We start from the raw sequence: 115343 nt of genomic DNA on the forward strand, positions 1-115343 counted from the left end.
TACTTGGGCTGGAAATGGATGTCGGCGATCACCGGGATCTGCGACTTGCGCGCGATCGCCGGCAGCGCCTCGGCGTCGTCCTGCGACGGGCAGGCAACCCGCACGATGTCACACCCGGCCGCGGTCAGCTCCGCGATCTGCTGCAGCGTCGCGTTCACGTCCGCGGTCACCGTGGTGGTCATCGACTGCACCGAGACCGGGAACTCACTGCCCACACCAACCGAGCCCACCATGAGCTGACGGGTCTTTCGCCGCTCGGACAGGACGGGCGGCGGAAGCGACAGCATCCCCAAATCTACCCGGCTCATCGCGATCTCCCTTCCGAGACAGCACTTCTGGTAGTGGTGAGCGCTGTCAGGGCGAATCGTGCGATCGACTCCCCGTCGAGGCCGCAGCGCGCAAGGACGTCCGCGCGACTGCCGTGATGCACAAACGACCTGGGAATCCCCATGTTGAGAACCGGGGTGCGGCCCCTTGCGTCAACGCACGCCTGTGCCAGCGCTATACCCATGCCTCCGGTCCGCACGCCGTCCTCTACGGTGACCACGAGATGGTGCCGATCGCTGAGGTGGACCAGGGTAGGGTTCACTGGCAGCAACCAACGTGGGTCTACCACGGTCACGCCATAACCGTGCCTTTCTACAATGGACGCGGCTCGCAGTGCCGGGATTGCGGTGGTTCCCGCTGCCACGATGAGCAGATCGAGGGGACGACGTTCGCTGCGGTGGAGGATGTCGATGCCATCCATACGGTTGCGAGCCGGGATGTCTGGTCCTGCTGAGGCTTTGGGGAACCGCAGCGCTGTGGGGCCATCGTCGGTAGTGAGTGCCTCGCGTAGTTGCGCGGCGAGTTCGGCGGTGTCACGAGGTGACGCGATGCGCATGCCCGGAATCTGGCTGAGCAGTGCGATGTCCCACATGCCGTGATGACTTGGGCCATCAGGCCCGGTGATTCCAGCGCGGTCGAGGACGAACGTCACCGGCAGCCGGTGCAGCGCGACGTCCATGAGGACCTGGTCGATCGCGCGGTTGATGAAGGTGGCGTAGACGCAGACGACCGGATGCAGCCCGCCCATGGCAAGGCCGGCGGCCGAAGTGACGGCGTGTTGCTCGGCGATACCGACATCGAAGACGCGGTTGGGAAACCGTTGTGCGAACGCATGCAAGCCGACCGGACGGAGCATGGCGGCAGTGATACAAACGATTTCCGGGTGTTCGGCGCCCAGTCGCGCGATCTCCTTGCCGAACAGGCCTGTCCAGCTAGCGGCTGAGGGGGTTGGGGCACTGCCGGTCGTCGGGTCGATCACGCCGATGCCGTGCATCCGGTCGTTCTCGTCGGCCTCTGCGGGTGCATAACCGCGGCCTTTCTCTGTGACGCAGTGCACGACCACCGGGCGACGCAGGTTCCGCGCTTGACGTAACGTTTTCTCCAGCGCAGGCAGGTTGTGCCCGTCGACCGGGCCGAGATAGTGAAGTCCAAAAGCGCGGAACAGGTTCTTCGACGCGATTTCGTCGCGGAGAGCCGTCAGGTGGTCGGCGAGGCCACCGACCGTGGGGGCATAAGAGCGGCCGTTGTCATTGAGTACGACGATGGCGGGGCGAGCAGCGGCTCCGAGGTTGTTCAACGCCTCCCACGCCATGCCCCCGGTGAGGGCACCATCACCAACAACCGCGACCACAGCCCGATCCGTCTCCCCCAACAGTTGCCTGGCCTTCACCAGACCGTCCAGATAGGACAGTGCCGTCGACGCGTGTGAGTTCTCGACGTGGTCATGCCGGGACTCCGACCTTTGTGGGTACCCGGCGAGCCCGCCGGTGCCGCGGAGGGTCCGGAAAAGATCCCGGCGCCCGGTGAGGATCTTGTGGACATAGCACTGGTGGCCAGTGTCGAAGATGATGCTGTCCGTCGGCGAGTCGAAGACTCGGTGCAAGGCCAGGGTGAGTTCGACCACGCCGAGGTTCGGGCCGAGGTGACCGCCGGTCCGGGTGACGTTCTCGATCAGGAACGCGCGAATCTCCTGAGCCACCATGGCCAGTTGTCCGTGCGACAACGCCTTGAGGTGCCGCGGATCGCTGATCCGCCGCAGAAGTGGATAGGTCATAACGGTGCTCCGGCTCCGACATACTTCGCGGTCGCACTCTCCATCGCTGGCGAAAGCACGCAGCAAGAGATCGCGTAAGTGGTTTCCGGGACTGTCTTCGGGTCTTGGTCGTCATGGCCTACGGCCTGCGCACGGGACCTCATCGGCACGTCCGTGGCATGCGCAGTCGCACCGACGATCGGCCAAGCGGTGTGACGGGTCTGTGCCAGCGCAGTGGTGCGGTCCATTCGTCCGTCATCTCCAGCAAACGGTCCTGTCCCAGGCTCGACTGCCTTCCATGCAGGGCACGAGTGTTCAGGCGTCCGGATCAAGTACACCGGTACCGACTGACACACGGAACACGCATGGCTTCCGCGGATGTACAACGTCTGGTGGTGTTCAACTCCGCCCGGCCCTCGTTGTACAGCACCGCGATGCAACACAGCTGAAGGTGCAACACCTTCGTCAGTGCGGACGGGTTTCGCCTACGGCTCAGGAAGGACCAGTGGTTGTGATGACGAGCGTGATGGTCGGATTCGGCCTGCTCAGGATCGTCGGGTCCAGTAGAGCTACCGCTTTCTTCTGTCAGGTTCGTGAGGCGTAGGAATGAGCGAGGCGGTCTTGCAGTTTCGCGTGACGGAATTGATAAACCGGACCCGCCTGGCGGTGCCGCACACGCTTGTCTTCGATCGTCGACGCACCCGAATCCACCAGGGACAACGTGGTCGATCGAGTCGGCCGCGCCTCGATACCCGCGTCCAGCACCCATTGATGACCCGCGGGAGCCGAACACATGGATCTCCGCTCGCTCTTCCACCTCCACTCAAATCACAGCGCCTCACGTCCCGCGAAACCCGAATTGGACATGTTCTTCACCACCTTCAGCGACCGCTGGCCGACGCTGAAACCTACTGACAACAAGAGCTGAAACGCCATTCGCGTTACAGTTCTCGCTCTTTGGGGACAAGCCGCGATCTACGTTCTGCGTCGCCGCGGATCGCGAGCATGAAGACGGATGCGAAAGTGTTGCGGGTAGGGCGAAACATTGAATCCAGGCCGGACACACTTCGTGGAGCTGTCCTCGAATTCCCAGTGGGTGGCGATTGTGGCGAGGAAAAGAACAGCATTGTTCATAGCGAAGCTGTCGCCTATGCACTTCCGCGGTCCTGCGCCGAATGGGATGAGCGCTCCTTTGGGGAGCGGGGCAGGGCTGACCCAACGGTAGGGGTCGAACTTCTCGGGTTCGGGGAAGAATGCGGCGCGGTGTTGAACGATACATGGACTGAAGATGACAGTCGCGCCGGCAGGGATATTGTGTTTGCCCAGGGAAACCGGTTTTCTTGCGACGCGCGTGAGAAAGGCAGTGACCGGATAGAGTCGGAGGGTTTCGGTGATCACAGCGGTAGTGACAGGCAGCTGGGCAAGATCGTCATAGGCAGGCCTTCGCCCTGCCAGACGGTCGTCAACCTCTGCGTAGAGGGCTTCTTTGTATTGCGGGTTCTGGCTGAGCAGGTGAAGGGTCCAGGAGAGAGTGGTGGCTGTGGTCTCTGTTCCGGCGAGAAAGAACGTTCCGAGTTGGTCGACGAGTTCCTCTTTGGTGAGTTTCTCACCGGTAGTGAGCGGCTGCGTGAGGTGATACAGCAGGCTGGTGGTTTCGCTTGAGGGCTCGGCCAGGTAGGCGTCCACGGCTTCATCGAGGATCGTCTTGAAGTTCTTTCTGGCCTGCTGGAACCTCCTGTTTCCAGGTAGCGGGAGCCGACCGAAGGGCCGAGGTAGGAGCATCTGCCACAGGATTTGGTCGAGGATGTCGGCTAGCTGCTTGTTGAAGGCGTGCAGAGCCTGGCGTGCGACTGTCGTGCCGACGAAGATCGTCGCGGCGAGAACCTCCGCCGCGAGTGCGCGGGTTTCTGCGAATACGTTGAGGACACCGTTGTCCCGCCAGGACGCGATCACCTCGGTTGTCGCCTCCACAGCACTACTGAAGTATGCGGGCAGATTGTGTTTGTGGAAAGCAGGCTGGATCAGCCGCCGCTGGCGCCGGTGGTCATCGTTAGGACACAACGCCAGCCCATGCCCGAACAGTCGGCTGAGTTGTTCGAACAGCGGGCCCGTCTTCTCAAAAGTGTCGAGGTCGAACAGCATATCTCTGATCAGCTCAGGGGTGCACGGCACGTACGCGGTTTTCAAGCCAAACTTGATAGTCACCAGGTCGCCGTGTTGAGCTAGTCCGCTCATGAACGCCACAGGGTTGCGCATGAGGGGAACGAGGTGGCCAATGACAGGACTGGCACCTGGAACGGCAGATATGGCCATAGCGAAGACTCCTCGGTCAGCATGCAGTGGTCCGGGCGCAGTCCTCTCAGTGTGTCCGGTCGGCGAACAGGTCCTCGGTGTAGAGCGCGACGCCGTCACGGATTGCTTCCGGAGCGGTGTAACGGCCGACTTCGAAATGCCAATCGTGATTTCCCCGGACCACCGACTTGTAGGCTTTGAGACAGGTTGCCAGCTGCGACGTGGTCTCTTCCTCGGTGCCCGCAGCGGCGAGTTGAACGGCCAGAGCCGCTTCTTCGTCGACGATGGCGTTGATCTTGTCCGTCAGAAGCGCGTTGACGTGGCGAATCGCTGTGGCCAGGTCACAGCTCTGCTCAGCCATGACGATGTGCACGGCATTGCTGTTGCCGAGGACACGGTCCTTGGTAATGGAGAAGATGTCGTTCAGCAGGCCGATGTGCTCGGAGGCGAGATGCCGGATGTTGTCAAGCGCGGGCAGACGGCGTATATAGGGGGGCAGTTCTATTCCCAAGGCGGCCTCGGCGTGGTCGGCACCGTAGAACAGCATGGCGATCGACTTGCACCGAAACGGGATGTAGTCCACCAGGCCGATCCGTTCACCGGAAGCTCGCCGAACGGCTTCGGTGTGGTAAGTCCACAGCCAATCACAGAAGTCTGCGAAATGGATTTGCCGCCACTCCCGTGAACGGTCCTGTGTTGTGGCCTTCCACAGCTCGTCCAACGCGACGGAATAGGGCCCTCTGGGCTTCTCCCCGTTGGCGGTGTCGATGAGCTCATTGATGGCATCGCGGCAACGTTGCGGATCCCGGCCTGCCGGGCCGTCGTCGAGTTCGTCGTCGACGATGAACGCCCACGCGATCCAGCACGTGTGACGGATCAAGGAAGCGGTGTCGACGTTTGGGTAGTACCGCGCCGCCATGAGGTCCGGACGCGTACGGCGCACTTGCGCCCATGCCTCCGGCGAGGTGGCGATCTGGTGGCCCCGTAACCATTCTCGCAAGTTGTTTGCAGCCTCGGGAAGGGACTTGTTCGGTGACTCGGGTGGGTAAGGCATGTCAAACACGGGGATGTGCCGGAACGGTCCCGTGCTGGATCGATCATAAGCATGGGCGGAAGTCGACAGAGGCACGGCATTTCCTTGTTGTCATCAGCGGTGGTCGCGGCTGCTCGACGAGAACCAGTTGTGCGGACATGGGCAAGAGCTGCGGCGCAGAGGAACGGTCGATGTTGTGAGGTCCTCGCCTGTCACCCAGGAGATCCCAGCACAGCCAAATAGTGGCGTGGTAGACCTGCGAAAGATCACACAGTTTAACTTTATGGCAGGTTGCACGAGCGCGAGCTGGCCACGACAGGATGGGCACCACGGTGATGGTGGAGGCCGCGTACTGGGTGCCGCCGGCAGGGTCCCTGCCGGCAGGCTCGCAACCCACCAGCGCCCGGCAGCTCACCACCACACCGGCACGGCTTTGGAGATCGCCCGGAGAAGAACTGGGCTGTAATCAACAGAACGAACACGCTCAGGATGCCCTCCTCGTCTTAGGAGGTCGACAAAAGCCACCAAGCGACACCAGCCAAGCCACCAGAAGTGGCTTCCGCCAACAGTTCCACCGAACGATGATGCCCAAGGTTCCAGCTGGCCACCGCACAGATCACATCGTGTCCACGACACGGCGACGACACCCTTGTCGTCGGCCTCCTCGACGCAGCCTCGTTGCGGTGCCCTACCAGGCGTCGCCCCTTGTCCTACCCCGAGGATCCCCATCGCGATGACGGCCGAGAGGTCCGCAAAGCCTCAAGCGCTCTCGCCACCGGATCGACAATTCCGCCCTCGGCCGCCAGCGCGATGGGCTCGATCATGCAGCGGATAACGGGCATGACCACTCCGTCACCGAAATCCACCCACACCTCCGATGCCCTTGATTCGTCGTCATCGGTGAAGAATGCGATGGTGCCGCACCGGCTGAGATGTCCTCTGCCGGTCACCCGCACTGGCTGTCCGGGGTACAAGTCGACGGGAGGTGTGGCGTCCATGAGGGCAGAGGCTACCAGCGTCCACAATGTACGCACGCCGCCGTTGCCGTCGTTTCCGCTCGCGCAAAACCCCGCCGTCACACAATCGGTTGACTGAATGTCGCGCCGCCAGCCCAACGCGGCAGTGCCGCTCTCGGAGAATAAATACCCAGCGTGTTGACCCCCATCAAATCCTGGCCGGCGTCCTACAAACCGGTGAATCCGCTCCGAGTTCCCGGCGCCGCCCCGGAACCACCCACCGCCGTTCTGCGCCGGCTGGGCGCTATCGTGAACATCGCCGGACGCCGTCGCCGCTGATGCCGGTTTGCGCGCGATGAGCGCATCCGATTCCACGCCATCAGCACGAACGTGAGATCGGCCCACCGAATTGGACTTGCCACATACCAGCGACGAGCATTGGCAGAAGCGCGTCCAGATCGTCGGTGTCCACCCGTTGCGTGGTGCGTGCCTGTTCGGCTTCCCGGATCAGGACCTCATCAGGGATGACACCCGTTTCCGAGTTGAACACGCCGTTACGTTGTACATCGCCGTCCCGGCAACGGGCTGAAGTCCGGCTTCGTGGATGGTACGCAGGTGAGAGGGCTGTCCGGTCGTCGTGCTAGGAGCAGGTGCCATGACGAGCACTTCTGTTGCCGCCACAGGCAGTTCCGTCCTTGACCTGCTGGCATGGAGCCGGTCGCTGACCGACCCGGGATTGCGGGCCGCGGTGGAGACCATGCCGTCCGAGTTGCGTCTGGGCGTCGGATATCACCTGGGCTGGTGGGACAAGGACGGTGTTCCCGCCCATGGCGACGGCGGCAAGGCTATCCGCCCGGCCCTGGTGCTGCTCGCGGCCCGCGCGGTGGGCGGTACGGCTGAGCATGCGGTACCCGCCGCGGTGGCCGTCGAGTTGGTGCACAACTTCTCCCTGGTGCACGACGACATCATGGACGGCGACACCGTGCGCAGGCACCGCCCGACCACGTGGGCGGCTTTCGGCGTGCCGCAGGCCATCCTGGTGGGCGACGCGATGCTCGCGCTGGCCTGCCAGGTTCTCGCCAAGGACGGCGGCGTCCATGCGGCGGAGGCGGTGCGTTGGTTGAGTGGCTATGTGCTGGCGCTGTGCCGAGGGCAGAGCGCCGACATCGCCTTCGAAAACCGCGCCGCGGTCGATCTGGCGGACTGCGTCGCGATGGCCGCGGACAAGACCGGTGCCCTGCTGAGCGGCGCATGTGCGTTGGGCGCGCTCATGGGCGGCGCGACAGCCGGTCAGGTCACGAGACTGTCCCAGTTCGGTCGGCACCTCGGCATGGTCTTCCAGCTGATCGACGACCTGCTCGGGATCTGGGGCTCTCCGCAGGCCACCGGCAAGCCCGCGGGCAACGACCTGCTGGTCGGGAAGAAGTCACTGCCGGTCGCCGCGGCCGTTGCGTCCGGCACCCAGGCCGGGGACGAGCTCGCCGGGTACTACGCCCGGGCAGAGCGACCTCGCCCGGACGAAATCGGGCACCTGGCGATGCTCGTCGAGACGGCGGGCGGCCGGGACTGGGCACGGCGAACCGCCGACAGCGAACTGATCGCCGCCGAGCAGCAGCTCACGGCGGCACGCTGCAAACCCGATGCGGCCGGCGAACTGCTGATGCTGGCTCATCTGATCGGTCACCGGGACCGCTGACCACGTCTGAGGAGGCCACAATGGACAGCAGTGCCGGCCTTCTGCCCGCTGGCGGCGTCCTTGTCGCCGATACTCTGCGCACAGCGGGCGGCGACCAAGTGGCGTGCCCTGCCGCACCCCTACTCACCGGCGAGCTGCGCCGCCGTGGCGTTACGGCGGTCACCGGGCCGCTTTTCCTTGGTACAAAAGGCCTTGTCGCCCATCACAAGCTGATCGACCGCGACGGACGTACCGAGGCCGGCCTCGGCGTCGCCACGTTGTCGTCGGACCTGGCGGCAAGGGAGTCGGCTCAGGCGGCTCTGGCGGCGTGGACGGCGGTAGCGACCGCACGCACGATCCTGCTGGCAAGTCCTCGCTCCTTCTGCGCGGGCGTCGACCGGGCCATCGCGATCGTCGAGCAGGCGCTGCTCACCCACACCCCACCGGTCTACGTCCGCAAACAGATCGTCCACAACAGACACGTCGTCGAAGACCTCACCCACCGTGGCGCCATTTTCGTCGAAGAGCTCGACGAAGTGCCCGACGGGTCCGTCGTGGTCTTCTCCGCCCACGGCGTGTCCCCTGCCGTACGCGCGCAAGCCGCCGAACGGAACCTGGACGTCCTCGATGGCACCTGCCCACTGGTCACCAAGGTCCATTCGGAAGCCCGCCGGTTCGCCGCCCGCGGCGACACCGTGGTAGTCATCGGCCACGCCGGCCACGAGGAAGTGGAAGGCACCCTGGGCGAGGCCCCGGACGCCACTGTCCTGGTCGAGTCCGCGGCCGATGTCCGGCAGTTGAGGGTGGCCGACCCACAGCGGGTGTCCTACCTCACCCAGACCACCCTCGCCGTGGACGAGACCGCGGACGTTGTCGACGCGCTCCGGCAGCGGTTCCCCGCCCTGCGCGAACCACCGACCGGCGACATCTGCTACGCCACCACCAACCGCCAGAACTCCCTCAAGGCGATCGTCTCCCTTGCGGACCTGGTCCTGGTCGTCGGATCCGCGAACTCGTCCAACTCCGTCCGCCTGGTCGAGCTGTCCCGCCGGCAGGGCACCCCCGCTCACTTGATCGACCGCGCCGGCGACATCCAGCCCGGTTGGCTGCATGGGGTGACCACCCTCGGTCTTACCGCCGGAGCCTCCGCTCCGCCAGGTCTGGTCGACGATGTGGTGGCGGCACTGAGCGGTCTGGGCACCGTGACCGTGCACGAACGCGAGGTCACCCGCGAAACCATCCACTTCGGGCTGCCCTGGGGCGTGCGCCACGCCGCGGACGGTTCGTGAACCGAACCGCCGCGGATGTCTTCCGGGTCAGGTCGTTGCCCGTTCACCTCGCCATCGCGTCCAGGTTGATCCCCGAGGCGGCTTGATCGCGCCGGTGTGACAGGGTGGCTGCGATCTCGTGGAGCCTGCGCACCGATGCGTTCCGCTGGTGCGGACGGGTCAGAGCGCGCAGGTTGGCCAGTGCCGAGTCGATCCGGGCCGAGTACAGCTGGGGGCAGTCCGCGAGGAACTGCGTCCACGTACGGCAGGCGAGTTCCAGCTGACCGCTCGCGGCCTGCAGTTCGGCCAACCGAGCGAGAACGATCGCCCTGGACCGCCGCTCGGTCGCCGGCCGTTGGCGCGACGCCGCTTCCAGCGCCGTGATCGCCCCCCGGCGGTCGCCCGCGCAGGCAGCCACCACGGCGCGTTGATGCGCCAGGGAACCACCGTGGAACGCACCCACCAATCGCGGGAGCACGTCCGCCTGCTCGAGTTCGCTTTCGGCGAGACCGAGGTTGATCACGGCGTCGTACCGGTCGCCCGCGGCGGCATGAGCGACAGCGAGCTGCCCGAGCAGAAAGGCGCGAGTCTGCGGGTTCACTCGCCGCGCCGCGCTCCGCACGGCTGCCTCAGCGAGATGAACGGCCTGCCGGTAGTGCCCCAGTGTGCGGGCTTGCACGCTCAGCGCTCGCAACGCGAGCGCGTGACCGGCCACATCCCCGCCCTCCGCGGCGAGCATCAGGCTGGTCGAGTAATACCGCTGGGCGATGCCGTGCAGCTGTTCGTCGAAGTTCATGAAGCCGCAGAGGTAGGTCAGCCGGGCGACAGCGACGAGCAGATGCCGCCGCACCGCCGGGCGTGCGTCGGCCCGAAGCCAGCTCGCCACCGGCAGACCGAGATACCGCATCAACGCGTCCCGTCCCCTGCGCCCGCCGAACATCGAATCCGAGGACGAGAAGACCGCGAGCATGGTTGTCACCGCGTCCACCTCACCGCGCCCCACCCGCCCACCATCCCGGGATGCCGACCGCTGGCGTGGCAGCTCAGCGGTCAACCGGACCCAGTCAGGTACCTCCAACGCCGCGAGGCTGTAGGCGCATTCCGCCAGCACCTCCCGGCCCTGCTGGGCACGTTCTGACAGGTCGAGCAGCCGACCGACGGGATCACCGTCCCACCAGTCCGTCGCGTGCCACGCGGCCCGCACCGGCGGAGACGTCTTCACCAAGCCGGTTTCCGGCACCGTCACGGTACGGCCAAGACGACGACTGAGCGCTTCGGCGACGAAGGCGGGCACCGGCGGCCGCGGGCGTATGCCCGAAAGCCAATGCGAGACCGACGACCGCCGATACCTCAGTGTCACACCCGCCTCGGCAGCCACCGTGTTGACCGCACGTGCGAGCGCCTCCCCCGTCCACCGCGCTTCCGACAACAGCTCACGCAAACTCTCGTTGGGAACTCGTCGAACGCCCACAACACGCCCCACCTGTGGCTCGCAACCTAGTGAAACGCTCTCCGCAAGTTTAACAATCAATTCGAGGACGAGCCCAACGCATTTGCGTGAATCTCAACCGGCACAAGCACCACAACTGACCCTGCCGACACCCATTCAGACTACACAATTGTACGGTCCGTAATCGCACGGTGTGCGCATTGCCGCAGTTCGGCACGTCTGACCAGTTTCGACCGTCAATTGATCAGCGCGATGAGTCGCACACCGACAGGCCGGCTTCCAACGCAACGAACGGATCCACACGTGCGCCACCTCGCTGTGCAAAGTCAACACCCCGGACACCCGTTCACATCGCCGCACCGGCGCCGAATCGAACACCGAACTCAGCAGGCACCGGCCCAGTTCCTGATCAGGGAGTAGTGTCGCCAGGTTGGTCCTGGACCACATGAGCCCCCACCGGAGGGGTGCATATCGCGCGACAGACCGTGATATTGCCCCAGAGTCACTACCCGATGATACCAATCGTTTCGTACGTTTGGTCGGCACCGGACGCCGCTGTCGACAAAGCGAATCATGTGGGCGACGATGAAATAACGGTGCGTAGTTCGGCGGCGAGGTTTTCTTCGGGAGTGACGGGAAACGTCACCCGTAAGAAGGTTCGGCTGGGTGACATCGCCGGCAATCCCTTGTCAGCGCGGTTTGTCTCGACGCACGATCGCTGTTCGCGATGTGTTCTTCCCGTCGAACCGAAGGATCCCAGCGATGCGGGTTGACGTGTCGACCCTGCTCACCAGTTTGTGTACCGGACGGTTGGATGTGAACCTGCTCAATGGATTCCCAGAGCAGGACGCCCCGGATCGTGTGGCCGGCGACGAGTGGGTCGCCAAGGCAGAGACGGTTGTGCGCGAGCACATCGATCCCGAGAACACCGACGACACCGGCGAACTGCCTGCGGGGTTGATCGACGCGTTGCGTGGCGCGGGTTTCCTCACCTTCGCGTTCGACGCGGACCTGGGTGGTGCCGGCTTGTCAGCGAAGTCATGTCCGTCGACCGGACCGAGGTAGGCCAGGCCGAGATCGGTGAACAGGTTCCGTCCGGAGTCGCAACTGGTGCCTCGCACGGAGCAGCAGCTTGTCGGCCTGGGCCTGCCTCCGGGCACGACCACCCGCGACATCAACCAGATCCGCCGCCTGCAGCAACGCCAAAGGCGGCTGGAAGCTTTGCCACCGCAATCATTCAACGGACTGCCTTGTTCGTCCCACCAACCGAAGTGGTCACCAGCACTGCGCCGCATCGACTCCGCAAACGGTCCACCGCCGAGTGCGGAACCTGATCCACCACAGCACGGGCCCACGTCAACACTTCGTCGTCGGTTCGGGCGACGACGGTTCGTTCCATGCTTGCCACGGCCTCCACCCCGTCAGCCCCCGGCACGTCAGGTCACCAGAGACGAGGTAGCTCCAGTAAGCCCGTTCTCGGTGAGATGGAGCGGGTCCGCGACCGACGAACTGTAGAGGCTCAGGACATCCTTGACTGATCGTTGTCGGGAGACGTTTGACGATCTTGCTTCGCTGGTGACCTCCTTCCTGAGTCCGTGACCATCGGTGAGGCGAGGAACTGGGTGGAGCCCGAGGCGTTGGTGCTCACCGGTATCGGCGGTGTGCGAGGTGCTGGGCGCTTACCGATCCGGGAGGTCGCTGCGCACGTGGCGACGGCGTTTCCAGCAGGACCGGACGAAAGGCCTGGTCGCGTCGACCGCGTGCCAGTCCGGAAAATACGCACTGTTCCAGGAGCCCGACATCACAGCGAGCCGATGGCGCGATGACGGTACCGCGCGGTCTCCAGGGACCAGTCGATGTTGCCGCGCATCCATGCTTTCAGGCCTTTGACGTAGCCGCCGAGCGCTCGCGTGGTGGACGGTCCCCAGGTGTTCCGGGACTTCGTCCGCGCCAGCAGAGCCTCGGTGTCCTCGAACAGCCGCACCTGATCCAGGATTCGTTCGCAGACCATGTTCGCGCATTGCTGAAACGGCAGTTGGGTCTGCTGCTGCAGGACGGCGACGTAGTTGCACAGGTCCCCACGAGTGATCTCCTTTGGGGCGGAGAAGACGTCGTTGCTCCAGCACACGACGTTCGAAGTGGTTTCCTTCAGAGTCTGCAGTTCCGGTCGCTGATGCAGGTCGTCCGGCAGGCTGGCGTTCTGGGCGAACTCGATCAGGTCGATCGAGGCGAACCCGGCTCCGGAGCGCAGCCGATGGAGGACATACGACTCTTCGGTCAAGGCTCTCCGGGAGGTGTTGACTTCCGCCTGGGTGACGTAGGCATACAGATAAGCGGACATGTTCCGCACGAACCGCTTTCGCCATGATGCTGGCATGCTGCGCGCGGTCCGGCGCCACAGATCGGCCAGAGCAAGCGAGACCGGGCTGTCCCCTTCGAATTCCAGCCGAATCGGATCCTGGTGGAGGATTCGGTCAAGTGCTCGCACTATCGGACGGACGTACCGTATGTCGCGACCCTCGCTGGTGTCGTCGAGGGTGTCATCGAACAGGAAGAACCAGCCCATCCAGTCGGCCAAGGTGAACAGGCTGCGCTGATCGGCCATCGGGTAGGTTCGGGCAGCCAGCCGCCCCAGCAGCATCGAGTCGAACCGCACACCGTTCTGCTCATCGGCGATCATGCCCGAACCCCGCGCCCAGGAACTGAGATGACCTTCGGTCTCATCGACGAACGCGCTGATCTGCTCCTCGAACGGAACGTTCAGACCAGGATAGGCGATGTGGTCCACAGGGGCCTCCCGCGCGGGACGATCGCCGGTATCGTCGGCTTTCTCTTCTGCTTCTTCAGCGCCGGGTGGTCGTAGTCTTCATAGCTGCCCCAGGCTGGCCGGTGTCCTGAGTGCGTTGACCTCGTTGGTGGATGTGGTACGCGCCAGCGCACCGACGACCGGGTATCTGGATCAAGTACACCCGGACGGACTTGTCACACGGAATACGCATCGCTGCCGCGGATGTACAACATCCGGTCCTGTTCAACTTCCGCCGTCCCCTTGTTGAACAGCGCCGAATATGCAACATCTTCGTCATGGACCGGGGGATGCCGGGTACGGCACTGGACCCGTAGTTGTCGAACGTCAGTAGTCCGGACAAGCACTTCATCGCTGTGGGTGAAAGGACGGGTCATGGAGACTGCGACCTTCGCATCCGCGGAGGCGGCCGGGCAGGGCGATCTGGTGCAGTTCCGGGTGGGCCGGGCCAAGGCGTATGTGGTGAGCCATCCCGAACTGGCCCACCAGGTACTGGTCAACGACCGGGTTTTCGAGAAGGGTGGACTGTTCGTCGACAGGCTGCGGGAGTTCATCGGTGACAGCGTGACGACCTGCCCACGGCCCGAGCACCGACGGCTGCGCCGGCTCATGCAGCCCGCGTTCCATCCCGGGAGATTCCCCGGCTACGCGAGAACGATCACGACCGAGACCGAGGCGGTGATCAGCCTCTGGCAGGACGGCCAGGTGCTTGACGCGTACACGGCGATGTACCCGATCACCGCCAGGATCGCCGCACGGACGATGTTCGCCGCACCCGCGTCCCGTGCGTTGGTCGAGGACGCGCAGATGGTGCTGACCGAGATCATCTCCAGTGCCGGCAGGCGCATGTTCATGCCGCCGGCGGACAGGATCCCCACTCCCGGCAAGGTCCGCTACGACCGGGCGCGCCGGCGAATTCGCGAGATCACCGATCAGCTGACCGCGGACTACCGGACCGCCGGGGTTGATCACGGGGATCTGATGTCCATGCTGCTGGCCGCGCGTGACGAGAACGCGGAGCCCTTGTCGGAACAGGAGATCTCCGATCAGGTGGTCACCTTGTTCCTGGGCGGCATCGAGACCGTCGCGTCAACTCTGGGCTGGGCCCTGTCGGCACTCGCTCGCAAGTGCATTGCCGACGCCTTCAGCATGATCGAGGCTCCGTTGATCCTGGCCGCGATCGCATCGCGGTGGCGGATCGAGGCGGTGGGCACACCGATTCGCCCGCTCACACGGATATCACTGATCCTGAACCCGCGCGGGCAGCGAATCCGGATCATCCGCAGAGACCGGCCGGGCTGATGGTGGTCCGCGGCGGGCTCCGCCGCACAACTCCCGGTCCCTGCCGCCGTGAACCGAGGATCCATGGACACAACAGATCACGACATGCCCGCACTGTGGTGCCCCATCGCTCCTGCGCTCCACCCGGACTGGAAGCTGTGGGACAGCAACGCGATTCACTGGATCAGTCGCTTCGGAATCGACGGGCGGAAGTCCGGCACGGTTCGCCTGCGTGGCTTGCGAGCAGGCGAGCTGGCGGGCCGTACGGCTACCACCGCCGAAGACCAGTGCCGCGCGCAGTTCTCTGCGGACAGTCTCATGTGGCTGTTCGCGTTCGACGACGCCTGTTGCGACGAGGGCCGCCACAGCCACGACCCCGTCACCATGGCGATCCTCATCGCCGACATGACCCGGATCGCCGAAACGGGCCGGGCGGGACCAGCCGGCCCACTCGGATACGCGTTGGCCGACCTGCGGCAGCGGCTGGACGGTATGGCCAGCTTCGCCCAGACCGCCCGGTGGGTCCGGGCGATGAAGGCCTACTTGGCCTACCAGGTCTGGGAAGCCGCATACCGGAACATCGACGCGGTGCCGACGGTCGACCAGTACGCCGTGGCCCGGATCCGCAACGGCAGCATGGAAGTCTGCGTCATGACGCTCGACATCGCCGAAGGATACGAGGTGCCGGCCGATGAGATCGACCGGCCGGATGTCCGTGCGCTGACCGAGATGGCCTGCGACGTGGTCGGCTGGGACAACGACATCGCCTCGTACTACAAGGAGCACAAACGTACGGGGGACAAACTCAACATGATCGACGTGATGGCGCACGAACGGCAAGAAACGTCCCAGGCCGCGCTGTCCGACGCGGTCGGACTCCGTAACCGTGTCCTGGCGTTGTACCTCCAACTCCATGACGAGACCAAACCGCGCGTCAGCCGGGCAACAGTGCGTTACCTGCATGGGCTGTCCGCCTGGATCCGCGGAAACCTCGACTGGAGCATCGGCACGGCTCGCTACCGCAAGCATGATCGGCCGACAATCCAGGTCACCGCGGTCCCGCCGGTGATTCCGTCATTGCCGCCACCGCCGGGCATCGCCTGGTGGTGGGATCAGGTCCAGCACTGATCGCAGGACACGTGTGCTCGGCGGCCGCTCCCCAGGTTTTGATGAGCCGTCGGCCATTCCGGCCGACTCAGAGGTGGTTTTACTGGCCGTACCTGGACGCGATGACCCAGCACTACCGAGGGCGTAAGGCCTACCCGCAGTATCTGCCGGGAGAACCTGCCGGCAGGGGCACGACCGCAGGATCGCGATCGCCTTTGTTCGTTGCGGAACGGGTGTCGAGGCCGACAGTCTCACTGCAGACCGTCCGCGACACGACCGACAGGGGACCCAGCCCCGACAGTATCTCGACAACGTCCTGACAGAGCCACGGCGGCGACGAACGAGCCACCGCGATGCCGATGCACTCCACCCCGCGGAGCGAGGCTCGACTGATACGAGCCGGATGGTCGATGACTTGGACCGGTGTGCCACCCGACGCGGCCAGTCCCGTGACTTCCGTCGTGTCGGCCGATCCCGCGGTGCCGAGCACGAGCATCGAACCGGCCGCGGCAGCCACTGCGCGGACGGACGCCGCTCGGTCGGACGGCCCGTAACAGAACCCCGCCGGGTGCTGGCCCCGGATTCGGGGGAACCGGGCCCGGAGGGCGGCGATGATCAGCGCGGCGTCCTCGACGACCACGTTGGGGCTCACCACGTAGCCGATTCGTTCGGGATCCGCCTCGATTCCAGCCACCTCGTCGGCGGACTCGACGACGGTGGTCTCGCTGGTGTTCGCCGGCTGAGCGACGTCCTCGCGTTTGCCGATGACGACAACATGATCGCCGTCACAGCGGAATCGGTCGATCTCCGCGGACATGATCTCGGCGTGGGCGCACGAGACCTCGTCTTCCTGCGTGCGGTAGCCGCCGAGGGGCCCGGGACATGTGCACGAGTCGCTGGTGAAGCCGGTGCCGGCGACCATGACCCGACGCGTTCGCCACATGTCGGACCAGCCATGGACGACCTCGTTGGCGATGGCGATCGCCATTTCGTCGGCGAGGTGCACAGCGACAGCGAATCCGACTGCCTGTCCGCCGCGGTCCAGGTACGACGCGTTGACCAGCACGCCGTCCGCGGGACCTGGACCGACGGTCAGCGAGCGGGTACTCCTGCGTACGTCGAGACCGTGATCACGCAAACTGGCCGCTATCAGTGCAGCCGCTGGGCAGTGGACCGGCCCGCGCACGGGGTGGACGAATGGCGCGACGATGACCTGGCCGGAAGTCGTGCCACGGATGGGAAAGCTCGTTCGTTCGACGGAACGGTTCATTTCACCTCTCATTTCTCACCGTAACCCTCCCACCACTGACAGTAGTTTCCCCGCTTATGGTTGGAAGCCTTCGGCAGCGCCATCACGCGAACCAGTGACCTGAACAACCCGAGCGGATGAACCGGTTCATCGTCGCGTTAAAGGACTTTCCCTCTCCTGCGCAAGTCATGGTGATGGGCGCCCGGCGATTTCGACACCCGCGACGGAGCCGTCCCGAAACCGCGCTTCGGCCGTTTCCCGGGCTGGCTCCCGGCGGAACGAGAAACGCAGGACAACGGCCCCGTGGCGGTGCGCTGCCTGATCGCGGCTGGCGTCACCAGCGAGGGACGACCGCGCATCGATTCCGTTGCGCGCGGTACACCACATGCCGGTAATCAGGCTGTTCAGAACCGGCCGAACAGCCAGTATCCGGGCTCACCCTGGTCCGGGTTCACACAGAACCTCCGGACGGCTTCGATGATCTCGTCTGGCGACACATGTCCATCGCCGTCGAGATCGAGCCGGTCGAAGATCTGTTGCGCCTCGTCGGCGGGCACCTGGGCATCGATGAGCAGCCGGGTGAGCTCGTCCCGGTCCACCAGCCCGTCGCCGTCGACGTCCACCAGATCGATGACCGCGTTGGCCAGTGGAATGATCTCCTGGTCGATGCGGTCTTCGGCCGTGCACGTCTCGATCCACCGCAGGAACTCGGCCTCGCTCACGCGTCCGTCGCCGTCGGTGTCCGAGCGCTCGGCCAGGGCCTGCCACAGGATCCGGTAACCCTCGCGGACCGCGACCGCCCGGGGAGACCCCGGAGGTTCGCCGAATGCCTGCACCAGGCGCAGGGCGAATGCCTCGTAGTCGTCTCTCGTGAGGTAGCCGTCGCCGGTGGCGTCCAGCACGTTGAACCTGGTTCTCGCACGGTCGTCGACCGGAGCTCTCGCACCCGGGATGGGTGTGGCCAGCGCCTGGTCGGCCCAGGCCAGGATGTCGGCGGTACCAGCGGCCAGCATGTCGACATGGGTCGCGCCCGGAAAGGTGAGCAGCCGGACATCGCTGCCGGTCTGCTGGATGTCGGTCACGAACCGCACGATGACATCGGCTGGGAAGACCTCATCGGACTGGCCTGCCGCGATGAGCACCGGCCGGTCCCACCGGACGGCCGGGACTCGACAGGTATCGAGGACCTCGCCGACCCCAGGACGGTTGGCCAGGCGGGTTGTGCCGATATCCCGGTTGGTCACGTGTGCCGTTGCTTTGAGGACGTCGAGCAGGGTGCCCTGCTCGGCGAGCGAAACGAGCCTGCCGCCTTGTTCGGTCAGGCAACGGCGGGCGTCGAAACTGGGATGGGACACACGCAGACCGGCGAGGAGGAACGGCAGGAAAACCGTGACCGGGCCCTCGGCGTCCGCGGTCTGCTGTTCGATCATCGCCGGAAGGTGCACCGGCGGGGCCAGCGCGACGGTGCCCCGGAAGTCCAGTTCCGGAGCGTACCTCGTGGCGATCAGACCGGTGAACAGGGCGGCGTGGCCGCCTTGGGAGAACCCCGCTACCAGCCAACGCGGACTCAACGGGTGGTCCAGGCCGTGGGCGGCGCGGACAATGTCGATCACGTCGTCGGCGACCGCTTCCCCGTTGAGGTAAGGATGTGGCCCTGGCGCGCCCAGCCCTTCGTAGTCGGTGGCCGTGATGACCTTGCCGGCTGCCAGCCAGCTCGCCACGTGGGCACGTTCGAGGCGGGGCAGTCCTACCTGGGAGGGGGCGGTGCTGCTCGACAGCCCGGTGGTGCCGTGGGCGTAACTCAGCACAGGCCAGCCGCCGGGTGGCGGGTCGCCTTCCGGTAGGAACACCAGGCCGGAGATCGTGCGCCCGGTGCCGTCGTAGCCCACACCCTGGTACCGGATCCGGTATCCGGCCGAGGCGTGCTCCGGCCAAAGCGCCATCTCCAGCGGCTCCGCGTCGATCAGGGTGCCCACCGGGCGGTCGTTCGTCCCGGTCCCGGGATTCGCTGATGTCGTCATCGCTGTTTCCGCCCCTCTCAGACTGGAGCCGGCTACCGGCCGGCACAGTCGACATCGAAGATATTCCGGGCCTCCTGGAATGTGCGACCATCCGCACGTTCCGAAGCATTCAGCGGCTCACACAATGTGTGCGCCGGGCGCACATCATCTCTTGTGAGTGAAGCCTGAACAGGCACTTCCGTTACCAGCCTGATGGGCCACCGAAGCATGAGCCGGGCGACCGACACCCAGGCGGGGAGAAACGGAGCACGATCGGATGACTCGACCCCGGCCGTCTTCGGTTCCCAGATACCTCCCGCTCCTTGTCCGCGAATACCAGCCTCGTCGCCCGGAGTTTCCGACCGACAAAGAATTGTGCCGTACAGTGCGTTCGGCCGGTTTCGGGAGCCGCACTCCACGGCCGGAATGTTCGTGAACGTGTTCACCCCGGACCCGCGTCCACTATCCCTTCCAGCATCACGAAGACAAAGAGCCTGGCTCCGGCGCCGAACGATGCGGCCAGTGCGTAGCCGATCGCGGCGTCCGTGGGACCGACCGCATTGATGTCGGTCCACTCGGCGGAGATTTGGCCGCTTTCGGGTGTGGACAGGTCACCCAGTGGCTGACCGTCGCGAAGTAGCCTGCTGGTCGTGGCGCTGGCCGGGGTGAGCAGGTAGCGGGCACCGCCGAATTCGGCGGTCACCCGGTAAGACCGCCGGCTGTATTTTCCCGGGCGGGGACTGATCAGCGCGTCCGAGCCGTCGACGGACAGGCTGAGGCCGGCGGGGTCCCTGGTGCCGATCGGCACGTAGGTGTTGATCGTTGCGCCCTCCTTGCGGCGCAGCACCACCTCCGGCAGCCGGTCGCCGCAGACGGTGACGCAGCTGTCGTTTATCACGACGGACAGCTTCCCGAAGAGGTCGTCCTCGATCGTGGCACTGCTCATGACGCCTCCCGGTATCCGGATCCGGCGGCGGACCCGAACCGCGTGCCGGCCGACCTGAGGTGAACCGACCCTCCCACGCTCGCCACCGTGTCCAGCCGCCACCGCCGCGACAACCCGAAATACCCGACTAGACCGCATTGGGTGACACAAGCCAGGCACAGCACACGGCCGGCGACCGCCGCCGTGTCACCCGATCGCGTGCTGGGACTGCGAGCCAGTCCACCCGGCAGCACAGTCGTGGATGGTCGTCATTTCCCAACTGAAGGAGTCATACCGTGAGACGCCCCGTGTCGTGTGCTCTGGTAGCCACCGCGCTGACCCTGCCGCTGCTCGCGTTCCCGGCCGCCGCCACGTCCCATCCCGGCAGCTACATCGTGGTGCTCAGACAACAGCCCGGGTCCAGAGCGGTGACAGTGAGCGACGAGCTTGCGCGACAGTACGGCGGGATGGTCACGCACCGCTTCCACCGTGCCCTGTCCGGCTACGCCGTCACGATGACCGCCGACCAGGCCCGCCGAGTGGCCGCGGACCCCCGTGTCGCCTCGGTGGAACTCGATCGGATCATCCGCGTGCCCCGGCCCCCCGTCTCGCGGTCCCGGCCTCGCCAGGACGTGTCGTGGGGACTGGACCGGATCGACCAGCGCGGACTGCCCCTCGACGGAAGCTACACCCCTCACGGGGATGGCAAAGGGGTCACCGCCTACGTCATGGACAGCGGCACCCAGGCGAGCACCAAGGAGTTCGGTGAGCGCCTCAAACCTGGCTATGACGCGACGGGCGACGGCCAAGGCACCGAAGGCTGCCTCGGAGAGGACCATGGCACCGGCGTGGCCGGGGTGATCGCCGGGACGACCTACGGAGTCGCCAAGGCGGTCGACGTGGTCGCGGTGCGGGTGGGCGGCTGCGGGAGCTACCCGTCGGACGGCACCATGGTCGCCGGGATCGACTGGATCACCACGCATGCCAGCCGGCCCGCCGTGGTCAACCTCAGCATCGGATCCCTCGGCGGTAGCAACACCGTGGAGACAGCGATCAAGAACTCGATCGCCAACGGGATCACCTGGATCGTCGCCGCCAGCAACGACAACACCGACGCCTGCAAGGCATCACCAGGGCGCATCGCGGAGGCCATCACCGTGGCCGCCTCCGACGACACCGACGCCAGGTGGGTCAAGCAGGATGAGTCCGAACCCGGGGAACCCGGCTCGAACTACGGCAAGTGCGTGGACATCTTCGCGCCAGGAAAGGACATCCCGAGCCTGCCCGAGACCGAGGACACCATCTCGAACTGGACCGGGACGTCCTTCGCCGCGCCGCACGTGACCGGTGCGGCCGCGATGTACCTGTCCGACCACCAGGACGCCACACCGGCGCAGGTCGCCAACGCGCTGATCCGTGCCTCCACCAAGGCCACCGTCACCAGCCTCAGCGACTCACCAGACCGACTGCTCTACGTCGGCAGCGAAAGCTGAAAAACGCCAACGGTCCCGCACGCCGTGCCCGCAAGGTGCCACGGCGTGCGGGGACCGACGGCGGCAATGCCGAGGTCGTCGGTCACGTCAGGCGACCCAACGCGACAGCGAAACCGGCCAGGTACTTCCAGGATGTTCTCCACGAGCCGCCGGGTCCATCGTTCTCCTCGCCAATCAGCCCAGTTCTATCCACAGTGGATCAACCGACCAGCTCTCACAGCCGCTGGACCACCAAACGGCGCCAGTCAGGGACGACCGACAAACGACCCGCCGAGGACGGCCAAGCGACGACTGTTGTCCCGCCGGGCACCTCCATCATGTTCACCGAACACGACCCCGGCCCAGCGGTCGGACTGACCCTGCCTCAACGACCGTGTGCACACGGTCGATCGCGGCTAGCATGACTGCACCACGTTTGGTGGACCGCTCCAGACCCTGGCGGCACGTCAGCCAGGCAGAGAGAGGTACCACTGTGGATACTCCGGAAACCGCCGCACGGCGTGACCTTCCCGGCGCTTCGCCGGTTGTGCCGAGATCCTTGCAGGTGAGCGCGGCCCTGGGCTGGCGGCTGCTGGTGGTCGCCGCCGCGCTGTATGTGATCGGCTTCGTCGTCGGCCACCTGGCCGCCGTGGTCATCCCGGTCGCGATCGCCCTGCTGCTGGCCGCCTTGCTGGCGCCGGCCGTCGGATACCTGGTCAGACGCAAGGTACCCCGCTGGCTGGCCACCGTTCTGGTTCTCATCGGCGGACTGGCGGTGCTCGGCGGACTGCTCACCTTCGTCATCATCACCTTCATCAACGGCCTGCCGGCTCTGCAAATCCAGCTCTCGCACAGCATCGACGCCATCGCGAACTGGCTCACCACCGGTCCGCTGCACATGAGTGACGAGCAGGTCCGGACCTTCTTCGACAACCTCGTCCGGACCGTGACCAACACCCAGACCGGCATCACGTCCGGAGCCCTCACCACAGCCGCGACCGTCGGCGAGGTCCTCGCCCAGATGCTCCTGATCCTGTTCGTGTTGATCTTCCTGATCTACGACGGACGCGGTATCTGGGCCTTCCTGCTGCGCGGCGCCCCTCATCGGATACGCACCCGGGTGGATGTCGCGGGCCGCCGCAGCCTGGCCGCTCTGGTCAGCTACGTGCGTGCGACGATCGCAGTGGCCACAGTGGACGCGGTTGGCGCCGGGATCGGCCTGGTCATCCTCGGTGTCCCGCTGGCGATTCCCTTGGCCACCTTGGTCTTCCTCGGCGCGTTCATCCCGATCATCGGCGGGATCCTGGCCGGTGGGATCGCCGTGCTGATCGCCCTGGTGGCCAACGGGCCGATACCGGCGCTCGTGCTGCTGGGCATCGTCGTCGGCGTCCAGCAACTGGAAGCCCATGTACTGCAACCCTTGCTGCTGGGCAGGGCCGTCAACCTCCACCCGCTCGCGGTGGTGCTGGCCATCGCGGTCGGCCTGGTGACGGCCGGCATTCCCGGGGCCCTGCTCGCCGTTCCACTGCTGGCCGTGCTCAACTCGGGCATCCGCTCCCTGCGGGGCGACGAGGACAAACCCGCCGAGGTCGAAGTCACCGAGCCGCAGGGCTGACGAACCCGGCCGGACCGGAGTCCGTGACTCACTCCAACGGTCTTGCCCGCTGTAGACGTCATGCGGCTTCGCGCCGGTGAGCGCGGCACTTCGCTGCCGTCCCTTACCGCTCCGCCAGGCCCGGGTTCGTCCCCGGCGACGGACTGCCGGGGCAGTCGAGCGGCCCTCCGGCTTCCGGCGTACTGTGTGGGCATGAGCCCCTCATTGAAGAGAGGGGGCGCACCAATGACCGATACGTCAGCCACCAGGCACGTACCTTCACAGACTTCGCCCGCGGACTCCGCTCCGCCGGCCGACGGACCCGTCACCGGCGCCGTCCGGCCCGAACCGGCGCCCGACACCAACCCGCTACGACGCACCCGCACCGGCAGCACCTGGGTCGGCATCATCCTCTTCGCCGTCCTGCTGGTGCTGCTGCTGGTCTTCATTCTGCAGAACACCCAATCGGTGGAGGTCTCCTACTTCGGCGTGACCGGCGTCGTCTCGCTCGCGGTCGCCATGCTGCTGGCCGCTGTCGCCGGAGTGCTGCTGACCGCGATCGCGGGGTCACTGCGGATCTGGCAGCTCCGCCGGCATCTGCGTCGCTCCCGTCGCCGGTGAGACCAGGCGGTCAACCGTCCTGTCAGGACTCACCCATCGCTGTCGTGACGCCTCCTCGGCGTGCGGCGGCCCACGACCGTGCGCTCCACGAACGGAGAGCACGCGCAACCGGTGCTCCCGACCTCACCCCCGAACTCCGCCGGGGGCACCGGCCGGCGAAGGACAGTGCGGGCACCTCGACGAGGGATTCCCCAACAGCTTGGAAAGGCACAACAGATGACCGAAGTTCCGCGAGAGCCGGACATGATCGGCGAGCGGCTGCACGTGACCTCCGGATTTCTCGAGTCCGAACGCGACTGGATCGTCCGGCGCATGGCCGCGCTCGGTCCGCGACTGCGGTCCTTCCACCAGGGACAGATCGATCTGGAGATCAGCCTCAAGGACCGCGACCGCGCCGGCCAGCTGGTGACACTGGAATGCCGGATCCACCGCACTCCCGGTCTGCACCTGGTTTCCACGTCCTCCGCACGAGAACTGGCGGTGGCACTCAACGAAGTCCGCAACGGCCTGATCCGTCAGATCAACGACGCCAAGACCCGGACCGAACCACACAGCAACCGCGCGCTTCGGCACCCGCTGGCGGCTGAAGGGACCAAGCCATGACCGTGCTCTGGGTCGTCATCGGGGGTCTGGTCCTGGTGGGACTCGCGCTCTCGGTGCGAATCGTCACCCAGTACGAGAAGGGTGTGCTGTTCCGGTTGGGCCGGGTGAGAAGCGTGCGGGAGCCCGGCCTCGCGATGATCATTCCGGTGATCGACATCCTGCGGAAGGTGTCGCTGCGGATCATCACCATGCCCATCCAGTCTCAGGGCATCATCACCCGGGACAACGTCAGCATCGACGTCTCGGCCGTCGCCTACTACCGCGTCGTCGACGCCGTGAAGTCGGTGGTGGCCATCGAGAACGTCGCCGCCGCCATCAACCAGATCGCCCAGACCACCCTGCGCAAAGTCGTCGGCCAGCACACGCTGGACGAGACCCTGTCCGAGACCGACGCCATCAACATCAGCATCCGCGAGATCCTCGACGTGGCAACGGTGGAATGGGGCGTGGAGGTCACACTGGTCGAACTCAAGGACATCCAGCTGCCCGACAGCATGAAACGGGCGATGGCACGGCAAGCCGAAGCGGAACGGGAGAAGCGCGCCAAGATCATCGCGGCCGAGGGCGAGTCGCTGGCCGCCGCCGCGCTGGGCGAGGCCTCGGACACCATGATGGCCCACCCACTGGCCCTGCAACTGCGAAACCTGCAAAGCCTTGTGGAGATCGGCGTCGACAAGAACACCACAGTCGTGTTCCCGGCGCCCCTCATGAGCACCATCGGAGAGCTGGGCTCCTTCCTGAGCAGAGAAGCAGCGGCAGCGGCACCTTCGAGCCCGCCCGCCCAGGATGTGGCATCCAACGGAGCCCCTGTCACCGTCACCAAGTAGACCCCGGGCCGCGACAGCCCTCGTGTCCACTGAGGACGCGTTGCGTCGCGAGCGACGTTCGGTGTTCTTTCGTTCATCGCTGGGTGGGAGTCGTCCCGTCACGGCGTCGCATGCGGCATGGGCAGCGGGTCCTCGGTCACCGGACCGCCGGGCTCACCGCCGCCGGGGTCGAACCGGAAGGGAGGGTATCGGTCGGTCATCAGCGCGGACCGGCCGCGGGTACCGGCCGGTGAACAGGATCGCGAACATCGCGACGACGCCCAGCACCAGGAACACCAGCCAAAGCACGACGAGTATCAGCACGTGCGGCACGACCAGCAGCCATTTCACCAGCCACAGCCAGCGCGACACCGGTGCGTCCAGCGCCGCCCGCACACGCACCGGCTAGGACAGGTCCGAAGGCTTGGGATCGCGTGGCGGGCTCGTTTCGGTCATGGCATCGCCTCAAAGTGGTCCATGCACGGCGAGGCCGCCCAGGTCCCGGCGCTACCGTGGCGCGATCGCGTTCAGGTCCTCGCATCCGAGCTGAGAGCGGAGTTGCTCGCCCATCCCGGGGCGGTGCACCTGGTGCTCGGCGACTCCCTCAACGGCCCCATCGCACAGGCTGTCGGCCTGACCCTGCTGGCCATCCTGGCCGACGCCGGACTGGCACCCGCGGACGTCGCTCACCTGCTCAACGTGCACATCCTCGGATCCGTCGCGGTCCAGCTCGCCGAACCGACCGACAATGACACCACCCGATTCCACTGGGGCCTCGACCGGCTGCTCGACGGCCTCGCCGCGCACGCGACCCGTTTCGCCCACACTGAACAGTGACGCGACAGCCGCACGCCGGGCGATCTCGCGACCACCGCCCGGCCGCCACGACCGGTCAGTCAGGGCAATGCTCAGCGCTCGGACCCGGTCGATCAGCACATCGGCTTCGGCTTGGGTGAACAGGCCCCGCTTGGTGGCTCGCAGGATGTCGGCCACACAGCTCCGGTGGGCTTCGGCGATTCCTTCGAACGGCCCGGCGGAGATCGATCTGAGATATGCCATCGGGTTCCCTTGGTCGGCTGAAGATCGCGCCGAGGTCCAGGGCACCGCGTCGACGGTACGCCACCGGCGGCCCCAGCGGTACGCCATGGAGGTGCTGCCACGACAAACCCGCACCCAATGGCGTAGCCTGGGCCAATACCGGGAGCATTTCGCACGCGGGCAGTCAAGCCGGCGTCGTCCCCGGTGTATCCCACACCGGCCGCCTGTCGGCCGGGGACGGAGCACTGACGTCATGTCGGTCTCACCCACTCAGATCATGCCTGTGCCGCAGGCTCGGCAACCTCTCCGGTTGCGTCTCAAGCCCGGCGGATCGACCGGTGGCCATGTCGACGGCGGCTGGTGGCCACGGTCCCGGGATCTGACCGCGGAACTGCCGGCGCTGGCCAAGGTGCTCGCCGTCCGGCTCGGCTCGGTGTGGCGCGTGGTGTACGCCCTCAGCTCATGGGAGACCGCGCCGCGCCGGATCCGGTTCGACGGTCACCCCGTCCGGCTGGAGGGATTCCGATCCCAGGACAAGGACATCGTCAGTGTCGTCTCGCTGGACCGGCGGCGCATCCGGCTGCTGGTCATCCCGACCGACGCGGCCAAGACAGCCGCCCATGACGCGATGATGACGGCCGCCGGACGAGACAACGCCGACAGCCCGACGACGATCCTGGTCGCGGCCGGCATCCGGCCCAGCACACTGCTACCCACGCCCCGTGAAGCAACCGACGACGCCCGGGATCGCTGGGAGGCCGACGGCGGGCACGTCGACACCCGCCACGACGTGTCGAAGTAAGCGCAGACCTCGCATCGTTCACCAGATGCGATCCCCAACCCGCTCCAGTCCCTGGCGGGCCACCTCTCCTGTCCGGCTACTGCCGAGGAGGTCGGCCATGGACACCTGCGAGCCGTCCTACAGCGCGACGTCCTCGCTGCCGCATGCCCCGGCATCCGTTCCGGGACACGTGGGGGTCACCGATGTGATCCGGATCGAGGCAGCGGCGCAAGCGTTCCGGGACTGGGATCACCAGCACGGCGGAGGCGCCTGCCACGACGCCATCGCCGGGTATCTGGCCTGGGCTCAGCGGCTCCTCGACGCCCGCACAACAGATCCGGTGGCCGACAGGCACCGCACCGCTGTCGCCGATCTGCACATTCTGGCCGGCTGGACCGCCTTCGACATCGGCCGGGTCGACCGTGCCCACCAGCATCTCGGTGACGCCCTCAGGCTGGCCCGGCTGGCCCGCGACGATGTCCTGGTGGCCGCCATCGGGTATCGCAGCGGCCGAATCCACCTGCACCACAACGGTCTCGACATGGCGCTGGCGGACTTTCAATCCGGTCAGCACGCGGCTCAGGCCGGTGCGTCAACACTGGCGGCCGCGGTCCTGCACGCCAACGAGGCCTGGGTGACCGCGAGGATGGGGCTGACCAGCGACACACTCACAGCTCTCGGCAAGAGTATGGACGACTTCGGCCGATCAGATCCGGATGACGCCCCGGGATGGGCGGTATTCTTCGACACCAACGATCTCCTGGCGATGTCCGGCGTCATCCACACCGAGCTCGCTCAGTCAGTGGACCCGTCCTTCGCACGCTCGGCGATCCCCGCGCTGACCGCCGCGGCCAACGGCTACGGCCCGAAAATGGCCCGCAGCAAGACGTTCAGCCTGATCGCGCTGGCCACCAGTCATCTCATCGAAAACGACACAGACCACGCCGCCGTGGTTGGCGCCCAGGCCATTGACATGGCGATGACCGTGCGCTCGTCACGAACCCGGGACCGGTTGCTACCGTTGAGAAGCACGGCAGATCATCGCCGCGGCAGCGCCGGCGCCCGGGAACTGTCCGAACGAATCGCCGGGTTCGCCGCCATGTCACCGGGCTGCGGCTGGGCCGCCACACCTTCCGAACGAACGTGCTTGTCCGGCAACGATTCACTCTGCGGCACGGTATGGCGGCCACCGGCCACAGTGGACTGAACAGCTGAGGGTGTAGGCTGTGGATCACCGAGGATATGTCGTGCGCCAGCAGTCAAACCCGCGCCGCCTCACTGGGCCGGACCTGAAGCAGGTCCGGCTGCTGGTCGTACCGCCCACCACCCCGGGTGGTGCCGCCCGCGCGGTACTCAGGTCCGCCTCCCGTTCGGACACAGTCGCAACAGGTGAAGATATCCTTACCAGCAATGGCATCTCGCGCGACGAGCAGCCAAAAACAGGACACCGCTCATGACAACACAGTCCGGCCCGGCAAACGGCGTGCTCCTCCAGCGGCTGCCTTCCGAACGAAACCGGTTGCCGAGGACCGGATCCACACGACTTGCGCCAACTGCCCGCACCCCTGGCCCAGCCACGACCAGATCGCAGTCCGCTATCGCACCGCGACAGCCACTGTGACTGACAGACGCGGTCGAAGTTGTGTCCGCACCATGAAGGAGATCTGATGACCACAACTGCCAAATATGTGTCCGCGTACGACCGAAAAGTCGCGCTCATCAAGGACACCCTGAAAGCCCACTCGAAGCTCAGCGACAGGGCCTCGTTCGAACTCGCGGAGCTCGTACTGGATGCCCTCAACCACATACCTGAGAAAGTGCGCTGACCGCGTACACCGGTCGCGGTTGCGGAAATGGACCCGCGGGCCGCACTGGTGGCGCAGGGCGAAAAGCGGTTCAGGCCGCGGCACGGGCTGTGCGAGATCGATCCGGGAGTCGAACGATCATCGCGAACCCCAGGCCGCACGAGTACTTGCCACCACACGAAATCCGACCCCGGCCGTCATGGCCGCCGACCTGGCGTCCAGCAGGACGGCGAGCCCGGCCGCGCCGAGCAGGGGTATGAAGAAGATCAGACACGGACCCGAGCTGTGGATCAACCTGTGGAGCCGGTCACTCAACAGCGGGCCGGTGTTCAGGTCCTCGTCCACATCGGACCAGAAGTGCTCGGGCCGGCGCGACGACAGAAGGTTGACGCGCAGGTTAACCTTGACGGGACTCCGATGCCTCCACGCGACGGCATCGTTCTTCGCAAGAATTTCAACGCTTTCCCGCCCCGGTCCCTGGCGGCACTCAGACTCGTGGCCAGTGCGTGTTAAGGGGCTGTGATGACAGCGACGCAACCGGATCGAACCCGTTCAGTGCAGCAGTGCCCGGGACTCGCATCGCCGACCTGCTCACCGCTGTGCCCACTCGGCGCCCGCGATGTCGACGCACTCACGACGACTCCTCACGCTGGACCGACAGCAGCATTGGAGTCCCTGTCGTGATCCACGGTGACAATCTGCGCACAGCGTCGCAGGAAAGCTTCAGTTTGAGCCCTGAACAAAGGTATTGCGCAGTTCGCCTGGTGGCCTCAGTGGCCGACGACGCCGCCGACTGCCTGCTGCTGCTCGAGGCTCTCGGTCTCGACCCGGTCGACGGCCGATCGCGCGAAGATGAGACAGATATCAGCATCCATGACGGCGGCACGGCGGCGCGGACCGCCCGCTGGGCCCGACCGCGTCAAACCCGGCCGGGTGACTCGGACGGATCGTTCATCTGGTAGTCGAGCCGGTTGCGTACCTCGGCCGCACCCGGAACTCCCGGCCGGCCGGCGGCTCGGCTTCGCTTGCGCGCTCCAGCGGCCGGCCATGCTTACTGTCATCGTCATGCTCAGTACCTGGACTCCGGCCGCACGACCGCCACAGGGCAGCTCGAATGGTGCAACAGTGCCTGGCTGGTCGATCCGAGCATCATGCCTTTCACACCACCGCGGCCACGTGCACCGACCACGACAAGCTGGGCCTCTCGCGTCTGAACGAGGAGACTGTGCGCGGGCCGGCCAGGAGTGAACACGCGCTGCACCGACACCTCGGGGTACTTCTTCTGCCACCCGGCGAGCCGCTCAGCGAGGACGCGCTGCTCCTCTTCCGCAACGGCTTCAGGCACAGTCGACGCCGGTATGGTGTCGCTCCACGTGTGCAAGGCGACAAGGAGAACACCCAGCCAGGACGCTTGGTCGAAGGCGAACCCGATCGCCGCCTCGCTCGCCGGCGAACCATCGATCCCCACGACCACCGGCCGGCCACCCGTCTCGGTCGTGTGCTCACCGCGGACCACCAGGACCGGGCAATGACCATGCGCGGCCAGCGCGACCGCCACAGACCCGACAAGCATCCCCGTGAAGCCACCAAGTCCGCGAGAACCCAGTACCACCAGGCGCGCCGCCTGGGACTCGGCAACCAGTACCTGCGCCGGTGAACCAGTGCGGAGATCAGTCGACACGTCGACCCCGGGAGCCAGATCCCGCGCCGACTCCGTGGCCTGCCGCAGCGACTCACGACCCTCACCGGCCAGGGCGTCATACATCGACCGCTGCAACGCCACCGGCGAGTGTCCCCCGATCGCCACAGTGGCATGTACCAACCGGAGGGGTGCCTTGCGGCGCGCGGCCTCCCTTGCGCCCCAGAGAACTGCCTGCTGGCCGGACGCGGATCCGTCCACGCCGGCAACGATCGGCGGATGGGTGGTGGTCATCGGAAACCCTCCATGGATATGCCGGGACGAACCCGATCGGATGGACGGCGGACGGATCGGTATCCGTTGCCAGGTCTGGCGAACCGCGGACAACGCGCCCGGCTCCTCGCATTCCAGGCCCGTCACCTGCAGCAGCCGGATGTCACGTGTCCCGCCTTGATGAGAGCAGGCGTAGGTCCTGCCTGGCGGTGATCACAACGGTTCGCGGCCCGTCAAGCCGGTACGTGGCGGGGGCCAACCCGATGCTCCGCCCAGGTTCGGCATCTTCGAACGGTCCGGCGGACACTGATGTGCGCGGGTGCCACGGGTAGTCCCTTGGGTCGGCTCAGAAGCGCGCCGGGGTCCGGGGCAGATATGTTGACAGTACGCCTTCAGGGACGGTGTGGGCGTTGGCGCAGCTGGTCATCGTCGATCGAGCGGCTGATGATCTGTGCGGCGACGTCGCTCAGCCGATGATTGCGGCTGCGGGCAAAAGCGCGCATCAGCTGGAAAGCCTGGTCCATCGGCAGGCCGGTGCGCTGGGCGAGCATGCCCTTCGCCTGTTCCAACTGCACACGACTGGTGAGAGCGGTCTGCAACTGCGTGGCCAGCAGCTCACGTGAGGCGATCGCACGTTCCTGGATCAGGCCGACCGTGGCGACATCCGCCATCGCCTGGCCGATTCCCAGATCCGCCTCGCTCAACCGGCCCGGCCGGACCCGGAACAGGTTCAGCGCGCCAATGGTCTCGTTGCGCAGCCGCATCGGGAGCGCCTCCGCGGAGTGATACCCCAGTTGCCGCAACCGCAGGGTGAACACCGGCCATGCGGTGCGCATCGCGGACAGGTCCTCCTCGGCCACCGGGTGCCCGGACCGGAAACAGTCCAAGCAGGGACCCTCGTTGTTCTGCAGTTCGTAGAGCTCCAGCAGCCGGGCCTCCTCCGCGGAGGAGGCCATCACGTGCAGGTCACCATGTGCGTCGGCCAACATGATCCCTGCGGCATCCGCATCGAGCAGCTGCACGCTGCGGGCGGCCAGCGTGTGCAGGAAGTCGATGACGTCGAAATCGGCCACCAGGGTGTCGGCCAGATCCACGAACGTGCTGGCCAGGAGTTGTTCCCTGCTCATCATGGCCGTTCCTGCCGCGTCGTACCGCCGGACCCGCTGTCACCGAAGCTCAGGCGGCGATTGACCACGTCCGCCGCGACCGCGGACACCGTCCGTTCGGTAGCGTACGCGTAAGCCCGCAACCGCAGCAGCGCCTCGGCCAGGCTGATACCCAACTGGATCGTGATCATCCCCGTCGCTTGGTGGACCTCCGCGCGGTTGTCGATCGGCTCGGCGAGCGGGGCGTGCGTGCCGTCATGCTCGTCATAGTCCTGCAGGTGCAGAACCACCACCGTCGCCGCTTCGGCGAAGGCCAGCGCCTCGTCGAATTGAAGGGCCGTCAGCTGTCCAGGGGTGTCCCGATAGAGATCCAGCACACCGACGTGGATGGCACCGACCCTCAGTGGGAACGCGAAAATCGCGCGGACACCCGCGTCCAGCACGGCCGCGCCGAACCGCGGCCAGCGAGCCGTCCCAGCCGCCACAAGATCCGACGCGAGGATCGGACGACCGCTGCCGGACGCTTCGACGCAAGGCCCCTCACCGAGCGCGAACTGCAGTTCCTCCAACTGCCTGGCCCGCTCGTCGGTGGCCGCGAGCACCACCCCGCTGGGCCCGTCAACAGTCATCAGCGCGATTCCGACACCGCTGACCGGCAACGCCGACAGACCCTCGTCGCACAACCTGGCAGGCAGCGTTACCTGTTCCCCGCCACGGCGCTCGATCGCCGACAGGATTTCGACGACCCTGACACCACGCACGGTGCTACCCACCCAGACGGCACAAGGCGTGAGCAAGGCAAGCGCGCCGCAAAGGTGCCAGGAGCGCGGCCGTCAGCAGCGGACTGGCGCACAAATCCACCTCGCCACGCACAGCGACCACGGCCACACCGGACGACTCCACATGTGCCATGACAACCAGCGCCACGGCCTGCGGACTGCTTGGCAGGATCGCAGGAGCCCGTGGGCGACAGACAGAATGTACATCCGACAGGACAGCGGTCATGAAGTCTTCTCCCTGCTCAGTGCATGGTTCTCGGGAAGGGTGATCCGGGCCAGCCGTGCGGGGTTGGTCCACCGGACGTCCGAGACCCACCCGAACCGCTCGAAGATCCAGATCACCCTGGCGGAGATGTCGATCTGGCCGCGCAGCACACCGTGCCGTGCGCAGGTCGGGTCGGCGTGATGCGAGTTGTGCCAGGACTCCCCCATCGACAGGATCGCCAGCGGCCAGAAGTTCGCGGCCTTGTCCCTCGACGCGAACGGCCGGTCACCGATCATGTGACAGATCGAGTTGATCGACCACGTCACGTGGTGCAGGAACGACACCCGCACCAGCCCGGCCCAGAAGAACGCGGTCAACGCACCCCACCAGGACCAGGCGATCAACCCGCCCAGCGCGGTGGGCACCCCGACGCTCACCGCCACCCACAACGGGAACAACCGGTCGACGGCCCGCAAGTCCCGGTCAGCCAACAGATCCGGAGCGAACCGTTCGACGTTGGTACTGACCCGCTCGAACAACCAGCCCATGTGGGCGTGCCAGAACCCCCTGGCCAACGCCACCGGGCCGGTGCCGAACAGCCATGGCGAGTGCGGGTCGCCCTCGCGATCGGAAAACGCGTGGTGCCGTCGGTGATCGGCGACCCACCCGATCACCGGACCCTGCGCGGCCAGACCACCAGCCACCGCCAGGGCGACGCGCAGAGCACGCTTGGCCTTGAACGCACGATGCGTGAAGTACCGGTGATAGCCCACCGTGATCCCGAGACAGGCCACCACGTAGAAGCCGGCGGCCAGGGCAAGGTCCGTCCAGCCCAACCCCCAGCCCCAGGCGATCGGTACCGCTGCGATCAGCGCCGCGAACGGAAGCAGAACGAAGATCTTCACCAGGATCTGCTCGCCCACCGACCGGCCGGGAACGGTCATCGGCTTCGGATCGCGATCAAGTCGTGGTGACGGGCGAACAGCGGTGGACGTGCTCATGAGACTGTCCTATCGGGACTGATGAGGGCTCCCGATGTGCCATCTGGGCGGCCCTCGGTCGGTCAACGTCACGCCGAGGTCCAGGGCACTTGACTAACACACTACGCGTACAACCGGATCATGTCGCGTCCTCGCGGTGTACTTGTGGAGCGGATCCTGTGAAAGGCGCCAACACACCGGCGCCAGCCGCCGGAACATCGCGAGACAGTCCATTCTGGGCGGTCGCTGCGGCAGGGCGGCGCCTCCGGCGAGCTCGTCCGCGTCCGGCGGAACGACCAGCAGGCAGAACACACCTGGATACCCGCTTGTGATCCGAAGGGAGTCCCCACGTGCCGGGGTTGCGCCCGGCTCTCGTGAATGATTTCCAGCCGCACGGCGAGCAGGAGCACGGGAAGCCGGCTGCGGGCATGCGGGATATCGTCGGTGACCCCACCCTACGCCTCCGTCGGGTGGGGTCAGCGGGTTTCGCCCAAAGCGGTCCTCACCCCGACGTCAGAACGTGGGTCGCGGGTCGCGGACATGGGGTGGACGGCTGGTCATGCCGACCGCGACCTGAAGTTTCCCGGCCACATGCCGGAGGTCCCAGGACATGATCTGGCGGGTGGTCTGTGCTGCGACGCGGGGGGGTTGACGGCCGCGTAGGGCATGTAGGCGTTCAAACCGGTGGCCAAGGCCCAGCCACGGCCACGAGTCCAGGTGGCATCGTCCACATCGAGCGCGGCGCGGAAAGTGGGTCTCGACCGACATGAGGGTGAAGGCAATGACAGGTCGCACGCCGGGCCGCCCGCACCGAGCCCACCGAAGTCGATCACGGCACTGAGGCGGCCGCGGGTCGTCAGCAGATTGCCAGTGTGGAATTCCTCCACACCCATCCCGACATCCACGACGTCCACGTCATCGGTGTCCCCGACGAACGCTACGGAGAGGAGATCATGGCCCGGATCAAACCGCGTCCCGGCGCAGCCGAACTCAGCACCGAGACCATCCGGTCGTTCGCCAGCGGGAAGCTCGCGCACTACAAGATCCCCCGCTACGTCCACCTCGTGGAGACCTTCCCCATGACCGTCAGTGGCAAGGTGCGCAAGGTTGAGATGCGCGCCGCGGCGATCGAACTCCTCGGCCTCCACGCGGCGGCCGCGACCGAACACGCATGAAGATCGTCACGCCACCGTGAAGTACGACTCGCACGGGACATCGCCGACCTGGATTCGTGTTGATTCGAGGAACTCTGCGACGTCGACCTCGGACTGCTGCACACCCTGCAGATCGACGGCCGCGCTCCCGTGCGCGCCATCGCGACCGTCATCGGCGTCTCGGAGAACCCGGTCCCTCGGCGGTACCAGCGGCTGCACTCGATGGGTGTACTGCGGGTAGCGGGCGTGCTCAACGGTGCCCGGCTCGGCTGCACGTCGTGGACGATCCGGCCGCAATGCACGCCGGACGCGGCCGGGGCGGCGGTGAAGGCGCTGGCCGGCCGACCGGACACATCCTGGATGTACCTGTTGTCGGGCGGCACCAAGATCGCGTGCAGCACCCAAGCCCTCGGCACCAGCGACCGGGACGTCCTGCTGAGCACCGCTACCTGTCCGACATGAGCTGCTATCGGCGGTGATCGCGGTCATTCTCCTGGCGTGCCTGACATTGCCGCCGTGTGCTCAAACCGGGGCCCCGGGCGCTACGTGTTCGGTTACCTGCCGACCTGAACGTCGAACCCGTCCGGCGCCAATGGACTTCGCGGCCTGAATGGTTCGGCGGTCCCAGCTGGAGAGGATGCCGGTCACCGCGGAGGAATGCGACCGGCCGTCGGAGGGACCGGTGAGTCCGTTGTGGATGGTCTCGGCGATGTGGCAGTGTGGTGTTTGACAGGGCGGGCGATCCGCGGATGTCCCCGGTGACCGCGACAGCGGACTGCTGGCAGCGTAGTGTGGGCGGCATCGGGAGTTTCTCGCGCGTCGGCACTCGCGCCGGCGTCGTTCCCGGCGAGGTGGTGTACCGGCCGGTGATATGGCCGGACGGGAGTTCGGCATGGATCCTCTTGGGGAGTGGCGCTTTTTCGCGCCTTCGTCCGTCAGACGGGTGCCGTTGCGGCTGACATTGAAGCCGCCGTCGTCTCCCGAGGGGGCGATCGACGGTGGCTGGTGGCCGCGGTCGATGGATCCGATGGCGGAGTTCCCCGCCATGATCGCCGGTGTGACCAAGCAGGTGGGCCCGGTCAGCAGGGTGGCCTACAACATGGATGCCTGGGGTGACGCGCCCAGGCGGATGGTCATCGACGGCGAGGTGGTTCATCTCGACGGCGTCAGCTCGGTCGATCCCCGCACGGTGTTCGTGTCGGGATTCGGCTGGCAGTGCATGACCCTGCTGGTCGTTCCCCCCGACGCGAGCGACAACACCGCGCAGGCCGCTTTGGTGAGCGCCGCGAGTCCGGGTGTCCGCGGTGGCGCGGAAGGAATCCTGTTCGCCGATGGCTTCGGCCGCGCCGCCCCGGAGGGCACTGTTCCCGCGCCCCGCGAGAAGTCCCGCGAGGCCGGAATCTGATCCGCGGTACGGCAATGGCGATCGGTCAGGTGTGATCGTCCGATTCGACTGGACACAATGGACTGACTCGGCCGCTGGGATGTCGTGGGGCTCCGCAGGCATCACCCGGCACTTCTCAATCCGCAGGCGACGACACCGGCGATCGGCGTGGATGGGGAGTACTGTTGTCCCAGTCGAGACGTTTCGGCGCCGGTGCCGGATCCGGCGGCCTCGACATCGAAGTGGCCGGATCCCCGGCCCTGACAGGAGCCGCCGCCCGTTGTCGGCTCGAAGCGAGTCACATGCCCACCGGCTGCCATGGCCATTGAGCATCGTCGGTTGTCGCACAACCGATGGCGCTCATGTGGCGTGTGTCGGGCGCTTCCGCGTGGCCGCGCCTCCTGTCTGTCGGTTGAGCCTGTGTGTGACCGGCGATCCCGGGACGCGCGGGCTCAACCAGGGCGGTACCAGGACTAGGAAGCAGAGGTCATTGTGCGACACAAAAGCGAATCCGTGCCGGGAGAGCTGCGGTACCCACAACGGCGGCAGTGGCCGGCCGGCATCGGCATGCTGGTCTTCGGCGTCGCCGTTGGTGCGCTGATCGCGGTCGGTGTGCGGAGCCGTCCACCCCATGGTCCCGACGCACGACCAATGGTCTGACCCAACAGCGCGCGACCGATCAGCGGATCCCCTGCGGAGGCGTAGGGTGGAAGCCACCGACGGTATTCCGCATGCCCGCAGCCAAGCCGGCATCGCCTCGGACGATTTTCCGAACAGCGGTCCTGGGATACAGGTCCGAGGGCGGAGCCGGACATGCCCAGCCAGCCGAAATCCTTACGGCTCAACATCAAACCCTTGGGGGCGTCGTACAGTCGTTACAACGGTGGCTGGTGGCCTCGTTCGCGAAACCTGGCGGTCGAGCTGCCCGTTGTCCTGCACGTGCTCGCCGCGCGGCTGGGCGTCATCAGAAGAGTCGGGTACAACCCTGGTACGTGGGGGTGGATGAGCAGGCTGATGACGGTCGACGGATACGTCGTGCAGCTTGCGGGATTCCCCTCCCTGGACGCCTACTCCCTACGGATCACCAGCACGTCGCCCGATGTGTTCTGCCTGCTGGTCGTGCCACCGGACGCGGACGAGTTCGCCGGTGACGCCGCGCTGACCGCGGCGACCGTCCAGAACGGACATTCCCGCGACGTCCTGGCGGCCTGTGGTGCTTTGCCTGGAGCGGCCGCGGCCTGGCGTCCCTGACCCGCCGGCCGCCGTCACCGGCAGAGTTCGGCTTCCGGGCCCGCATCACGTGAGATGCGGCTGTCGGCAAGGAGTTGCTCGATCGCGGCGCTGGTTCTGGAGGACGAGACCGTCTGCAGCGCCACCCGGGCGGCCGCGGCCGGCGTACCCGCCGGGACCACCAGCAGGTGGATGGGCCTCGAGGTCGAGCCGACGAACGTGACCGTGCTGGGCGGCGTGGTGTGTGTGCCCGCCAAGCGCAGTGTCCACCCCTCGGTGGTCAGCGTCGGCCCGGCCGGTTGCCAGTCGTCCAGGTTGTAGGCCATGGTGAGGCCAGGGCCGCCCCACGAGCTCAATGCCACGACCAGCATGGGGAATTCCGCCGCCGGGTCGCTCGACCATGGCCACCAGGCCCCGTCGAGACCCACGCGTGCCGCCGTGCCCGGTCTCATTGTCAGCCGTAGTTCGCGCCGTGCGGGCCGCGGGCGCGCTAGGGCGCTGGGTTCTGGGTTCATCTCGGCGCTTCCGCCTCCGACCGGGTTCACCGGCCTGTTCGTGTGCGCCCAAGGCGGCGCCGACTCCGTGCTGACGCGCGACATGCCCTCGGTGAACTGACTATACGCCTCGCCCGGCCAACCCGATCACGGACGACGAGGCGTACCGTCGAAGACGTCGGAGACATTCCGCGTGTGAGCGTTCAGGTTCACATCGTTTTCGGTCCTACCCACACGGCCGGGTTGGATGGCCGTGGACAGGAGTTCGGCATGGTGCCACGACCACACGCGCGCATCGCCGCCGCTTTGGCCATTGTGGTCGTTGGTGCGGGGTCCCGTTCGCAGCTCGTTTGGTGTTGCCGCCCATGATGGTGCTGGCGATCGGCGCGGCGCTGGCGGGTGCCGTGTGCTGCGCTGTAGCGGCTGCGCTGCAGCACCGTGAGGCTGTGTCGATCAGAGCGGCCGAAGCTGTCGGCTGGCGCCTGTTGTCGGCTCTGTCCCGGCGTCCGTACTGGCTGGCGGGTGTGGCCACGCTGCTGGTCGCAACCGGCCTGCACTCGCTCGCGTTGTTGAACGGCCCGCTCTCGCTAGTGCAGCCGCTAGGTGTGACCACCGTCGTGTTCGCGGTGCCCGTGGCGGCAATGGTTCGTCGATACCGGGTCCGCGTCTGGGAACTGCTGGCAGCGGCCACCGTGGTGACTGGTCTGTGCGGTCTGCTGGCGATCGTCCCGAGCCAGCCCGCGTCGGCCGGCGGCGCCGGATCGCCGCCCACCGCATGGATGCTGGCAACGGCGACCGTACTCGTGGTCGGTGTCCTCACGGCTTTGGCCTCGCGGCGTCGAGTCCTCCTGCAGGGACTGTTGCTGGCCACGGGTGCGGGAATCGCCATGGGGGTTGCCGCGGTCCTGCTGCAGATGGTTCTCCTCAACGCGCAGCGCGGCGGACTGTTGGAGGTGCTGAGCATCGCGAGTGGCGCGGTGGTCCTGCTTGCCGTGGCAGGTGTCTGGCTCAACCAGCGGGCCTACCGGGCCGGGAACGTCGCTGTAGTGCTAGCCGTGGTGACGGTGTCGGATCCCGCTGCCAGCACGATCACCGCCATCGTGCTCGGGGAGCGGCTGCCCACCGGTGTTCTCAGCTGGCTGTTGCTGGCGATCTCCGCGGCCACCATCGTGGGCGGGATCACCTGGCTGGCGCGCTCCCCGGCGCATGCAGCGGGGGTCCCGGTGTGAGCCTGCGCCCGCGCTGCCTTGCCATCGCGCCTATTTCTGCTGTGTACGAACAGAATGGACATGAGCGTCAGTGCCAGCGATCCCACGGCGGATGCGCTAGGCTGTTTCCGGTACAGGTCGGTCGTTCCTTTTTGTGTTCGTGACACCACGTTCGCGGAATCGATGTTGCGGTTTTCCTGCTCTTCCCGGTCAAGCCGGTGGAGTCGCCGTTTCACCCCACGGCCAGGTGGTCGTATCGCGCGACGCCTATCGGAGCCTGTCGGAGGAGCGAACATGGCGCAGGGAACCGTGAAGTGGTTCAACTCGGACAAGGGTTTCGGGTTCATCTCGAACGGTGACGGCCCGGACGTCTTCGTGCACCACTCCGAGATCGACGGCGGCGGCCACCGCGGCCTGGAGGAGAACCAGCAGGTGGAGTTCGAGATCAGCCAGGGCCCCAAGGGCCCGCAGGCCACCCGCGTGCGAGTGATCTGACCGCACGCGCCCGGCCGGGAACCGGTCCATTGTGGATCCGCCAAGCCGGTTCCCCAGGCGGGCGCCCGATGGCGGCGAGTGGCGATCGCCGGACCGGCCGGATCGCCGATAACGTCCACAAAGGACATTCACGGAGCCGGCCGCGGTCACCGGTGCGGCGACGAGCGCGGGGACAGGACAGACCCTGAGCCGCCTCGGAGTGTCCGATTCGGACCGGGACGCCGGGTGCGGGAGCCCATGTGTCACCACTGGCGGCCGCCACGCCCTGGTTCACCGTCTCATAGGCGCCAGCTGCCCCAGACCGATTGTCTCCAGCGGGCCTCCGGTGGACGGTGGGGTGATCAGCAACAGGGTGGTCCCGGCCAGGCCGGTTCGCCGGTGCGGGCCGAGTGGCAGGGTCAAGTCCGGCCGCACCGCGGAATGTGGCGCCGGAGAGGTCGATCACCAGCGCCGCCGGGGCGGTCTGGCAGGCGCGGCGGATGTCGCGGTCGATGACGGGTGCGCGGTCATGCCGGCCCACCGGTGGCGACGATGTCCGCCGGGGTGAGTGTTCCGGTGACGAGCCGGTGGGCGATCTCGGTGAGGCGGATGTTGTGGTTGCGGCTGTAGGAGCGCAGGGCCTGGAAGGCGCGGTCCATGTCCAGGTTGGCGGCGTAGGCGAGGACGCCCTTGGCCTGTTCGATCGCGATGCGGTTGTTCAGGGCGGTCTGGAGTTGCTCGGTGAGGACCTCACCGCGACGGATGGCGCGTTCCTGCAGGATGCCGATGGTGGCGGTGTCGGCGAGCGCGCGGGCGACTTCCACATCGGCTGCGGGCAGCGGACCGGGGCCGGTGTTGAACAGGTTCAACGCGCCGATCGTGTCCTGGCGCAGACGCAACGGGATGGCGTACACGGCGGCGAATCCTTCGTGCAGTGCTTCGGGGGCGAAGCTGGGCCACCGGCCGGTCATCTCGGTCAGGTCGGGGACGTGCACGGGTTCACCGGTGCGGACACAGTCCAGGCACGGGCCTTCGTTGGCCTGGATCTGGAACAGTTCGAGCAATCGGGTCTGCTCAGAGGAGGAGGCCATGACCTGCAGGCCGCCGCGTTGGTCGGACAACAGCAGCCCGGCGGCCGCGGCGTTGAGCAGTCGTACGCAGTACTGCGCGAGCTGGTGCAGCATCTCAGCGATGTCGTAGTCGTCGACCAGGGTGTCGGCCATCTGGACAAAGGCCTCGAGCAACCGGGATTCCCGTTGTGTGCTTGAGGGTGGCGTGCTCATGCGGCTGCTCCGCTCCTGTCTTTGCCGTCGAGGGTAGTCATCCACTGGTAGGTCATTGGTCGAGGTCCCGGGGGTGCAGGTGGCGGTTGACGATGTCGTGGGCCACCTCGTCGATGAGCCGCCCGGTGGCGAACGCGTGTCCGCGCAGCCGGGCCAGCGCCTGGTCGGCGGGGATGCCCAGGGCGGCGATGAGCATGCCGGTGGCCTGGTGGATCTGTTCGCGGCCGCGGGGCAGAAAGGCCAGCTGCTCGCCGTTGAGAACGCCGGTCCGGTGGTTGAGCAGCGCCAGGGCGGCCACGTCCACGATCTCCAGCGCGATGGCCAGGTCACCGCCCGACAGCCAGCCGGGCCGCTCGCGGTAGAGGCTCAGCATTCCGATCGAGATCGCGCCGTACTGCAGCGGGAACGCGAAGATCGCCCCCACCGCCTGGCCGGTCATCGCCTGGGCGAACATCGGCCAGGCCTGCGCCGGGGCGCCCGGCACGTCGGGCACCAGCACTGGCCGGCCGGCGGTGAACGCGTCGACGGTAGGCCCCTCGCCGAGGGTGAACTGCAGTGCCTCGATGCGCGCACTGAGGTCATCGGTGGAACAGAGCATCTCAGCCTGCGCCCGCCCGCCGGTCATCGAGACCGATGCGCCCGCCACCGGCACCAGCCGCACACAGGACCGGCACACGGCGCCCAGCGGATCCGTCCCGTGCAGGGCGTGGAGCAGGGCGGCACGTGCCTTGGCCAGTCGCTCGTCCCACGGGTCAGCCATCGGCTGACGCGCCATCGTGCATGGCCGGACCGGCCTGCATGGCGTGCCTCCGTGTGCTCGACGACAGGGCCGTGGCACATGGCGGGTCGCAGGCCGCACCGAGGCCATCTACCAACAGTACGGGGTGGGGGAAGGGGATGCCCAGCCGGGCGAGAGGCCGCGTCAGCGGGATTCCGCGGGGGCCGGCCCGAACCTTGCCCGGACGGCCGTGCCGCGCCCGCCGCTGACAGTCTGTTCACGAAGCCGGCTCACCGGCACCTGCGCCGGTCCGCCGCGATCAGTTCCCCGCACAACACCGGCAAAGCCCGTTCCCGCGCGGTGGAAACGGCTTCGGGCGTTGAGCCGAGTACGGCGGCGGTCTCCGCCACCGTCAGCTGCACGACCAGCCGTAGCCGCAGGACCTCCCGCGGTGACACCGAAAGCAGCGCCAGCAACCGTCCCGCCTGGTCGTTCACGGCCTGCCTCCCGGCATGCCGGCGAAAGCCGAGATCCGGGTGGCGAGCTCACCGGCGCCGGAATGGGTGCCGAGGCGTGCGGCGTCCGCCCCGAGCGGGCGAAAGCAGTCGCGGATCCGCATCGAGGCGAGGTTCTCCGCCGAGGCCAGGGCGCGTAACCCGATGTCCACCCCACGGTCGACATCGTCGTCGACAAGATGGCACATCGCCAGCGTGATCTGGCTGAACGTCCGGCTGCGGGCTCGGTCGTCGCCGTAGCCGCCGGTGGCCTCGGTCAGCGCGGCGATCGCGATCCGGGCGTGCTCAGGGTCCACCCGATGGGCGAGTTCGCTGTGGACAGTCCCGGTCGCGGCGAGCATGTCGTTCTGGGTGAAGGAACCCCGTTCACCGGCCGATGCGAACCGCTCGCGGCCATCGGCCATCATCTCGCAGGCCTCGTCCGCGGCGCCCATCGCGGCGTGCGCCCACGCCTGGTGCATCAACACCGCGCCCGGCCAGCGCCAGCGCACGGGTGAAATACCCCTCCGCCTGGGGCGCCAGCCCGATATCGAAGGACGCCCAGGCGGCGAGCCGGATCCTGTTCCCCGGGCAGGGCACTGGGAGCTGCCATCGCGATGCTCCTGAGATCGCCGTGGACAGAGCCGAACTCGCCGCCGGGGTCAGGAGCGGTCACCGGGTTTTCCCCGGTTAGTGACGCTACACCCGTGCGGCCGTCGGTGCCTTCACCCGATCGGGCCCTCAGGCGGTCCGGCCGACGAGCACCCCCAAGGGAGGCGGCGGCCGGTAGTGACCCTGGCCGATGGCCGGTGTCGGCGTACACTGACCCTACCGAGGGCATGTCGAGCGCAGCCAGTCAAGGCCTGCGCCGCCTTGGGCACACATCAGAGCCTTGGATCACGCTCTTTCGTGTCAGCGCATTCCCGCACTACCAAGGAGACCTGATGACCGCTGCCATCAAGTACGTGTCCCCATACCAGCACCGCGTCAACCTCGTCGCGGACACACTGCGCAACCACTCGAAGCTCGACGAGAAGGCGGCTCTGGACCTCGCCGAGCGGGTGGTGGACGCGCTCAACCACATCCCGGAGAAAGTGCGCTGAGCACACCGGGCGCGCCGTTATCGTCCACAGTGGACGATAACGGCGCCGCCAGTCGTCCGCAGCCGCGAACCTACCCCGGGAGATCCTCCATCAGCGTCTCACTCCTTGTCCCGCCCGCTGTCAGCGCTCCTCGTTGTCTCACCGATGTGTACGGTCCGGGCGTCGCCGTGTGCGCGCGACCGGAGCTGGAAGCGGGTGCGCCGGCCGGCAGGCACCGCCAGAACCGCGACATGGTCTCCGCCAGGCCGATCGCGGTCGCCGCCACTACCCCCGTGGTCTGCAGCGCGGGCGGCACGGACCCGGAGCTGCTCGCGCACATGCGCGACGGTGGCCTGCCGGTCGGCACCGACCTGCGTGAGTTCCGGACCGAAACCGAGTTCGCCGCGCGTGTGGCGGAGGCGATGGCCGATGGTCTGCTGATGTCGATGGAGTACCCGCAGCCGACCACGTTGTGCCCGGACGAGCAGGCGCTCAAGACCGGCCGGCTGGTCGGATACCTCAACAACAAAGCCACCATCGACACGTTGGTAGCCCCGGACTTCCAGGCCCGCCGGCACGTCGTGACCCGGGGGCAGCTCGACTGGGCGGCGCCGCACAGCAGGTCCTGGGTGCTCAAGGCGGCGACCGACGACGCGCACGGCGGAAGCCTCGACGTCTACCTGCACAAGGCGGGTGGGCCGATCACGCTGCCGCCCTTCGTGGACGTCCTGGCCGAGTTCGTCGTCGAGGAGTACCTGGAGATCGACCGCAACTGGGGACTGCAGCTCTACACCGGCGCGAACGGCACAGCGCACCTGCTCGCCGTCACCGAGCAACGCGTCGACGCGGCCGGGATCTACAACGGCGGCCGGTTCGGCGTGGTCGCCGCGCCACCGCCGGAGCTGCTCGCCGAATGCCTGGCGATCACCCGGCGCGCCGCCGACCGCGGCTATCGCGGCCTGTGCAGCCTGGACTGCGCGCAGACCCGGGACGGCAGGCTTGTCGTGCTGGATCTGAACTTCCGGATCACCGGCGGGTCGATCCCCTTGCTGGCGCTGCAATCGGTCCGTCCCGACGCGCTGGACCGGCCCGCCGAGTCGGTGAAACTGACCGTGGCCGCTTCCGTCGCCGAGCTGCTGGCCGACCTGCGCCCCGAACTGGCCGGCGACGGACTGATCGTCACCGGCGGCCACGACTCCACCCGCACCGACCACCCCGTCAAGCAGAGCACCCTCCACCTGCTTGTGGTGGGCGACGATCCCGGCGACGTGGCCGCGCGCCGGACGGCGCTGGAAGCGATCACCGGCTGGTGACCGCTCACCCCTCGCTCGTCGCGGCACTTCCTTCCACGGCAACGGGATGCGGCCGGCGGGGGGCCGGTGACAGGTCCGGTGTGCGATCGGCGGGCGAGAGCAGCTCGGCGTAGCGGCCGAGCATTCGCTCACCGATGTTGTGGTAGAACGCGGGCAAGCTGCCCGTCCGTCCTTCGTGGAACGCGAGGAAGCCCGGGTCGGACCGCAGCATGCCCAGGATGTGCTCAAAACTCCTGACGTCGGAGCGGAAACTCGCGGTCCGGGCCCGGTGGACGTACCCGACGGTCCGGTTGGCGGTGGTGCCCAGCCGCCGGCGCAGCATCGCGGGCGAGGAGGCGTGGCGGTAGAGCTCCACCAGCTTCTCGTAGTACGAGATCGGGTCGTAGTGCTTGATCGTGGTCACCAGGTAGGGCGCGTAGTAGAAGCTGAACGGCATGGCCGCGAGGATCCGCCCGCCGGCGGCGAGCTCGTCGTGCAGCGGGGTGCCGCCGAACGGCACCGGGATGTTGATCGTCGGGTAGGCGAACGGGGCGAGGTCCATGAACCGCTTGGTCAGCTCGACCGGCTCGTCGCCCTGGTCGGTGTCCAAGCCGAACATGAAGTTCGCCTGCAGGTACGGCACGTTCTCGGCCAGTTGGGCGAAGTGCGCGGCGACGCGCTCGACCTTGGCCACCCCGGCGGCCCGGCCGACACCGGCCTTGTTGGAGTAGTCGGTCCACGACTCGACACCCGGCGCGACCATTGCGCAGTTGGTGTCCCGCAGCCGCCGCGGCCGGTCCCCGCGCAGAACGGTGAGCGAGCTCTCGATGATGTACGGCGGCCGTTCGCCCGGCGGCTGGGCCTCCAGCGCCTCGAAGACCTGGTCGAACTTCACCGCGAAGTTGGGGTCGTGGAACACGATCAGCCGCCCCGGCAGGTTCCTGGCGAGGTAGCGCAGATCGGCCTTGAGCCGGTCGGCGGGCAGCTGCCGGTACGTGCTGTTCCAGTCGATGCAGAAGTCGCACCGGTACGGGCAGCCCATGCTGGCGAGCATCGGCACCGCGGAGAGCATCAGCGGCTTGCGTCCCAGGAAGAAGGCCGACGCGCGGATCTCGGGCATCCGCTCCTCGACGGTGGGAACGTCGTCGAACGGCCGGGCGGCCGAGATCATGCTGCCCGGGTCGAACTGCCCGGCCAGGATGTCGGTGATCAGCTCGGGGTCGGATTCCCCGACCACGAGGTCGAAGAAGCGCAGGCAGTCCACCGGGAACGCCTTGGCGTGCGGGCCGCCGATCACCGTGCGGATCCCGGCCCGGCGGTACAGCTTCGCCAGCGCGTAGGCGAGATGGCTGACCTGCGTGTAGCAAGAGATGAACACCACGTCCAGGTCGAGCGGCAGCAGCCGGTGCGGCCGGCCGAGGCCGTAGTAGGTGGCATAAAAGGTCTCGTGCCCCATTCGCCGGCACCACACCGAGATGGCCTGGGGAGTGATGCTGGCGTACTGCTTGGTGATCAGCAGCTGGTAAGCGAGGTCCACCGGGCGCCGCGCGGGCGGACCCAGAAGATCGAGGATTCCGACTCTCATCCCGCGGCCCCCTTGACTGGGTGGATCGTGCCTGTGCACTGAAAGCGACGTCAACCAGGGTCAGGAGCGAACGCGACGATCAACCGCCAGCCTACTCCGCCAAGCCCCGCGCCGTGGACTTTGTCCGCGGTGGCGGGTCGTCCCGGACCGATCCACGGCACCTGTTGGTCCTGATGCGATGGACCGGCGATGGGCCCGGCCAGCGTGACCAGCACGGTGCACCTCGCCGGGCGCGGCCTGACCCTCGTGCCATCCTGTTTCTGTTGGGGAACCCATCACCTGGATTGATCCTGAACTCCCGCCCGTGCTGGTCTACCGGGCACACGGGCACAAAAACCCGTCTCCCGCCGACCTCGAAACCACACAAAGCCTGATCTCACGCCCTTGGTCGATCTACTCGATGTGATCACGCCCGGCCGGCTGCCCGGACTCATACGTCCGACACAGCGCCAGCTCGACAGCGGGTCAACGCCACCGCGCTTCGCAGCAGCAGACCCACATCCTCAAGGAAGTCCCGCCCTGCTAAGGCATTGTGGCGGTGACCAGGATGGTCCACCTCGGCCACCACTCAGTGTCCACATGCAACAGAGAAGACACTCCCCCGCCACCTGAGCCAGGCACAGGCCCGTGACGACACCGGTCGACACTGACGGTCGGAGTCATCGGCGATGAGACTTCATGCCCTGACATCTGCGGCCGCCCTGCACTCACGTCCTGGCGATTTTTACATTTCATCACACACGCAATTAATTGCGGTTGTAGTCATGAAAACATCTTCAATAGGTCAGCTCGCGCACACCGAGACCGGCACGAAGGTCTACCTCGGAGCGATGCGCGCCAAGGGCGTTGCCCGATACCGGGAGATGTGGGCGCGGCTCTCCGGACGCCCGAGCTGCGTGTCCTGCGCTTGGCCATGACAACCGTCGGGACTCGACCGCAAAGGACACCTATTGGCTACCCATCCCCCACGCCATGGGCACCAAGGGTGGTCACCACCCGATTCATCGGCCACGAACAGTTCGCCTCAGTGTCGGTTCCGCGCAGGCATCGTGTCCGATGGGTGCCGTGACGCGGTGTTCACCGGCCGCGACGGATGCTGACGTCCCGTTATCATGGGGTGGCCGGATGTCGGATCGGGCGGGGAGGTGGGGGCTGCGTGTCCGATGACATCGTCGTTGGTATCGCGCCGCCGAGCCTGGTCGAGACCGTGACCGGTCGGCTGCGTGAGGACATCCTCAGTGGCGAGCTCGCGCCCGGCGACCGCATTGTGGAGGAACAGCTGACCCGGCGGTTCGGCATCAGCCGGGCGCCGTTGCGTGAGGCGTTGCGGCTGCTGGGCCAGCAGGGCCTGGTCGAGCACCTGCCGCGCCGGGGTGTGCGCGTGGCCACGGTGTCCGAGGCCGAGGTCGACGAGTTGTTCGAACTGCGTGACGTCCTGGAACGGCACGCGATCACGGTCGCGTTGCGACGGGTGGACCTGGATCTCGCCGAACTGAACGCCGCGCTGGAGATGCTCGCGGGGGCTGTGGATGCCGGTGACAGCCTTGTCGCCGCGGCCGCGCATCGCCGGTTTCATCTCGCGCTGGTCGGACTGGCCGGGCGCTGGCACCTGCGGTCGGCCTACGAGCCGGTGGTGGCCAAACTCCAGCTGTACATGGCGACCAACCTGCAACGTGAAGCCACCGTGCGTAGTCCGGTCGAAGGCCTGCGCCGGCATCGGCGGTTGCGAGACGCGCTGGCCACCCACGATCTGGATGTCGCGCTGCGCGAGTTGAGCGACCACGGCGCCCGCCAGTTCCTCGGGTAAGAGGTCGCGCAGATGGAGCTGGTAGGTGAGGACCCTGACGCTGGCATGTCGAACGCCCTGAAGATCACCAAATTGCGCGACCTCCAAGTCGACAACACCGGTAACTGAGACGTAACTCGCTACGGTCCTCCCGGAAATCAAACGGTCGACAATCGACAACCATGACCGCGCGGATAGGACCGGTTCCGGCAGACCCCTACCCCTGGCCCTACGACACGGTGGTGCCGATCGACAGGGTCGCCCTGCTGTGCATCGACTGGCAGACCGACTTCTGCGGACCCGGCGGCTACGTCGAGCGGATGGGCTACGACCTCGAACTCACCAGAGCGGGCCTGCCCGGCACACAGAAGCTCCTTGCCCACGCCCGCGACGTGGGCATGCTGGTGATTCACACCCGGGAAGGTCACCTGCCGGACCTGACCGACCTGCCGCCCAACAAGCGTTGGCGTTCGGCCCGGATCGGCGCGGAGATCGGCAGTGCGGGGCCGGCCGGGCGCATCCTGGTACGCGGCGAACCGGGCTGGGAGATCGTCGATGAGGTCTCGCCGGTGCCCGGTGAGGTCGTGATCGACAAGCCGGGCAAGGGCGCGTTCTACGCCACCAATCTGGATTTGGTGTTGCGCGCCAATGCGATCAGCCACCTGATCCTCACCGGCATCACCACCGACGTGTGTGTGCACACCACGATGCGGGAGGCCAACGACCGTGGCCTGGAATGCCTGATCCTGTCCGACTGCACCGGGGCGACCGATCCAGGCAACCACGCGGCCGCGCTGAAGATGGTGACCATGCAGGGTGGCGTGTTCGGGGCCGTTGCCACTTCCGATGCCGTGATCGGGGCGACAACCGACTGAGCCAGACGAAAGGGCGCGATAGCCGATGACCACTCCCCTCACGGTCGACGCCGACCCCACACCGTTTCTGTTCGAGCCAACCACGACCGCGCTCCTGGTGATCGACATGCAGCGGGATTTCGTCGAACCGGGCGGGTTCGGCGAAACGCTCGGCAACGACGTGAGCCGGCTGCGCGGGGTCGTCGCTCCGCTCCAGCGAACCCTGGCCGCCACGCGTGCCGCCGGCGTGACGGTGATCCACACCCGCGAGGGCCATCTGCCGGACCTGTCCGACTGCCCGCCTGCCAAACTCGAGCGCGGTCGCCCGTCGATGCGCATCGGCGATCTCGGCCCCAACGGCCGCATCCTCATCCGCGGTGAACACGGCCACGGCATCATCGACGAACTGGCGCCCGCCGAAGGCGAACCGGTGATCGACAAGCCGGGCAAGGGCGCGTTCTACCGCACCGAACTCGGCACGGTGCTGTCCGCGGCGGGCATCACCTCTCTGGTGGTGACCGGCGTGACGACCGAGGTCTGCGTGCACACCACCGTCCGTGAGGCCAACGACCGCGGCTACGAATGCCTGGTGCTGTCGGACTGCGTCGGTTCGTACTTCCCCGAGTTCCAGGACGCCGGTCTGGCCATGATCTCCGCGCAGGGCGGCATCTTCGGCTGGGTCGCTGCGTCGTCCGCCTACATCGCCGCGATTTCCGTTCTCACCGCCCCGGCCCGTTGAGACCCGTGGAAGGAACCGGTCATGTCCATCCTCGCGCGTGCCCACAACCGCTCCGACTCTGGTTCCAGGCTGCCGTTGTGGGTCAGCGGTGACCTCAACGCCTTCTTCGGTCTCGGCTTCAACGTTCTGGTGAACGTACTGGTGCTCACCGGGTTGTGCCTGGGCGTCGCGAAGATCTCGTCAGGTGACGTGTACGGGGTGATCCTGCCGGCCCTGGGCATCCAGCTGCTGATCGGCAACGTCTACTACACCTGGCTCGGCAGGCGCCTGGCCCACAAGGAGAACCGCGACGACGTCACCGCCATGCCGTACGGACCCAGCGTGCCGCACATGTTCATCGTGACGTTCGTGATCATGCTCCCGGTGTACCTGCGCACGAACGACCCGATCAAGGCATGGCAGGCGGGCCTCGCGTGGTCGTTCATCATCGGGCTCATCGTGCTCCTCGGCGCGTTCGTCGGCCCCTACATCCGGAAGTTCACGCCACAGGCGGCGATGCTGGGCACCCTCGCCGGTATCTCCATCGCCTTCATCTCGATGCGCCCGGCCGGCCAGATGTGGGCAGCCGCGTGGATCGCGCTGCCGGTGTTCGCGTTGCTGCTCATCGGTTTCTTCGCCGGCGTCACGCTGCCGTTCGGCATCCCGATCGGCCTGGCCGCGCTGGTGCTGGGCACGGCCATCGGCTGGATCGGCGGCTACATGCACCCGGCGGACGTGTCCGCGGCCGCCAAGGACATCGTGACCGGCCTCCCGTCGTTCCAGTTCGACCGGCTGTGGCACGGCCTGTCCGAGATCGGGCCACTGCTGGCCACCGCGATCCCGTTGGGCATCTACAACTTCACCGAGGGCATGACCAATGTGGAGAGTGCCGCCGCCGCGGGCGACAACTTCAACCTGCGCAGCGTGCTGCTGGCCGACGGCATCGGGGCGATCGTCGGTTCGGCGCTCGGCTCACCGTTCCCACCCGCTGTCTACATCGGGCATCCAGGGTGGAAGGAGGTCGGCGGCCGCACGGCGTACTCGATGCTGACCGGAGTTGTCATCGCGGTCCTGTGCTTTGGCGGCCTGTTCGGTCTGCTCAGTGCGCTGCTGCCGGTGCCGGCGATCGTGCCGATCCTGCTGTACATCGGCCTGCTGATCGGCGCGCAGGCATTCCGTGTCGTGCCACGGCCGCACGCGGTCGCGGTGGTCATGGCCATCATCCCCAACATCGCGGCCTGGGCGACCGGCCAGATGGACAACGTGCTGTCGGCGGCGGGTACCAGCGCGGCCAAGATCGGCGAACCCGCGCTGGAGAGCGCGGGCGTGGTCTACCAGGGCCTGCACCTGCTCGGCGACGGCGCCATCCTCGCCGGACTGGTGCTCGGCGCGATCACCGCGTTCCTCATCGACAAGCAGTTCTGGTGGGCCGCCGGCTACGCGGCGGCCGGCGCGGTGCTGTCGTTCGCCGGGTTGATCCACGCCGAGCAGGTCGGCTGGAACGCGGGTGGTGGTCAGGTCGCGTTGGGCTACCTGTTCTTCGCGGTGGTCTGTGCGGTGTTCGCGTTGTTCCACCGCGATTCGACGTCCGAGCCTCAACCGGTCGCCGCGGACCTGATCGACGTGAAGCCCGCGGCGTCCGCCTCGTGAACACCACCAACCGGGTCGTCGGCAACGGGACCACCGGCCCCGTTGTCGACGACCCAGCCGTGCACGCCGAGGTGTGCGCGGCCTTCGCCCGCTACGAGGCTGCCCTGCTGGTCGGCGACCATGCCGTGCTGAACGACTCGTTCTGGGCCAGCCCGGCCACCGTCCGGTTCGGCATCGACGACCACCAGCAGGGAATCGACGAACTACGCGCGTGGCGCGCCACGCAAGGTCCACTGAACGACCGGAGTATCCAGAACACCCGGATCACCACGTTCGGCACCGACACCGCCGTGGTGACCACACTGTTTCGCTACCCTGGCCGGACAGTCGTGGGCCGGCAGAGCCAAACGTGGATACGGATGCCCACCGGCTGGCGAATCGTCAGCGCACACGTCTCGGAGATCACCACCGACATCGAGTCGACGATCACAGATCCGCCACGGTGACCGATTGGCTGAGCAACCCGGCCGGCGTCACCACCTGTTCGATCGGCTCCGGAGACCCTGAAGTCACCGAAGACATCGTAGACATCGAAGTCACTGTGAGATGACGTGCCTTTCGTCCCAGCAGAACGCTGGGACGAAAGGCACGGTTTTCACGGAATGGACCAGGCGATCAGGTGGCCTGATGTGCCAGAGCCGAATCCGCCTGAGTTGCCGTCGACCATGTACAGCACGCCGTTGGCCATGATCGGGCTCGACCAGTGGTGCTGCCCGATCGGCCCGGTCCACGCGACCTTGCCGGTCACCGGGTCGATCGCCTGAACCTGACGGGTTTTGAACGTGTCGGTGTGCTCACCGCCGCCATTGGCCGCGTAGAGCACCCCGTTGGCAACGAACGCCGAAGTGGTCCAGCTGTTCAGCAAGGTCCACTTCAGACTCAGGCTGGGATTGCCGTTGGCGTCGACGGCGATCTGGAATCCGGCGACGCCGCCGTGCCCGGTGACGAAAGCCCATGCGGCGCCGTCTTTCGGGTTCGTCCACACCGCACCCTGCGAGCGCATGTTGCCCATCTGCGGGAACGAGAACACTTGCAGCTCCCCGCCGAGGTTGCCCGCTCCGCCCTTGCCGGACAGATCGGCGAGGTTGAGCAGCCTGATCTTGCTGTCCTTGCCTGGCTGCACGCCAAGGTGCGGGACCTTCGGGCTGATCCCGGCCGGCATGATCAGCAGGCCGCCACTGCCGATGTCCTGATCGGACTTCACCGACGAAGCCCAGTTCGACGGCGTGTAGCTGTCGACCGGGTACCCGCCGCCGTCACGCATGGCGGTACTCCCGTCGGGCGGCAGCGCGACCCAGCTCTGCCGCCATACCTTTCCCGGCACCCAGGTCGTGCCGTTGTTGGTACCGCCCATCTGGAACAACCGGTTCAGCGACGAGTCAAAGGACGGCCCGCGTGACCACGGGTTCGGTCCGTTCACCGAACAGTCGTTGGGCTGGCCGGGCGCGCCGAAGTGGATGTCCGGCCGGTTCGCGCAGGCGAGGCTGAACACGTGCTGGGTTCCGGTGTTCAGGTTGATGGTGGTGATGTGCCCGTGCCCCTGGTTGGAAGCGTAGAGGTACGACACGCCGTCAACCGTCGCGATGGTCAGTGACGAACTGCTCTTGCCTGGACCGGCCAGCTGCGGCCAGCCGTTGCCGGTAACCTCGGCGCCATCGCCGACTTTCAGCTTGTGCACGTTGCCGTCGTTGGCGTTCACATAGATGTACTGCCGGTTCGGGTCGATCGCCGGGCTGGAATTGGAAATCCCGCCCCCACCGAGGTTCTTCGACCACACCTGTGCCCCGGTGCGAGCGTCGAACGCGGTCACGTGACTGTGTTCACCCTGCAGGAAAACAAGGTCCTTCACACCGCCCGGCGTGCTCACATCGCTGAGCATGACCGGCGCGCCATCGGGCACATCGGTCAGCGACACCTTGAACAGCTGCTTGAGCTTGCCGACGTTGGCCAGCCCGACCGTGGCCTCCATGGTGTCGTTCGCTGATTTGGCCGCGTCCAAGGCGAACTGCGGCCAGTCGTACTTCGCCACGAGATCCGGCGTGGCCGCTGCTGCGGGAATCACGCTCGGGCCAGCCAGCAGGATGACGGCGCCGAGCACGCTTGATATGGCTCTCATCAGCAGCTCGTCGACCCAGAGCTGCTGATCCGCAGCGCGCCACCACTGGTGTTCGCGCTGTTGGTCACGCAGTAGCCGGTGATGTTCTGGAACACCATGTCGGCCGGGCTGTTGGAGCCGCGTTGCGCGGTGAAGTGGTCGAAGACCAAATCGCTGCCGGTGTTCGCGATGACCGCGGGACGGCCGTCGTTCTTGCTGAACCTCACCGAACTGTCGATGAACTTGACCCCCTTGACGTTGTGCATGTACCAGCCATAAGCCGGGCGGGTGCCGATGCTGTTGGGGTTGTAGTTCTTGGGATCGTTGCTGGGCACGCCGGTTCCCATGGTGCCGTTGCCGCCGGGCAGTGTCAGGTTCACATTGGTGAAGGTCACGTTCGTGATCTGGCTGGCGCCGGACTCGCCCCACAGGGTCGGGCTGAACGATCCCGCGTTGGTGCCGGTGATGTTGTCGTAGGTGATGTCGTGGATGCGGCCGACGCCTGGACTGTTGCCGCACCGCTTGCGGGTGCCGACTTTCTGCATGATCGGCGACTTGGTACCGGACATGGTGATATCGCGGTAGTGCACATCGGAGATCACCGCACCATCCATGGACACCATGCCAAGACCCGACTTGCCCGCACCGGTGATGGTGATCTGCGAGAAGTTGTAGTCGGTGAAGTCGCCGCAGGTCTCCGAGCCGAACATCAGCGCGTTGCAACATCCGGCCGACAGGCGGGAATTGGTCACGGTGACGTGCCCGTTCGGCAGCTTGGCGCCAAGCGCGTAGTCGCTCTTGAACACAAGTGCGTCGTCGTTGGCCGCGATGCTGGCGTTGGTGATCTTGACATTCTGGGTGCTGATGATGTTCCAGCCGTCCCGGTCACCAGCGGTGGAAACGACCAGTTTGTCGGAGGTCACCCCGTTGCAGCCGTTGATCAGCGCCGCGAAGTGACCGCCGCGCTTGAGGGTGATCCCGCTGAGCGTGAAATTCGTGCACCGGGTGATCGAGATGATCTTGTCGGCCTGACCGCTCTTGGGGTTCCCGGTGATCAGGTGGCCGCCGCCGTCGATCGTGCCGCCGCCGGTGAAGGTCACGTTGTCGACCTTGTCGCCGAAGAACATCGCGTTGTGGAAGTGGCTGTGACCGTAGTCCTGGTACTTGTCGTTCGGGTTGGATTCCGGCTTGTCGTAGCCGGACGCGGAGCCGGTGATGGTCGACCCCGGGTTGACCTTGATCGTCACGTTGCTCTGCAGGTGAACCGTGCCGGCGAGCAGGTAGGTGCCAGGGCCGAACTCGACAACACCACCGCCGGACCTGCTGGCCGCCGAGATCGCGCTGTCGATCGCCGGAGCGTCGTTGACCACGCCATCGCCGGCCGCACCGAAACTCCGGACGCTGAACGTCGCGGGACCCGACGGCGCGGCCATCGCGGCCCCTGCCAGCAACGTCACGCTCGCAGCGCTCACCATCGCCAGCATCATCGTCTTGCCTGACAAGGCATTTACGAACACGAAGTCCGTCTCCCTTCGCGCCCCGTGGGCGCCGTTCCAAAATGTAAACGTTTTCAGGCGACGGTTCACCCAGGCTAGGAGCCAAGGATCGGATACGTCAAGGGACGTGACCCTTCGTGCGACCTCACGGCTGTCTCACTTGGTCGCACTCGCGTGGCTTTCCGTATGTGCCGCCTGCTGACGTGGCGACCGGTGATCCACCGAGGCGGCAACGATGACGTTCGGATTCGACCATGTCCTGATCGGGCAGTCACTGTTCACCGGTCTGACGACGTTCAGCTTGGCTCTCACCCCGGCCAGTTTCCACGGCCACGACCGGACCGCACGGCGTTGATCCTGGACGGGCGCGCGGACCGACCCCGGCACTCACCGATGAGATGCCGGCGGAGCTCCCCGAAACGTTGTGTCCTCTGTGGATGTTCTCTATGTTGTCCCGGTTGTGGCGGCGAATGATGCGGCTGGGCCGGTGCCGGTGCCGGTGATCGCGGCGACCGTGAAGGTGTAGGTCGTCGCGGGCCGGAGGCCGCCCACCACCCGGGTCATGCCTTTGACGGTGGGTTGGGTGACCAGGGCGTCACGGCCGTTGACCATGATCGAACGACCGTCGGACACGGTGATGAGGTAGCCGATCACAGGGGTGTCCCCGGTGTTGGCGGGTGGATTCCAGCGAATCGACGCGACGTCCGCGCCCGCCAGGGCACGTGCGCTCGTGGGCGCTGCGGGCAGTGTCCCGGGTCCCGGTCCGGGAATGACCGGGGCCGAAGGCAGCGACGGTTCGCTGGTGCCGAAAGCGTTGCGGGCGGCCACTTGGACGGTGTAGGCGGTGCCGTCCGTGAGTCCGGGGACCTCGACGTACGCGAGCCTGGCGAAGTCCGCGGCGGTCACTGTCGAGGTGATCGTCCGGCCGCCGCCGATCGCTGTCACCACATACGAGGTCACCGGGGAGTTGTTGAACGCGAACGTCGGATTCCAGGTGGCATAAAGCTTTCCGGACACCGCGAAGGTACCGGCGCGTGATGGCGCCTCCGCCGGGCCACACCCGCCGACGCGGCGGGTGAGCAGGGCTCGGTAGGCCGGTTCGAGGCCCGCGTTCGCGACGATGTCCGGGGGCGCGTCGGCCGGGTCGGCCAGGAGATGGTTGCCCCGGGTGATCGCACCTTTGTTGACGCCGTCGCGGTCGCCCTGCTCCCAGTAGTTGTTCTCGGTGAGTGTCGGGTCGTTGTTGCCGAGACCGTCACGGTAGTCCACGTGCACCGTACCGACGTTGAAGTACGGCGTCCGGTAGATGACGTTGCCGCGGATCGTCTCGTAGGTGTTGCCGTTGTCGGTGTAGATGCCCTTGCCGAGGCCCCACTGGTCGTGCACGACGTTGCCGGTGACCTTCTCCCCGTCGTCGAGGGAACTGCCGGTGATGCCCTGGGTGTAGATGCCGCCGCCGTCGTCGAGCATGAGCATGTAGTCGGAGATCAGGTTGTCGGAGATCGTGTTGTCGTGCGACAGGTTGGGGGTGGGCGGCTGCTTGATCTTGTCCGGCCAGCCGCCCCAGCCGACCGAGATCGCCGAGTAGCCGACGTGGTCGATCTGGTTGTGCGAGATGGTGTCGTGCACGGTGTAGCCGTTGACAATCGGCACCCCGCCGTGGAACTCGCGTGGCATGCCGTACAGGTGGTTGTCGGTCACTTGCACGTCGCGCACGGCATCGGCGTCGGTGGCCGGCAGTGGCTTGTCCACCCCGCCGATCTGCACGCCGTTGCCCGAGATGTCGGTGAACACGTTGCCGCGGACCGACGATTCCTTCGTGCCGTCGGCCAGATCCAGGCCGGCCGCGCCGAGGTGGCTGAACACGCTGTCGCTGAATTCGACGCGCTGGCCGTGCGAGACCGAGACGTTCGCGGGCTCCTTGGTCCAGGACGCGTACGGGCAGGTGCCGTTGGGAACGTACTGGCACAAGCCCTGCACCGCCCAGCCGTCGGCGCCGGTGTTGGTGTAGCCGGCCTGGATCTCGGAGAACCCTTCCGGCGACGACGGTGTCAGCCAGGTCGCGTACGAGTAGCGAAGCCCGCGGAACGACACGTCGTGGATCGGCGTGCCGGCGGTCCCGCGCGCGTCGACGAGTTTCTCCAGCGCGGGCATCTCGACGTCGGCGCGGCGCAGGTCCTGTCCCGGTCGCGGCAGGTAGTACACGAGGTGCGCGGACCGGTCGAGGTACCACTCCCCCGGAGTGTCCAGCAGCTCCAGGGCATTCTCCACATAGGTCGGATGGCGGCCGTTGGTCAGGTCGTACGGACCGACCATGTTCACGCTGCGGCCCGGGATGTCCGGGAACACCACACGTTTCGTCGAGTTGTTCCAGCAGGGCTGCGCCATGGTGATGGTGGTGCCGATGACCGAACCGAGCGGGCAACGTGGCTCGGTCCACTGGCCGAGACCGTCCCGCTGGATGTTCCACAGTGCCTCGCCCGCCGTGTAGACGAACTCGATGTCCTGCGGATTGCGCCAGTGGGCGAGCGTGTCCGCGCTGGCGGTGTACCCGGTTTCGTTCGTGGTCACGGTCACCGGCAACGGTCCCCGGGCACGCTGCTCACGGACTCCGTCGACGTACAGCTGACGCGTGTTGACGAGCCCGGCGGGCGCGGGCGCGGCGAAGAGCCCCGGGTGGGACGGGACCGGGCGCCAGCCGGTGACCCGCTTGCCACCACTCAACTCGGTACTCGCCGGGTCGGCGCTGCCCTGCCAGATGACCCGATGCCCGTTCGCCCCGGAGTCACGCGCGTCAAGGCTCAGCGGCTCACCGAGACGGAACACACCGGGTCCCAAGTGGACGGTGAGATCGCGGGTCATGCGCGGTGCCCGCGACCGCACCAAGTCCCGCGCGCGCTCGAGGGTGCGAACCGGCCGGTGCGCTGTGCCGGGTGCCCAGTCAGTCCCCGAGGGAGACACGTAGACGTCCTGGTTGCCATAGGCATCCGTGTCAGCCGCTGCGGTCGCCCCGTTGGCGGCGACCAAAGCTCCCGCACACACCAGGACGGCGGTGCGGCGCCGCATCGAGCCCCACTTGGTCATCGTGACACCCTTACCGGTGCGGACAGGGGAAGGTCGCGGGAGGAGTCGCCGACCGCCACTTGGTAGCGTCCGGCGACCGTGGTCCAGTTCTGCGCGGCACTGTCCCAGACCGAGAATGCGCGCTGGTCGAGGCTGAACCTCAGGTGCCGGCGCTCCCCCGGCCGCAGGAACACTTTGGCGAAGCCTTTGAGCTGTCGCGGCGGCTCGCCCGCGGACGCCGGGAAGGTCAGGTAGACCTGGGCCACCGTGGCCCCGGCGCGCGAACCGGTGTTGGTCACGTCCGCCTCGACGTCGGCCTGGCCGTGCCGCCCGAGCACCGGCGTCACCCGCAACCGGCTGAACGCGAAGCTGGTGTAGGACAACCCGTATCCGAACGGGAACAGCGGCTCCTCGCCTTGCGCGTCGTACCAGCGGTAGCCCATCTCCAGGTTTTCGGAGTACACAACGGTTCCGTTCACCCCGGGGTAGCGTTCCGGGATGCTCACCGGTGTCTGCGACTCCGTGCGCGGGAAGGTCACCGGCAGCTTGCCGGAGGGGTTGACGTCACCGAACAGCAGCGCGGCGAGCGCGTTGCCGTCCTCCTCGCCCGGATACCAGGCCTCCAGGATCGCCGGCACCTGGTCCACCCACGGCATCAGCACGGGCGCGCCGCTGTTGAGCACCACGATGGTGCGCGGGTTGGCGGCCACCACGGAGCGAACGAGGTCGTCCTGGTTGCCGGTCAGCGACAGGGTGGGCCGATCCGTGCCTTCCTTCTCCACGTCTCCGACGACCACCACGGCCACGTCCGCGGAACCGGCGAGCGCGGCGGCCGCTGTCGTGTCCACGCCGTCCGACGAGGTGACCTTGACGCCCGAACCGGCCCGCCGCTGGATGCCGTCCACCGGGCTCACCGTGTAGAGCGGGTTGACGTGCGAGCTGCCGCCGCCACCCGGGTGCGCCACACCGGCATACGGGCCGATCACCGCGATCGAGTGCACCGCGGAAGCGTTCAGCGGCAACCGGTTCGCCGAGTTCTTCAGCAGTACCGCGCTTTGCTCGGCCACCCGGCGGGCCACCGTCCCGCCGGCCGCGGCGTCGATCGGAGTGACCGTCCGCGGGTGCTCGAACAGTCCCGCCCTGATCTCGGTGGCGAGCCTGCGGGTGATCATGGCGTCCAGCGCGGTCATGCTCACCTTGCCGTCCACGACGGCCTGACGCAGTTCCTCGTCGTACGGCCCGTTGTCACGCAGTTCCAGATCCTGGCCGGCGGCCACCGAGCCGACCGCGGTGTGAGTCGCGCTCGCATCGGACTGCACGAAACCCTGGAAACCCCACTGCTCACGCAGCACGTCGGTGAGCAGGTGCCGGTTCTCGCACATGAACGCGTCGTTCACGTTGGGGTAGGCGCACATCACCGCGGCCACGTGGCCCTGCTCGACCGCGTCCTCGAACGCCGGCAGGTGGATCTCGTGCAGCGTCCGGTCGTCGATCACCTCGTGGATCGTCTTGCGGTCACGCTCCTGGTCGTTCGCCGCGTAGTGCTTCACCTCGGCGAGCACGCCTTGGCTCTGGATGCCCCTGATGTTGGCCACGGCGAGTTGCCCGGCGAGGTACGGGTCCTCGCCGTAGTTCTCGAAGGCGCGCCCGTTCTGGTAGACGCGGACCATGTTGACGTCCGGCGCCTCGATCAGGCTGTGCCCGACATTGCCGGTCTCCCGGCCTTCGACCACGCCGTAGTCCCGGGCCAGCCCCGCGTCGAAGCCGGCGGCGAGCGCGACCGGAGCGGGTAGCGCAGTCGCGTTGGGCTGCTGTGGCACAGCTCCCGTGCCCACCCCGGCCGGCCCGTTGGTGATCAGGAAGTCGGGGATGCCCAGCCGCGGAATGCCGGGCACGAACCGCGCGATCCCACCGGCGCCCTTCAGCGTGGTGTGCGTCTGCGAGATCTTCTCGTCCAGCGTCATCTGCGCGACGAGTGCCGCGGCGCGCCGCTCGGGTGTCGAGTGCGAAGCGTCCGGCGTGGCCCCAGCCGGCACGACCGGGACAAGCAGGCCCAAAGCTGCGGTGATCGCGCTGAGTGTGCGCCTCATGACTACTCAACCAAGCAGCAGAGATCCGATGAGTCAAGCCTCGAAGGGCTGGTTTTGGCATTTGTACTGCTCTGGGCGGATTAGACATCGGATGTAAGTGGTCCCCCGGGAACGTTCGCCTGAGCCGTTGCTGTAACCCGTCGCCGTATCTGTGGCTGGGCGTGCCTAAGGCAATACCAGTGACTTAAGGAGCAGCACATGAGACTGCACAGACGCCTGATGACGTCGTTGTGCATGGCGGCCGCCGCGATGGCGGTCGCCGCCAGCACCGCCTCCGCGGCCGTGCCGCCGCGCTTCGGCATCTCGTTCACGGGGACCACCAAGAGGGGGGATGATCCCGCCCAGTGCGGCGGAGCAAAGCAGCAGTGGGCGGCGATGCCGAACTGGTCGACGCCCATCCGGCTGGACACCGACGGCCGGCCTGGGGGCTGCCTGCTCGGGTTCGGCCTCCAGGACCCGTCGGGCGTGTTCGCCGGTGTCCACATCACCTACCAGTGGATTCCCACGGGCGGCGGCAACGACAAGCAGTGCGGCGCTGCGGGCCAGTACACGGTCCCGACCAACGTCGGCTTCGGCTCCAACATCGTGGTGGACACCGACGACAGCGCCGGCGGGTGCTACCTGGTCTTCTCGATCGACGGCCGCGACGACCTGGCGCTGGACGTGCAGTTCTGGGCCGACACCGACAACGGCCAGTGTGGCAACGCCCTGCCCGCGGGCGAGTACTGGACGGCCAGCTCCGGTCAATCGGTGACGCTCCTGGACGACACCGACGGCCGCCCCGGCGGCTGCGAACTGCAGTTCCGCCTAAGTAAGATCACACCCGGCCAGAGCTGAGCCGGCCGGACGGGGACGCCGGTCCTGACTCCGGCGCCCCCACCGACCGCCCGCTTGGGGCGCGCGAGGCGGCTGTCGAAGTCGATCACGAGTTGGCGGCGTACGCGCGCAGCAATCCGTGCATCCGGTATCGCCCCTGGGAAAGGGGTTCGACGAGATGCGCCCGCTCCAGGACGTCGACCATATGCCGCGCGCGAACGACCGGCACGCGGCAGGGTGCCGAGCTGGACGCGTGGGCGTCGGTGTCGTCGGTGTTGACACGCAGGCGGGCGTGAACCAAGCGCTGACCCGCGATTGAGCGGCAGGAACGCAGGTAGGAGCAATCCGGCGCATCGGATTGCTCCCACTGTTCTGCCGTCAGATCACGACGACGCCAACGATGTTCGACGTGGCCGAGGCGTACAGGTCCGTGCCGGGGAAGTACAGCCGCAGGTCCGCGGACACGTCGACGCTCAGCTTCAGGTTGAACGTCGAGTTCGGCTGGCAGGACTTGGAGGTCAGGTCGGCCCAGGCCGACGCGCCGACCTTGATCTGGGCGAAGACGTCCAGGCCGAGCCTCAGCTCACGCGAGTCGCCCTGGGTGCCGAGCTTGCCCTTGACCGAAAGCTTGTTGCCCTTCTTCAGCTTGACCTGTGCGCCGCCGGCATCCAGCACGAGCGTGGTCGGCTTGGCCATCGGCGCGGTCGCCGCCAGCCCGACAGCGGGCGTGACGAACAGACCCAGAGCCGCGCAACCGATGACGAGGATCCGTGCGAACTTGGTGATCATGACGCCCATGCTCGACCGCGCCGGATGACTCCGCTTGTGGAGACGGCCGAAACCGCCGGATCAGGTGATGGCGCTGCCCCCGCAGCGGGGCCGTGTGTTCCACTTTGGACAGGTCAGCCAAGCCTAGGCACAGGACATGCCGTTGAGGGCGAACGAGTTCGGTTTGGCGGTGTCCCCGGTGTGGGTGGCCTGGAAGCCGATGGTGACCGAACTGTTCGGCGCGATCACGGAGTTGAAGGTGACGTTGCGAGCCGTCACCTGCCCCGCGGACGGCGAGTAGGTGGCGTTCCAGCCGGACGTGATGGTCTGCCCGTTGGGCAGGGTGAACGCCAGTGACCAACCGTTGATGGACGTGGTGCCGGTGTTGGTGATGGTGAGGCTCTCGGTCATGCCGTTGTTCCAGGGGTTCACGGTGACCGCGACGGTGCACGAGCCCGGCTGTGGCGGCGGGGTGCTGGAGCCGTCCAGGCCGAAGAACGCGATGGCGTAGGCGGCCATGCCGTTCGCCGGCAGGCTGTGCCCGGCTCCTTGGATGCTGTACGCCTCAACCTGGACGGTTCCGGAGGTGTCGGCGTAGCGACGACGGTTCCAGCCGGACTGCGGGGTGTCGGTGGACGTCGGTGTCTGGCTCAGCCCGAACACGTTGGTCCACTGCTCGATCTCCTCCTGCAACAGCGAGTACGGCACGAGTGTGTCCGCTGTGCCGTGCCACAGTTGAACCCGTGGGCGGGAACCGGTGTAGCCCGGATAGGCCTGCCGGACCGCGTCGCCCCACTGCTGCGGAGTCCGGTTCATGCTTCCGCCGGTGCACTTGCTGCTGCCGGGCGGGTAGTCGGCGGCGTTGGCGAAGCAGTTGAACGGCACGCCCATGAACGCCGCGCCCGCCTTGAACACGTCCGGGTAGAGGGCGAGCATCTCGTTGGTCATCATGCCGCCGGAGGACGATCCGGTGGCGAACACCCGGTTCGGGTCGCCGCCGTAGCGTTGCTCGGCATAGGTCACCATCGACACGATCGACACCGGGTCGCTGCCCCCGCCGCGGTGCTTGGCCGCCTCGGACCAGGTGTCGAAGCAGTTGCCGAATCCCGCCTGCTGCTGGGCGCTCGGGTAGATGACGATGAACCCGTACCGGTCGGCGAGCGACGCGAACTGGCTGCCCGAGTAGAAACCGGGACCGGAGCCGCCGCAGCCGTGCATGGCGACCACGATCGCGGGCTTGGCGGGGCGGGAGTCCGGCACGTAGATGTGCATGCGCATCCCGCCCGGGTTGTTGCCGAACCCGGTCACCTCCACCAGTGCCGCCGCGGACGCCTGCGGCGCGAGCACCACCCCGGTGATCGCGACCAACAGGGTGCTGGCAAGTGTCACGAGCGCCGTTCTGATTCCAGTCATGTCGACCTCCGGCTGTGGGTTCCCGCGGCGGCGAAGATAGGCATGTTGTCGACGGCCGTCAAGAAAGTGACGAACATCGGGGTGGTGTGGCGAACCTTCCCCGGGAGCGCCTCGGGCGAGAGATGCCAGCATGTGGGGGTTCTGACGCGCCGCTCGGCGATCTCGGCCCCACCGGAAACTTTCATCCGCCGGGTCGGCGTCGGTCTGCGTGGGCACACCCCGACTACTGCCGAGGCGGCGTGAGTGTGCTGCGAAGGGCCAGGGCTTGGGTTTCGACAAAGCGGTAACGGCATTCGTAGACGATGGCCAGTGTGATTGTGTCTGCGAGTTCTGACCGCACAAGTTGATCACTGGCATGATCAACGTCGACGAGTTTCGACCGCACCGTTGCCTTCCTCGCGATCAAGCGTGGCCGGTACTCGCCGCACCTCCAGGTCGTACGTCCTCCGCTTTGCTCCGGGCGCTCCACCTGGACCTGCGCCTTCGCGACGGCCGGGAGAGGCAGGGATCGAGGAAAGCCCAAGCATGCCCCCTTCGCGGGCTGGGCGCCAGGCGCGGTCCGTTCTCGCGAACACAACCCTTCTCGACGAAGGCCGTGCGGTCGGTTGGCACGGAGAAACGCGGTCGCAACTGACGGACAAAACCAGCCAGTGCTTGCTCGAGGTGGCCCCATGCCCGATCGGTGTCGCCACCGGCGGAGACCGCGTGGGCGAGGCCGACGAGCCCTTCGGCCTGGATCCCGCGTTCGTTGATCTGCTGCGCGAGGCTGATCGCCTGCTCGTGGAGGTCCTCGGCTTCGTCGGGTTCGCCGGTGTCGCGCAGGAGGATTGCCATGCGCTGCAACGTCTCCGGCTCGGTGAAGCGGTGTTTGATGGCCATCGCCTCGGTGAGGTGGCGCCGGCGTCGTCCAGGCGGCCGAGGTGGTACCCGATGTCCCCGAGGTTGCTCAGCCGGATCGCGATGCTCAGCTGGTCCGGACCGGTGGAGTCAAGCGACCGGCGGGTGAGCCGCTCGGCCTCGGCGAGCCAGCCACACGCCACAGCATGCGGTCCGGATCGTGTGCGCGGTCGCGATGCCGTCGAGCCACTCCGACTCGCGGGTCAGGGTGAGTAACCGGGCCGCGTGGTCCATCGCCTGGTCGCAGCGGTTCAGTTACAGGTGCAGGTCGCGAAGCTGAGGTGAATCACCGCCTGCGCTCGGGCGTCCGCGGCGGATCTGGCGTGGCCCAAGGCCTTCCCGGCGATCGTGGTCCAGGTCGCCGGGCTGGCCCGCTTCCACAGGTACGGCCGCCGGGCGTCGGTCAGCAGCCAGGTCATCGGGTGCGGATGAAATAGGCGGCGCGATAGGGATTCTCGGTTCGACGGCGATCATGTTGTGCCTCTGGCCGAACGGCGACGGAACAGTCAGGTACCCAGGCGGAACTGTTGGGCGGACGAGCTGTTGCAATCGTAGATCTGGAGGTGGTCACCGGCCTTGCCCGCACCGTCGGGGTCGTCGAGACACCGGCCGGACTGCGGGTTGAGCAAGGTGCCGTTGGCTTGGCTGATCCACGTCTGCGAGCCGGTCGCGTTGCAGTCCCACAGTTGCACCGGGGTGCGATTGCCGGTGGCGCCGTGGACCACGTCGAGACACTTGCCCAGGGTCCGGACCGTGCCGTCACCGGGGATGGACCAGCGTTGGGCGTCGCTCTGGTTGCATCCGTAGAGCTGGATGGCCGTGCCGGACGCCGGATCCGCCTCGGACACGTCCACGCACTGCCCGCCCGGGCCGGTGACCGGTGTCGGCGGGAACCTCCAGACCTGGCCGGCCGCGGTCGAGCAGTCGAAGAGCCGCAACGTCGTGCTGCCACTGGGGTTGTCCAGGCAGCGGCCGGATGCCGGGTTCACCAGCTGGCCGTTGGCCTGCAGGCGCCAGTTCTGGGCGCCGGTGGTGTTGCAGGTGTACAGCTGGATCGGGGTGCCGTTGGCGGTCCCGCCACCGGCGGCGTCCAGGCACTTGCCCAACACCCGGACCGTGCCGTTGACGGGCGGCGTGAGCTGCTGGCCGGTGGAGTGGTCGCACGGGTTCAGCTCGATCGGCTGGCCGTCGTTGGCGACCCCGCCGCGCACGGCCAGACACGTTCCGTTGGCGGACAACACTTCACCCGCCTGCGGGTTGCCCGTCGCACTGCCGGACAGGGTAATGGTGTGTGCGCCGGCGACAGGAAGGCTCGCGGTCGTCACGGTGACCGTGCGGCTGCTGGAGTTGTACGACCACGCGGTCTCCGGCACCTGCGCGCCGTCGACGAACACCGCGGTGGGGGCGGACGCGTTGATCAGACGCAGTGTGTACGCGCGGGAGGTGGTGGCTCCCGGGTAGCTGCCGGTGGTGGCGCCGACGGTGAGCGTCCGGTTGGCGTCGTTCCAGGTGGCCGGGGTGCTGCTGGACTGTCCCGACCGGTACCCATTGCCTTCACCGGCGTCCTGGTACAGCGAGAAACTGCCGTTGGCACCGGCGCCGACGGTCAACGTCAACTGCGACAACGGTTGCTGCTGGTTTTCCACGTAGTCGGTCCGGGCCGGCAGGATGCCACCCGACTTGATCAGCACCGGCATCTCGGTCAGCGGGGCGGACAGCGTGACGTTCTGTGGGCCGGTGTACGTGCTGCCGGTGAAGTAGTTCGTCCACGTGCCCGGCGGGATCCACGCGCTCACCGATCCGTTCGACGAGGTGATCGGCGCGACGAGGACGTTGTCGCCGTACAGGTACTCCTGCGGATGCGTGTAGGCGTCCTCGTTCGACGGGTAGTTCACGTACAGAGGTTGGGTGATCGGCACGCCGGTCTTGTTGGCCTGCTGCGCCAACGTGTACGTGTACGGCACCAGGGATTCGCGCAGCCGCAGGAACCGCTCCGCGCTGGTGGCCGCCGCACCGGTGTAGTTCCACGGCAACCGGTCGCCGTGATCGGAGTGCAGCCGCAGGATCGGCTGGAACGCGCCCAACTGAACCCAGCGCGCGTACAGGTCGTCCGGCAGGTGCCCGCCGTGGAAGCTGCCGATGTCATGGCTCACGTTGCTCAACCCGGCTGCGGCCTCATCCGGGGTGAACCGCGCCTCGAAGGCCAGCATGTCCCACGTCATCGGGGTGTCCCCGGTGAACTGCATGGTGTTGCGCCGTTCCGACCACGGCCCCAGCGCGTAGTTGCTGTGAATCCCGCCCTGTTCGGCGCCGCCGATCCGGGCGAAGGAGAATCCACGCAGCCCGCGTGCGGTGGCGTCGTCGGCGTACGCCTGGTTGATGACGTTGTCCGCCGCCACATGCGGATCGGACGCCCGTGATGCGCCGCAGCCGGTGCAGTAGTCCAGCCACCACTCCCGGACACCCTGCTGCTCGAACGGATCGTGCACGTTCAGGTACGACCGCAGGTGCGCCGGATTGGTCCAGTCCCAGTGGTACTGGTTGCCGCCGTCCGCCGGCAGCCCACCGGCCTGCTGGCTGGCCGTCGCGAACTTCGGGTCGTCACCGGCGATGGACGGGTGGATGTTCATGGACACCGACAGACCCTGTTGCCCGGCCCAGGTCATGAAGCCCTGCGGGTCGGGGAACAGCGCGGGGTTCCAGTTCCACCCGTTCCATGTGGACGGTGCCTTCCAGTCGGTGTCCACCACCAGCCAGTCGATCGGGGTGAACGTGGACCGGAACGCCGGCAGCAGCGTGTTCTGGTAATCGCTTGCGGTGTAAGCGAAGTAACGCGAGTACCAGACACCGTACGCGGATCGGGGAAGCAGGTCGGTGCCGCCGGTGAGGGCGTTGAGATCGCCCAGCGCCTGCTTGTAGTTCTGGCCGTAGCCGAACAGGTAACCGTCCTGATAGGGCTGCGTGCCGTGGGACGGGCGGTCGGTGACCGTGTGGTCGGCGTTGAGCAGCGCGGTCCGGGTGTCGTCGAGCAGGTACCAGCCGCCGCGGTTGAGGATGCCCGGATGCTCCGGAGCCGGCACCGCCTCGGGGTTGTCCAGCGACCGGTCCCAGCCGCCCAGTGAATTGCTCGGCCCCGCGCCGTAGGCAGTGGTCAGCAGGCTCTGGTCGGCCGCGGGGAAACCGGCACCGGTGGCGGTCAGGGCGATGCTGTCCACGTTGACGTTGCCGGAGTAACCCGCGTCCTGCCCGATTCGGATGGTGTGGGTGCCCGCGCCGAGGTTGAGCGTGACCGACGCGGTCGCCCAGGTGTCCCAGGAACCGGTGACCGGCAAGGAGAACGCCGGCCCGGCTCGTCCGTCCACTGAGGACGACAGGGTCCTGGTGACGTTCTGGCCGTCGCCGCCCGCGGAGTTGGCGTAGCGCACGGTCAGCTGGTAGTTGCCCGCGGCCGGGACCCCGGAGATGTCCTGGACGAGGCTCGAGCCCTGCTTGGTGAAGCCCGCCAGGAAACCCGAGCCGCTGTAGTTCCGGTGGTCGTAGGCGGCGGAGGCGTCGCCGCCGAACAGCCCGTTCTCCGCCTGGCAGGCCGCGCCGAAGGCGCAATAGGACGGGAACGCCGGCGCCCCGGTCGTGCCGGTGCCGGCGAGCTGAACCGACGTGTTGGCCGAGGTGAACGGACCGCTGCTTTGGCGGTACCGCAACGTCATCCCGGCCGTGCGGATCTCCCGGACGCCGCCGGTGACGGTCGTGGTGAACGCGGGCACCGGCATGTTCCGGCTGACGGCGTTGAAGGTCGTGTTGTCCTGGAACGCGTCGTCCCCGGCGTACTCCAGGCGGATCAGCGTCGGTGTCAGCACCTCGAACCGCGCATGCCCATCGGTGACGACGTTCGTGGCCGCATGGGCCCGCGTCGGCGTGGCCACCGCGAGCGCGCACACGACGGCGACAGCGAGTGCTCCGGACAGAAACAGACGGGACGACAACGAAGAGCGCGACACAGGGCACCTCGCTGGATTCGCCGGTGAATCACGGGGGACGCTACGAATCTGACGATTGTCCACTGGACAACGCATCCCCCGAACGTAGCAACTTGGCGAGTTTCCAACGTTGTGCCAACGATGCAAAATACCGTTTGTTCCGTCTTGCCGGATTTTGGAAGTTACTGCCCAGGGCCCCGCAGTGCTCATCAGTCCGACCGGCCGCCGCCGAAGGAGCTGTCCACAATGTCGGCTCCCAGCCGGATGGCGAGCGTTCATCCTGGGAGGTGGCGGCCTCGGGAGGGCTCGATCTCGAGTGGCACGGTTGTGCCGTCGCCGATCTGGTGGCGCTGGGTGATGGTGTGGTCGAGTTGCTTGGCCAGGCGCTGGATGGTGGTCGAGGTCAGGTAGGTGTCGGCGCCCGCGTCGAGCATGCGGCGGACCGGGCCGTGATAGCTGACGCCGAGGACGTCGTCCTCGACTTCGGCGATGACGACGCGGGCCTTCGGAAACATCGACCGGAGGCTCCCGATCAACTGTGGACTGACCGGTGGCACGAGCAGCACATCGGCTGTCACCGGCGCCGCGTGCAGATCCAGCACGATGTAATCCGCACCGAGCCCGGCGGACAGTGACGTCCGGGCAGCGGCCGACAGCTTCATCGCGGTGGCGACGACTGTCACGTTGTCGTAGTCCACCAGCGGTTGTTCGGCGGTCGTGCCTGGCGAGCCAGGGTCGATGGTCCCGTCCAGCGCGCCGCCCGTGCTCGAGACCACCGCGACCGGGGTGCCGTCCCGCGTGATGACCAGGTCCTCGCCGGGTCCAAGGGTGTCGATGAGTTCCACGACGTCCTCGGGCAGTCGCGTCACGTCGATCCGCCGCGCTGCCGGCCCGGCGCGTTCGTCGGTCATGAGGCGCGCGACATCATGGAACTCGATCTCCCCACATCCGTTGGGACGCACGACGGCAGTGCTGGGTTGCCCGGCAGCGAAGTAGCCCGCTGAGCAAAGCCGGAAATTGGCCACAGCTGCACCGCATCCGCCGATGACACCCGCATCCTGGCTGGATGTCTGTGCGCCTGATCAGCCGAAGGCCTGGGTGCCGCCGTGCTGGGAATCCGGGATCGGCGGCGCCCATGGGGGTCTGCGGATGAGACAGAACGGATGGCCCGCGGGGTCGGCGTAAACGTCTTCGCCGTCGAGTTCGGCCGCGCCCAGTGCCAGGACGCGGGGTCCGGCGGCCGCCGGGTCCTCGACCATGAGGTCGAAGTGGACTTGTTGCGGCACAGCGGGATCCGGCCAGGTCGGCGCCTGGTGGCCGGGGGCAAGCTGGAACGCCAGACCGGAGGAGGTTTCGTTGTCCGCGACCACGACCCAGTCGTGGCTCCGGTAGGTGATGGGCTGGCCCAGCAGTTCCGAGTAGAACGCGGCGAGGGCTGCGGGGTCGGGGCAGTCGAGGACCACGTGGTGCATCCGTCCGATCATGGCGACGATGATGGCCTGTGGCACGGCCGATGTCGAGTGTCCATTCAGGACGGTAGCCACTCGATCGGTGACCACACAGTGCGTTCGTCCGTGCGGGCGCGCACCATCGTGCGGCACTTCGCTCGCTGCCCGCGAAGGGTTCACGCTCGGCCCTTGCGGCGCCGAGGCGCCGCGGAGCGGGGTGACGCCGAGCGCATGTGCTCCCGCACCGGCGCGAGTAGCGCGGCGAGGGTCGTCACGTCGTCGTGCGACAGCGGCGCGACGAGCAGGCCGCTGACGACATCGACATGACCGGGCAGCACGTCCGCGAGCAGTGCTCGTCCGGCATCGATGATGGTGACCGTGACGCTCCGCTGAGACCCAGCTCCGGCTCAGTTCCCCACGCCGAGGCCGGCCATGAACGCGGACGGGTACCGGTCGCCGCGCGCCGCGCCCGACGGCACGGCCTTCTCGATCTCGGCGAGGTCTGCCGCGGTGAGGTCGAGTTCCGCCGCGGGCATCGCCTCGGCCAGCCGGTCGCGGGTGCGGGCGCCGACCAGCGGCACGATGTCCTCGCCCTGTGCGGCTACCCAGGCGATGGCCAGCTGCGCGACGGTGCAACCCTTCGCCTCGGCGACCTGGCGCAGCGCCTCCACGAGGGTGAGGTTGTGTTCCACGTTCCCGCTGGAGAACCGCGGGCTGAAGCCGCGGCTGTCGCCAGGGCCGGCGGTGTGGCCGGCGGACCAGTGCCCGGAGATCAGGCCGCGGCCCAGGACGCCGTACGCGGTCAGGCCGATGCCCAGCTCCCGCAGCGTCGGCAGGATGTCCGCCTCCGCCGCGCGGGAGATCAGCGAGTACTCGATCTGCAGGTCGGCGACGGGGTGCACGGCGTGTGCCCGGCGGATCGTCGCCGCATCCACCTCGGAGAGACCGAGGTGCCGCACATGACCGGCGTCGATCATCTCCTTGATCGCGCCCACCGTCTCCTCGATCGGCACCGCCGGGTCCAGCCGGGCGGGGCGGTAGATGTCGATGTGGTCGGTGCCCAGCCGGGTCAGCGAGTAGGCCAGGAAGTTCTTCACCGCCTCGGGACGGTTGTCCGGCCCGGCGAACTCGGAGCCCGGCCCCCGCAGCATGCCGAACTTGACGCTCAGCCGGTAGCTGTCCCGATCCCGGCCACGCAGGGCCTCGGCAAGCAGCAACTCGTTGTGGCCCATGCCGTAGAAGTCACCGGTGTCGATCAGCGTGACGCCGGCCTTCACCGCGGCGCGCACGGTGGCGACACTCTCCTCGCGGTCGGCCGCGCCGTAGGCGCCGGACATACCCATCGCTCCCAGGCCGAGCACGGAAACGGCCGGTCCGGTGTGGCCCAGGGTTCGTGTCTGCATCGTGTTCTCCTCCGTCGTCGATCTGTCCCCCACCTTGGGCCCGTGCCGCGACGCATGGGAGCGGAGCGTTCATCGTGGGAGTGCGGCTCCCTGGATGGGTTCACCGCTGGGCGGGACCATGGAGCCATGCGACGTGACGAGCTCGCCGACTTCCTGCGCCGCCGCCGCGCGGCGATCCGGCCGGGCGAGGTCGGCATCGTGGACGGCCCGCGCCGCCGCACCACCGGCCTGCGGCGGGAGGAGGTGGCCATGCTCGCCGGCATGTCGGTGGACTACGTCGTACGCCTCGAGCAGGGCCGCAGCAGTCAGCCCTCGACCCAGTTGCTCGCCGCGCTGGCCCGGGCGTTGCGCCTGTCCGACGACGAGCGCGACCACCTGTTCCACCTGGCCGGCCAGCATCCGCCGGCTGCCGACGGGGTGGCTCGCCTGGCTCGGGCCGGCCTGGTGCGCATGCTCGACCTGCTCGTCGACATCCCGGCCCTGGTGCTGTCCGACCTGGGCGAGGTCCTCGCCCAGAACCAGGCGGCCGTCCTGCTGGCAGGCGACCTCACCGGCTTCTCCGGCGATCAGCGCTACGTCGTGCACCGGTGGTTCACCGACCCCGCTGTCCGCGCCGGATGCCCGCCCGAGGAGCAGGAGCATCGGGCTCGTCAGTTCGTGGCCGACCTGCGCGCGGCCGCCGGCCGCCGGTCCGGCGATCCCACCGTCACGGGACTCGTCGACCGGTTGCAGGCCGTGAGCACCGACTTCCGGCGGCTCTGGGCCGAGCACGAGGTCGCCGTCCGGCGCGCCGACCGCAAAACCCTGCTGCACCCACGGGTGGGCCGCATGGTGATGGACTGCGAAACGCTGGTCACTCCCGACCAGCGCCAGGAGCTGGTGGTGCTCACCCCCGCGGACGACCAAACCCGCGAGCGCCTGCAGCTGTTGCGGGTGCTCGGCGTCGAGGAGTTCCCGATCGGGACTACGAGCGGTCCCTGACGTCCTCGACCCGTCGGCCGACGAAGACGACGTCGTGGATCACCCCGTCCAGGTCGGCGACGCCTGGCAGGCATCCCCATTCCTGGAAGCCGACGGACCGCAACAGCCGTCGTCGGGCTCATTTCCGCTCGTTCCAGCCGCGACGGGGTCGGCCGGCTGATGCCTGTACCGTGCCAGCTCCCCCAGCGACCAGCCACGGTCCATCCGCAATTCGGCACATCCTGGACACCACAACATGTCCATTGTGGACGAATGTGCGGTCTCGGCGGGACGATTGGGAGATCTCTGGTGGTCCTCAGCGCGAGCTGATGGACAAAGAGCCCTGCTCGTCCATGATGGTGACCTGGAAGTACTCCGTGGTGACGCCAGTGTCGGCCCGGCAGTCGAACTTGCTGCCCACCTCCACCACGACGGAGACGGGGCAGGACACCTTGGGGGTCGCTCCGTCCCTCGTGGACCCGGCCTCGTTGGTCACCAGCTTCGTCACCGCCTCCGGGTCCAGCACCCGCTGCTGCTTGCCCGAGGCGAAGCCGGTACTCATCCCCTTGATCGTCAACACAACCGCGCAGACGGCGACGACGAACGCAGAGAACGCCACCACGGTACGAGGGAAATCGCGCTGTTCGGCCATGCGCGCATTCGTACCTCAGTGGACCGTCGATCGAGACCCGGGTTGCGAAACCTGTGCCGCAGATCACAAGTGACAGACCTGAGGACCGCATTCACGATGAGGCTGGTTGCGCGGTCAGGCAGTACCGCACAAGAGGGCCGGACCTGCCGGTCAGCGTAGGCAGGGGAAGATCGACGAGTTCACGTCGCACGCGGAGCGCAGCGATAGCAGCTTCCGCGCGAATACCTGGGGGTGGCTGATCAGGGCGACCGGGGTCGCAAGCGGTATGCACGCATGATCTTCTGGCTCACGGTGTTGCCATGGGTGTCGCGGGCGCTTGCCCGCAACGACACGAACCCGGCTCCGTTCGGGTGATGGATCAGCGCGACACCCCGGTCACCAACCACGACAACCGGCACGTTCGTCCACTGTGAACCGTCATCGAAGGACACTTCCACGGTCACGTTCCGGACCGTGGAAGCCGTCCTGCTCCGGTCGATGGTCAGCGGAACCAGCACCGCCCGGCCTGCCTGAGCCGAACCGGTCTCGTCCAACTCGGGCGCGAACATGACCGAGAGCATCGGCAACTCCGTGGCGTCCCTGGTGGACTGCGACTGGAACTCCCACGCGGCTTCGACCACAGTGGAAGTTTCGGCGTCGCGGCTGCCGCGGGCCACCAACCGGTAGCGCGAGCGGTCCGGCGGTACCTGGAAAACGGACCCGTCCGGGCTCAGCTCACCGGTGACGAGCGTGCCGTCGCGGTAGAGCTCGGTGCGCCCTTCGCCGTCCCAGCTGGACACGTACCCGTAGCGGCCCGCGATCGGGTCGGACATCAGCGGCAGCGGCGCGTCGATCAGGTTGCCGTTCCGGCTGACCGGGTGCGCGGACACGGCCGGACCGAACACGCCCGACAGCCAGGTCTCCTCATACTTACTGCTTGCGGTGTACGGCCGTCCTCGTTGGCCTTGCGCCTGCGCGAATACCGGAGACGTCTGGAACAGGCCCGAGAGCCATTCGACCGGACCGGTGCTGTGGAAGTAGGACATCAGCGTGCCCGGGAGGGTGATCTCGTCGTCCTTGATCGGCTCGGCCGGCGGTGCGCTGACCGCGCCCGGGCGATGGGCGAAGTCGACGCGGTCGGCGGTGCCAGTGCCGTTGGCCGCGCCATAACTTCCGCGTACCGCCGCCAGATCACGGTCGCTGATCACCGGGTGGTCAAGGGCGATCTTGTCGTCGCTCGCGAACCCGATGTTGCACACGGACACGCCGTCCGGGCCGCACGTCGTGCTGCCCACGACCCCGCGCACGTACTGCGCTTGGGTGTAGACCATGCCGGGAGTCGTTGCGGGAACGACATAAGTCTCGTCGACCGACTGCATGGCCCACGGATTCATGCCGGTCATCCCGAACGCCATGCCGACCGGACCGGTACCCTCGGTGTCGTTGAGCGTGATCGCGACCTGCCCGGCCGCCCGGCCGTCGAGGGTCGTCTCGATGTCGTGGTCGAGCGTGACCTCCTTGGCCACCAACGTGAACGCGGGCTCCCACGGCGGGCGTGCCGGGTTGGCCGACGGGATCCACGAGAAGACCGTGTACCGGCCCTGCGGCACATCGCTCGACAGGGCGCGGCCATCGGCGACGAACCCGAGGTAGTACTCACGAGTGTCGTGGTTGGCCAACACGACGCTGAAGCCGAACCCCTTGCCGTTCTGCTCGCCGTTGCGGTCGATCGCGTTGACCACGATGTGCTGGCTCGTTACCGCACGATGTGCCGAAACAGCAGTCCTGACAACGGTTTGGCCGGCACGCGCGGTGATCAGGGCGCCGTTGTCGTTCGCCGACTTCGCGGTCACGGTGACCTTCGCCTCGCCTCGCGCGGGCAGCAGAACCTCGTGCCGGTCCAGCTTGATCCCGTTGGGGGCGTTCAGGGTGAGGTGGACCGGCTGGCCGCTGTCGTTGCGGTAGGTGATCACACCGGTCGGCGTCCTGCTGAGGTTGACCGTCGCCGGCGACGCGTAGACCTGTTGCCCGGTCGATCGATCGAGGTTCACGGTGCCCACGCCCTGCTCGACGACTTCGGCGCCGTCGACCGGATCGGCCGTGCTGACCAGCGCGGCCTTGATCTGCGCCGGTGTCCAGCCGGGGTGCTGCCCGGCCACGATCGCCGCCGCGGCGGTCACGTGCGGCGTGGCCATCGACGTGCCGCTGGCCTGGGTGTACCGGTCATCGAGCGGTAGGCCCAGGTTCGTGCCCGCCGCCCGCGCGGCGGTGATGGCGTAGCCCGGCGCGGTGATCTCCGGCTTGACCGCGAAGTCGCCGACCCGGGGGCCGCGGCTGGAGAAGAAGCTGAGCTGGCCGTCCTTGGTCACGCTGCCCACGGTCAACGCGGCATCGGCGGAACCCGGTGCGCTCACCGTGCCGGCAGCGCCGCTGTTGCCCGCAGCGACAACGAACAGCGTGCCGTACTTCTCGCTGAGGGTGTTCAGCGCCTGCGACAACTCGTCGGTGCCGTCGGTGGGATCGCCGCCCAGGCTCAGGTTCACCACTTTGGCGCCGGACTTGGCCGCCCACTCCATGCCCGCGATGATGGCCGAGTCCTCGCAACTGGTGTCCGCGCAGACCCGGCCGATCATCAGAGTGGCGCCCGGCGCGACACCCGGCTGCGGCCCTGTCCCCGCGATGATCCCGGCAACGTGGGTGCCGTGCCCGATCGAGTCCTTGACGCCATCGGAGCTGTCGGTGAAGTCGCGGGTCTCGACGATCCGCCCGGCGATGTCCGGGTGTTTCGCGTCCACCCCGGTGTCCAGGACCGCGACCTTCACGCCCTTGGCGGTCAACCCACGCCGCCACGCGGCGGGAGCCTGGATCTGCTTGACGCTCTCGACATCCAGCGGACGCGCCGTGCCGTCCAACGAGATTCTCTCGACCCCGGCCGGCAGCCGGTCGGCCTGCATCGGCGCCTGGGGGTTGATGCTCTTCCAGAAGCCCGCCGTGTCCGCCTGGCGGACACTCATCGCGACGGCGTTGATCGACGGCAGCTCCCGCTTCACCTGGGCGCCCTTGAGTTTGCGGGAACCCGGCGCGCGATATCGGACGATCAACGGCAGCACGGCCCGATCCCGCGTGGCGAGCAGGTCGGTGATGTCGAACAGCTTCGGGTCCAGCGCCCCACTGGCGAGCAACCGCTCGGCGTCGAACGGGACCACCGAGACCTTCCCGGCGACGACCTTTCGCGTGTACGGGATGCCTTCGCGTCCCGGTCCACGCCGGAACACGATCTGGTGCTCGGCGGTCACGATGACCCTGTCACCGGTGATGAGAGTGACGGCGCCGGTGTCCCGCTGAACGGGCGCCACGAGCGGACTATCGGCCCTCACCGGTGTGCCACCGGCCAACGTGGCGATCATGGCCACGATCACGGATGCCGCGCAACGCTTCATCGGTACTCCCAGGCAGGCAAGCGGACGAGTACGTCGAGCGGCCTCTCCTGCCTAGTCCACCCCACACCAACTTGTCCAGTCCATTCACCCCAAGCGCCGCAAGCAATACATCTTTGGTCTAGTCCATCACCATCGAGAACAACGCGACCGCCTACGCTGCCGCTCGTCATACTCACCGACGTGGCCGGGGCCCGTCACGATGGCTGGCAGGCGACAACCTCAACCCCAGCGGGCCGAGTTGCCGAAGTTGGCGGGTTCGGTCTCGCCCACGGCACCGGCCGTGTCGGTGGTGGTGATCGTGACGGTGGCGTCGGGCAGACCCGCCGACCTCGCCGTGATGGTCGTCGTGCCGGCGTAGTAGGAGCGGAACTCGATCCCCGCCTTCCCGTTGAACTCCTGCGTACCCGGGGTGAAGGTGTACGACTTGCCGCCGGGCAGGATGCCCGGACCGCTGGTCACGGTCAGCGTGACGGCGCGGGAATCGCTGACCCACGCGCCCGAGGCGTTTCGCATCGTCACCACGAGCTGGGTGTCCGTGGTGCCGTCGTCGGTGATCGTGGTTGACGAGTACCTCCCGGCCGCCAGCGTCATGCTGGTCGCGGTTGCGTTCGTGGACTGCTCGCGGGCCACGGGCGTGGGGTCGGCGATGGTGGTGGTGCCCGACCACCTCGCCTTGTTGGCCCGGTACCAGTACCACTGGTCCTTCGGCAGCCGGTAGTAGTCGATCATGCCCATCCGGGCGAGGTCCGCGCCGAAGATGGTGCCGTGGTCGAAGCCGGCCCAGATGGCCAGTCCGGCGCTTCCGGTCGTGAGCCTGAACCTGGTCCCATCGGACGGATCCCTGATGTCGCCGTACGTCGGATCGTAGGTACCGGGCCGGTCGGAGGTGTACGACCCGTACTCCGAGACGACGTTCGGCATCCAGGTGTTGGTGATCTTTCCACCGTCGCCGTTGTAGCCGGCGACGTCACAGATCGAGAGTTGGTCGAGCGAGCTGCGTTGCACGCCGCCCATGGCTGCCTTGCGGGTCGGATCGAGCTGGTGGGAGTAGTCGCGCAGGTTGCTGACGAGCGCCTTGGCCTTGTTCAGGGTGGCCGAAGAGGTGAAGAACACCTCGTTTCCCATGGACCAGTTGATGATCGAGGGGTGGTTGCGGTTGACCCGGATCATGTCGCGCAGGGAGTCCATGGCGCTCTGTTCGAAGCCCGGCTGGTCGGCCGTCTTCTGCGGATAGCCGTCCGCCCGGTAGTCGTTGGCACTGCCGGTCGGGGTGGGCTCCAGACCTGCGGTGGCGGTCGCCCAGAAGGTGTTCTCGGACCAGAACATGACGCCGAGCTTGTCCGTGGCGTCGGCGAAGGACGGGTCGTGGGGGTAGTGCGACCCCCGGATGAAGTTCATGCCGGCCTCGCGGACGTAGCGGACGTCGCGCTCGAATCCCGAGTTGGTGACGGCATTGCTCCAGCCACCGTGGTCTTGGTGCACGTCGGCCCCGACCAGCAAGGTCTTGACTCCGTTGAGGTAGAAGCCGTCCACCTTCCACTGCGCGCTCCGGAAACCGAAAGTGCTGTCGTAGGAGTCGACGACGGTGCCGTCGCTGATCGTCCCGTCCGCGGTGCCGTCGACCACCAACGAAGTGGTCACCGTGTACAGCGCGGGGTTGTTCGGCGCCCAGAGATCGAGGTTCTGCACCATGCCGGCGGTGTTCGACAGGGATCCGCTCAGGGCGTCGAGGGTCGCCGTGGTCGCCGCGCCGAGAGTCCGTACGGGCGAGTCGAACGTCGCCAGCACGGTGTTCGAGCCCTGCTTGCGTACCTCTTGGCGGGCGTAGACGTCGATCGCCGAGGAGCCGTCGTTGCGCACCTCCGTCTGCACCCTCACGTTCGAGCGGCGGGCCGCGATGTTCGCGCGCAGATCGGTGTCGCTCGGGTACTGCGACAGGTCGATGTTGCGGTAGTACGCCGCGTTGCTCGTGTCCCAGCCCGGGTTGGTGAGCGCGGGCGTGGTGACGAAGGTGCCGTACCAGGCGACGTGGACGTTGTCCGTCACGTTCAGGAAGACGTCGCGGTAAAGGCCGCCGCTGAACTGGTGGTCGCCCGTCCGGGGGGCGAGGTCCGGCCGCCAGCTGTTGTCCACGCGCACCGATATCTCGTTGTCACCGGAACGGATCGAGTTGGTGATGTCGAAGACGAATCCGGTGTAGCCGCCTCGGTGCGTACCGGTCTTGGTCCCGTTGACCCACACGTCGGTGACCGAGAACGCCCCCTCGGACTCGAACTCGACGCGCCTGCCGGCCCAGGACGGGGGAACGGTGAAGTGCTTGCGGTACCAGCCCGCACCAACGTGGAAAGACTCCCCACCCTTGGCACCGCCTACGTCGTAGGGGGCGTCGAAGTCGTGGGGCAGGGCCACGGGGACCCACGTCGAGTCGTCGAAGTCGGGGTTCTGGGCACCCGGCACATCCGAACGGACGAACCTCCACTCCCGGTCGAAGCTGACCTTCTGCCGGGGACCCGAGCCGGGTGGTGGAGGAGTGCTGCCGCCGTCGAGGAGGATGAGCTGCCACTGCTGGCTGGGGCCGTTCGAGTCGCTGCGCTGGTCGACCGTTGCGCCATCGGCGGTCGACTGGCCTTGTACCTCCACGGCCTTGCTGCTGTTGCGGTTGATCAGCCGGATGTAGCCGTTGCCGGAGTCGGCGAGGCTGAACTGCTGGTTGGTGCCGTTGTTGTCGGGCCACTGCACCACGGCGGCGCCGTCAGCGGTGGACTTGCCGTAGACGTCGAGGACCTTGCCCGAGTGGCGGGCGCGGACCTTGTAGTAGCCGGCGCCGGCGTCGACGAACTGGAACTGCTGGTTGGTGGCGTTGGTGCGCGACCATTGGACGAGCTTGGCGCCGTCGGCCGTGGAGGCGCCGTTCACGTCGAGGGCCTTGCCGCTGTTGCGGTTCAGCAGCAGGTACCAGGCGTTGGTGTCGACGGTGGCGGCCACGGCGGTGTTGGTGGTGACCGCGGCAACGCCGCCGCCGAGCAGGATCATCGCCGTCGCGGCGACGATGCCAGACCGCCAGGTGCGGCGTCGTGGAGAGGGCGATGGCGCCTCACCATTGGCATGCATCATGCGCTCCTTGTCCGGTCTCCTGGCGAGAAACGAGGGCGATCGGGTCACCCGTCGACGATCTGCCACTGCTGGTTGGTGCCCGTGTTGGCGGCCCACTCGATCACGCGGGCGCCGTCGCTCGCCGAGCCGCCCTCCACGTCCGCACACAGACCGGTGCGTACGTTGACGAGCCGGTAGTAGCCGTCACCGGTGTCGGCGAGCTTCCACCACTGGTTGTCGCTGTTGGTGTCCTGCCACTGATCCAGCTGGGTGCCCTGGCCGCCTCCGGCCGGGCTGTCGAGCAGCCGGCCGCTGTTGCGGTTGACCAGGCGGACCGAACCGTCCGGATTGGACAGAAGCTGCCACTGCTGGTTGGCACCGCCGGACCAGGTCCACTGGACGACCTTGACGCCGTCGGCCGTTCCGTTGCCGGTGACGTCGAGAACCTTGCCGCTGCGCCGGTTGACCAGCCTGACGTACCCGCTTTGCTGGGGCGGGGAAAGGGAGACGGTGATGTCGGTGCGCTGGTTCGCCGTCAGGGACACAACTCTTGCGTTGGCGCCCAGTGGCGATGTGGTGACGGGCGCCGTCGTGGTCACGGATGTCATGCCCCGGCGGCTGATCAGCGTGAGGTCCTGGTTGATCGCTGAGGTCACGGATAGCGTGGCCGTGCGGGCGGACAGGTCCCAGCTGAGACTGTGGACCCGGATCTGGCCACGCGCCCGCACACCGGTGATCGAGCCCTTGGCCAGTTGCCCGGGCAGGGCCGGGAGGATCTCCAGCACGCCCGGCCGGGAGTAGAGCAACGCCTCGGCCAGCACACCGGGGATCGCGTGGGCGGCGTCGGCGTTGTAGGTCTCCAGGTTCGGGTTGTGCGAGGTCATCAGCGACCGGAAGACCATGTTGTTGCCGATGATCTTGCGGAGGTTGGCGTAGACCTTCCCGCCGTCCTTCAGCCGGGCGGCGGCCAACGCCCGGTGCAGGCTCCCGTGGGCGGAAAGGTTCTCGTCGCCACGCAGTTCCAGTGCCCGCAACGCGGGTGCGATCAGGTCGGGCCGGGTCTCGGGGGTGATCTCGTGCAGCGGCCAGGCGCCGTACAGGTGGTGGACGTGCCGGTGGTTGTAGTTGTCGCCCAGGCTCGGCCAGGACCACTCCGCCAGGGCGTTGTCGCCGTTGATCCGGTACGCGGGCAGTTTCCCGAGCAACGCCGTCCAGCGCTGGACGCCCTGGCCGCTGCCCTGCTCCACGCCGAGCGCGTTGGCCGCCGCGATGGCGGCCTGGAGCGCGTGCTTGCCGGCCATGATGTCGCCGGTCGCGTTGACGGAGAACAATACCCGGGTATTGCCGGGCGCGTTCTCCATCGAGAACGACGGCACGAACACGACTTTGCCGCCAGAGTCTGTCCGGGTCAGGAAGTCCTCGTAAAACAGCGCCAGTTCCATCAACGCGGGGCCTAGCTTGTCCCGCAGGAACGCCTGGTCGCCGGTGACCTCCCAGTACTCGACGAGCGGGTGGAGCAACCAGTCGGCGCCGCCGGTCCAGGCCTGGCCGGGAAAGCCGCCGTCGAAGTGGAGCATGTGCCCGTACTCGCCGTCGGTCCGGGACGGGGCGAGGAAACCTCGGGCGCCGTAAAGGTTGCGCGCGTTGGTGCGCCACTGGGCGAGCTGGCCGAGGACGAGGGTGAAGTACCCCTGCATGGCCTCGGGGGTGTCCAGGATGTTGCCGCCGGCGACCTGGAGGTTGATGTTGGCGTCGGTGGTGAAGTCGTCGGCCCAGGCGCCGGTCCACGTGCCGGTCCAGATCCCGGTCAGTCGCGGCGGCAGGATCCCGCTGGAGCTGATGAAGAGGTACCGCCCCGAGTCGTAGAGGCGTTCCAGCAGCGCGATGTCGATGACGCTCTTGTTGTTGTTCTGCCGGGTGATCAGTTCGCTGACCGGCAGTCCCCGGTCGGCGGCGGAGACGTCGAGGTCCAGCCGGGAGCGGTCGTACCAGGCGGTGTGCACCGCGGTGTGCCGTGCACGCAGCGCGGTGTAGTCGGTGTCGACCGCGGCCAGCGCCGCGTGCAGCGGCTGGGAGTCCCACGCGTTCGGCGTCTCGTACCGGTCGAGCTTGGTGAGCAGCAGCAGCCGCGTCGCTCTGGAAACGACAATGGTGGCCCCGCTGGCGGCGACGGTGCCTCCGGTCGGGACGACGCGCGTGACGCCTTCGTAGCCGAACGCGCCTTGCCCGGAGGGATAGGTGCCGCGCAGGTTCAGGTAGCCGGAACCGTTGCCGACGGTGGCCCGGATCGTGAAGCCCACGCTGCCGGGCACTCCGTCCAACGCGGTGTTCACGCTCAGGGTCGCGTCGATCGTCCGGCCGGGCGCCGGCGTCAGCTCGTGGACGATCACGCGGTCGGCGCGGGAGACGAACGCTCGGCGGGTCCACGTGCCGTTGCCGTCGGTCCAACTGGCGGTGACCTCGCCGGTGCGGAAGTCGGTCACGCGGCCGTAGTCGTTGGCCGTGGTCATGTCCGGCGCCGCGATCCGGAGCTCGTACGCCGGGTGGTAGGTCTGGGTCCAGCGCAGCGACCAGCCGGCCGCGAAGTCCCGGTTCGCGCCGGCGTAGTCACCGGCGAGCGCCTTGTCCCGGACACCCTGCAGACGTCCCGAAATCACCGGCGGGGTCAGCGATCGGGAACCGTTGGGCAGTACGAGGCGGTGGTAGTTGAAGATCACCTTCTCCAGCGTCGGCGCGCCGTACAACGTGGCACCGTACTCACCGTTGCCGGTCAGGAAACCGTCCGTCCAGGACGTGGCCGGGCTGATGTCGTAGATACCCCGCTCTGGCAGGGTGATCTGCGGCGGTACGGCCGCCGCGGCCGCACCGGACACCAACCCACCGGGCACAGCCGCGGCCCCGGCGGTCAACGTGGCAGCGGTGAGAAAACGCCTGCGGTCGATGGGCAGGTCCATCACGGCCATCCCGTCGTCCATCGCTGGTCGCCGCCGCCGTTGCACGTCCACGGCCGGGCCAGCGCTGTGTCCACAGTGGACGCACCGGTTACGTCGAGGCACAACCCGGACCGGGCACCCGTGATCGTGCCGGCCGGGTTGATCCCGCGTACGTTCCTCATGATCGCGTCCACTTCTGGGCGTTGCCGCCGTTGCAGGTCTGCAGGGTCACCGGCGTACTGTTCGCGGTCCCGCCGGCGTTCGGGGCGAGGCAGAGCCCTGACTGGACACCGGTGACCGTGCCGTCGGCGTTGACGTTCCACTGCTGGTTCGCGCCACCGGTGCAGTCCCAGATGATCGCCCTGGTGCCAGGTGCGGTGCCGGCGCCCTCGGCGTCCAGGCACTTGCTGCCATACACCTGTATCTGCTTGGTGGTGTTGACCGTCCATTGTTGGTTGCTGCCGCCGTTGCAGTCCCACAGCGTCACCTGCGTGCCGTTGGTCTGGGACGCGTTCGGGACGTCCAGGCACCGGCCGGCGTTGTTGTTGCGCAGCGCCGATGTCGTCCCGCCACCCGAGCCGGCGACGGCGAGGTTGTCGAACTGCGCGGTCTCGCCCTGACTGGTGGCGAGCCCGACCTGACCGGCGGACAGCGTGGTGTCGGTCACCGTCCCGACGACGGTGCCGTCGATGCTGGCGGTGATGGTGCTACCGGAGAAGCCGAGGGACAACGCGTGCCAGCGGTTGGTGCCGAGCGCGGCGGTCGTGCCGCTACGCAGCGTGGTGACCTGCGCGCTGGTGTTGTTGCGCAGGATCGACCAGGCGCCGGTGTCGCTGACCCGCAGGTAGTAGGCGTTCAGCGCGGCCTGGTTGCCCGTGTCCTGCCCGCCGGCGCGGCCGATCAGCTCGACGTACCCCGCCTTCTCCAGCAGCGCGTCCGCCGACACCGTGTAGTTGCTCCAGGCCACGTTGCCCAGCAACGCGTACGGGTCGGTCCTCGTCTTCCAGGGGATCGCCTGCTGCGGGGAGGCCTGGCGCACGCACATGCCCGAGCGGCCCGCGCCACAGCCGGTGATCTCGAAGGCGCCCTCCATGTTCATGAGGTACTTGGCCTCCTTGCCGGCCGCGTACCCGTCGAAGCCATCGCTGTAGGGCAGGTTCAGCGAACCCTGCGGCGGGCTCGTCGCGGTGCCCTTGCCCTGCCCGGTGGTCGTGGTGATGCTGTAGAGGTATCCGGGTTGGACGGTCAGGGAGAACGCGCCTCCGGACGGGGTGATGTCGGTGGTGTGCGCGAAGAAGTCCGCGGGGTTGCTGGAGTTGAGGTTGGTCGCCCACACGTGCACCTGGCCGGTGGACAGCCCGCCGGTGACGTTGACGTTCAGCGTCTGCGCCGAGGTGGCGTCCATGGTCTCGATGACCGTGCTGTAGTCGCTGTTGTTGGGCGACTTCAGGGACACGTAGCTGCCGTTGTTGCGGTTCCCCCCGATGTAGCCGCTGGAGGAGTCGAGGTACTTCCACCCCGGCGCGGTGAACTGGGTGGTGTGCGCCAGCGCCCACGTGTCCTTGCCGACGGAATACCAGCCCGACCACGGCTGGTTGGCCAGGATCAGCCCCACGGTAGGCCAGGGGATGTTCGGGGTGACGGCGGCGATGAGGTCCCAGTTGAGGTACGCGGTCATCTTGGCGTCGAGGTAGACCCGGTTGATGCCACGGGCCAGCGGCTTCGCACCGTCGTTGTAGTCCTGGGAGCCGTTCTCGCTGGACCACAGCGTCTTACCGGAGTTCGCGACGTTCGACGGGACACCGCAGGAGGTCTGCGCGCTCAGGTAGCCACACGTGTAGTGGGCGCTGAGCACGTCGACCGCGTTGCGGTAGGCGGTGTTGCTCGAGATCGGGCCGGCCGGTCCCCAGTCTCCCGGCCACGAGTCACCGGAGATGATCTTGACGTTGCTGTACCCCTTGGCGTTGAGCGCGTTGCGGATGGTGACGATCCAGTCCGCGTTCCACTGCTTCTCGTTCTGGACGGGCGTGAGGTAGTCGATCGTCAGCCCGTGCTGCTTGGCACATCCCAGCCAGGACAGGAGGTAGTCCACCAGGTCGTTGGAGTAGAAGGTGCCGTTGCCGATCCAGCCCGGTGCGCCCCACGGCAGGCCCACCAGCTTGATGTTCGGGTTACGGGCCTTGGCCTGCTCCATGATCCACCACTCGTACCCGCGGTCACAGTTGAGGTCGCCGCGGAAGTGGGCGTGGCTGGCCTCCGCCCCGCTGGTGGAGTTGGTGTCACCGCCGATCTCCGCCTTGAGGATCTGCAGGGACGCGCCGGAGCCGGGTTTGAACAGGTAGTCGAGGATCTGGCCGCGTTGCGGCTCGGGGTAGTCGATCAGCAGGCGGCTGTTGCCCCCACCGCCGCTGACCGCGCCAACACCGTCGAACGTACGACCACCCGACGCGCCGTTGATCGTGATCGACGTGGCGGCCTGGGCGGGTGTCACCCCCACGACACCGCCGGCGGCGAGGACGACCGCGACCGCGGTGCACACGCGCCGGAGCAGGGTTCCGGGCATGGCTGTACTCCCTTCGGACACAGGGGAAATGGACTGGACCGCCGTGACGGTCCACTGGTTGCCGGGTGTTGCTGCTCGGCGCCCAGAGCAGCACCATGACACCGAACGTGGCGCTGCCGTCGCCGTCCAGCGCCGTGCCGATGTCCCGGTTGGCGATCCCGGTCGTGAAGCTCACGCTCATCAGCAGCACCACCGCGCGACGATCCACAGTGGACATTCGAGCGGGACCTCCTCGTCCGGGAAGGCTGGTCATGCGCTGAACTGCCACCAGTTCACGTTGGACAGGTATCCCCGAGCCGACCATCGCGTCCACCGCCCGCCGGACGACCGACTCGGTGGCGCAAGGAGGGAAAGCCGCCGCCATGGCGATGACACGACTCAGTCGAGTACGAGGAAATGAAACATCCATCGTCTCTCGACGTCGGAAAAGTGCTGCACTGCGCATGCGGACCGACCCATCACCGTTGACGGCGAGCACTCGAACAGCACAACGGCGATCGACCAGATCTGTACACGAATCGACACATGCTGTTCATGTGAACGCTAACACAGTCCGCGACCGAGACCAAGACGTTGACAGCAGCGCCAGTTCTCAAGTCGTTTCACACTGTCCGTTGATCATCGTGCGCGTACTCATTCAAACTTGCACGGGCAGGCGCCGCAGCTGGGGTAGTCCACAGTAGACGACGCACTCTGCCTGTCCCAAGCCAGAAAGGGCACCATCGTGGCCGATCTGAGCCGCCTGTACCGAGCCTTGAACCAGGAGTCAGGCTACGCGCCGCCGCCGGAAATGAAAATTTCACCGCATCGCCAACAACAATGAACGGAGCGGCCGCACGGTATTGAAGCACCCAGCGCAACCGTGTTAGCGTTCACATCTCTGTGCCACAACCCCGCCCACCGTCGATGCTGATGGTGCGGAACCTCACCGACTCCATGCACAAGCTCTACGAGCTGATGTCCCGCTACAGCTCGATCGACGAGGTGTGGTGGGACATGGCGAACCCCACCGGCCGCAACCAGCCCCTACGGGCGGTGACAGCCTGCTGTCCCAGCGCAAGGCGGACGGGACCAGCGCCTGGAGCTACTTGAAGTGGTCGCCCGGGGAGCGCAACGGGACGCTGTCCGCGCGCCACGACTGGTTCTGGCACCCCAAACGAAGTGTCGTTTCGCTGCGTCTCGCGCTCTCCCGGCCCATGGTCTCGGCGAGCAAACCGTGTGGATCCTCGTACCGCGCCAGGTAGTGCCCGTGGCCAGGGTGATTACCGAAGACGAAATCCTGCTCCCCCATCGCGGATCGCATCGGCGATCACGAAAGCTTCCAGGGGCAGCTCGACGCCGAGTTCACGGATGCGCGGGGCGACTCGTTGGTGAGAGTATCCCTGTCCACCGGGGAAGTCGACGAACATCCTTTGTGGACAATGCTTGGCAGCCCAGACCGGGTCGCCGTATCGTGGTAGAACCAGCGGACGAACGGGGGTCGCGGTGACAGGCACTGAGCTGTGCTGGTGGCCCGCCAGGACGGTGGCGGCCGAGATCGCCGCGAAGCGGTTGTCCGCCCGTGAGTACCTTGCCGCGCAACGAGACCGCATCGCCAAGTATGACGGCGACCTCGGCTATGTCGTGACGTTCGACGAGCGGGCGGACGACATGGCGCGGCAAGCAGACGAAGCGGTCGTGCACGGTAACCCCCTGGGGCCGCTGCACGGCGTCGCGATGACGGTGAAGGACAGCCTGTCCACCAAGGGGTTGCGGACCACCGGCGGAACGCCCGACTTCGCCGACAACTTTCCCGCAGAGGACGCGCAGGTGGTCGCGGCTGTGCGTCGGGCTGGTGCGATCGTGTTCGGCAAGACCAATTTGCCGGAGTACGCGGCGGATGTTCAGACCAACAGCCCGTTGTTCCCGGTGGCGCGCAACCCGTGGAACCCGGACTACACACCAGGTGGATCGTCAGGCGGCTCGGCGGGCGCGGTCGCGGCCGGCTTTTCCCCGGTGGAGCTGGGATCCGACGTGGCCGGGTCGATCCGGCTGCCGGCCGCGCACTGCGGCATCGCCGGGCACAAGCCGAGTTTCGGGATCGTGCCGATGCTCGGGCACATCCCGTACCCGCGGAAGTACACCGCCCCGGACATGTCGGTCATCGGTCCGCTGGCCCGCTCGGTCCCGGATTTGGCCCTGCTGCTGGACATCATCGCCGGACCCGGCCCGCTGGACCAGCCGGGCTGGCAGTTGTCGCTGCCGGGTGCGCGCCCGATCCGCCGGGTGGCCGCGTGGTTCGACGACGCCTACTGCCCGGTGGACGCCGAGGTCCAGGCCGCGCTCATGGCCGCCGCGCAAGCGTTGAGCCAGGACGGCATCCAGGTCGACGTCGGCACACCGGCCCAGCTGGGCCTGGACATTTCCCTGGCGGCCAGCGACGAGGTCTTCCGCCGGATGCTCACCGCGGCGGCCTCCGGCGGATACCCGCCCGAACGGCTGGCGGCGATCGCCGCGGGTACGGCGTCGGCGGGTGCCGAACTGGGCGCCCAGTTCATCGCGCAAAGACAGCGCGAGTGGGGTGCCGCCAACGAGCAGCGGGCGCAGATGCGGTTGCGCTGGCAGGAGTTCTTCACGGTCTACGACGCCATCCTGCTGCCCGTGGCGCCGAACCTGGTGCCACAGCATGATGATCGGCCGTTCGAGGTGCGCGATATCGTGGTGAACGAGCAGTCGCGGCCGTACTGGGACCAGATCGTCTGGGCGGGTCTCACCGGGGTCAGCTACCTGCCGGGAACGGTGGTGCCGGTCGGTCTGGACAGCCGCGGCCTGCCCCTGGGCGTCGCGATCGCCGGTGCTTTCCTGGAGGACAAGACCACGTTGGCTGTGGCGGAGCGGTTGAGCCTGTTGGTGCCGCCACTTCCCGTACCGGCCTATGTGGACTGACGCGGATACAGCAGCCGGAGTTCATCGTGCAGTGCTGCCCGGACCGTCCGGGTGTACTCGTCGACGAGCACTTCCTCCGAACCGTCCACAATGGCGTCCAGCACGGGTTCGACCACCTCGCTGGCGTCGAGCATGGGCTTGTCCAGTCCGGCTGTCATGCCGGTAGCCACCGAGTCGGAGAAAACACCGACCACCAAAGTGTTCTGGCCGCGTAGCTGCAGGCGCAGCGCGTTGGTGAGCGACCAGCTCGCGGCCTTGGCCGCCGCGTAGACGCTCACCGGCGGGATGGTGACCCACGACATCACGGAAAGCACGTTGACCAGCGCTCCCCCGCCATTCGCGGCGAGCACCGGAGCGAACGCCTGGGCCACCGACAACGGGCCAAGGACGTTGACTTCGAGATCCCGGCGAACGGCGGACAGCGGCACCGTGAGCGGCCGGCCCGGGGTCGCGATGCCCGCGTTGTTCACCACAATGTCCACGTCCGAGCCGAGAGCGGCCGCTGCCTCGACCTGTTCGCGGTCGGTGATGTCGAGTTGTACCGGGATGACACCGTCTTCGGTCGCGACCGGTGCGCGCATGCCCGCGTACACCTTGGCCACGCCACGCGCCAGGAGACCCTGCACGAACGCACGGCCGAGACCGCGGTTGGCCCCAGTCACGAAGGCGACGGCTCCGTCGATGCGCACGGCGCTCAGGGCGCGACCGCGGACGTCTCGGCCAGTTTCTCCACCGGGGCGCGGTCGCCGCGCAGGTGCGCGATGAACGAAGCCTCGTGCCAGCCCGGCTTGGCGAAGGGTGTGACCTCGACGTCCGGGTTGCGGGCGAGCCATTCGCCGAACGCCTTGCGCTCACCCCGGTCCGGGTGGGCGCGGAACAGGAACCAGTCGTCCATGATCAGCACGGTGCCGTCCTGCAGAACGGGCAGGATGAAGTCGAGCACCGGCACGGTCGAGGAGTAGAGGTCGCAGTCCACCCAGACCACGGCGGCCTGCCGCAGGTTCAGCCGCTGCCTGGTCTGGTCGGTGAGAGTGTCGCTGTACCAGCCTTTCGTCAGCTCCACTTTGGACATGTCGACGCCGTCGCGCCTGAGGTTGGCCTCGACCGTCCGCTGGTCGCATTTCAACTGGCCCCGGGTGAACTGCTGGAACGGATAACCGTCGACGTCGTCACTGGCCGGCAGTCCGTCGAACGAGTCGAAACCGAGAAATCGCATCCCGTTCAGCCGGTGCTTTTGCGCGAGATGATATGCGGCGGTCAGCGACCAGCCGTCGAATACGCCGAATTCGAGATAGTCACCGGGCAGCCGTCCCCAGCGCGCGAACGCGAATGCCATGTCCAGCATCCGTTCCTGCGGGGCGAGCGTGACCGTCTGGTGCACTCGCTGGAACGCCTTGGAGTAACGGGCTTTCTTCACCATCCGGCTGAGCACGGCCACACCCCTCGTATTCGCTCCGGCGGCGGCAGGGAAACGCACAGGCACATTACGCGCGTCGTGCGGGAGATTCGTGTGTCACCAGGTATAACATGATCCCGTCCCAGTGACCGAACACTATCACGGAGAACTGTCTTGACCAAGAAATCGCTCCGGCACGGTGTCTATCTGCCCCCGTTCGGCCCGTTCGGTGATCCCGCGGTCCTGGTGGATCTGGCGGTGCGGGCCGAGGCGGCCGGCTGGGACGGTGTGTTCCTGTGGGACCACCTGGTGACCGACGCGATGCCGATCGTCGACCCGTGGACCACGCTGGGCGCGATCGCCCAGGCGACCGAACGGATCCGGCTCGGCACCATGGTCACTCCCCTGGCCCGGCGCCGCCCCTGGGTGGTGGCGCGGCACGCGGGCACGTTGAGCCGGTTGTCCGGCGGCCGGTTCGTGCTGGGCACCGGGCTCGGGTCGGACGAGTCCGGGGACTTCAGCCGGTTCGGCGAACCGGACGATGCCCGGACCCGGGCCTCGATGTACGACGAGGGCCTGGACGTGGTCCGGGCGATGTGGTCCGGCGAGGCCACCGAACACGATGGCGGGCACTACCGGCTCCGGTTGGCGGCCACGGCACCCGAGCCACACCCGATCCCTGTCTGGGTCGGCTGTTCGACGACCAAGCCGCGGGTTCTGCGCCGGGCCGCGGCCGGCGACGGGATCTTCCCCAACCCTTCGGACCACCGGGTGACGCCGGCGGAACTGACCGGCATCCTCGCGGCGGTGCACGAGACCGGCCTGGTCGGCGACCGGCCCTTCGACGTGGCCGTCGCGGGCAATGCCAGCCACGCCTGGGAAGAGCCCATCGAGGTCGACGTCAAGGGCCTGCACCAGGCCGGGATGACCTGGTGGATGGAGTCGCTGATCCACTTCGACCCGCTGGACCTGTCGCTCAAGATCGTCGATGCCGGCCCGCCCCAGATTCCTTAGCCCCCAAAACAAACGCGCCTCCGCGCGGACCGCGGCGGAGGGGTCAGATGCCTTCCTCGGTGAACCGCTTCCACATGTAGGCGCCGGTGGTGATCGGCTCGTACGTCGGCGCGTCGGCCCGGTCCTTCTCCACCACCGGCTCGATGACCACGTCGTAGCTGGTGGCGTAGAAGAACGCGATCGCGAACCGCTCGTCGTTCTTCGGGCTGACCACGCGGTGCGGGGTGGCCGGGATGACGCCGTTGGTCCAGCGGGCCATCGCGTCGCCGGAGTTGAGCATCAGGGCGCCCTCGATCGGCGGGACCTCGATCCACTGCTTCTCGCGGCCGCGAACCTGCAGGCCGCCGACGGCGTCCTGCGCGAGCACCGTGACGACTTCGTAGTCGCGGTGCCGGCCGACGCTGAACACGTCCTCCGGAGTCTCGGGCGCCTGCAAGTAGTGCAGCAGCCGCATCTGCGCATGTGGCTGCTCGCAACGAACTTTGAAGAAGTCCGTCGGCAGGGACATGCCGTACGCGATGGCGCCCAGTGCCGAGTCGGCGAGCTCGCGCACCGCGGCCTGGTAGCGCTGGATCGCCGGGCGGAACTCGGGCAGCTTGGGCGGCCACAGGTTCGGCGTTGCCTGCAGCACCTCGCCCGGTCCCTCGTAGGTGGTGGGAATCTCCATGCCGCAGTCGTAGAGTTCGTGCAGCGCGGCCGGGGTCAGCCCGGGCGGCACGTAACCGTGGTATTTGTTGGCGTGCCGGTAATGCACGGCGTCCAGCTCGGCCGGGTCCTGGTGGAAGAACCGGCGGGCGGCGTCGAACGCGCCGGAGATCGTCTCCATCGGCACGCCGTGACCGGTGACGTACGCGAAGCCGGTGCGCCGGAACGAGTCTGTGAGCTGGAGGGCGACCTTCTCGTCAGCGTTCTCGCGCCACTCCGACAGATCAACGACTGCTATAGCGTCGTCAGTAGCATTCATGTCAACGGATCGTGCCAGCGCGGGCAATTCGCGGCAAGACCTCGCGCGGGAGGCGCTGATACTCCTGTGCCACAAGCAAGAACGTTGAACAGCGACCGCGGCGGCGTATGGTCGCCCCCAGGGGTCCGCTGGGCGTGACAGCTAAGGGGTGCGGGAGTGTTCCAGGCGAATTCGCTGGTGCGTAAGGCGAATATCTCGATCAGGGCGAGGCGCCCGCGCGAGCAGGACGGCTGGCGGTACGCGGTCCGGCGGCAACAGGTCACAATGGACCCCCGGCCCAGCGCCGAGCGCACGCTCACGTTCGTGTACTTCCGGTCGTTCGGCTGCCGCTTCGACCGCGCGGGCGAGTGCACCATGTGCAACTACGCCGCCGCGGAACGCGTCGACACCGAGAGCGTCGTCTCCAGCGTCCGGGAGGCGTTGGCCAAGCAGGACCACTACGACGCCTTGGGAATCTCACCGTTCGGCAACATGTTCGACGTGTCCGAGGTGCCTGCCGAGGCACGTGACGCGATCTTCGACATGGCCGCCGGGACCGACGCCGGGATCTTCTCGTGCGAGTCGCGGCCGGAGACGTTGTCCGGCGCGCTGATCGAGGAGACGGTCGGCCGGCTGAAGGGCAAGCGGCTGTTCATCAATCTCGGTCTGGAGTCGGCGAACCCTTGGGTGCAAGCGCATTGCGTGGGCAAGTCGCTCAGCGCGGAGAGCTACCGCGCGGCCACCGCGGCCTTGCGCGAGCATGGCGCGTTCCCGGTGAGCAACATCCTGCTCGGTGCGCCGTTCCTGACCGAAGAGGAGGCGATCGAGTCCACTGTGGGCACGATCCGCTGGGCGCTGGCCAACGGCAGCCACCTGTGCGTGTTGTTCCCGTCCAACGTCAAAGGGTGGACGTTGCAGGAGTGGCTGTGGGAACGGGACATCTACCGGGTGCCGTCGTTGTGGTCATTGGTCGAGACGCTTCGCCGGCTGGGCCCGGACGCGACCCGGTCGGTGGCGCTGTCCTGGTATTCGGCCTCACCGACTGACCCGCATCGGCTCAACCAGGTGTCGGATCCGCTGCGGGCCGCGCCGACGACCTGCCCGCGGTGCCGGGAGACCGTGATCAAGAACCTGGACGCGTTCAACGCCGGTGCCGGCTTCGGCGTGATCACCGGCCTGTCCGAAGTGGACTGCTTGTGCCGGGCCGAGTGGCAGCGGCGGGTCGCGGCCCAGACCGCCGAGGCCGGTTCGCTGGACGCGCGCGTGCTGCGGGCCTACGACCGCATCGGCACCGAGCTGCTGGGTGGCCAGTGGTGGGACGGCAACCGCGACAAGGTGCGGTCGGAGCTGGAGGTCAGCTACGACGGGTCAGTCGTTCCCGCCTGACCCGAAGCCGGGTGGCGGCTGGTAGGTGAAGCCCAGGTCCGCCACCAGTCCGGCGAACCGGATCACCGTGTGGTCCTCCAGGTACGGCCCGATCGCCTGTAGCCCGACCGGCAGGCCTTCGCGGCTCAGTCCGCAGGGAAACGCCGTGCTGGGCTGGCCGCACAGGTTGGCCACGCCGGGATGGACCAGCTCCACGGTGGCGTCCACGGTCCGGCCGTTGACCACCAGGTCACGTTCGCCGACCGGCCTGCTGTCGTGCGGGAACGCGTTCACGGAGTGGTTCGGCGCGACCAGGACGTCCCAGTCCGCGAAGAAGGCCCGGTAACCAGCGCGGAAGCTCTCCCGTGCGTCGCACCACCGGATGTACTGGGACGCCGTCGCCTCCAGGCCGTCGGCGTGCGCGAGCGCGTCCTCGCCGCCCTTGGCACGCAACCGCCGGGCCTTCGCCTGACGCTCGGCCTTCGTTCCGCGGCCGGTCATCGCGTAGCACATCCGGGCGTAGACGCGGTGGTAGGACAGCATATCCCCGAACGTGTCCGGCTGGGCGACCGCGACCTTGGCGCCGGCCGCGGCGAGCTCGCCGGCCAGCCGGTCGGACGCGGCGACGATGTCGTCGTCGACCTCCAGCCACCGTGGGACGGGCAGGAACGCGACCCGGAAGTCCCGCAGGCGGTCGTGCCGGGGTGGTGGCAGGGCGATCCGCCAGGCGACCTCCTCCCCCACGTCCGGCCCGGCGACGATGTCCAGCGCGAGCGCGAGATCCGCGGCCGAGCGGGCCATCGGGCCCTGGGCCTCCATGCAGATCGCGATATTCGGCAGCATCCCGCCTGGGACGTGGCCGGTTCGCGGAACCGCTGTCTCGCTTGGTTTGTGGCCGTACACACCGCAGAACGCGGCCGGCTGGCGGATCGAGCCGGCGAAGTCGCTGCCGATCTCCAGACCGGTCAGCCCCGCCGCGAGGGCGGCCGCCGCGCCACCGCTGGACCCGCCTGAGGTCCGCTCGCCGTTCCAGGGGTTGCTGGTGCGGCCGAAAAGCTCGTTCCAGGCCTGGTTGTCCGCCGCGTACGGCGGCACGTTCGTCTTGCCGAGGAAGATCGCTCCGGCGGCCCGGACCCGTTCGACCACCAGGGAGTCGCGGTCGGCGATGTGACCCGCCCGCTCCGGCGCGCCGGCGGTCGTCGGCAGGCCCTCGACGTGCAGGCAGTCCTTGATCGTCATCGGCAGGCCGAGCAACGGCAGGTCCGCTCCCCTGGCCCGGGCCGCGTCAGCCTTCGCCGCGTGTTCGCGGGCGCGGTCGAAATCGCGGATCACCACGGCGTTCACGGCATGGTCGTGGCGTTCGATCCTGCGGATGTACGACTCGGTCAGCTCGGCCGACGAGATCTCCTTGCGGCGCAGGGCGTCCGGCAGATCCGTGGCGGACGAGAAGGCGCTGGTCATGCCCGGGCTTCGAGGGTGGCGGTGTCCGGGATGATCTCGAAGACGTCGAACGCGACCGCGCGGCCGACGCCGAGGCGTTCGCCGTACGCGGTGGCGGCGCTGGTCAGCAGGCCGGTCGGGTCGAACGCGGCTTCGCCGAGGCCCAGCATGTACTCGCGGTGGGCGGCGAGTGACGCGATCCCGGCGTGCAGGAAGTCGGTGACGTCGACGCCGTGGCTCGGCTGTGGTGCGCTGCCGAAGCAGACGAACCGCACGCCGGTCCAGGGGTGCAGGCCTTCCTCGGCCAGTTCGGGGAAGATCCACCGGTTGCCCGCGTCCCGCGCGGCGTCCAGGGTGGCGAGCCCGACCGCGCGGTGGTCGGCCTGGTTGGTGATGCGCCCGGCGAGCCGTTCGGTGAACGCGTAGCTGATGATCACGTCCGGCTTGGCCTTGCGGATGGCCCGGGTGATGTCCCGCCGCAGCGGCAGGCCGTACTCGACCGTCCCATCGGGATAGTCCAGGAACTCCACGGTGTCGACGCCGACTTCCAGTGCGCCGGCTCGTTGTTCCGCGACGCGCAACGGTCCGGCCTTCTCCGGGTCGACACCGTCCATGCCGGCCTCGCCGCGGGTGGCCAGGAGGTAGCTGATCTCCTTGCCCTGAGAGGTCCACCGGGCCACCGCCGAGGCGGCGCCGTACTCCAGATCGTCGGGATGCGCGACCACGCACAACGCCCGCTGCCAGTCCTCACGCAACGGCTGCAACGTCCGCGGAGAGTTCCCCATGGTCGCGACCCTAGGGACTGTTTCCCTGGCGTGGCAAGCGAACACGTCGTTGTGCCACCATCGCCCTGACGCTGGTCCGCCGACGGACGGGAACCCATGTCCGACACCATCACTCTGGTCGTGCCCAACATCGCCGAGTACAACATCCGGCATCCCCGGCTGGCCCTGGATCCAGCCACTGCCAACAACTTCGTGGTCTACGGCGAGGCGATGGCCGAGCAGAGTGTGTTCTGGACAACGGATCCGCGGGTGCTGGTGCTGCCGGCCGGGGTCGACCGGACGTGGTTCGCCGACGTCCACCAGGCGTTGGCGAGCGACCCGCCGCCGGTGGTGTCGCCGGCCAGGCGCACCGGCCGGATCACCGCGGACCTGCTCGCCGATGTGGACGCCATGGCGCGGCTGCAGGAACACCTGAGCGGCCACCAGCGGGTCCAGCTGGCGTCGTGGGGCGCCGAGGAGGACCTGTACCGCCTCGTCACGGCGGTCCGCGGGTTCGGGCACGAGGTCCTGCTGGACATCCCCGAGCCCGAGCACTACTGGACGAGCCTGTACTTCGACTCGAAGCAGAGCTGCCTGGACCTCGCCCTCGAGCTGCCGGGTCTGCGGGTGGCGCGCACGATCACCGTGGACACCTGGCCGGAGCTGCGTGGCGCGCTGGACATGCTGCGGGCACGGCAGAAGAAGGCGATCGTCCGCAGTATGTACGGCGCTTCGGGTGAGGGCACCGCCGTGGTCGATCCGAACCCGGCGAGCCTGGAGAAGTTCTGGCGTTCGGTCCGCGATGACCCGTTGCTGCGGGTGTTCCCGTTGATGGTTCAGGAGTACCTCCCGCACCACGCGGAGCACGCCAACCCCGCCGTGGACATGTTGATCACCGATGACGGTGTCGGGGATCTGGTTCTCAGCGTGATGACGGTCGACAGTCACCGGTTCGTCAGCGTCAACGTGGGCGCGGGGTTGATGAGCCAGGAGGTGGCCGGACAGGTCGAGGACCTGTCGCACCGGATCGCCGCGGTGGCCGGGCGGATGGGCTTCCGGGGCTGGTTCTGCATCGACTTCCTGCTCGACGAGCACGGTGTCCTGCACGTCACCGAGTTCAACGCCAGGCGGAGCGGTGGCACGCAATGGATCCCGCTGCTCGACCGGCTCGATCCGCACCGGCAGGCGGTCGCTCACGCCGCGCATGCGTTGCCGCTGCCCGTGACCGCACCGGCCGAAATGTCCTATGCGGACCTGCAGCCGGTGTTCAAGGAGCTGCAAGGCGATGGCGTGACGGTGTACCCGATGGCGATCCGCCTGCTCAACCACTACAAGCGGTCCTACGGCATCGTCACCGGCGGCCCGGACGCGGCAACGGCCGAGCACAACGCCGAGACCACCCGGCAGCGGATCGCCGCGCACCTGGGCAAGCGGTGACCTACGGCTGCCGGCGGAACTCGGCCAGCCATCGCCGCCCGGGCGGGTTGTCGTCGGTGATCTCGGTGATCCCGACCGGTTCGAGCCCGTCGACGGCGAACGACCCGACCTCCTCGCGGGTGAGCGGCCATGGCGGGCCGGCCTCGCCGTCGAACGGGCGGGAATGCGCCAGCACGAGGAGGGTTCCGCCGGGGGCGAGCATGGCCGCGATGCCCTTGACCGCCTGGCCACGGGCCGCCGACTGGTGGACCTGAACCGTGTACGCCTCGAACACGAGGTCGTAGCTCGCTCGCCACTCACCCGGCGGGTCGAGGATGTCCGCGACCCGGTAGTCCACTGTGGAGGTTGGGAACCGCGACCGAGCACCGTCGACCGCGGTCTGGGACACGTCGAACGCCACCACGTCGAACCCCAGCCCGGCCAGGAACTCGGCGTCATCCCCCAGACCACAGCCCACGACCAACGCCCGCTGCCCCGTTCCCGAGCGGCCGGCCACCCATGACACCAGGTACTGGTTGGCTGTGAGGTCGGCCCAGGGAACCTTCGTCTCGCCGCGTTGGGCGGCCGCGTACAGCTCCTCGAACCAGCCGGTCGGGTCACCGCGGTCGAGGGACGCCGTCGCCAGGCGGCGGGCGTAGGCGGCTCGCCTGCTGCCCACAGTGGACATGACGACCGGCATCGGGCGCTTGTTCGCGGGCGGGTTGCTGACGGCGTTGTAGACGACCACGAGGGTCTGACGCCCGGCCGTCGAAGGCACGGTGCCGGGGTGGGAAAGCAGGACCGACCCGTCGTCCAGGAACACCACGGCGGTCACGAGGTTCGGTGCGGGGATCCCATCCTCACGCCACCGGGACTCGAGGTGCTCACCGACGTCGATCCGCGACTCGTGGATGTACACCTGCTCGCCGAGCAGATCCATTGCCGCGCCGACGAGATCCGCACGACGGCAGACCCGGTTGATCGCTGGACTTGTCTGGTGTGGACTGTGCAGGGTGCCGCTGCCGGGGACATCGCTCGCAACCTCGGCGAGCACGTCCGCGGGAAGCATGCCCGCGATGACCACCGAACCGTCCCGGCGGTAAGCCTCGACCACCTCGGTGCCGAGCACGTGTCCCTCCCCTGTCAGGATTTCCGCAGCACCATCGGGACGCCGTTGGGCACCAGGTCGAGCAGGGCCCGTGGCACGACCTTGGCGCCGGGTGCCATCCGCAGCCGGAACCGTTGCAGCACCATCGCCACCACGATGGCGAGCTCGATCCGCGCCGGGTCCTGGCCGATGCACAGGTGCGGGCCGCCGCCGAACGGGAAGTAGGCGTACCGGGGCCGTCCGGCCGACCGGGCCTCGGTGAACCGGTCGGGGTCGAACCGTTCGGCGTCGGGCCAGAACTCCGGGTGCCGGTGGGTGACGTACTGCGAGAACACGACGGCGGTCCCAGCGGGCACGTCGTACCCGCAGAGTGTGTCCGGGCCCAAGGTCTCCCGGACCCCACCCCAGGCCGGTGGGTAGAGCCGCATGGTCTCGGACAGCACGTTGCGCAGGCAGGGCAACGAGACCAGATCGTCCACAGTGGGCGGACGGCCGGCGAGCGGAGCCAGCTCGGCACGCACCCGGGCGTCGGCCTCGGGGTGGGTGGCGATCAGGTACAGCGCGAACGCGATCGAGCTGGCGACGGTGTGCTGGCCCGCGTGCAACATGGTCAGCAGTTCGTCGCGGACCGCGCGGGCCGGCAGGCCGGACTCCAGCAGCGCCTGCATGACCCGGCCCCGACCCGCGGTCCGACGGGTGCTGGTGGCTCGTTCGACGGCCCGGTCCAGCGCGGCGACATGGGCTTCGAACCGCGCCTGCCCGCGGGCCAGCAGCCACGCGGGCACCGGGTACATCCGGAAGCTCTGGCCGCTGACGTAGGCGAGCGCCTCGGTCAGGTGCCGCAGGACGGGTTCCTCCTCGGCACCGAGGTTCAGGTCGAACATCCCTCGCAGGACCACCCGGAACGTCAGCCGTTCCAGGTCGTGGCACACGTCGAACGGCTGCCCGAGCCGGGCCTGCCAGGCCGTCAGCATCTCCTCGGTGACCGACTGGACGGTGCCGCCGAACTCGCTCTGGTGCTCGGAGCGGAACGCCGGGGCGAGGGTGCGGCGGTGCACGGTCCACGACTCCCGCTCGCTGGTGAGCAGGCCGTCGCCGAGCAGGCGGGCGAATGGCACGTTGAGCCGGCCGCGGCCGTAGTTGCGGTGGTTGGCCTGGTGCACCTGGGCCACCGCGTCCGGGTGGGCGACGAAGATCCACGAGCCGCCGCCGAGCTCGCGGAACCTGATCACGTCACCGAACTTGGCGTGGTTGCGCAGGTACGTGCCGGCCGGGTCGCGTTGCAGGCCCAGCAGCACGCGCCAGATGGCCGGGCCGCGTGGTCCGGGGATGGCGTCGAGCGGGTTCGCGGTCATCAGCGGGATCCGTTCCGTCCGGGCAGGTAGTCCGAGCGGTGCTCGGCGAACGAGCGCCTGGCCTGCTCCAGGCCTTCCGGCGTGCCCATGTCGTGCCAGGCGTCGGTGAAGCGGTGGGCGACGACCGGCCGGCCCTGGTCGAGCAGGACCTGGATCAGGTCGGTCATGTCGAACCGGCCGCTCGCCGGGATCGCGGCCCGCGCCTCGGCGGACAGCACGTACACGCCGGCGCAGACGTCCAGCTCGACCCGGGGCTTCTCCCACAGGCCCTGCACGGTGTCGCCGGAGACCGCCAGCACCCCTTGGCTGATCGGCATTTCCAGCACGCGGGCGGCCACGGTCAGCACGGCCGAGCGGTGCAGGTGGGTCGCGTACAGGTCACCGAAGTTCAACGTTGTCAACACATCCGCGTTCATCACGACGACCGGCTCGGCCCAGCCGGGCAAGGCCGCGAGCGGCCCCGCGGTGCCCAACGGCTCGGCGTCGACGGCGTAGTCCAAGCTCATCCCCAGATGGCCGCCGTCGCCGAGCACGTCCTTGATCATCGCCGCCAGGTAGCCCACGCACAGGGTCGCGTGGGTGATGCCGAACGCACGCAGCTGCCGGAGGATGATCTCCACGATTGGCTGCCCGTCCAGCGGCACCAACGGCTTCGGCGTGGTCAGCGTGTGCGGGCGCAGCCGCGACCCGCGACCGCCGGCCATGATCACCGCGCGGGCCGGTGCGCCCCGCATCGCGGACTTCGGTGCGACTGGTGCCGCCACGTCCACAGTGGCCGGACGCGGAACCAGCCGGACGCGTTGCAACACGTGTCCGGGCACAGCGATCTCCGTCACCGCGCCGGCCTATCCGGCGACGTCGCTACAGAGCAGGACAACCTTCGTCGCCTCCCTTCGATCGAACAGCTCGTATCCGCGGCCGACCTCGGCCAGCGGCAGGCGGTGCGAGATCACCGCCGCCGGGTCCACCCGGCCCGTCCGGACCAGGGCGAACACCTCGGGCCAGACCGCGATCGGGTCGCCGACCGCGAACCGCAGAGTCAGTTCCCGGGCGAACGCGTGTCCCGAGTTCAGCGGCGCCGCATCCGAGTGGTGGGCACCGATGGCGACGATCGTGCCTCGTGGGGCGGCGGTCTCGACGGCGAGGCGCAGGGCGTCGTCGCTGCCGACCGCCTCGATCACCGACTGCGCGCTGCCGTGCGAGGCCAGCTGTTCAGGGCGCACCGCGATGAACCCCTGGGCCTCGGCCGCGGTCCGCCTGGCCGCTGACGGGTCCGCGATCACCACGGTGGCGGCGCCGCGGGCTCGGGCGCACATCCCGGCCAGCAGGCCGACTGTGCCCGCGCCGATCACGGCGACCGTGCCGCCCAACGGGATCTCGGCGCGTTCGGCCGCGGTGTATCCGGTGGCCAGGACATCCCCGGTGAACAAGGCCTGCTCGTCGGTCAGCTCGTCCGGGCACTCGGCGAGCACCACGTCGGCGAACGGGACCGTCACGTACTCGGCCTGGCCGCCGTCGATCGACCGTCCGACCACAGTGGAGTAGCCGAACAGGGTGACCTCAGGGCACTGGTAGTGCCAGCCGCGCTGGCACATCCGGCACCGTCCACAGGCGACCAGGTCGGACGCGACGACCCGTCGTCCGGTGAGGTGGGCGACCTCGTCTCCGGCATCCTCGACGACACCGGCGAACTCGTGGCCCAGCACCGTTCCCACGCCGAACCCGGGCAGTTCACCCCGGTACGGGTGCAGGTCCGTGCCGCAGATCGCCGACGCGGTGACCCGGATGACGGCGTCCCTGGGGCCGTGCACCCGGGGAACGGGCAGGTCGCACAGCTCGACCTCGCGCGGGCCGCGCAGGACGGTGCCTCGCATGCTCATCCTCCCTCGCGCAGCATGGCTTCGGCCTGCTCGTCGGTCATGCCGTCCAGCTGGCGCAGCATGTCCTGTTCGGCCAGCCCGGCGAGGTGGGCGATGGTGAGGTTCTCGAACGCCTCCGCCGGGTCGATGCCGACACCCAGCGTCCGGTTGACCTCCAGCACCATCTGGTTGGCGAACACCGAGTCGCCGCCGAGCTCGAAGAAACCGTCGTGCACGCCGATCCGCTCGAAGCCGAGGCTGTGCTGCCAGATGTCCGCGATCCGCCACTCCAGGCCGCTACTTGGCGCGACATAGGCCTGTTTGAGCGACGGCCGCCCGGACCGCTGGACGCCGAGGCCGATACCCCGCAGCAGGGCATCGTTGCCGGCGGTCAGCTCGGCGAACCGGCCGATGCCCAGCTCCCCTGGGAAGAACTGGACGAGGTTGCGCAGGTTCGTTGGCATGACGAGGGTCTGTGGCCGTTGCTCGCCGAGCAGGCCGTTGAGGGCTTGGATGCCGTCGGCGGGGTCGAGGGCGGCGTAGGCGGCCGCCATCCGGTTGTCGTCGCGGACAGCGTCGGCCGCGAGACCGGCTTCACCCCACGGGCCCCAGTTGATCACCACGGCGTTGCGGCCGCGGGACCGTTGCAGCGCGCCGAAAGCGTCCACGACCGCGTTGGCGGCGCAGTAGGCGGCCTGGCCCGGTGAGCCGAGCAGCGCCGCGGCGCTGGAGAAGTGCGCGAACCAGTCCAGATCGTCTTTCGTGGTCGCGATGTCCAGGCAGGCGGCGCCCATCGCCTTGGGCCACATGACCTCCGCCACCGAGTTGAAGCCCAGCTCCAGCAACGGACCGTCGCTGAGCACACCGGCGGCCGACACCACGCCGGCGAGCGGTGCGTGGTCGCGCAGCCGGGCAACGGCGTCCTCGACGAAGGCCAGATCGCCCACGTCTCCTTGTAACACATGCACTTTCGCGGACAGCTCAGCGATGACGCCGGCGGCCCGCGGCGAGGGCTCGTGCCGTCCGATCAGGCCGATGTGGCCGGCGCCTCGGTCGCTGAGCCAGCGCGCGACTCTCAGCCCGAGCGCGCCCAGCCCGCCCGCGATGAGGTAGGACGCGTCCGGACGGACCCGCACGTCCAAAGTCGTTGCGGGGGCGGGGGCGAGCCTGGCCACATATCGCCGGTCGCGCAGCGCCACTTCCGACTCCGCCCCCGGATGGGTCAGCTCGGCCAGCAGTTCGCCTACGTCGGCAGTCAGATCGACACACCGGGTCTGGATCAGGGGTAGTTCGAAGGGCAGAACCCTGGCCAGACCCCAGAGTCCGGCTCCGGACGCGCTGGTGACCGGGTCGTCCGGCGAGGTGCTCTGGCAGCCCCGCGTGACGATCCACAGCCTGCGGTGCGCCACCGCCTTCGCCGACATCGCCTGAACCAGCGCGATCAGGCCCTGGACCGCGCCAAGGGCGTCGGCGGGCTCGAACCCGTCCTGGTCCGGGGCGAGGTAGACGACGTTGAGAGGGCCGGCCGCGAAGGCACCCGGCTCGTTGAGCAACCGCGACCACTGAGCCCGGGTCCGGACGTCCACAGTAGACAGGTCTGGCCGGTGGCTGTACCGGTCGCCTGCGACGACCGCGTGGACCGTCGCTCCCCTCGCTCGCAGGCTGTCGCTGACTGCCCGCGACCCGGGGCCGGCGACGAGCCAGGTACCGTCGAGGGGCTCGGCGGGGCCGGACCGCGGTTGCGCGCGCCAGACCGGCTCGTACCGGAAGCTCTTGGGCTGAGCGGTCCTGGCCTGACCGGCCTTCAGGCCACGCACGACGGCGACCGGGCCGGACTCGCTGAGCAGCGCCGCATCGGCCGTATCCCCGATGACCGTAGCCACTGCCCTGGTCGGGTGCGGTAGGCCAGTGAGTACGACGCTTGCGATCCGCTCGGGCACGAGTCGTGCGCCCACGCCGAGGCCCGCCGCCGGGAGGGCGAGCTGGAACGCCGCGTCCAGCAGCCGCGGATCGACCGTGAAAGCGCCCTCGGACAACCCCGTGAGGGTGGCCGTGGCGGTGTCTCCGGAGACTCGGACGTCGTGCAGCAGGCGGTAGTCCGGGCCGTAGGCCAGACCGGCCCCGTCGAAGGCCGCGTAGATGTCGCCGGACGCGATCGGCCGTGCGTCGCGCATCTCCGGCGCGGCGAGTTCGGCCGTCTCCGCGGCGGACACGGTGGCCGTGGCGTGGAGTTTCCACTCCTTTGCGGACTTGGCCAGCACCCGGACGGCATAGCCTGGTTCCGCCCGCTCGGCCACGGTCTGTACCCGCACCGGCCCGTCACTCAGCGACAGGAAGGCGTGCAGGCGGATGTCCCTGGCCTCGATGGCACCCGTGATGCCGAGTGCGCGCCCGGCGGCCAGGATCATCTCGGCAAAGCCCGCGGCCGGCATCACCACTTTGCCGTCGACCACATGCCCCGCGGTCACTGCGGGCGGCTCGTCCCCGACGGTCAGCTCCCAGCTGTCACCACCACCCGCCAGATCGAGCTTCGCGCCCAGTAACGGAAGTCCCGCCGTCGTCGTGCTGATCGCGCGGGAGATCCAGTACCGGTCGCGGCGCCAGGGGTAGGTGGGCAGGTCGGTGCGGGGTGCGGGCTCGGTGACGCGGTCCCAGCGCGGGTCCACGCCGGCCTCGTACAGCGTGGCCACGCCTTGCAGGACATGCCGCCACGGTTCCGCATTGCGTTCCATTGTGGACACGAACAGACGGCTGTTGAGCTGGCGCAGTGGTGTGCGCAGGATGGGGTGCGGGCCGACCTCGACGAACGCACTCGCGTCTACGAGCTTCGCGGCCGCCTCGGCGAACTGAACGGGGCGGCGCAGGTTGTCGGCCCAGTACTTCGCGTCGGTGGCCGTGCCGAGGCGATCACCGGTCACCGTTGAGTAGAACGGGATCTGGGCGGGCTCGGCCCGGAGGTCCGCCAGCGCGGACCGCAGATCGCCCGCCGCACCGGCCATCCACGGGCTGTGCGACGGGTAGTCGACGGGCACCCAGCGGGCGATCCCGCCGCCGGACTCGTGCTCGCGCCCGATCTCGGCCAGCACTGCGGCGTCGCCGGAGAGCACGACGGCCCGCGGGCTGTTGACCGTCGCCAGCGCGATCCGGCCGGCGTGCTGGGCCACGAGGTCCAAGGCCGCGGACTCGGTGATGGTCAGGGCGAGCATCCTGCCGGTGCCGAGGGTCTGCCGGATGGCCCGGCCGCGTTCCCAGGCGACCCGCAGACCCTGGGCGAACGTGAGCGAACCGGCCACGACAGCGGCCGAGACCTCGCCAAGGCTGTGACCGATCACCGCGTGCGGCCGGACACCCAAGCCCTCCCACATCGCGGCGAGCGTCAGCTGTGCGGCGACCGCCACCGGCTGGGCCACGTCGGGCCGGCTCAGGACGGCGTCATCGGGGTCGCGCAGCAGGTCGAGCGGGCTCCAGCCGGCGAGATCCGTCAGCACCTCGTCGCACCTGCGCAGGGTCGCCCCGGCGCGGTCATCGGCCTCGGCCAAGGTGAGCAGATCGTCGTACGCGAGCGTCGACTGGCCGGGAAAGGCGAAGACGAGCCGGGCGATCCGGACGCCGGCCGGGGCGGCCTGCCGAAGCACGGCGGCGATCTCTTCCGCGGTGGACCCGACGGCCGCCAAGCGGTACGGGTGGTGAGCGCGATGATGGGCGCTGGTCGAGGCCACAGCCGGCAGATCCGCGGTGTCCAGCCGGTCCGCGAGGGCCTTGGCCGCGTCGGCAAGCGCCTGCGGATCACGCGCGGACACCGGAACCACGACCAGCTTCGGCGCGCTGTGCTGGGGTTCACGAGCAGGCACTCCGGCGAGGACGACGTGGGCGTTGGTGCCGCCGAACCCGAAGCTGCTCACCCCGGCCAGGCGCGCCGGCCCGGGCCACGGCATCTCGGTGCCGGCCACGCGCAGACCCAGGCCCACCAGGTCGATGTGCGGGTTGATGTTCTTGTGGTGCAGGGTGGCCGGGAGGTGGCCGTGGTGCAGTGCGAGCGCGACCTTGACCAGCCCGGCCAGCCCCGCGGCGGCTTCGAGGTGACCGATGTTGGACTTGACCGAGCCGATCACGCAGGGCCGTTCGCGTCCCGCGCCGAGCACCGCGCCCAGGCAACGGGCTTCGATCGGGTCGCCGAGCGGCGTTCCGGTGCCGTGGCACTCGACGTAGTCCACATCGGACGGTGACACGCCGGCGTCCGCGTAGGCGGCGGCGAGGACCTGTTGCTGCGCGGCCGGGTTGGGGGCGGTCATGCCGTTGGAGCGGCCGTCCTGGTTCACCGCGGTGCCGTTGACGACGGCGTAGACCCGGTCACCGTCGGCTTCGGCTCGTGCCAGCGGCTTGAGGACGACGACCAGGCACCCCTCCGCGCGGACGTATCCCTTGGCGTCGGCGTCGAAGCTCCGGCAGCGTCCGTCCGGCGCCAGCATCCCGGCGCGGGCCAGCGCCACCGAGATGTCCTGGTCCAGCACCAGGTTCACGCCCGCGACCACCGCGCTCTCGCACTCCCCCGTGCGCAGCGCACGGACGGCGAGGTGCAGGGCGACCAGCGAGGACGAACAGGCCGTGTCCACCGCGAGGCTCGGTCCGCGCAGGTCGAACACGTACGAGATCCTGTTGGCCGCGGTGGACAACGCGTTCCCGGTCGGTGTCAAGGCGTGGGCGGTCCGCACGCCGAGTTGCCATCGTCCGTACTCATTGGATGAGATGCCCAGGTACACGCCGGTCGACGTGCCGCGCAGGCGGCCGGGCACGATCCCGCCGTCCTCGAAGGCCTCCCACACGCCCTGCAGCAGGAGCCGCTGCTGTGGGTCCATCCGGCGGGCTTCCTCGTGCGGGACACCGAAGAAGCCCGCGTCGAACCGGTCCACATCGGACACCAGGCCCGCGAGCCCGGCGCCCCGTTCGGCGTCGGGCAGGCCGTCCTGGCTCCAGCCTTGCCGGTCCACCACAGTGATCGGATCCGTGCCATCGCACAGCAACTCCCAGAACGCCGCAAGCGAAGAGGCCCCAGGCACTCTGGCCGACATCCCCACGATGGCGATGGCGTCCGCCTGTGGCCGGACCACCGGCTTCGGCTGGGGTGCCGGTGCGTTTGCCAGGTGGGCCACGAGATCCGTGATGGTCGGGTGTTCGAAGAGGATCGCCGGGTGAACGGCTTCGCCGACGTGAACCGAGATCTCGGCAGCCAGTTCGGTGATCGCGGGTGAGTCGAGGCCGAGGGCGTTGAAGGGCAGGTCCGGGTCGACGTCGGTGGCGGAGATGCCGGTCCGGGCCGCGATCCGGCCGGTCAGCCAGGAGCGCAGGTGTGGTGGGTTCGGGTGCATCGCGCGGCTCTACGCCTCCCCGGCACCGGGCCGGCGCCACTCGTAGCGCACGGCCAGCCGACCGTCCGAATAGTCCTGACGGGTGGCCGATCGGCGCAGCTTCCCGCTGGAGGTCTTCGGGATGGTGCGTTGCTCGATCAGGACCACCGTGTCGACCACGATCTCCATCCGCTCGGCGACCGACCTGCGCACCCCCACTGCGAGCCCGGCCAGCTCATCGGGATCCTGCTCGGTGGTCTCCTGGATGACGGCCACCAGATTGTGCGAGGGCCCCGGCAGCTCGACCGCGACACCACACCCGGCTCGCAGGCGCCGATCGGCGGCCTGGGCGGCCTCCTCGATGTCGGTCGGGTAGATGTTGCGGCCGGCGATGATCAGCAGGTCCTTGCTGCGGCCGGTCAGGTACAGCTCCCCGTCTCGCAGGAACCCGAGATCACCGGTCCGCAGGAACGGGCCGCTGCCGTCACCGAGGGTCGCGCCGAAGGTCTCACCGGACTCCTCCGGGCGGTGCCAGTACTCGCCGGCGACGCTGGGGCCGCGAACCCAGACTTCACCGACCTGGCCGGCGCCCAGCGGGGTCGCCGACGCCGGGTCGACGATGAGCAGCTCGTGTGCTTCGACCGGCCGGCCGCAGGCCGCGATCTCGACCGCGTCCACGGTGGACTCGGCGACCTTGCCCTGTTCCAGTGCCCGCCGGTCCAGCCACACGCTGCGCAGTCCGCTGCCCGGCCGGGCCCCGCTGACGATCAGGCAGGCCTCCGCCAGCCCGTAACACGGATACAGCACGCCCTCATCCAGGTCAAAGGCCTCACCGAACCTTCTCAGGACCGATGGCCGGATCTTCTCGGCGCCGCTGAACGCGACCCGCCAGGACGAAAGGTCCACAGCGGTCCGCTCGGCGTCGGTCACCCGGCGCAGGCACAGTTCGTAGCCGAAGTTCGGCCCACCGGCCACCGTTCCACGCACCCGGGAGATGCTCTCCAGCCAGATCGCGGGCCGGCGCAGGAAGTCCGACGGGGACATCAGGTACGACCAGCACCCGGTCCGCACGGCCGCGAGGATGTACCCGATCAGGCCCATGTCGTGGTACGAGGGGACCCAGCCGACGATGACGCTGTCGCGGGTCAGGCCCATCGCCGTCTCGATCGCGGCCAGGTTCGCGAGCACGTTGCGGTGCCGGAGAACCACACCCTTGGGGGTTCCGGTGGAGCCCGAGGAGTACTGGATGATCGCGATGTCGTCGCCGGACACCCGCGGCGGCCGCCAGTCCTGGGACGCGCCGGTAGTGGTGTCGGTCGCCAGCCACCGCACCGAACCGGTGCCGATTCCGGCCGTGTCCTTGACCGCGATCACATCGGCCGTGGACAGGATCACCTCGGGCTTGCAGTCGGCCAGGACCTGGTTCAGCCGGGCGGACGCGTTGGCCGCCGGACCGCCAGAGCCCGGCGGGTAGACGGGGACGGCGACCACACCGGCCAGCATCGCGGCGAACAGGCCCACGATGAAGTCCAGTCCTGGCGGGTAGATCAGGACCGCGCGAGCCCCTGCGGGCGCGTCGATCCCGGCGGCGACGGCCAGGGCTCGTTGGTAGAGCCAGGACATCGGCAAGCGGGCCGGTTCCGGTTCACCGTCCACAATGAACCCGTAGCCGCCGGCCCGCTCCGCGGCACGAGCGCGCAGGAGGTCCGGGACCGTCGTGGTGTTCACCGGTTGCCGCCGCCCACGTTGAGCCGCCACATCTGTGCGGCGTCGAGTGACCGCCGGGCGCCCCACTGCTTGGCGTCGATGCCGAGCCGTTCCCAGAGCACCGGATAGGCCTCCACGGGCTCAGGCTCCGCTTCTTCGACCGGGACGACGTGCTGCAGGGCCTTCTCGATGTAAGGCGCGAGTTCCTCCTGCTTGCGGCGCTGGCGTTGCTCACCACGGTCGAGGAACTCGGGCAGGACCTGGCTGCCGAGCAGTTCCAGGGTCTGGCAGACGTGCTCGTGCGGGTAGTTCCCGGCCTGCTGCAACATGATCACCTGGTCGACGCCCGCGTCTTCAAGGTCCCGCAGGTGTTGCCGCACCCGGGCAGGTGATCCGACCGCGGCCACGCCGGCCATCGGGTCGGGTGCGGACTTCTCGAACTCCTCCCACAGCCGCGAGCGCCCGGGCAGGTGGGTGCCGAACCGGAAGTAGTACGCGAGGGCCCATTTGAAGAACTGCTGACCGGCCAGGCCGCGGCGGACCGCCTCGCTGTCGTCCTCGTCGATCATCACCCCGGCGAGCATGGCGATGTTCGGGTTGACCACCTGGCCGATCGGCCGGCATTCGGCGCGGAAGGTGTCGTAGTACTCGTTGACCCAGAACGCGGCCTCGTCGCCGTCCATGAAGGAGAACGTGAGTGCGCCCAGGCCGAGCCGGGCGGCGAGTTTGACGGTCTCGCGGCTCGTGCAGGCCAGCCACATCGGCGGGTGCGGGCGCTGCACGGGTTTGGGCACGATATTGCGGGCGGGCATGGAAAAGTACTCACCGGAGCAGCCGGGATACGGCTCGGCGGCGAGCATTCGAGTGCACTCGCGGACGGCTTCCGCCCACATCGCGCGCTTCTCCACGTAGTTGACGCCGAAGCCCTCCATCTCCAGGCGGGAGCTGGACTCGCCGGTCCCCCACTCGACCCGGCCGTTGCTCACCAGGTCCAGGGTGGCGATCCGTTCGGCGACGCGGGCCGGGTGGTTGTAGGCGGGTGGCATGAGGTTGACGCCGTGGCCGATGCGCATGGTGCGGGTGCGTTGGCTGACCGCGGCCAGGAACACCTCAGGGGCACTGGAATGGGAGTACTCCTCCAGGAAGTGGTGCTCCTGCGCCCAGGCGTAGCCGATACCGGCGCGCTCACCGAGCTCCGCCCATTGCAGGGCGTGCTGGAACAGCGCCTGCTCGTCGCCGCCGGCCCACGGACGGGGAAGCTGAAGCTCGAAGAACATGCCGAAGTCCATGGGCCCCCTGTCGTCACCGCACAAGCGGGAAACTCTCCATGCCGGACATGGATAGCACGGCGCCCGCGCGGCGTGCAATTGTGCCAACCCTGCTACTACCGTCCCGGTGGCAGACGAACTCGTTACGGTGCAAGGATTTTGTCGCACACCACAGCGCGATGTCCATTCCGGACGGAAAGTGAGCGGTCGTGACCGTGCCCATGACCATCGGCGGCAAGCCCGTCGGCACCGTGATCGCCGAACCGGTGACCAACCCGGCCACCGGGGAGGTGTTCGCCCATGGCCCAGCGTGTTCCGCGGACCAGCTCGACCTGGCCGTCGATGCGGCGCGCAAGGCGTTCCCGGACTGGGCCGCGCGTTCGCTGGACGAGCGGCGAAGCCATTTACGCTCCTGCGGCGACATCCTCGCGGCTCACCGCCATGAGGTCGCCGAGCTACTGACTCGCGAGCAGGGCAAGCCGCTGGCTCAGGCTTTGGCCGAGGTGGACCTGTCGGCGTCGTGGTTCGGGCAGACCGCCGAACTGGATCCGGGCGAGGAGGTCCTCGGCGAGGGGATCACGATGCGGCGGGTACCGCACGGTGTCGTGGCCGCGGTGACGCCGTTCAACTTCCCCGTCATCCTCTCGGTCTGCAAGTTCGCACCCGCTCTGCTCGCGGGCAACACCGTGGTGGTCAAGCCCTCGCCGGTGACTCCACTGTCCACATTGCACATGGTCTCGCTGTTCGCGGACGCGTTGCCGCCCGGGGTGCTCAACGCCGTGTCCGGCGATCCCGGGCTTGGGCCGGCGGTAAGCGATCACGACAGCGTCGATCTGGTGTCGTTCACCGGGTCGGTGCCGGTCGGCCGGGCGATCGCCCGCAGCGCGGCGACCCGTCTGCGGCGTGTGGTGCTGGAGCTGGGCGGCAACGACCCGGCCATCGTGCTGCCCGGAGCCGCGCTGGACGACATCGCACCGGCGCTGTTCGCGCTGTCTATGATCAACAGTGGCCAGTTCTGCGCTGCCATCAAACGGATCTACGTCCACGAGCAAGATCGGGCCAGGCTGGCGGGCTTGCTCGCGGAGCTGGCGGGCGAGGTGCGGATGGGTGACGGCATGGATCCGGCGTCGACCCACGGCCCACTCACCAATGCGTCTCAGGTGGACCGTGCGGCGCGGCTGGTGTCCGCGTCGGGCGGCAAGGCCCTCGCCGGCGGGACACCCACTGGTGGTGCGGGCAACTTCTTCCCCGCGACCGTGGTCACCGATCTGCCCGTGGGAACCGGCCTGGAGACCGGGGAACAGTTCGCCCCGGTCATTCCCGTCCTCGGCTACCGGGACGTGACCGCGGCGGTGACCGCCGCGAACGCGACCGAGTTCGGCCTGGGAGCGTCGCTCTGGGGTGACACCGAGCAGGCGGTCACGCTGGCGCCGCGGATCGAGGCAGGCACGGTGTGGGTCAACACTCACGGTGACCTGCGGCACGACGTCGCGTTCGGGGGGATGAAGAGTTCCGGGATCGGCGTGGAATACGGCTACTGGGGCCTGCTGGAGTACACCCGGATCCAGGTCACCAACGTCAGGAGTTGATCCGCACTGGGGTGGCGTCCCGGGCGGCCAGGAACTCCGGGCGCGGGTTGCCGGTGCTGGTCGCCGGGTTGCTCACTCCGTTGTAGACGGTGATCAGCGTGGTCCGGCCGAACGGCGAGATGTTCTGCGAGGAGGCGTGCAGGATGTTGGGGTGGAAGAACAACACCGACCCGGCCGGCCCTTTCGGGCTCACCATCCCGTTGGTCCGCACCAGCCTGGCGATCACGTCGGGGCGGACCTGGTACTTCTCGTCGGCGGTCAGGGTCGACACCCACTGCGGGGCGTCCTCGTACCCCATGGGCGGGCCTTGTTTCTCGGTGGCCGCGAGCACGCCTTCGTTGTGTGACCCGGGAACGAAGGTCAGCGGGCCGTTGAACTCGGTCACCTCGTCCAGGAACACGGCCACGTTGACCAGGTCCGGGTTGTGGATGCCGTCGTCGTGCAGCCAGTAGATGTAGTCCTGGTGCCATTCCCACTGGTCGCCGACGAACGCGGCCTTGACGTTGATCTTCGACTGGTGGATGTAGACCGGCTCGCCGATGATGTCCATCGCCGCGCCGGCCAGTTCCGCCCGCCGGCAGGTCCGGGCGACCACCGGGTCGGTCTGATGTGGACCGTAGACCGAGCGGACGGTGACGCCGTCGCGTTCCATGATCCGGCGGGGGCTGTCCTGGCCGAGGATGCCCGTGGCCGCGGCCGCGAGCTGCTGTACCAGCTCGGCGGCGAGCCAGTTCTCGGCCAGGTGAAAGCCGTCGCGCCGGTACGCGGCGAGCGCCTCGGCGTCCAGCACGGTCGTCGGGTCCGCAACCTGCATGACGTGTCCTCTCTAGTTCGCCGGGAGCTCGGCCCGGGGGTCGAAGATGTCCCGGAGCACTGGCCATTCGTCGTTGTCGTCGGCGGGCGCGGGCGGGATGGGCTCCTGCGCGATCCGCTCGTAGACCTCAGGCGGCGGTCGCCAGGCGTCCCCGTCGCGGGTGCGCCAGCCGCGCAGCGCGTAGTACCTGCTCTCCACGAACTTGGTGAGCACCTCGCGCTCGGACAGTCCGTCGATCGCGGTCTTCTGCCGCCGCACCAGGCCGACCAGGTCCTTGCGGAGACTCAAGGGTCGTTCGCCGCCCGCGACGTCGTGTCCGTCCACAATGACCCGCACGGCCCTGGTCGATTCTCGCAGCGGCCGTTCGTGCAGCAGGTGGTTGAAGATGTCGATCCGGAACGTGTCGGTCGTGTCGTGCAGGGACAGGACCCGCAGCTCACGGCACGGCGGCGCGGGCAGTTGCGGCCACAGCTCCCCCGGCCGCAGGTCGAAGAAGTCCCGCACGATCAGAACCTGGTCGCCGGCCTGGTAGGGACCGTGGATGACGAACGAGATGTCCGTCCAGCCGTAGAAGTGCATGGACCAGACCAGGGCCTGTGCCGCGCCGGACAGCTCGAACGCCGCACGGGCGGATCCGGTGACCCAGCCCGGCCCGCCGGCAAGGCGCTGGACCTCGTCCGCGCCCAGCAACCGGTGCCCACCGTCGCGGCAGAACACGTCGCCGGTCTCGATCTCGGCCAGTCCACTGAGGATCCCGGTGACGAACGTGACCCGGCCGGCCGCGGGGATCCCCGCGACCTTCATCCCCGGCACCAGGTCCAGCATCAGCGACTTCGCCGAGCTGGTGCTGGGGTAGAGCTTGGCCAGCTCCCCATCGCAGACGCCGTTCTCGCGTGCGGAGGTGTACCGGCGCATGAGGTCCGCGGCTTCCAGATCGCCGAAGAACGGGCCGATCTGGGCCACGTGCATCGGCCACGGCACGATCTGGCCCGCGTTGGCGAACGCCACCCCGACGGCGTCCAGGAAGTCGTCGATCATCGGGCATCCTTTCCCGGCGTGGCCAGCGTGGTGATCGGGCGGCTCTGCAGGATCCACACGCCCGCCGGGTCGATCGCCCACTCGATGTCCTGCGGGCCGTCCCCGAGCAACCGTTCCACCTCCAGCGCCAGCCGGGCAACCTCACCCAGTTCCCCGTGGTCCGGTGTGGTGCGAGACAGGTGAACGGTCGCCAGTGGATCGACCTGGCCGCTGACCAGCCGGTCCCCCAGGCCGTCGACGTACTCGATGACGAGTTCGGCGGCCGCGGTCACCGGGTTGATGGTGAAACAGACTCCGGACCGCAGCGGCCGAACCTGTTCCTGCACAACCACAGCGAGCCTCGTGGGCAGGTCTGCTCCCAGGCGCCGGGCGTAGGTCGCCGCCGAGGCGCTGGACAGAGACTGCCGCACCTGGGCGACCGCCGCGGGGACGGCGGCTCGTTCAACGTCCAGAATGGACTGGAACTGTCCGGCGAAGCTGGCCTGCCGGGAGTCCTCGACGGACGCGGAGCTGCGGACGGCGAACCGTTGGTGCGCCGGGTATCCGGCCAGCGCGCTGTCGTCATAGTCGCCGACGACCACATAACCGGGCGGAACGGGCACGCCGAGCCGGATCAGTGTGCCGAGCCGGGCGGCCTTGCCGCCGGCCACTTCGACGTCGTACGCCCGCGCGAGCGGGATCATGAGCGCGGATCGGGCTGGTGGGCACCGGCCTTCTGCAGCATCGGTGTCGTGTCCGCTTCGAGCTCCAGCGCCGCACTGCCCCGCCGGGTCACGTTGTACTCCCACGCCTCGCGGTCGCGGATGTACAGCGGCCGCGCGGCGCGGATCGAGGAGACCTCGGCCCGTCCTCCGCGCAGTCGCAACTGGACGGTGCCGGTGACTTCCGCGCTGACGGCCGAGATGAACTGCTGGGCGGCACCGCGCAGCCGGCCGAACCACCTGCCTTCCACGGCTTCCCGCACCCAGAGCTGGTCCTGGTGCAGTTTTTCGCGGATGGTCTCGGCGTCGGCGGTGGCCGACAGCAGGGCGGCGTAGCCGTGCAGGAGGATGTGTGCGGCGGGCATTTCCCGTGCTTCCAGCACTTTCTCGCCGGTGGCCACGTGTTCCAGGCCGACGTAGCGGCCCAGTCCGTGCGCCCCGGCGATGCTGTTGAGCTGCTCGATCAAGCCGACCAGGTCCAGGGCACGGCCATCGAGTTCGACGGGGATGCCCGCGTCGAAGGTCACCGTGACCGAGTCGGCGGCGCGTTGGCCTGCCCGGGTCCAGGTGTAGAGCTCGTCGGGGATGGCGAACCGTTCCGGGTCGTCGATCGTGCCCGACTCGAACTCGCGGCACCACAGGTTGGCGTCCAGGCTGATCGCGCGGCCGGTCAGCTCGGCCACACCGGCGTGGGCCAGCTCGGCGGCCTCGATCGGGCGAGGTACCGGGGTCAGCTCGTAGGGAGTGCCGAACACACCCGCGAAGTCCAGCAGCTCAAGGGAGGTGTTGATCCGGCGGAGCGTGTTCTGGGTGGGGTGGGCCGAGTGCAGGATCGCCTGGGCGTCGCGGTCGAGCGCGATCCGCACCGCTTTCTCGGCGATCAGCGGCCGGCTGAGCGAGGAGGAGATCGGGTGGCCGCCGAGATACCGGGCCTGGGCCTGGATGGCCGGGGCGACGAACCGGGCCGCGAACTCGTGCCGGGCGTCCACCACGACCAGTTCGGCGCCCAGCCGCCGGGCGCGTTCGGCGAGCAGCTCGGTGCCGTCGTCGCCGCCGATGTCCACGGCGAGCGCGATCACGTGCCGGATCTCGAAGTCCCGCAACAGCTTCAGCAGATAGCTGCTGTCCAGTCCGCCGCTGTACAACGTGACCACCGGGCGGGACCGGTCCAGCAACTGCCCGATGTCGCGGACACAGCGAACTCGCCGGCTGGTCATCCGCTGACCACCAGTACGACGGCGTGCATGCACCCTCCCAGGGAGACCACTGTGTTTATACGACTTGGACTCTTCGCCGGTCAAACACGCATTGTCTTGTGGCGCAACACCAATCACGTGTAGGCGCGGGCCTGCAGGCGATAGAGGTCAGCGTAGACCGAGCCGGTGCGCATCAGGTCCTCGTGCCGCCCGGCCTGGGTGATCCGCCCGCCTTCGAGGACGAGGATGTAGTCGGCCATTCGCACGGTGGAAAACCGGTGCGACACGAACAGGGTGATCCCTTCCCGGCCGGTGGTCTGTCTCGCCGTCTCGGTGAACCGTTCGAACAGCGCGTGTTCCCCGGCCGCGTCCAGGGCGGCGGCGGGTTCGTCGAGGGCGACCAGTTCGGCGCGCGAGCGCATGAGGGCACGGGCGAGAGCGATCTTCTGCCACTGCCCGCCGGACAGCTCCAGCCCTGGCACGTAACGGGTTCCGAGCACGGTCGAGAGCCCGTTGGGCAGGCTCTCCTCGAGATCGGTGGCGCCCGCGGCGGCCAGGGCGGCGCTGACCTGGTGCGGGCCTTGGTCGCGGACATCGCCGACGCCGACCGAGTCGAGCACGCTGAGCTGCAGCCGGGCGAAGTCCTGGAACATGCAGCTGACCCGGTCGCGGATGCCTTCGTTACCAGAGGCGGGGGTCACTTCGGTGCCGTCGGAGTAGACGATCCGGCCCGCGGTGGGGGTGTACATGCCGCACAGCAGCTTCACCAATGTGCTTTTGCCGGCACCGTTTTCGCCGACCAGGGCCACGACCGCGCCGGCCGGAATGTCCACTGTGATGTCCCGCACCGCGGGCGTGTCCCGGCCCGGGTACTGGAAAGTGACGCCCTCCAGCCGAATTCCCCCGGCCGGGGCCGAAGGCTGGGCCGGCGCGCAGTTCGCCGCCCCTTGCTGCCTGAGCCAGTCCATCCGGTCGAGGGTGACGCCGAACCGCTGGAGCTCGGTCAGCAGGTCGACCACGGCGACGACCTGCCCGCCCATCTGCACGGTGAGCGCCAGCACCAGCACGAACACGCCGACGGTCGCCCGGCCCGAGGCGACCTCCCACAGGATCAGCAGGATGGCCCCGGCGTACCCGGAGATGAACACGAGCTGCCCGCCGCACTGGATGAGCGCGGCGGTGAGCTGGCCGCGCCACCGGATGGCGGTGGCACGGTCCCAGGCCTCGCGCTGGCGGGCGATGATCGCGTCCTGAAGGCCGAGCATTTGCAGTTCCAGCAACGTGGACGAGGAGAACGTGGCCAGCTCCAGCAGGTGGTTGGCCTGCCGGGTGTACTGGGCGCCGCTTTCCTCGGCGCGCTGCCGGGCGCGGTGGGCGAACTGGCTGGCCGCCACGAGCGCGAAGGCCAGGACCGGCAACAGAATCAGCACGAGGTCCTGGGCGGCCAGCAGGTAGGTGGTGATGGTGATCTGGATGAGCAGGCCGCAGAACTGCAGCACGGACTCGACCGCGAACAGCGTCGACTCCAGGCCTTCCCTGGCCAGCTGTAGTTTGTCGGCGTAGTCGGCCTGTTCCCGGCGTTCCAGTGAGGCGCGCTCGTTGGCCAGCGCGAAGAGGTCCTCGTTGAGGGTCCGGTGGGCGAGCTCGCCGAGTTCGTAGTACGACAGGTGCGCGAAGTGCTCGAACGACAGGTCGATCACCACCAGCGCGGCCAGCACGACCCCGACCAGCACCGCTCGGCTGGTGTCGCCGCCCAGTGCGGCGTCGACGAACCAGGCCAGCCC

Annotated in this window: 94 protein-coding genes and 4 pseudogenes (1 of these 98 running past the window's edge); 39 read left to right on the forward strand and 59 right to left on the reverse strand. The window is 68.0% G+C overall.

Features of this window, described 5'->3' with window-relative positions; translation table 11 throughout:
- The 4 genes from AB0J95_RS24845 to AB0J95_RS24860 form a co-directional block, all read right to left on the reverse strand.
- Window positions 1–308: flavodoxin-dependent (E)-4-hydroxy-3-methylbut-2-enyl-diphosphate synthase (locus tag AB0J95_RS24845; protein ID WP_364762179.1), on the reverse strand; the 308-nt coding region annotated here is incomplete at its 3' end.
- The gene (locus tag AB0J95_RS24850) at window positions 305–2101 is read right to left on the reverse strand and encodes a 1-deoxy-D-xylulose-5-phosphate synthase (protein WP_364762182.1); all 1797 of its coding nucleotides are present in this window, start codon (window positions 2099–2101) and stop codon (window positions 305–307) included. The genes AB0J95_RS24850 and AB0J95_RS24845, both read right to left, overlap by 4 nt.
- A gap of 954 nt (window positions 2102–3055) precedes the next feature.
- Window positions 3056–4393 (reverse strand): cytochrome P450, encoded by a 1338-nt coding sequence (locus tag AB0J95_RS24855; protein ID WP_364762184.1) that lies wholly within the window; start codon window positions 4391–4393, stop codon window positions 3056–3058.
- A gap of 46 nt (window positions 4394–4439) precedes the next feature.
- Window positions 4440–5501: a terpene synthase family protein gene (locus AB0J95_RS24860; protein WP_364762187.1), complete on the reverse strand. Its 1062-nt coding sequence runs from the start codon at window positions 5499–5501 to the stop codon at window positions 4440–4442.
- 1515 nt (window positions 5502–7016) lie between these two features.
- On the opposite strand from AB0J95_RS24860, the gene AB0J95_RS24865 reads away from it, so the two are divergent.
- Both AB0J95_RS24865 and AB0J95_RS24870 read left to right on the forward strand, forming a co-directional pair.
- Window positions 7017–8057 (forward strand): polyprenyl synthetase family protein, encoded by a 1041-nt coding sequence (locus AB0J95_RS24865; protein ID WP_364762190.1) that lies wholly within the window; start codon window positions 7017–7019, stop codon window positions 8055–8057.
- A 20-nt stretch (window positions 8058–8077) separates the two neighbouring features.
- Window positions 8078–9325, forward strand: coding sequence for a 4-hydroxy-3-methylbut-2-enyl diphosphate reductase (locus AB0J95_RS24870; RefSeq protein ID WP_364762193.1), 1248 nt, complete (start codon window positions 8078–8080; stop codon window positions 9323–9325).
- 43 nt (window positions 9326–9368) lie between these two features.
- Here AB0J95_RS24870 and AB0J95_RS24875 read toward each other — a convergent pair whose 3' ends face one another.
- Window positions 9369–10775 (reverse strand): hypothetical protein, encoded by a 1407-nt coding sequence (locus tag AB0J95_RS24875; protein WP_364762196.1) that lies wholly within the window; start codon window positions 10773–10775, stop codon window positions 9369–9371.
- A gap of 741 nt (window positions 10776–11516) precedes the next feature.
- Between AB0J95_RS24875 and AB0J95_RS24880 the strand changes: the two genes are divergently transcribed.
- Window positions 11517–11819, forward strand: a complete 303-nt coding sequence (locus AB0J95_RS24880; protein WP_364762199.1) for a hypothetical protein — start codon at window positions 11517–11519, stop codon at window positions 11817–11819.
- Window positions 11820–12555: 736 nt separating this feature from the next.
- Here AB0J95_RS24880 and AB0J95_RS24885 read toward each other — a convergent pair.
- A complete protein-coding gene (locus AB0J95_RS24885) occupies window positions 12556–13542 on the reverse strand; it encodes a hypothetical protein (protein ID WP_364762202.1) in 987 nt (328 codons plus the stop codon).
- A gap of 393 nt (window positions 13543–13935) precedes the next feature.
- On the opposite strand from AB0J95_RS24885, the gene AB0J95_RS24890 reads away from it, so the two are divergent.
- Window positions 13936–14862, forward strand: coding sequence for a cytochrome P450 (locus AB0J95_RS24890; protein ID WP_364762205.1), 927 nt, complete (start codon window positions 13936–13938; stop codon window positions 14860–14862).
- Between the two features lie 63 nt (window positions 14863–14925).
- Window positions 14926–15969 (forward strand): hypothetical protein, encoded by a 1044-nt coding sequence (locus tag AB0J95_RS24895; RefSeq protein WP_364762208.1) that lies wholly within the window; start codon window positions 14926–14928, stop codon window positions 15967–15969.
- 130 nt (window positions 15970–16099) lie between these two features.
- Here the strand turns inward: AB0J95_RS24895 and AB0J95_RS24900 are convergent, their stop codons facing one another.
- The 3 genes from AB0J95_RS24900 to AB0J95_RS24910 form a co-directional block, all read right to left on the reverse strand.
- The gene (locus AB0J95_RS24900) at window positions 16100–17218 is read right to left on the reverse strand and encodes a hypothetical protein (RefSeq protein WP_364762211.1); all 1119 of its coding nucleotides are present in this window, start codon (window positions 17216–17218) and stop codon (window positions 16100–16102) included.
- A 383-nt stretch (window positions 17219–17601) separates the two neighbouring features.
- Window positions 17602–19218 (reverse strand): EF-hand domain-containing protein, encoded by a 1617-nt coding sequence (locus AB0J95_RS24905; protein WP_364762214.1) that lies wholly within the window; start codon window positions 19216–19218, stop codon window positions 17602–17604.
- Window positions 19219–19639: 421 nt separating this feature from the next.
- Complete coding sequence (locus AB0J95_RS24910) at window positions 19640–20143, reverse strand: hypothetical protein (protein WP_364762217.1); 504 nt, start codon at window positions 20141–20143, stop codon at window positions 19640–19642.
- A gap of 275 nt (window positions 20144–20418) precedes the next feature.
- Between AB0J95_RS24910 and AB0J95_RS24915 the strand changes: the two genes are divergently transcribed.
- The 5 genes from AB0J95_RS24915 (at window position 20419) to AB0J95_RS24935 (ending at window position 25239) form a co-directional block, all read left to right on the forward strand.
- Window positions 20419–21615, forward strand: a complete 1197-nt coding sequence (locus AB0J95_RS24915; protein ID WP_364762220.1) for a S8 family peptidase — start codon at window positions 20419–20421, stop codon at window positions 21613–21615.
- A gap of 472 nt (window positions 21616–22087) precedes the next feature.
- Window positions 22088–23209, forward strand: a complete 1122-nt coding sequence (locus tag AB0J95_RS24920) for an AI-2E family transporter (RefSeq protein WP_364762223.1) — start codon at window positions 22088–22090, stop codon at window positions 23207–23209.
- 225 nt (window positions 23210–23434) lie between these two features.
- On the forward strand, window positions 23435–23809 hold the full coding sequence (locus AB0J95_RS24925; protein ID WP_364762226.1) for a lipopolysaccharide assembly protein LapA domain-containing protein: 375 nt from the start codon (window positions 23435–23437) through the stop codon (window positions 23807–23809).
- Between the two features lie 216 nt (window positions 23810–24025).
- Window positions 24026–24412 carry an HPF/RaiA family ribosome-associated protein gene (locus AB0J95_RS24930; protein ID WP_364762228.1) on the forward strand — a complete coding sequence of 129 codons (387 nt, stop codon included), beginning with the start codon at window positions 24026–24028 and terminating at the stop codon, window positions 24410–24412.
- Window positions 24409–25239 (forward strand): slipin family protein, encoded by an 831-nt coding sequence (locus AB0J95_RS24935; protein WP_364762231.1) that lies wholly within the window; start codon window positions 24409–24411, stop codon window positions 25237–25239. Before AB0J95_RS24930 ends, AB0J95_RS24935 begins: the two co-directional genes overlap by 4 nt.
- A gap of 213 nt (window positions 25240–25452) precedes the next feature.
- Here the strand turns inward: AB0J95_RS24935 and AB0J95_RS24940 are convergent.
- Window positions 25453–25620 (reverse strand): annotated as a pseudogene (locus AB0J95_RS24940) (DUF4389 domain-containing protein); the annotation flags it as partial.
- 75 nt (window positions 25621–25695) lie between these two features.
- On the opposite strand from AB0J95_RS24940, the gene AB0J95_RS24945 reads away from it, so the two are divergent.
- The 6 genes from AB0J95_RS24945 (at window position 25696) to AB0J95_RS24970 (ending at window position 29804) form a co-directional block, all read left to right on the forward strand.
- Window positions 25696–26055, forward strand: coding sequence for a TetR/AcrR family transcriptional regulator C-terminal domain-containing protein (locus tag AB0J95_RS24945; protein WP_364762234.1), 360 nt, complete (start codon window positions 25696–25698; stop codon window positions 26053–26055).
- Between the two features lie 511 nt (window positions 26056–26566).
- Entirely contained in the window at window positions 26567–27058 is a 492-nt protein-coding gene (locus AB0J95_RS24950) for a DUF5994 family protein (RefSeq protein WP_364762237.1), read from the forward strand.
- A 97-nt stretch (window positions 27059–27155) separates the two neighbouring features.
- Window positions 27156–28244, forward strand: a complete 1089-nt coding sequence (locus AB0J95_RS24955) for a transcriptional regulator (protein ID WP_364762240.1) — start codon at window positions 27156–27158, stop codon at window positions 28242–28244.
- 203 nt (window positions 28245–28447) lie between these two features.
- Window positions 28448–28705, forward strand: a complete 258-nt coding sequence (locus AB0J95_RS24960; RefSeq protein ID WP_364762243.1) for an RGCVC family protein — start codon at window positions 28448–28450, stop codon at window positions 28703–28705.
- On the forward strand, window positions 28705–28863 hold the full coding sequence (locus AB0J95_RS24965) for a DUF6307 family protein (RefSeq protein ID WP_364762246.1): 159 nt from the start codon (window positions 28705–28707) through the stop codon (window positions 28861–28863). Before AB0J95_RS24960 ends, AB0J95_RS24965 begins: the two co-directional genes overlap by 1 nt.
- A gap of 659 nt (window positions 28864–29522) precedes the next feature.
- Window positions 29523–29804: a hypothetical protein gene (locus AB0J95_RS24970; RefSeq protein ID WP_364762885.1), complete on the forward strand. Its 282-nt coding sequence runs from the start codon at window positions 29523–29525 to the stop codon at window positions 29802–29804.
- Between the two features lie 107 nt (window positions 29805–29911).
- On the opposite strand, the gene AB0J95_RS24975 is transcribed toward AB0J95_RS24970, so the two are convergent.
- The 5 genes and pseudogenes from AB0J95_RS24975 to AB0J95_RS24995 form a co-directional block, all read right to left on the reverse strand.
- Entirely contained in the window at window positions 29912–30775 is an 864-nt protein-coding gene (locus AB0J95_RS24975) for a universal stress protein (protein WP_364762249.1), read from the reverse strand.
- 371 nt (window positions 30776–31146) lie between these two features.
- Window positions 31147–31884 carry a GAF and ANTAR domain-containing protein gene (locus AB0J95_RS24980; protein ID WP_364762252.1) on the reverse strand — a complete coding sequence of 246 codons (738 nt, stop codon included), beginning with the start codon at window positions 31882–31884 and terminating at the stop codon, window positions 31147–31149.
- The gene (locus AB0J95_RS24985) at window positions 31881–32621 is read right to left on the reverse strand and encodes a GAF and ANTAR domain-containing protein (protein ID WP_364762255.1); all 741 of its coding nucleotides are present in this window, start codon (window positions 32619–32621) and stop codon (window positions 31881–31883) included. Before AB0J95_RS24985 ends, AB0J95_RS24980 begins: the two co-directional genes overlap by 4 nt.
- A 240-nt stretch (window positions 32622–32861) precedes the next feature.
- Window positions 32862–33845 (reverse strand): acyl-CoA desaturase, encoded by a 984-nt coding sequence (locus AB0J95_RS24990; RefSeq protein ID WP_364762258.1) that lies wholly within the window; start codon window positions 33843–33845, stop codon window positions 32862–32864.
- Between the two features lie 591 nt (window positions 33846–34436).
- A pseudogene (locus AB0J95_RS24995) lies at window positions 34437–34702 on the reverse strand (phosphotransferase); the annotation flags it as partial.
- On the opposite strand from AB0J95_RS24995, the pseudogene AB0J95_RS25000 reads away from it, so the two are divergent.
- The 4 genes and pseudogenes from AB0J95_RS25000 to AB0J95_RS25015 all read left to right on the forward strand — a co-directional run.
- A pseudogene (locus tag AB0J95_RS25000) lies at window positions 34700–34999 on the forward strand (AMP-binding protein); the annotation flags it as partial. The pseudogenes AB0J95_RS24995 and AB0J95_RS25000 overlap by 3 nt on opposite strands.
- A gap of 90 nt (window positions 35000–35089) precedes the next feature.
- A pseudogene (locus AB0J95_RS25005) lies at window positions 35090–35440 on the forward strand (AsnC family protein); the annotation flags it as partial.
- A 430-nt stretch (window positions 35441–35870) separates the two neighbouring features.
- Complete coding sequence (locus tag AB0J95_RS25010; RefSeq protein ID WP_364762261.1) at window positions 35871–36383, forward strand: DUF5994 family protein; 513 nt, start codon at window positions 35871–35873, stop codon at window positions 36381–36383.
- Window positions 36384–37175: 792 nt separating this feature from the next.
- Window positions 37176–37613 (forward strand): DUF5994 family protein, encoded by a 438-nt coding sequence (locus AB0J95_RS25015; RefSeq protein ID WP_364762264.1) that lies wholly within the window; start codon window positions 37176–37178, stop codon window positions 37611–37613.
- Window positions 37614–37627: 14 nt separating this feature from the next.
- Here the strand turns inward: AB0J95_RS25015 and AB0J95_RS25020 are convergent, their stop codons facing one another.
- On the reverse strand, window positions 37628–38191 hold the full coding sequence (locus tag AB0J95_RS25020; protein WP_364762267.1) for a DUF5994 family protein: 564 nt from the start codon (window positions 38189–38191) through the stop codon (window positions 37628–37630).
- 263 nt (window positions 38192–38454) lie between these two features.
- Between AB0J95_RS25020 and AB0J95_RS25025 the strand changes: the two genes are divergently transcribed.
- Both AB0J95_RS25025 and AB0J95_RS25030 read left to right on the forward strand, forming a co-directional pair.
- A complete protein-coding gene (locus tag AB0J95_RS25025) occupies window positions 38455–39315 on the forward strand; it encodes a DMT family transporter (protein ID WP_364762862.1) in 861 nt (286 codons plus the stop codon).
- 273 nt (window positions 39316–39588) lie between these two features.
- On the forward strand, window positions 39589–39789 hold the full coding sequence (locus tag AB0J95_RS25030; RefSeq protein ID WP_364762270.1) for a cold-shock protein: 201 nt from the start codon (window positions 39589–39591) through the stop codon (window positions 39787–39789).
- Window positions 39790–40295: 506 nt separating this feature from the next.
- On the opposite strand, the gene AB0J95_RS25035 is transcribed toward AB0J95_RS25030, so the two are convergent.
- The 4 genes from AB0J95_RS25035 to AB0J95_RS25050 form a co-directional block, all read right to left on the reverse strand.
- On the reverse strand, window positions 40296–41051 hold the full coding sequence (locus AB0J95_RS25035; RefSeq protein WP_364762273.1) for a GAF and ANTAR domain-containing protein: 756 nt from the start codon (window positions 41049–41051) through the stop codon (window positions 40296–40298).
- Window positions 41052–41103: 52 nt separating this feature from the next.
- Window positions 41104–41811, reverse strand: coding sequence for a GAF and ANTAR domain-containing protein (locus AB0J95_RS25040; protein ID WP_364762276.1), 708 nt, complete (start codon window positions 41809–41811; stop codon window positions 41104–41106).
- 248 nt (window positions 41812–42059) lie between these two features.
- Window positions 42060–42266, reverse strand: a complete 207-nt coding sequence (locus tag AB0J95_RS25045; RefSeq protein WP_364762279.1) for a sigma factor-like helix-turn-helix DNA-binding protein — start codon at window positions 42264–42266, stop codon at window positions 42060–42062.
- Window positions 42263–42775 (reverse strand): hypothetical protein, encoded by a 513-nt coding sequence (locus AB0J95_RS25050; protein ID WP_364762281.1) that lies wholly within the window; start codon window positions 42773–42775, stop codon window positions 42263–42265. The genes AB0J95_RS25045 and AB0J95_RS25050 overlap by 4 nt, the downstream gene beginning before the upstream one ends.
- A gap of 432 nt (window positions 42776–43207) precedes the next feature.
- On the opposite strand from AB0J95_RS25050, the gene AB0J95_RS25055 reads away from it, so the two are divergent.
- Window positions 43208–43366, forward strand: coding sequence for a DUF6307 family protein (locus AB0J95_RS25055; RefSeq protein WP_364762284.1), 159 nt, complete (start codon window positions 43208–43210; stop codon window positions 43364–43366).
- A gap of 146 nt (window positions 43367–43512) precedes the next feature.
- Window positions 43513–44658: a hypothetical protein gene (locus AB0J95_RS25060; RefSeq protein ID WP_364762287.1), complete on the forward strand. Its 1146-nt coding sequence runs from the start codon at window positions 43513–43515 to the stop codon at window positions 44656–44658.
- A gap of 4 nt (window positions 44659–44662) precedes the next feature.
- On the opposite strand, the gene AB0J95_RS25065 is transcribed toward AB0J95_RS25060, so the two are convergent.
- A complete protein-coding gene (locus AB0J95_RS25065) occupies window positions 44663–46222 on the reverse strand; it encodes a radical SAM protein (RefSeq protein WP_364762290.1) in 1560 nt (519 codons plus the stop codon).
- A gap of 1156 nt (window positions 46223–47378) precedes the next feature.
- Between AB0J95_RS25065 and AB0J95_RS25070 the strand changes: the two genes are divergently transcribed.
- The 5 genes from AB0J95_RS25070 (at window position 47379) to hpxZ (ending at window position 51676) form a co-directional block, all read left to right on the forward strand.
- Window positions 47379–48029, forward strand: a complete 651-nt coding sequence (locus tag AB0J95_RS25070) for a GntR family transcriptional regulator (protein WP_364762293.1) — start codon at window positions 47379–47381, stop codon at window positions 48027–48029.
- A gap of 161 nt (window positions 48030–48190) precedes the next feature.
- Window positions 48191–48883, forward strand: coding sequence for an isochorismatase family cysteine hydrolase (locus tag AB0J95_RS25075; RefSeq protein ID WP_364762295.1), 693 nt, complete (start codon window positions 48191–48193; stop codon window positions 48881–48883).
- 25 nt (window positions 48884–48908) lie between these two features.
- A complete protein-coding gene (locus AB0J95_RS25080) occupies window positions 48909–49601 on the forward strand; it encodes an isochorismatase family cysteine hydrolase (RefSeq protein ID WP_364762298.1) in 693 nt (230 codons plus the stop codon).
- Window positions 49602–49622: 21 nt separating this feature from the next.
- Window positions 49623–51230: a regulator gene (locus tag AB0J95_RS25085; RefSeq protein WP_364762301.1), complete on the forward strand. Its 1608-nt coding sequence runs from the start codon at window positions 49623–49625 to the stop codon at window positions 51228–51230.
- Window positions 51227–51676, forward strand: a complete 450-nt coding sequence (gene hpxZ, locus AB0J95_RS25090; RefSeq protein WP_364762304.1) for an oxalurate catabolism protein HpxZ — start codon at window positions 51227–51229, stop codon at window positions 51674–51676. Before AB0J95_RS25085 ends, hpxZ begins: the two co-directional genes overlap by 4 nt.
- Window positions 51677–51825: 149 nt before the next feature.
- Here the strand turns inward: hpxZ and AB0J95_RS25095 are convergent, their stop codons facing one another.
- The 4 genes from AB0J95_RS25095 to AB0J95_RS25110 form a co-directional block, all read right to left on the reverse strand.
- Window positions 51826–53346, reverse strand: coding sequence for a PQQ-binding-like beta-propeller repeat protein (locus AB0J95_RS25095; RefSeq protein ID WP_364762307.1), 1521 nt, complete (start codon window positions 53344–53346; stop codon window positions 51826–51828).
- Complete coding sequence (locus AB0J95_RS25100; protein WP_364762310.1) at window positions 53346–54911, reverse strand: glycosyl hydrolase family 28 protein; 1566 nt, start codon at window positions 54909–54911, stop codon at window positions 53346–53348. The genes AB0J95_RS25095 and AB0J95_RS25100 overlap by 1 nt, the downstream gene beginning before the upstream one ends.
- Before the next feature lie 354 nt (window positions 54912–55265).
- Window positions 55266–57905: a fibronectin type III domain-containing protein gene (locus AB0J95_RS25105; RefSeq protein ID WP_364762313.1), complete on the reverse strand. Its 2640-nt coding sequence runs from the start codon at window positions 57903–57905 to the stop codon at window positions 55266–55268.
- Window positions 57902–59974: a glycoside hydrolase family 3 C-terminal domain-containing protein gene (locus tag AB0J95_RS25110; protein ID WP_364762316.1), complete on the reverse strand. Its 2073-nt coding sequence runs from the start codon at window positions 59972–59974 to the stop codon at window positions 57902–57904. The genes AB0J95_RS25105 and AB0J95_RS25110 overlap by 4 nt, the downstream gene beginning before the upstream one ends.
- A gap of 198 nt (window positions 59975–60172) precedes the next feature.
- Between AB0J95_RS25110 and AB0J95_RS25115 the strand changes: the two genes are divergently transcribed.
- On the forward strand, window positions 60173–60811 hold the full coding sequence (locus AB0J95_RS25115; RefSeq protein WP_364762319.1) for a hypothetical protein: 639 nt from the start codon (window positions 60173–60175) through the stop codon (window positions 60809–60811).
- 85 nt (window positions 60812–60896) lie between these two features.
- Here the strand turns inward: AB0J95_RS25115 and AB0J95_RS25120 are convergent, their stop codons facing one another.
- The 4 genes from AB0J95_RS25120 to AB0J95_RS25135 form a co-directional block, all read right to left on the reverse strand.
- Complete coding sequence (locus AB0J95_RS25120; protein WP_364762322.1) at window positions 60897–61019, reverse strand: hypothetical protein; 123 nt, start codon at window positions 61017–61019, stop codon at window positions 60897–60899.
- A gap of 149 nt (window positions 61020–61168) precedes the next feature.
- Entirely contained in the window at window positions 61169–61579 is a 411-nt protein-coding gene (locus AB0J95_RS25125; RefSeq protein WP_364762325.1) for a hypothetical protein, read from the reverse strand.
- Window positions 61580–61702: 123 nt separating this feature from the next.
- On the reverse strand, window positions 61703–62971 hold the full coding sequence (locus AB0J95_RS25130; RefSeq protein ID WP_364762327.1) for a PHB depolymerase family esterase: 1269 nt from the start codon (window positions 62969–62971) through the stop codon (window positions 61703–61705).
- A 402-nt stretch (window positions 62972–63373) separates the two neighbouring features.
- The gene (locus AB0J95_RS25135; RefSeq protein ID WP_364762865.1) at window positions 63374–63793 is read right to left on the reverse strand and encodes a tetratricopeptide repeat protein; all 420 of its coding nucleotides are present in this window, start codon (window positions 63791–63793) and stop codon (window positions 63374–63376) included.
- Here AB0J95_RS25135 and AB0J95_RS25140 point away from each other — a divergent pair.
- On the forward strand, window positions 63677–64084 hold the full coding sequence (locus AB0J95_RS25140) for a hypothetical protein (protein ID WP_364762887.1): 408 nt from the start codon (window positions 63677–63679) through the stop codon (window positions 64082–64084). The two genes, AB0J95_RS25135 and AB0J95_RS25140, sit on opposite strands and share 117 nt — an antisense overlap.
- A gap of 35 nt (window positions 64085–64119) precedes the next feature.
- On the opposite strand, the gene AB0J95_RS25145 is transcribed toward AB0J95_RS25140, so the two are convergent.
- The 6 genes from AB0J95_RS25145 to AB0J95_RS25170 form a co-directional block, all read right to left on the reverse strand.
- The gene (locus AB0J95_RS25145) at window positions 64120–64287 is read right to left on the reverse strand and encodes a hypothetical protein (protein ID WP_364762330.1); all 168 of its coding nucleotides are present in this window, start codon (window positions 64285–64287) and stop codon (window positions 64120–64122) included.
- 87 nt (window positions 64288–64374) lie between these two features.
- Window positions 64375–67866, reverse strand: a complete 3492-nt coding sequence (locus AB0J95_RS25150; RefSeq protein ID WP_364762333.1) for a ricin-type beta-trefoil lectin domain protein — start codon at window positions 67864–67866, stop codon at window positions 64375–64377.
- A gap of 254 nt (window positions 67867–68120) precedes the next feature.
- Complete coding sequence (locus AB0J95_RS25155; protein ID WP_364762336.1) at window positions 68121–68756, reverse strand: hypothetical protein; 636 nt, start codon at window positions 68754–68756, stop codon at window positions 68121–68123.
- A 171-nt stretch (window positions 68757–68927) separates the two neighbouring features.
- Window positions 68928–69329: a VOC family protein gene (locus AB0J95_RS25160; RefSeq protein WP_364762338.1), complete on the reverse strand. Its 402-nt coding sequence runs from the start codon at window positions 69327–69329 to the stop codon at window positions 68928–68930.
- A 140-nt stretch (window positions 69330–69469) separates the two neighbouring features.
- Window positions 69470–69631 carry a hypothetical protein gene (locus AB0J95_RS25165; protein ID WP_364762341.1) on the reverse strand — a complete coding sequence of 54 codons (162 nt, stop codon included), beginning with the start codon at window positions 69629–69631 and terminating at the stop codon, window positions 69470–69472.
- A gap of 69 nt (window positions 69632–69700) precedes the next feature.
- Window positions 69701–70696: an aldo/keto reductase gene (locus AB0J95_RS25170; RefSeq protein ID WP_364762344.1), complete on the reverse strand. Its 996-nt coding sequence runs from the start codon at window positions 70694–70696 to the stop codon at window positions 69701–69703.
- 126 nt (window positions 70697–70822) lie between these two features.
- On the opposite strand from AB0J95_RS25170, the gene AB0J95_RS25175 reads away from it, so the two are divergent.
- A complete protein-coding gene (locus AB0J95_RS25175; RefSeq protein WP_364762347.1) occupies window positions 70823–71677 on the forward strand; it encodes a helix-turn-helix transcriptional regulator in 855 nt (284 codons plus the stop codon).
- 295 nt (window positions 71678–71972) lie between these two features.
- Here AB0J95_RS25175 and AB0J95_RS25180 read toward each other — a convergent pair whose 3' ends face one another.
- The 6 genes from AB0J95_RS25180 to AB0J95_RS25205 form a co-directional block, all read right to left on the reverse strand.
- Window positions 71973–72308, reverse strand: coding sequence for a DUF4333 domain-containing protein (locus AB0J95_RS25180; RefSeq protein WP_364762350.1), 336 nt, complete (start codon window positions 72306–72308; stop codon window positions 71973–71975).
- A 239-nt stretch (window positions 72309–72547) separates the two neighbouring features.
- On the reverse strand, window positions 72548–75727 hold the full coding sequence (locus AB0J95_RS25185; protein ID WP_364762353.1) for a S8 family serine peptidase: 3180 nt from the start codon (window positions 75725–75727) through the stop codon (window positions 72548–72550).
- Between the two features lie 219 nt (window positions 75728–75946).
- Window positions 75947–78838 carry an RICIN domain-containing protein gene (locus AB0J95_RS25190; RefSeq protein ID WP_364762356.1) on the reverse strand — a complete coding sequence of 964 codons (2892 nt, stop codon included), beginning with the start codon at window positions 78836–78838 and terminating at the stop codon, window positions 75947–75949.
- 47 nt (window positions 78839–78885) lie between these two features.
- On the reverse strand, window positions 78886–81795 hold the full coding sequence (locus AB0J95_RS25195; protein WP_364762359.1) for a glycoside hydrolase N-terminal domain-containing protein: 2910 nt from the start codon (window positions 81793–81795) through the stop codon (window positions 78886–78888).
- Window positions 81774–81935, reverse strand: a complete 162-nt coding sequence (locus tag AB0J95_RS25200) for an RICIN domain-containing protein (protein WP_364762362.1) — start codon at window positions 81933–81935, stop codon at window positions 81774–81776. The genes AB0J95_RS25195 and AB0J95_RS25200 overlap by 22 nt, the downstream gene beginning before the upstream one ends.
- On the reverse strand, window positions 81932–84316 hold the full coding sequence (locus AB0J95_RS25205) for a ricin-type beta-trefoil lectin domain protein (protein ID WP_364762365.1): 2385 nt from the start codon (window positions 84314–84316) through the stop codon (window positions 81932–81934). The genes AB0J95_RS25200 and AB0J95_RS25205 overlap by 4 nt, the downstream gene beginning before the upstream one ends.
- Window positions 84317–84411: 95 nt before the next feature.
- Here AB0J95_RS25205 and AB0J95_RS25210 point away from each other — a divergent pair, with 95 nt between their 5' ends.
- Both AB0J95_RS25210 and AB0J95_RS25215 read left to right on the forward strand, forming a co-directional pair.
- Window positions 84412–84576, forward strand: coding sequence for a hypothetical protein (locus AB0J95_RS25210; RefSeq protein WP_364762368.1), 165 nt, complete (start codon window positions 84412–84414; stop codon window positions 84574–84576).
- 652 nt (window positions 84577–85228) lie between these two features.
- Window positions 85229–85408 (forward strand): hypothetical protein, encoded by a 180-nt coding sequence (locus tag AB0J95_RS25215; RefSeq protein ID WP_364762371.1) that lies wholly within the window; start codon window positions 85229–85231, stop codon window positions 85406–85408.
- Here the strand turns inward: AB0J95_RS25215 and AB0J95_RS25220 are convergent.
- On the reverse strand, window positions 85401–85619 hold the full coding sequence (locus tag AB0J95_RS25220; protein WP_364762374.1) for a hypothetical protein: 219 nt from the start codon (window positions 85617–85619) through the stop codon (window positions 85401–85403). The two genes, AB0J95_RS25215 and AB0J95_RS25220, sit on opposite strands and share 8 nt — an antisense overlap.
- A gap of 182 nt (window positions 85620–85801) precedes the next feature.
- Here AB0J95_RS25220 and AB0J95_RS25225 point away from each other — a divergent pair, with 182 nt between their 5' ends.
- Complete coding sequence (locus AB0J95_RS25225) at window positions 85802–87241, forward strand: amidase family protein (protein WP_364762377.1); 1440 nt, start codon at window positions 85802–85804, stop codon at window positions 87239–87241.
- Here the strand turns inward: AB0J95_RS25225 and AB0J95_RS25230 are convergent.
- Together AB0J95_RS25230 and AB0J95_RS25235 are read right to left on the reverse strand one after the other, a co-directional pair.
- Window positions 87229–87930, reverse strand: a complete 702-nt coding sequence (locus tag AB0J95_RS25230) for an SDR family oxidoreductase (protein ID WP_364762380.1) — start codon at window positions 87928–87930, stop codon at window positions 87229–87231. The two genes, AB0J95_RS25225 and AB0J95_RS25230, sit on opposite strands and share 13 nt — an antisense overlap.
- Before the next feature lie 5 nt (window positions 87931–87935).
- The gene (locus tag AB0J95_RS25235) at window positions 87936–88673 is read right to left on the reverse strand and encodes a TylF/MycF/NovP-related O-methyltransferase (protein WP_364762383.1); all 738 of its coding nucleotides are present in this window, start codon (window positions 88671–88673) and stop codon (window positions 87936–87938) included.
- 138 nt (window positions 88674–88811) lie between these two features.
- Here AB0J95_RS25235 and AB0J95_RS25240 point away from each other — a divergent pair, with 138 nt between their 5' ends.
- Window positions 88812–89651: an LLM class flavin-dependent oxidoreductase gene (locus tag AB0J95_RS25240; RefSeq protein ID WP_364762386.1), complete on the forward strand. Its 840-nt coding sequence runs from the start codon at window positions 88812–88814 to the stop codon at window positions 89649–89651.
- A 43-nt stretch (window positions 89652–89694) separates the two neighbouring features.
- Here the strand turns inward: AB0J95_RS25240 and AB0J95_RS25245 are convergent, their stop codons facing one another.
- Window positions 89695–90615, reverse strand: a complete 921-nt coding sequence (locus AB0J95_RS25245) for a 2OG-Fe(II) oxygenase family protein (protein ID WP_364762389.1) — start codon at window positions 90613–90615, stop codon at window positions 89695–89697.
- A 156-nt stretch (window positions 90616–90771) separates the two neighbouring features.
- On the opposite strand from AB0J95_RS25245, the gene AB0J95_RS25250 reads away from it, so the two are divergent.
- A complete protein-coding gene (locus tag AB0J95_RS25250; RefSeq protein WP_364762392.1) occupies window positions 90772–91980 on the forward strand; it encodes a hypothetical protein in 1209 nt (402 codons plus the stop codon).
- Here AB0J95_RS25250 and AB0J95_RS25255 read toward each other — a convergent pair.
- Together AB0J95_RS25255 and AB0J95_RS25260 are read right to left on the reverse strand one after the other, a co-directional pair.
- A complete protein-coding gene (locus AB0J95_RS25255; protein WP_364762395.1) occupies window positions 91963–93420 on the reverse strand; it encodes an amidase in 1458 nt (485 codons plus the stop codon). The two genes, AB0J95_RS25250 and AB0J95_RS25255, sit on opposite strands and share 18 nt — an antisense overlap.
- Complete coding sequence (locus tag AB0J95_RS25260; protein WP_364762398.1) at window positions 93417–94184, reverse strand: PIG-L deacetylase family protein; 768 nt, start codon at window positions 94182–94184, stop codon at window positions 93417–93419. Before AB0J95_RS25260 ends, AB0J95_RS25255 begins: the two co-directional genes overlap by 4 nt.
- Window positions 94185–94280: 96 nt before the next feature.
- Here AB0J95_RS25260 and AB0J95_RS25265 point away from each other — a divergent pair, with 96 nt between their 5' ends.
- The gene (locus AB0J95_RS25265) at window positions 94281–95600 is read left to right on the forward strand and encodes a hypothetical protein (RefSeq protein WP_364762401.1); all 1320 of its coding nucleotides are present in this window, start codon (window positions 94281–94283) and stop codon (window positions 95598–95600) included.
- A gap of 1 nt (window position 95601) precedes the next feature.
- On the opposite strand, the gene AB0J95_RS25270 is transcribed toward AB0J95_RS25265, so the two are convergent.
- From AB0J95_RS25270 to AB0J95_RS25300, 7 genes are read right to left on the reverse strand one after another with little or no spacing between them, the layout of a single operon-like run.
- Entirely contained in the window at window positions 95602–96708 is a 1107-nt protein-coding gene (locus tag AB0J95_RS25270) for a class I SAM-dependent methyltransferase (protein WP_364762404.1), read from the reverse strand.
- Window positions 96709–96722: 14 nt separating this feature from the next.
- On the reverse strand, window positions 96723–98042 hold the full coding sequence (locus tag AB0J95_RS25275; RefSeq protein ID WP_364762407.1) for a cytochrome P450: 1320 nt from the start codon (window positions 98040–98042) through the stop codon (window positions 96723–96725).
- Complete coding sequence (locus AB0J95_RS25280) at window positions 98042–98878, reverse strand: sugar phosphate nucleotidyltransferase (protein ID WP_364762410.1); 837 nt, start codon at window positions 98876–98878, stop codon at window positions 98042–98044. The genes AB0J95_RS25275 and AB0J95_RS25280 overlap by 1 nt, the downstream gene beginning before the upstream one ends.
- Window positions 98879–98887: 9 nt before the next feature.
- Entirely contained in the window at window positions 98888–99916 is a 1029-nt protein-coding gene (locus AB0J95_RS25285; protein ID WP_364762413.1) for an alcohol dehydrogenase catalytic domain-containing protein, read from the reverse strand.
- Window positions 99917–99918: 2 nt separating this feature from the next.
- Window positions 99919–105267, reverse strand: coding sequence for an SDR family NAD(P)-dependent oxidoreductase (locus tag AB0J95_RS25290; protein WP_364762416.1), 5349 nt, complete (start codon window positions 105265–105267; stop codon window positions 99919–99921).
- Between the two features lie 9 nt (window positions 105268–105276).
- The gene (locus AB0J95_RS25295; RefSeq protein WP_364762419.1) at window positions 105277–106974 is read right to left on the reverse strand and encodes a fatty acyl-AMP ligase; all 1698 of its coding nucleotides are present in this window, start codon (window positions 106972–106974) and stop codon (window positions 105277–105279) included.
- Complete coding sequence (locus tag AB0J95_RS25300; RefSeq protein WP_364762421.1) at window positions 106971–108230, reverse strand: LLM class flavin-dependent oxidoreductase; 1260 nt, start codon at window positions 108228–108230, stop codon at window positions 106971–106973. Before AB0J95_RS25300 ends, AB0J95_RS25295 begins: the two co-directional genes overlap by 4 nt.
- Window positions 108231–108430: 200 nt before the next feature.
- On the opposite strand from AB0J95_RS25300, the gene AB0J95_RS25305 reads away from it, so the two are divergent.
- On the forward strand, window positions 108431–109810 hold the full coding sequence (locus AB0J95_RS25305; RefSeq protein ID WP_364762424.1) for an aldehyde dehydrogenase family protein: 1380 nt from the start codon (window positions 108431–108433) through the stop codon (window positions 109808–109810).
- Here AB0J95_RS25305 and AB0J95_RS25310 read toward each other — a convergent pair.
- The 5 genes from AB0J95_RS25310 to AB0J95_RS25330 form a co-directional block, all read right to left on the reverse strand.
- Window positions 109800–110624 carry a phytanoyl-CoA dioxygenase family protein gene (locus AB0J95_RS25310; RefSeq protein ID WP_364762427.1) on the reverse strand — a complete coding sequence of 275 codons (825 nt, stop codon included), beginning with the start codon at window positions 110622–110624 and terminating at the stop codon, window positions 109800–109802. The genes AB0J95_RS25305 and AB0J95_RS25310 overlap by 11 nt on opposite strands.
- 12 nt (window positions 110625–110636) lie before the next feature.
- Complete coding sequence (locus AB0J95_RS25315; protein ID WP_364762430.1) at window positions 110637–111662, reverse strand: hypothetical protein; 1026 nt, start codon at window positions 111660–111662, stop codon at window positions 110637–110639.
- Window positions 111659–112345 carry a PEP/pyruvate-binding domain-containing protein gene (locus AB0J95_RS25320; protein ID WP_364762433.1) on the reverse strand — a complete coding sequence of 229 codons (687 nt, stop codon included), beginning with the start codon at window positions 112343–112345 and terminating at the stop codon, window positions 111659–111661. The genes AB0J95_RS25315 and AB0J95_RS25320 overlap by 4 nt, the downstream gene beginning before the upstream one ends.
- Window positions 112342–113580: an argininosuccinate synthase-related protein gene (locus AB0J95_RS25325; RefSeq protein WP_364762436.1), complete on the reverse strand. Its 1239-nt coding sequence runs from the start codon at window positions 113578–113580 to the stop codon at window positions 112342–112344. Before AB0J95_RS25325 ends, AB0J95_RS25320 begins: the two co-directional genes overlap by 4 nt.
- Window positions 113581–113693: 113 nt before the next feature.
- A protein-coding gene (locus AB0J95_RS25330; RefSeq protein WP_364762439.1) for an ABC transporter ATP-binding protein crosses the window boundary here: on the reverse strand, window positions 113694–115343 show its 3' portion. The gene runs 123 nt beyond the window's last position; only the last 1650 of its 1773 coding nucleotides appear in the window; its start codon lies off the right edge, out of view; its stop codon occupies window positions 113694–113696.

The organism is Actinocrispum sp. NPDC049592 (assembly GCF_040675465.1).
Taxonomy (GTDB): domain Bacteria; phylum Actinomycetota; class Actinomycetes; order Mycobacteriales; family Pseudonocardiaceae; genus Kibdelosporangium.

Coding starts and splice junctions, on each gene's coding strand:
- AB0J95_RS24895 (WP_364762208.1), top strand. CDS start 14,926: ATGGACACAACAGATCACGACATGCCCGCACTGTGGTGCCCCATCGCT.
- AB0J95_RS25180 (WP_364762350.1), bottom strand. CDS start 72,308: ATGGCCGAACAGCGCGATTTCCCTCGTACCGTGGTGGCGTTCTCTGCG.
- AB0J95_RS24930 (WP_364762228.1), top strand. CDS start 24,026: ATGACCGAAGTTCCGCGAGAGCCGGACATGATCGGCGAGCGGCTGCAC.
- AB0J95_RS25105 (WP_364762313.1), bottom strand. CDS start 57,905: ATGACCAAGTGGGGCTCGATGCGGCGCCGCACCGCCGTCCTGGTGTGT.
- AB0J95_RS25195 (WP_364762359.1), bottom strand. CDS start 81,795: ATGGACGACGGGATGGCCGTGATGGACCTGCCCATCGACCGCAGGCGT.
- AB0J95_RS25035 (WP_364762273.1), bottom strand. CDS start 41,051: ATGAGCACGCCACCCTCAAGCACACAACGGGAATCCCGGTTGCTCGAG.
- AB0J95_RS25030 (WP_364762270.1), top strand. CDS start 39,589: ATGGCGCAGGGAACCGTGAAGTGGTTCAACTCGGACAAGGGTTTCGGG.
- AB0J95_RS25125 (WP_364762325.1), bottom strand. CDS start 61,579: ATGATCACCAAGTTCGCACGGATCCTCGTCATCGGTTGCGCGGCTCTG.
- AB0J95_RS25190 (WP_364762356.1), bottom strand. CDS start 78,838: ATGCATGCCAATGGTGAGGCGCCATCGCCCTCTCCACGACGCCGCACC.
- AB0J95_RS25215 (WP_364762371.1), top strand. CDS start 85,229: ATGGTGCGGAACCTCACCGACTCCATGCACAAGCTCTACGAGCTGATG.
- AB0J95_RS25130 (WP_364762327.1), bottom strand. CDS start 62,971: ATGACTGGAATCAGAACGGCGCTCGTGACACTTGCCAGCACCCTGTTG.
- AB0J95_RS24900 (WP_364762211.1), bottom strand. CDS start 17,218: ATGAACCGTTCCGTCGAACGAACGAGCTTTCCCATCCGTGGCACGACT.
- AB0J95_RS25010 (WP_364762261.1), top strand. CDS start 35,871: ATGGATCCTCTTGGGGAGTGGCGCTTTTTCGCGCCTTCGTCCGTCAGA.
- AB0J95_RS25040 (WP_364762276.1), bottom strand. CDS start 41,811: ATGGCTGACCCGTGGGACGAGCGACTGGCCAAGGCACGTGCCGCCCTG.
- AB0J95_RS25110 (WP_364762316.1), bottom strand. CDS start 59,974: ATGAGGCGCACACTCAGCGCGATCACCGCAGCTTTGGGCCTGCTTGTC.
- AB0J95_RS25260 (WP_364762398.1), bottom strand. CDS start 94,184: ATGGGGAACTCTCCGCGGACGTTGCAGCCGTTGCGTGAGGACTGGCAG.
- AB0J95_RS25245 (WP_364762389.1), bottom strand. CDS start 90,615: ATGAATGCTACTGACGACGCTATAGCAGTCGTTGATCTGTCGGAGTGG.
- AB0J95_RS24975 (WP_364762249.1), bottom strand. CDS start 30,775: ATGACCACCACCCATCCGCCGATCGTTGCCGGCGTGGACGGATCCGCG.
- AB0J95_RS25155 (WP_364762336.1), bottom strand. CDS start 68,756: ATGACCGACGAACGCGCCGGGCCGGCAGCGCGGCGGATCGACGTGACG.
- AB0J95_RS24910 (WP_364762217.1), bottom strand. CDS start 20,143: ATGAGCAGTGCCACGATCGAGGACGACCTCTTCGGGAAGCTGTCCGTC.
- AB0J95_RS25020 (WP_364762267.1), bottom strand. CDS start 38,191: ATGTCGCGCGTCAGCACGGAGTCGGCGCCGCCTTGGGCGCACACGAAC.
- AB0J95_RS25200 (WP_364762362.1), bottom strand. CDS start 81,935: ATGAGGAACGTACGCGGGATCAACCCGGCCGGCACGATCACGGGTGCC.
- AB0J95_RS24870 (WP_364762193.1), top strand. CDS start 8,078: ATGGACAGCAGTGCCGGCCTTCTGCCCGCTGGCGGCGTCCTTGTCGCC.
- AB0J95_RS25325 (WP_364762436.1), bottom strand. CDS start 113,580: ATGACCAGCCGGCGAGTTCGCTGTGTCCGCGACATCGGGCAGTTGCTG.
- AB0J95_RS25310 (WP_364762427.1), bottom strand. CDS start 110,624: ATGCAGGTTGCGGACCCGACGACCGTGCTGGACGCCGAGGCGCTCGCC.
- AB0J95_RS25315 (WP_364762430.1), bottom strand. CDS start 111,662: ATGATCGACGACTTCCTGGACGCCGTCGGGGTGGCGTTCGCCAACGCG.
- AB0J95_RS24955 (WP_364762240.1), top strand. CDS start 27,156: ATGGACACCTGCGAGCCGTCCTACAGCGCGACGTCCTCGCTGCCGCAT.
- AB0J95_RS25025 (WP_364762862.1), top strand. CDS start 38,455: ATGGTGCTGGCGATCGGCGCGGCGCTGGCGGGTGCCGTGTGCTGCGCT.
- AB0J95_RS24990 (WP_364762258.1), bottom strand. CDS start 33,845: ATGAGCACGTCCACCGCTGTTCGCCCGTCACCACGACTTGATCGCGAT.
- AB0J95_RS25115 (WP_364762319.1), top strand. CDS start 60,173: ATGAGACTGCACAGACGCCTGATGACGTCGTTGTGCATGGCGGCCGCC.
- AB0J95_RS24935 (WP_364762231.1), top strand. CDS start 24,409: ATGACCGTGCTCTGGGTCGTCATCGGGGGTCTGGTCCTGGTGGGACTC.
- AB0J95_RS24890 (WP_364762205.1), top strand. CDS start 13,936: ATGGAGACTGCGACCTTCGCATCCGCGGAGGCGGCCGGGCAGGGCGAT.
- AB0J95_RS25205 (WP_364762365.1), bottom strand. CDS start 84,316: ATGCCCGGAACCCTGCTCCGGCGCGTGTGCACCGCGGTCGCGGTCGTC.
- AB0J95_RS25255 (WP_364762395.1), bottom strand. CDS start 93,420: ATGACCAGCGCCTTCTCGTCCGCCACGGATCTGCCGGACGCCCTGCGC.
- AB0J95_RS25065 (WP_364762290.1), bottom strand. CDS start 46,222: ATGAGAGTCGGAATCCTCGATCTTCTGGGTCCGCCCGCGCGGCGCCCG.
- AB0J95_RS24945 (WP_364762234.1), top strand. CDS start 25,696: ATGCACGGCGAGGCCGCCCAGGTCCCGGCGCTACCGTGGCGCGATCGC.
- AB0J95_RS25160 (WP_364762338.1), bottom strand. CDS start 69,329: ATGATCGGACGGATGCACCACGTGGTCCTCGACTGCCCCGACCCCGCA.
- AB0J95_RS25265 (WP_364762401.1), top strand. CDS start 94,281: ATGTCCGACACCATCACTCTGGTCGTGCCCAACATCGCCGAGTACAAC.
- AB0J95_RS25015 (WP_364762264.1), top strand. CDS start 37,176: ATGCCCAGCCAGCCGAAATCCTTACGGCTCAACATCAAACCCTTGGGG.
- AB0J95_RS25210 (WP_364762368.1), top strand. CDS start 84,412: ATGACACCGAACGTGGCGCTGCCGTCGCCGTCCAGCGCCGTGCCGATG.
- AB0J95_RS25220 (WP_364762374.1), bottom strand. CDS start 85,619: ATGCGATCCGCGATGGGGGAGCAGGATTTCGTCTTCGGTAATCACCCT.
- AB0J95_RS25290 (WP_364762416.1), bottom strand. CDS start 105,267: ATGCACCCGAACCCACCACACCTGCGCTCCTGGCTGACCGGCCGGATC.
- AB0J95_RS25285 (WP_364762413.1), bottom strand. CDS start 99,916: ATGCGAGGCACCGTCCTGCGCGGCCCGCGCGAGGTCGAGCTGTGCGAC.
- AB0J95_RS25170 (WP_364762344.1), bottom strand. CDS start 70,696: ATGCAGACACGAACCCTGGGCCACACCGGACCGGCCGTTTCCGTGCTC.
- AB0J95_RS24980 (WP_364762252.1), bottom strand. CDS start 31,884: ATGATGAGCAGGGAACAACTCCTGGCCAGCACGTTCGTGGATCTGGCC.
- AB0J95_RS24925 (WP_364762226.1), top strand. CDS start 23,435: ATGACCGATACGTCAGCCACCAGGCACGTACCTTCACAGACTTCGCCC.
- AB0J95_RS24850 (WP_364762182.1), bottom strand. CDS start 2,101: ATGACCTATCCACTTCTGCGGCGGATCAGCGATCCGCGGCACCTCAAG.
- AB0J95_RS25185 (WP_364762353.1), bottom strand. CDS start 75,727: ATGAAGCGTTGCGCGGCATCCGTGATCGTGGCCATGATCGCCACGTTG.
- AB0J95_RS24865 (WP_364762190.1), top strand. CDS start 7,017: ATGACGAGCACTTCTGTTGCCGCCACAGGCAGTTCCGTCCTTGACCTG.
- AB0J95_RS25175 (WP_364762347.1), top strand. CDS start 70,823: ATGCGACGTGACGAGCTCGCCGACTTCCTGCGCCGCCGCCGCGCGGCG.
- AB0J95_RS24905 (WP_364762214.1), bottom strand. CDS start 19,218: ATGACGACATCAGCGAATCCCGGGACCGGGACGAACGACCGCCCGGTG.
- AB0J95_RS25075 (WP_364762295.1), top strand. CDS start 48,191: ATGACCGCGCGGATAGGACCGGTTCCGGCAGACCCCTACCCCTGGCCC.
- AB0J95_RS24880 (WP_364762199.1), top strand. CDS start 11,517: ATGCGGGTTGACGTGTCGACCCTGCTCACCAGTTTGTGTACCGGACGG.
- AB0J95_RS24855 (WP_364762184.1), bottom strand. CDS start 4,393: ATGGCCATATCTGCCGTTCCAGGTGCCAGTCCTGTCATTGGCCACCTC.
- AB0J95_RS24965 (WP_364762246.1), top strand. CDS start 28,705: ATGACCACAACTGCCAAATATGTGTCCGCGTACGACCGAAAAGTCGCG.
- AB0J95_RS25300 (WP_364762421.1), bottom strand. CDS start 108,230: ATGTTCTTCGAGCTTCAGCTTCCCCGTCCGTGGGCCGGCGGCGACGAG.
- AB0J95_RS25320 (WP_364762433.1), bottom strand. CDS start 112,345: ATGATCCCGCTCGCGCGGGCGTACGACGTCGAAGTGGCCGGCGGCAAG.
- AB0J95_RS25145 (WP_364762330.1), bottom strand. CDS start 64,287: ATGACCTGGCTGCTGACCGACGCCCGGCGGCCGTACCTGTGGAAGCGG.
- AB0J95_RS25080 (WP_364762298.1), top strand. CDS start 48,909: ATGACCACTCCCCTCACGGTCGACGCCGACCCCACACCGTTTCTGTTC.
- AB0J95_RS25275 (WP_364762407.1), bottom strand. CDS start 98,042: ATGACCGCGAACCCGCTCGACGCCATCCCCGGACCACGCGGCCCGGCC.
- AB0J95_RS25055 (WP_364762284.1), top strand. CDS start 43,208: ATGACCGCTGCCATCAAGTACGTGTCCCCATACCAGCACCGCGTCAAC.
- AB0J95_RS24960 (WP_364762243.1), top strand. CDS start 28,448: ATGGCATCTCGCGCGACGAGCAGCCAAAAACAGGACACCGCTCATGAC.
- AB0J95_RS25085 (WP_364762301.1), top strand. CDS start 49,623: ATGTCCATCCTCGCGCGTGCCCACAACCGCTCCGACTCTGGTTCCAGG.
- AB0J95_RS25095 (WP_364762307.1), bottom strand. CDS start 53,346: ATGAGAGCCATATCAAGCGTGCTCGGCGCCGTCATCCTGCTGGCTGGC.